Raw genomic sequence first — 84,313 nt, forward strand, 5'->3', positions numbered from 1 at the left:
ACTTTGTCTCTTTTCAAAAAAAAACTTTGCCACTTTGTTTCTCTGTCCCTTTGTCTCTTTTCAAAAAAAACTTAGTATCTTAGAATCTCAAAACCTTAGCAACTTTAAAAAAATGACCCCAAATCTAAAACGTTATTTCTTAAAATCTTTAATTGTCTTAGCCTTAATCCATTTAGTTTACTTTTTGTACGGTTATTTTACTTTTGAAGGAATAGCAAATATTGATATTTATACTGAGTTTTACCGTTTTAAATTTTATGATGACGTTTCCATTTCACACTTTTTTGTGAGTGGCTTGTTTTTACTTTTTTTTCTTATTTTTTTAGTAAAAAATCATTCGAGAGAAAGTTATAAAGGGGGAAATCTGTTTCAAATTGCGGGTTGTTTGTTATTGGTTTCATTTTTGACATTCTCGTTCTTTATCAGTTATAGCTTTGGGATGAATGCCAAGCTTAAAACAGAACTTTCTGAAAATGATTTTAATAAAGACAAAAAACTGCTGAATGTTTTGAATCCGTTTTTATATGGATTTACATCTTATAGTTCGGATAAATTATTCAATTATGAGAACATTTTATACCCAAAGCCTTATCCAGTAATAAAACAGGAAGATACGTTGGATCCAGGTGAATATCCAATTATTGAAACCAGTTATTACAGCGTAGATACAATCAAAACTTTAACGGGAACTTTTGATAAAACAACTAATAAAGCTGATAGTATTTTTGATATTCTGGGCTTTGATAAAGAAGAACTGTACAAAAGAATTATCTCTAAAAAAGTGATTAAGGATAGTACGGAAATTATTTTTAAGAGTGTTCAGGTACATCCAGAACACGATGATGATATTTGTATCTTTTTACAGAACAAATCGTTGTTTAAACCCGTCAAAGGAGATTCTGTTTACCAACAGCAATATCAGTCGGCTAAAGATCGGTATAAGTTATTGTATCAATCCAAAAAAGATTCGTTGACTTATGAGTTTCAGAAACTAGACACGCTTTTTAGAAAGTATAAAATTGAGACGAATATAGTTCCAAAACAGTTAACGGCAGACGTTTATCGTTACAGAGACAATCATGACGATCCTATAAGTGGCATTAGAAATACTTTTGACAGAAAGGCTTTGACAGAAAAGTTTGCGACCTTAGAAAGACTCTTTTATGAACCTAATTATCTCCATCCAAACATCATTGCGATATATTTTGCAGTAATTGTTTCCGTTTGGCTTGTGTTGTTTCTTTTCTATCTGATTTTCAATAAAAAGAAATTACAATAACAATGTCAATATCGAAATTCAATATCAATAAAAATACTCAAAAGCAATAACAGGAATCATTAAAATTAAATTTTATCATTCTCATTAACATTTCCATTGATTTTTGAAATTGCTAAACTCTATGGTAATCTGCTTTCCAATGTACGATGGCTTTTTTTATTGCATCACCACTCAAGCCATTTTTTAGTGCGTCTTCGATAAGTGGAATCAATTCGTTGTCTGGAGCAAATCTTAACGCAAATATTTGATCGTCTGTCAATTTATATTCAAATTCTTCAAATCTTTTACCCGTTAAAGTAAAATAACGGTAACGCATTTCTAAACGTATAATTCTGTTTTGAAGTGTTAAGGCATAATGCTGGCGGAGCATAAAAGCAACAGCAAAAAGGAAAACAAAAACAACACTTATGAAAGACCAAATCAAATAATCTTCGGTTGTAATAGCAAAATAAATACTGCTGATTAAAAATACAATTAAGATAGGATAATATATAAAATGGTGTGGTTTGTAAAACCGTATATGATTGTAATAGGTCTGAATCCTCATCGTTTTTTCTTTTAAAGATACTCTAAAAAACAAAGCTGCTCTATAAAAAATTATAGAGCAGCCTTTTCCCAAAAATAAACTAACATAACCAATGTTCTCTTTATAGTATAAACTTTTTACAGTTTTCTAAGTAATTTTAGTAAGAATAAAGCCTTTCCTCTTCGTCAACCAATCTTTTAATATGGCTTATTTTTCTTTAATGTAAAATTAGTTCAGGAGTAGCTGTAATTTGTTATATTTTAATCGGAAAAAGTTACAAGATTCCAATATTTGGATTTTAATTATATAAAAAAAGGAATGATTATAATAAGGTTTTAATAATGTTCCATTCAGTCAATTTATCATGAAAAGCCTTGCCAGCATTGGCAGGGCTTGTAGATGGGAGGGTGATTTGCAGGTATTCTTTATTTAAATGTACATATTTCTTGAAAAATGCCGCCGCTTTTTGTCCGTTAAAAAGAATAACCTCTATTTGAGGGTGTTTTTTCAGAAAATTTTCAAAATCGTTAGCGATTTCGTTTTTGATGGCACTATCTAAGCTTCCCACACGGTCACAAAATTGTAAGACATCCCAAAGCGCGATATTATTTTTTACTAATAAATTTTTTCTCGTTTCATAATCGTATGAAAATTCTTCTTCTAGAATTGAAAATAAGAATTTCCAGAAGTTGTTTTGACTATGTCCATAATATTGATTGAGTTCTAAAGATTTTATACCGGGCATTGTGCCTAAGATCAGGATTTTAGAATTTTTAGAACTAATGGGAGCAAAAGAGAAACTTTTCATGTTTAGGGAATCGATATTTTTTAAGATTTGTTAAAATAATCATTAATAAGGAATTATAAAACAAAACGAGAAAATTATATAACAAAATTGGTTTGTGATTGAACGAACTTTGAATCACAGATTTTTTAAAATGTAGCAATAATGAAGTTGATTTTAAAATCTGTCTCGCAAATTATCAAATTTAAATCCATAGCCATGAAAATTATTACGATAAATACAGAGAAAACCCAAAATATATTTGATGAACTTCATGCTGATTTTGGTGGTAAGGTGACTTATGACTTAGATGAATATATTTTAGAGGTAGAAAATAGTTTTGCTGTAGGTTCTATTGTTGGAGCTTCATTTAACGATAATATTTCTTATGTACAGTTTGATATGACATTTTCAGCAGATGTTCGATTGGATATTCTCAATGTGAAATCGTCTCCTATTTATTTTGCTTATTGTTCAAAGGGAAATTTATCGCATAGTTTTGGATTGAATGGGGAAGAGAGAAAACTAAAAACTTTTCAGACAGCAATTGTAACTTCCAAACAAAATCAGGACAATATCTTGTATTTTGAAAAAGGAAAGAAAACCAAACTGACTTTAATTATTGTTGGAACTCAAACTGATGTTGTAACCCAGTCTCATTCCTTGAATCAACAGGTAAAAGATACCTTTTTTGAAAATAATCTGGTTCAAGATTTCTTTTACATTGGTTCCTATAATTTACAGATTGCCGAAAAAATCGAACAACTTAATTCGATTACACAAACCGGTATTGTTCGAAATTTATTGAAAGAAGGTATTATGAGAATTATTCTGGCAATGGAAATTCAACAGCATTCAGATGATTTACATGCTTTTGCCAATGAATCAAGCGGATTAACTTTAAGAGAAATGGAAGAAATTAAAGAGCTTTCAGAATTTATCAAAACAAGTCCAGAAGAAGCTTTCTCAATAAAATCATTGAGTAAAAAATCAGGATTGTCTCCAAACAAACTTCAGGAAGGATTTAAAATGATCCACAATCGAACTGTAAACGATTATATCACACATATGCGTGTCTTGAAAGCAGAAATCTTAATCAGAACTTCTGACTTAAATATTTCTGAAATAGTGTATTGCATTGGCTTTACAAGCAGAAGTTATTTTTCGAAAATCTTCAAACAAAAATTCAACTGCAGTCCAAAAGAGTATAAGTTTAATTTGAATTCTTTGGCTATTACAGCTTAGGTTCAAAGGCTCAGAGTGGCATAGTGACAAAGGTTTGTCCTCTGAATTAAAAAATAATGGTGTTAGCTATTAAGCAAGATATATACTAAAGTGCTAAGATTCTGAGTCGCTGAGGTTTTAAGTGAAGACTTAAAGGCTCCAAACTTAGAATCTTAGTTTTTTTTTTAGATAGAAAGGTTCAAAGATGCAAAGTGACAAAGTGACAAAGTAACAAAGTAACAGAGGCTTTCTAAGCAAAGTTAAAACCTTTGTCACTTTGTTACTTTGTCACTTTGCACCTTTGTATCTATAAAAAATCATCTTCCAAACTTATAATATTCCAAATCCATATTCTTTTTATTGTGAAGAGAATCCAGAATAGAATTCATTCCAAGGACGCTAAACGTGATTCCGTTACCTCCGAAACCCAGGATATAATGTTCGTTTCGTCTTGAATTTGGTTTCCCGAAATAAGGAAGTCCGTCTTTTGTTTCTCCAAAAGTTCCTGCCCAAGAATAATCGATTTTAAAATCAAGATTCGGAAAACGCTTGGAGAATTGTTTCAGGAGATATTGTTCTTTTTTAGGGATTAACTTATCTCTTTTTTTAGGATCTTTAAAATCTTCGTCGCCGCCACCCATAATGATTCGGTTGTCTTCGGTTGTTCTTATGTAATGATAAGGCGAGGCGGTATCCCAAAAAATGGCATGTTTAAAGTGCTCAGGAAGATCAGATTGACTTTCAGAAGTAATAACATAGGTGCTTTTTAAATTGACTACCTTTTCGGATAAAGTTTCAGTACTTTCATAACCCGTACAATGTATGATATGCGAGGCTGTTATGGTATTTTTAGAATCGGTATGCGCGATAATTTTTCCTTTTTGGTGTTGTATGGAAGTCACATTGGTACGATCATAAATCTGCATGCCTTTTTGATGACAGTGATGCAGTAAATCGGTTGCCAATTTATACGGATCCATTACTGCGGCGGTTTTAGATTCTATACCTGCAATGGCATTTAACCCCATTTTTTGCAGTTCAAATCTACTGAGCCAGCTAACTTCAAATCCGTGTTGTTTCCTAATTTTGTATTCATTTTTTAGAAAAGGAACATCTTTTTTGAGCGTTGTAAAATAGATGCTTTTTTTGAATTCAAAATTGCAGTTAGAACCTACGGTGTCGATAATATTGCGGAGATCAAAAATGGCTTTTTTACCATTTTGATAACTGTCAACGGCACATTTTACACCACGAAGTTTAATTAACTGATGTAAGGGAACATCAATTTCATACTGCAATAATGCGGTGCTTCCTGATGTACTGCCTCCACAGACATCCCGCCGGTCGATAAGGATAATTCTTTTTCCTTCATTTACTAATTTATAGGCCATTAAAGCTCCCGTAATTCCGCCGCCAATAATTAAAATATCTGTATTGAGATCAGAATCAATTGAGGGATAGCTATATTTCATAGCGTCTTTTAAAGGCCAATAAGTTTCGGTAGAACTTAATTTCATTTTTTGGTGTTGTTTTTAGGGGTGTTTTTGGTGGTATTTTTGGTCGCTATTTTTTTAGTTGATTTAATGTTTTTGTTTTGTTTACGATTATGAAGTTCATGTGCTTCTGCGATAGAATGCGAAGTTTTGATGCTTTCATCTTTTTTTGCCAATTCACTTAAGCGATGATAGTATTTCTGAATAATAATCATTTCTTCCTCAGTCATACTTTCTATATCAACCAGACTATTGCTGGAAAAGTCGTTCGAAGCTACGAGTTCGTTTAATTTGAGCTGAATGGCAAGTGAATCTTTATTTTGTGCTTTCTGAATTAAGAAAACCATTAAGAAAGTTATGATGGTTGTTCCTGTATTAATAACCAATTGCCAGGTTTCGGAATAATCGAAAATAGGGCCTGAAATCGCCCAAGCTAGAACAATAACAAATGCGCCAATAAAAGCAGTCGTGCTTCCAGCAGCTTTAGAAACTTTTGTAGCAAACTTCTCGAATGCACTGTTACTATGTTGTGAATTAGATTTCATTACGATTTTGCTTTGGATTTACTTACTTTTTCTTTTCGAATAACTTTATTGTTTTTTTCATCATAAACGGCAGGATTGATTTCTTGCCCTGTTTTGCTGAAAATTTTAATTTTTGGAGCATCATGCGTTCCAGTGACAACAATTGGAAAACCAATAATTCCCCAAAGCGGAAGTCCAAGACGCATTCTAAGATCCAAAAGTCCATCAAAACTTGTAGTTCCTTTAATTGTAGGTTTAAAACTAGCTACAGAAAAGGTAAACGGCTCGATATTAATTAGGTTTTTATCTATCGTCGACTTGATTTCAATTCCTTTCATGTCAGGATTATTCAAACCATTTTGTCCTGTTTTAGAACTAATTCCGTCAAATAATTTTAGGCCTTTAATTTTTACATCGCGTAGATTTAAAGTACCGCCACCTTGCAGGGATTCATAAATTGGGCTCATATTTCCGTCTAAGTCGCCTTTAATTTTATAGTCGACAGAAACGATTCCGTGGGCTTTTTCGGCAGCAGTAACCATATCATGAAACATCGGAATTTCTTTGTAAGCCCTTTGCACATCAAAATCTTTTGCCGTAAAATGGGCGTCAAAATGTGCAGATGTTGGCGATTCGTCTTTGTAAGACGCATTAATTCCTAAAATACAGTCAATGATATTAAAGGTAGTGTTTTCTAAGTAAAATCCTTCTTTTTTTACGCCTATTTTTCCGTTTAATTTATTAAATTTCAATCCGTTGTATTCAATTTTGTCTGCATTTGCCGTTAGAGAGACGTTTAAGTTTTTCGGAACCAGAACCACACCGCTCATTTTAGGATGATCTTCTTTAGCATATTCAATCTCAACCTTTTGCTCTTTATTTTCTCCTTCTTCAAGCGCCATAAATTCATCAACATTAATCAATTTTGATTTTAAGTTGAAATTACCACTCAAAGTTCCGTTTGACTCTAAAAAATAATTTATGGTATTTAAAAGATATCCATTAATAGCAAAATCAGATTTTCCGTAAGAAGCATCGAATTTCTCAAACCACATTTTTTCATTCTGAAAACGGAAATTTCCTTGTTTGATAAAAAAAGCTTTTGGGAATAATTCTGAAGTTGCTTTTATGTTTTTGAGAATCAAAGTTCCTTTATTATCCAGTTTATCATATTGCCCTGTTGTAGCATAACTTTGTTTTCCTTTAAGCGAAAGATCGGCTTTGGCATAACCTGTCAAATCAAGCCCTTTTTGTGAAAAGACCTGATAAATTCTTCCTACATTCAATTCGCCTTTTATTTTTGCATTGTAAGCCAAATCACTAAAATCGGATAAGGTTGCATTTATATAAACAGGATTTCCTTCAAAGGTGAAAGAAGCGGGAGCAACGGCTACGATTAAATCTTGAAAAGTTCCTGCTTTGTTCAGCATATTGGCCACAAAAGTGATGTTTGTAATGGGATTCGGATAATATTCGGTCTTTAGCCAGCCGTTTCGCAATGAAATACCTCCAATGGTTTTTGGAAACAATTTTTTTGAAGTGCTGAATAATCCTTTAGCTTGAATGTTTGTTTTTAAAATTCCTTTTAAATCAATACTATTTAATCCCAATGCGGCATCAACAACTGCTAAATCCAAATCTCCCTTTACACTGGCGTTGATGTTCATTTCGCTTAAACCTTTACTGTGCAGATAAGCATTGAAATAATCTTTTTCGCCTACTTTAAATTTTAACGTTCGAAGATTTACCAATAATTGTTCGGTATCCAAAGAGGGAAGGATCGCATTTAAATCCATCTGAAAATCTTTTAAAGGAACTGGAGCATCCTTGTAGTTTACAGCACCTTCATTAATTTTAAGGTTAAAGGCTAAGTTTGGTTTTTGCTTTTTTTGAACATTATAATCTCCTTTAAATGTCAGTATTAAATCACTTCTTCCAGAAATTTCTGTTTTCTCCAGCCAAGTCAAATATTCAGGTGGCATTACAGACAATAAATCTTTCACAGTCGTATTCTCTGAAGCAGCTTTGATGTTGATTTTATATCCGTCTCTTAAAATGGTAAATAAACCTGTAAATTTTAAAGGTAATTTATTGATTTTTAATTCATTTTTCTGAAGTATAAACGAAAGTGAATGCGTATTGATTCGGGTAATCAAATCGGCTTGTACTTTTTTCTTTCTTAAATATCCAGTTCGATCGTAATAAAAATCTAAGTTGTCGATTTTGGCATCGGTTGCCAAGTCAAAAATATCTTCGCTGAGATTTCCTTTTCCAACATAATTAAAACCTTTTGCATCCACCAAAATTTTAGCCGAACGGTCGTTGTATTTTACATGGCAGTTTTTTAAATCAATTCTTTCTAATCGAATTGCGGTTCCTTCTTCTGGTGCATTTGGATCTTCTTTTTCGTCTTTTCTGTCTTCTGGTGCAACATAAATATTATAATTGGCTTGACCTTTTTCGTTCACCATTACATTGATTAATGCATCAGAAACATAGAGTTTATTGATTTTTACTTCATTATCAAAAATCAAGCGTTTTAAATTGATTCCAAAAGCAACCTCGTCTGCTTTCAATAAAGTATCATTGCTGAAAGGTTTAGAACCTGTTAATGACAAATTATCTAAAGAAACGGTCAGCGATGGAAAATGAGTAAAAAAGGAAAGTTTAGATTTTGTAAAATCCAGTTTAGTATCTAATCGTTCGTTGGCAATTTTCTTTACTTCTGAAGCTACTTTCCCAGGAAACAGTAACGGAATAATAAATAGCAAAAACAAGATTACCGCAATTGTTATTCCGGTAACCTTTAAAAATTTAATGGCGGTATGTTTAAATGTAAAAGGCATATAATGTAAGTTTTTGCTGTCTAAAAACCAATACTAAAAATATAAGTTTTTTGTCAGAATTTTAAACCATAAAGTTGTAATATAGAACTATGAGTTATAAATGGAGGTGAAATTCCAAAATCCAAAATCTAAATTCCAAAAGTCAAAATCTAAATTTCATATTCAAGATTCTAATTTTAGGGTTAAGGTTATTTTTTTTCGGTTTCTGCTTTTTTAGCTTCTTCCTGTTTTTGTTTTTCCTCTTTTTCTTTTTGAGCTTTCTCCTGTTGTTCCTTCAGTTCCTTCTCTTTCTTTTCTTTTTCTTTAGCAGCTTTTTCTTGTTGTTCTTCCTTTTTCTCCTTTATTTCTTCCTGTTTTTTAGCTTTTTCTTTCTCTTTTTTCCTGTAGTAACCTCTCAGAAGAAAGTTGCTTTTTGCGGCTTCCATATTATCACTGAAACCTTTTGTACCAGACTCTAGGTTCGAAAGAGTATTCGAAACGCTATTGGCCATTTTATCATCTTTAACCAAACGTGCTAGAGCTCCGTTTCCGTTATTCATGCTATGGCTGAAAATGGCTATCTCGTCTGAGATCACACCAATATTATCGACGCTCTTTTTAACGCTTTTCATAATATCGTGCATTTCTATTCCATCCACAGAAGCAATAACGCCGTTGTCTTCAATGATTTTATTTGATTTAGAGCCAGGAGAAATGGTCAATACTTTATCGCCCATTAAACCATCAGAGCCAATACTGGCTGTTGCATCTGTTTTTATGAATTTTCGAACGTCTTCTTTCATAACGAGAACAACCAAAACGGTTGAGTCGTTTTTTAGCTGAATCTGTTCGACTGTTCCAACATTGATTCCCGAGAAACGAACATTATTTCCAACTTCCAGACCGCTGACAGTTTTAAACTGAGAAGTAATATGAAAGGTTGATCCAAAAAGGTTTTTTTGTTTCCCAATAAAATATACGGCCATTATAAAAAGCAGTAAACCTATTGTTACAAACATTCCTAATTTCCAAGTATATCCTGATTGCTTTTCCATGATTTCTATTTTTTATTTTGCTTTATTCAAAAAATGAGCGTACCCATTCGTCTTCATCTTTTTCTAATTCTTCGTAAGTTCCTTCGGCATGAATAACACCGTCTTTTAAAACAATGATTCTGTCTGAAGTCAGTTTGGCACAGGCCATATCGTGTGTGATAATGATCGAAGATGTTTTTTGTTTGTGTTTGATATCTAAAATTAATTCGCTGATTTCTCTTGATGTTATGGTATCTAAACCGGTTGTCGGTTCATCGTATAAAATGATTTCAGGCTTTAAAATTAATGTGCGGGCCAAACCGATTCTTTTTCTCATACCGCCTGAAAGTTCCGAAGGCATTTTATCAATAGCATCAGCTAAACCCACATTTTCAAGCGCTTCCATTACTTCATTTTCAATTTCTTCAGGACTTAAATCGCGTTTGTGTTTGGTTAAAGTAAAAGCCAGATTTTCCCGAACTGACATGGAATCATATAAAGCACCGCTTTGAAAAAGAAAACCAATTTTTACTCTAATCTCATTCAGTTCTTTTTTAGAAATATGAAGCACGTTTTCATTAAATACTTTTATTTCACCTTTGTCCGGTTCAATCAAACCGACAATACATTTTATGGTAACCGATTTTCCAGATCCCGAACGACCCAAAACGACTAAATCTTCGCCTTTGTTCAACGTTAGATTTACGCCTTTTAAGACTTTATTATCTTTTCCAAAAGTTTTGTGCAGGTCTTTAATCTCAATAATCGGAGACTGCTCTTTGTCTTTTGTTTTAGGTTCCTTATGTAGTTTTTCCTTTTCCATTGCTAAAAGAATAAATCGGTTATTTGAACGGCAACCATATCAATAATGAAAATGCTTAATGATGCGGTAACTACTGCTGAGTTTGCCGCTTGTCCAACACTTTCTGTTCCGTTTGAGGCATTAAAGCCTTTGTAACATCCAATCATGCCGATAAAAAATCCGAAGAAAAATGTTTTAATGGTGGCTGGAAATAAATCTAAAAATTCCAATGATTGAATAATTTGAGTCAAGTATCTATAAAAATTGACATCTCCATGAATATTAATCCCTACATAACCGCCAATAATCCCAATTGCATCGGCAAAAAAGACTAAAACCGGAACCATTAAGGTACAGGCCAATACTCTAGTCACCACCAGATAGTTGTACGGATTAACGGCTGAAACTTCCATGGCATCAATTTGTTCTGTTACTTTCATGGAACCTAATTCGGCTCCAATTCCTGATGAAATTTTTCCAGCACAGATTAAAGCTGTAATTACTGGCGCAATTTCTCTAATCAGCGAAAGCGCCACCATTCCAGGAAGCCAGCTTTCGGCTCCAAATTTTACTAAAGTTGGTCTTGACTGCAACGTAAGCACCAAACCCATAATGAAACCTGTTATAGCAACTAATGGCAGTGATTTATATCCTATTGTATAACATTGTTTCAAAAACTCTTTGGTCTCATAAGGTGGTATAAAAACCTCCTTAAAAAACTTCTTGGCGAACAAAGTCGTTTCTCCAATTTCGGCAAATGTATTTTTTAGGTTGAGAATCAAAATGTTTATGTTTTTAATGTGAATGTTGTAAAATGAAAATCAATTCTTTAACAGTCTTTAGGCACTTATTAAATTCTAGATGAAAGTTAGCTCAATACTTGTTAAAATATTTTACACAAATTTTTTGCAGCATTATATAATTTTCATAAGTGTATAATAATTATTGGGATTTTGCGTTTTCGATTTTGCTCAAAAAAAATCCCTTTCTTTTTGAGGAAAGGGATTCTGGAAAATATTATTGTATAAATTTATTCTTTAAATTTCTTAAAGATCGAGCTGGCAACATGTCCGCCAAATCCAAAAGTATTGCTCATAGCATAATTCACTGTTCTGGATTGTGCTTTGCCAAGTGTCAGATTAAATTTATCTGCGTAATCATCCTGAATTGTTTTAGTATTTATAGTTGGCGGTACAATGTTTTCCTGAACAGCCTTTATACAGGCAATGGCTTCAATTGCTCCGGCACCTCCAAGTAAATGCCCGGTCATCGATTTTGTTGCACTGATATTAGCATTAGGCTTTATTCCAAATACTTTTTCTACAGCTTTAAGTTCACTTAAATCACCGGTTGGAGTAGAAGTAGCATGCGCATTGATGTAATCAATTTTATCTGGTGTAATTTCAGCTTCTTCGAGCGCAAGTTCCATTCCTATAACAGCTCCTTCTCCTTCAGGATGTGTTCCAGTTAAATGATAAGCATCTGCAGCTAAACCTCCGCCCACAATTTCGGCAAGGATTACAGCATTTCTTTTTATAGCATGTTCATAGCTTTCCAGGATTACAACTCCGGCTCCTTCTCCCAAAACAAATCCGTCTCTGGTTACATCAAATGGACGTGACGCTTTCGTATAATCTTCATTTAGCGTAGACAATGCTTTTGAAGCATTAAAACCACCAATTGAAGATTCAGAAACTGAGGCTTCAGAACCACCGCTGATAATCATATCGGCTTTTCCCCAGCGAATGTAATTAAAGGCATCTATAATAGCAGTATTACTGGCAGAACATGCCGCAGCAGTTGTGTAATTGATTCCTCGAAGTCCATATTTAATAGAGATTGCTCCCGAAGCGATATTTACAATTCTTTTTGGTATGAAAAACGGACTAAATCTTGGTGTGCCATTTCCCTTGATATACTCTCCAATTTGTTCTTCAAAAGTTGAAATACCACCATCTCCGCATCCCCATATAACTCCAATTCGGTTTTTGTTTAAGGTGTCAAAATCAATATTGGCATTTTTTACAGCTTCGTCTGCAGCATATAATGCATATTGTGTAAAAAGATCGTATTTTCTGATTTCATTTTTTTCGAAAATATGCTGCGGATCAAAGTTCTTCACTTCGCAGGCAAATTTGGTTTTAAAGTGTGTGGTGTCAAATCTTGTTATAGGAGCGGCTCCGCTAACTCCATTAATTAAAGATTCCCAATATTCCTGAACGTTATTCCCAATAGGGGTAACAGCTCCTAATCCTGTTATGACTACTCTTTTCATTATTGTTGAGGTCTTAATTCTGTTAATATCGTTTCTTTTACAGTTTCAAAATCAGTATCATCTGTAAGTCTTGAAAGTTGCACTATTGCAACCATGTTGGTTATAATCATTAATGCTTTTGTTCTTGCTGTGGTTTGAAAATTAAAAAGCTGCTGTTCTTTTCCTTCTGTTAATACTTCCGTTAGCCATTCTATTACCAATTGGGCGAATTTTTTAAGTTCATCTTTTATGGACTCGTCCAGCGTGTTTAAATCTGTTGCCAATGATCCGACAATACATACTTTGTTTTCATATTTAATTCTTGTCTGAACATCCAGAAAAGATTCGAGTTTTATTAATGGAGATTCGTTGGCAACCTTTTGTTTTAATGCTTCCATTCTATCTATATGCTCTTTTACCGTAGCCACACCTAAATCTGATTTTGTTGGAAAATGATAGTGTATAGACGCTGTTTTTATTCCAATATCATTCGACAGATCTTTAAAACTAAAGGCATTATATCCTTTATCTCTGATATATTGATCTGCTTTGTTTACAATTACTTCTTTTGTTGTCATGGTTGCAATTTTTGTACAAATATACTACCTATTAGTAGATAGGTAAAATGTTTTGTGATTTTTTTATAAAATATTTTAATTCGTAACTTTTTTTGTGGCTATAAAAACAAAAAATCCCTTTCATCAAGAAAGGGATTTTCCGGGTTTTAAAAGAGAAGGTAATTGGTTAGCTTCGTCTTATGAATTTATAGCTATTCCAGAGCGGTTTTTCATCAGTGGAATCACTTTAGAGTGTGACATAGCCAATTTTTCCATTAATAATCTGGCTGTTAAATAACAAACTGTTGATTCAGCGCCTTGATTCAGGTTTACATTGTGTTTTTCCAATCCGTCATAACCGCCACCGCTTACCGGATTATACATAATTTGATTTAAATGGTTTTTACCTAAAAACCAATTGAAGGCTGCTTTCATTTTCTTTTTATATTCAGGTGTTTTAAAAGCATTATAAAAAGCATTTAAAGTCTGAATAGTATAAGTTACATCAATTGGCTGTTCTCCGTATTCGTGTGGCTCAGAACCTTTATGATGCCAGCTCTGATTTGAAATAGCTTTGAAATTACCATTGACAAATGTTTTAGAAATCAAGAAATCCAATGAATCTAAAGCTACTTTTTTGTAAACCGGTTTGTCTGTAATTAAATAAGCGTACAACATAGACTCTGGTAAAATTCCGTTTCCATATGTTAAATAATTTTCAAACCATTGCCAGTCTTCGGTTGCTGTATCTTCATAATTGGCTAATAATTTCGCATTCAGTTTGCTGATAATTGCCGCAACATATAAATTCGGAATAGTTGAATGATACAGATACAAACCTTTTGTAGCAAAACCAATAGAACGTGGAGACTGAATATTTTCGGCCCATTTTAAAGAATGCAGTAAACATTTTGCCGCTTTTTTGTAGATTGCTTCAGGAAGAATGTCTGAAATCGAAACTACAGTTCCTAATGCCCAGATTGCTCTTGCATTGGAATCTTCTAAATTCACTTCGGCATTTTGTTCTACATGTTCGCGATTTTCCTGATCTACATAATTGATGAAATCTCCTTTTGGCTGTTGACAACGTATGATAAAATCCAAATAGATTAGAATATATCCAAGATCTTCTTTATCCTGAGTTTGTTTGTAATGCATACAGAAAGCAATTAATGCTCTTGCATTGTCATCTAAAGTATATCCTGAATCAAGATCTGGAATAGAAATTTTACTGAACTGAATGATACCCAATTCTGTAGTTAGTTTTTTGATATGATTTAATTGAATATCTGGATAACTAAATTTAATTTCCGATGGATTATCAATTAATTCTTTATACCTATTCACTTGTGTTATAGCAACATTTTCCCATGAAGAAGCTCTCATTTTGGTAAATGAATTGATTCCCATTTCATTTCTTAAGTTTTCATCTTCAATCAGTTTGATGGCGGCTTCAGCAAACTGATCAGGCTCACCAATATCACATAAAATTCCAGAATCTGAACTTAGAACTTCTTTGGTATGCGGAATTTTAGAAGCTACAATTGGACAAGCACAACCCATCGCATAAGAAAAAGTGCCACTTACAGCCTGATTTGGATCTTTAGAAGTAAACATATAAATATCTGTTGCTTTCAGATATTCTAAAAGTTCATCGGTATCTAAATACTTATTGATAAAACGTACATTATTTTGAAGATTTAGTTCTTCAACGATTCCTTCAAGTTTATCACGATAAGTATCAACGCCATCTTTAATTAAATTAGGATGTGTTTTGCCAATAATTAAATACAAGGCATTTGGTGCTTTTTCTATAATTTTTGGAAGCGCCTGCAATCCGGTTTCTATATTTTTTCCTTCGCCCAAAAGTCCGAAAGTAGATAAAACCAATCTGTCTTGAATATCTAATCTTTCTTTTGCCGTTTCAGGAGTTTCATAGACAACGATATGAGTTCCGTGTGGCACGCAAGTAATTATTTTTTCATCAATTTCATAATCAGTAATTAATATTTCTTTTGATTTATTTGTCATCACAAAAACTGAATTACTGTAAGTTAATAACAGTTTTACAAATGTTCTTAAATCGTCATTTGGATTTGGAATTACACTGTGGAACGTAAAAGTAACCGGCTTTTTAATCACATTTAAAAAGTCTAAAAGATGATCTCCATAATTTCCTGAAAACAATCCAAATTCATGTTGGATGTGAACTAATTTTACAGCTTCGTCCTTATTAATTTCTTCGGCTACTTTAGCATATTCTTCTCTGTTTTTTGTATTTAAGGTATAAGCTTGCGTAGGCTCTTCTTTTGGTTCAAAAACAAGTTCACATATTTCGCATTGAATAGATTTACCATAAACATCTGTGATTCCTTTGATGGTGTCTTGAGTATAGGTTGCTATGCCGCATTGCGTTGGCGGAAAAGTAGATAAAAAAACTATTTTTGATTTATTTGATATTGTTTTCATGAGGATTAATTTTTGTTCGGTTAATAACTCGTCAAGGTTCAGAAATACTGCCCAAAATATATTGGCAGCGCCATTAAAAATTAGTTACAGCAATTTTTTTTCATCTTCTGCTAGTGCTATAAATAATTTTATCTAAAATTACTTTAGCCATGAAGGGACAATTAACGCAATCGATCAAAAAATTAACTCAAATGCTTACACATGGTAATTCTATAAGAATAAGGAAGAATACTGAAACCCTTGGTAAATAAAGTGTTTCAGCAATTTTATGTTAAAAAAAAGCACATTTGCAATAAATGCTATTTGTAGGAATTACAGAAATGATAAAATGATTATTTTTTAAGATTTCAATACCATTTCGCATAATATTTCCGCGTTATAAATGCAATTGGAATTCCCACACAAAAAATGACGATCAATATAGAAAGCAAAAGCGCAAAGTCTAAATTCTTTTCTGGTAAAACAGGAAATACAATTGGAAGCACGATTAAATTCATGACGACCCAAATAAAGAAACCATAAGTGATTCCAGATAAGAAAGTATTTATTTTAAAGAAGGGAATATAAGGAAAGATCTTAAAATAAAACCAGGAAAAAATAAAGGCAATTAAAAAATGCAGTCCCAGTCCTAAAAAAGTCATTTCTAGTCCGCTTGTATAAGCTTCTTTTTTGAATATGCCGCTTGCAATGGAACGCAGTATTTTTTCGGCGGTTGTTTTATGAAGAATCACGGAATAAATTAAAATAGCTGCTGTAATATCTAAAGTACCGGCTACTAAACCAGATGAAACTATGGTTTTAACTTTTGATCTCATAAAAATTGGTTTTGGTTAAATGCTAGTTATTTTTTCTTGAGAATTTCATAAATCGATTTCAACTGATGTGTATGTCTCTGTGTATGGACAATGGCAAAATGAAGCCATTCGTAGATGGTGAAATTTTCAAAACCGGGAATTTTAGCATCTAGACAAATCAGCGTTAAATCGTATGTTTCTGCAGCTTCAAACAAATCATCTTGGATTTTTTTTATAGAAGCCTGTAAATCGTTTTTATCATAATCAATTTCAGGAGGTTTTATATTTTCGGGAGATTGGTATTTGGTATTAAAATCTAAAAAGATAGCATCCAATTGTTTGGCATTTTCGTCGGGTTTGCGAGTAGTCTTTTCGGTTTTTCCCGCAAATAACTTCGGAATGTCGGAACAGGCTAAAATAATGTGCTGTACCGTTTGTCCGCCAGTCCAGCTTCCTTCAAACGGAACTATGTTAATTTCTTCCTGAGTAAATGCGGAAAGAATATCATTCAGTTTACTATAAGTTTCTAAAATAGTATTTTGGACTGCACTTTTCATCTTATTTAATTTAGAAATTAGAAAATCAACAGCAAATGCAAACCATGAGTTTAAAGAACCCAGAGTACATTTTCTGTTCAATTAAATTTTATAGAATTAGGGGAATGATAGTATTTCAAATATACGATAAAAAATATTAAAATACTATGAATGAGTGTTTTGTAAGCTGTTAAAGTTTAAGGAAGCGCTTCACAAAAATAGCCATGAAAATTTAGGATAGAAATGATTTTGGTGTTCGAAATTTCATTGGCATGGACACGTAGGATTTTGTCGCAATCTTCTAAATCGAAGTTGATGGAACTGTTGGGATAATGTTCAAGAAGTTTCTCAATGATAATTTTGCATTGCCATTCTTCCTGAACATTGGTTTTAAAAACTTCAATCATAAAGTTTGAGTTTTAGAGCGCGATATTTTTATAACGCTGTATTTTATGATAAGTTATATAAGAAACTATTAAAATGCCCAGAACAATAATTGGGAAGAAACCTTGAAAATCAATTCCGTCCACAGCAAAATGGCTGATTGAAGCAAAAATAAAATCAAAAGCAAATCCAGCGTAAGCCCATTCTTTAATGCGTCCTGGAACCTGCGGAATAATTAAAGCTAAAACGCCAAGAATTTTAAAGACTACTAATGCATTGCCGAAATATTCCGGATAACCTAGATGTCTGATTCCTTCCTTGGCTAATTCGGTCTGCGAAGTTAAAGCCGGCATAACGCCTTCAAATAAAAAAATAAGGATAGTAGTAGTCCAGAAAATGATTTTGGTTGTTTTCATTGGGTATTTGTTTTTAAATAGTAATTAGTTAATGTATTACAAATCTAATAATGTTTTTTTCGTTACCCAATACACATTTACGACTATTTTAGGGGCATTTTGGACAAGATGCTGATTTTCGATTTTAGAAGGCAGATTTTAGATTAAAGAAAATAGATTAAAGAATATAGATTTTAGATTGAGCTCTCACAATCCCGATAACTATCTGGAGCGAAGTCGCAAAGTTTTTTTAGCTCTCGCAGATTTGGCAGATTGAGCAGATTATTTATTTTCTTGCTTAAAAATCTAATCTGCTCAATCTGCCAAATCTGCGAGAAAAAATCCTTTACTCTTTTTAATCTGTGGCTTAAATATTAAACCTTGCGACTTTGCATTTCTGCGAGAAATTCCATTAGCGAATTGATTGGAATTTGGATTTTAAATTTTGGAATTTACGCCAGTTGGTAATTCGTAATTGTAAACAATTCCTCAAATCCCAATCTCGTATAAATACCTTTTCCTAAAGAAGAAGCTTGTAATTGGGCATATTCACAATCAGCATCAATGGCTTCGTTTAGGGCAAATTTCATGATTTTTTCTGCGAAACCTCTTTTACGCATTTCAGGAATAACACCGACACCGTGAATTCCCATTATAGTATCGGTTTGAAAAAGAGTCAAGGTTCCAATTGGTTTTCCTTCAAAATGAACCAGATAAAATTTAGCATTTTCGTAATTAGCAACCAATGTTTCTTTACTGATTACATAACTAAAAGACAATGGGTAAATATCTGACCAAGTTTTAGCATCCTCTTCATTTAAAACTCTTTTAAAAGTAAGATTGTTTTGAACCGGAAATTTTTCTTCCAGTTTTAATGCCATTGCTACAAGCTGAATTCGGACATTAAAGCCATTTTTTTCAAAAATCTCTTTAGAATTGCTTCCAAAAATATCCCAATACGGAACAACTAAACCTTGGTTTTGATGAATAGTTTCCAGAATCTGAGACATATCTTCTTCTTTAATATCTTCTCGAAACCATAATCTGTTTGGCCAACCTGAGTTTTTGATTTGAGAAAACTCTAAAAAATCAATTTTGTGATAAGAAAGGAGAGGAGTGGCAACGGTTTTCCAGAGTGTGGTTAAATTATCAATATTGTCTTTGATGAGATTTATAGTGGTCATTATTGTGACGAGTTTGAATTATAGAACAAAGATAAATCCGTTCTTTGAGAAAAGCCTTTACATATGTTGATTCACAAATCTTTTTCGAGACTTTTTCTGATTCGGCTTAACTGCGTTGGAGTAATACCCAAATGTGAAGCAATATGCAGTAGTGGAACACGTTCGGCAATGCTTGGATGTTTTTCTAGAAGACTGATATATCTTTCGGTTGCATTTTGCATAACTAACGCCACTTCTCTTTGTTCTTTTTCGATAATCCAGTTTTTTTCTAAATATGCAATGTAGAAGGTTTTAAGATCATCATTTTCGCTAATCAACTGGATATATTTTTTGTAATTAAGATTGATTAAAATACAATCTTCTAAAGCTTCGATCGTAAAGTTGGAAGGAATTTGCAACATTGATGAAACTTTCGAGCATGCCAATCTGTTTTCGAGAAAAAGGTTTTTGTTATAGAAATTTCCTTGCTCATCTGTGATAAAAGTTCGTAGAATTCCTTTTGCAATAAAATAAAGATTTTTGCAGATTTCCCCATTTTCTAATACTATCTCTCCTTTTTTGACGGTCTGGAAATGTGTTAAGTTTTCAATCAATTTCCATGACTTTTCAGAAATAGGAGCGTAACTTTCGAAATATAATTTTAGATTGTTCAGGTATGTTTCTTTATTGACAGTCATAGATTGTTTTGTTTTTGCCAGAAGGCGCTAAGGCACAAAATTTACTGCCACGAATTTCACGAATTTTCGCGAATTATTTTTATAATTAGAGAGAAAAGAAATTAGTGCAAATTAGTGCAATTCGTGGCAAACAAAAAACTTCGCGTCCTAGCGTCTTAGCGGCAAAAAAACAAAAAACGCCATGAAACCTAAGTCTCACAGCGTTTTCCTCTCAAAAAATAAATAATTAACGGGTAATGTAAAGGGTATTATTTCCAACCTCCGCCAAGAGCGCGGTACAAATCTGTATTGGCTGTAAGTTGTTGTCTTTTGATATCAGCAAGTTCCAATTCGCTTTGCAAAAGATTCGCCTGAGCTGTTAAAACTTCCAGATATTCTGCCATACCGTTTTTGAATAAAAGGTTAGCATTTTTAATTGCTTGCTGTAGTGTTTTTACTTTTTCTTTTAAAAACGTTTCCTGTTGCTGTAATTTTTCTACTTTAACCAAAGCATCCGAAACTTCGCTTACGGCAACCAAAACGGACTGTCTGAAAGCTAAAACTGCTTTTTCTCTTTCTGCAACAGCGATATTGTATTGCGTTCTTACTCTTTTGTTGTTTAAAAGAGGCTGAGTTAAACCTCCTGCAACAGTTCCAAATAATGAAGCTGGAATATTGAACCAATTGCTGGTTTCGAAAGAGTTAACGCCGCCTTGAGCCGTAATTCTGAGAGCTGGGTATAAATCCGCTTTCGTAATACCGACATTTGCGTTGGCAGCTTTAAGAGCCAGTTCGGCACTTTTAACATCAGGTCTTCTGCTAACTAGGGTAGAAGGAACTCCAATTGCTGTATTGTTTTTTACTTCAAGAGCACTTAAACGAACAGATCTTTGTTTAGAATTCGGGAAAGAACCCGTTAAAACACTCAAAGCATTTTCCTGAATAGCAATATTTTGTTCCAATAGCGGAATCAATTGTGCTGAGTTTAATTTCTGTGCTTCCGATTGTTGAATCGCTAAATTAGTTACCTGACCCGCATCGTATTTTAATTTGATAATATTGGTTGTACTATCATTTAAACGAAGATTTTGTCTGGCAATATCCAGTTGAGCGTCTAACATCAAAAGATTATAATATCCTCTTGAAACGTTGGCTACTATATTTGTCTGCAATGCTTTTTTTACTTCTTCAGATTGAAGATATCCTGCGTAAGCCCCTTTCTTTTGGTTTCTGATCTTTCCCCAAATATCAGCCTCCCAAGAAAGAGAAGCTCCAGCAGAATAGTCGTCTATATGTTTAGCTCCGATTGCCTGATTTAAGTTCAATCCCGTAAAACTATTGTCTGACGGATTGCTTGTACTTGCGTTTACAAATAAATTAACCTGAGGCACATTTCCCCATTTTGATTGAGTGAATCTGTATTGTGCAATTTCGATGTTCTTTTCGGCAATTTGAAGGTCGTTGTTTCTCGCAACGGCGCTGTCAATTAATTTGATAATATCTTTTTCAGTAAAGAAGTTTTTCCACTCCACATCGGCAATACTAGTTGTATCACTCGAAACCGATGCATTCCTGAAATTCTCAGGAAATGCATCTTTTGGAGTTTCAATATCCTTCGAAACTTTACAGGATATTAAAGTCGTGATCAGAATGGCGAAGGTCACGATTTTGGTTATATGATTTTTCATTAGTCTTTTTTATTAAAATTCCTTTAACCTGTTTGGGTGTAATTTTTTTTAAAACATATAGAAACATAGCTTTTGAAACCGCATAAAAGGCGTTTCACTTGCATAAATTCACATAGATCTATGTGTTAGAAACTAGTTTCTTTCTCTATTCTTTCGAAAAGCAAAAAAAATCTATGTTTCTATGTGTTTAATTTTTTTCTCAACAGATTACTCTATACAAGTATCTTTTCTGGTTTCAAGATCTCTTGAGATTCTGTACGATATATATCCGATGCCAAATATGATGGCTACAAGAATGGTTGTGATATAGTTTTCCATTTATTATTTTTCTTCGTTATGAATTACAGCGATTGGTTTCCCGCTCACTTTTTCTTGTAAATGCTGGAAGATGATGAATAAAACAGGGATGATGAACAAACCTAGAATTACTCCGGAAAGCATCCCTCCAGCTGCCCCGATACTAATGGAATGGTTACCTTGTGCCGATGGACCTTTGGCGCTCATCATTGGTATTAATCCCACCACAAAAGCAAGAGAGGTCATGATAATTGGTCGCAAACGTAATTTTGCTGCCATGATTGAAGCTGCTACTAAACCTTGTCCTGATCTTCTTCGCTGTGCTGCAAATTCCACAATCAAAATGGCATTTTTGGCTAGAAGCCCGATCAGCATGACAAGTGCAACTTGTACGTAAATGTTGTTTTGAATTCCTGTTAAACCAATAGCAGCAAATACTCCAAAAATACCTGCAGGAATTGACAAGATTACTGCCAAAGGCAAAATGTAACTTTCGTACTGTGCAGCAAGTAAGAAATAAACGAATATCAAACACAGTAAGAATATAGTTGCCGATTGTCCTCCTGACGAAATCTCCTCACGCGTTTGGCCCGAGAATTCAAACCCGTAACCTGCAGGCAATTGTTGTGCTGCTACTTCTTCAATAGCTTTAATGGCATCTCCTGAACTAAATCCTGGTTTTGGAATCGCATTAATTGAAATTGAGTTAAACAAATTATATCTAGAAGCGGTTTCAGAACCATAAATACGAGTCAGTTTTACTAAAGTATTTATCGGCACCATTTCGCCTGTTTTGTTTTTTACAAAAACTCTGTCAATCGAAGTCGGATCGGCTCTGTCTTCGATATCAGCCTGAACCACTACACGGTAATATTTACCAAATCGGTTAAAGTCAGATGCTTGTGCACTACCAAAGTAAGCTTGCATCGTTTGTAAAATGTCTTTTACATTGACACCCAATTGATTTGCTTTTTCGTCGTTAACTTCCAATTGCAATTGTGGATAATCGGCTTTGAAAGAAGTAAAGGCAACGGCAATCTCAGGACGTTTCATTAATTCTCCGATAAAATTCTGAGAAACTCCACTGAATTTATCCAGTTTTCCTCCTGTTTTATCTTGCAGAACTAAATCCAATGCTTCAACGTTGCTAAATCCTGGAACGGTTGGGAAACTGAATACGAAGAAACTTCCTCCAGAAATAGATCCCAGTTTACCGCGAACCTGATTCATGATTTCGTCAATATTTTTTATTTCTCCACGTTCTTCGTTTGGTTTAAGCAATACGAAAACTACTGCAGAAGATGGGCTCGTAGAGTTGGTCAACAAGTTGAAACCTGAAATTGCGGTCACAAATCGTGAAGCGTCTAATGCTTTTAAAGTATTCTCAGCTTCGGTCATTACCTTTTGAGTTCCGTCTAATGATGTTCCAGATGGCGTATTTACTGCAATCGCAATAAATCCTTGATCTTCTGTTGGAATAAACCCAGAAGGAGTTGTTTTTACCATCACCACTGTTGCTAAAGTAATTAAAGCTAATCCGCCTAAACTCAACCATTTTCTTCTGATTAAGAATTTAATTCCGCCAACGTAACGATTGGTAAGCGATTCAAAACTGCTGTTGAAAGCACTGAAGAATTTTTCTTTAAATCCTTTTTTCTGATAAGGTTCATTGTGATCGTGTGCTCCGTGATTATCTTTTAAGAATAATGCAGCAAGCGCTGGACTCAATGTTAAGGCATTTACAGCCGAAATTACAATTGCAATTGCCATCGTAAAGGCAAACTGACGATAGAAAACTCCTGTTGAGCCTTCCATAAAACCAACCGGCAGGAATACAGCAGCCATTACCAGCGTAATCGAGATAATAGCACCCGTTATTTCGTGCATTGCTTCATGGGTGGCGATTTTTGGAGACAAACGTTTGTGCTCCATTTTCGCATGCACCGCTTCGACTACCACAATGGCATCATCGACCACAATACCAATCGCTAGAATTAATGCGAAAAGCGTTAAAAGGTTGATCGAAAATCCGAATAACTGCATGAAGAAGAACGTTCCTAAAATTGCTACAGGTACAGCAATAGCCGGGATTAATGTTGATCTAAAATCTTGCAAGAAGATAAATACCACAATGAATACTAAAATGAAAGCTTCAATTAAGGTATGTTCGACCTGTTCGATAGATTGGTCTAAAGATACTTTTGTACTATAGAAAATATTGTGTTTAATACCTTTTGGAAAATCTTTAGAAGCTTTTTCCATCATTTTGTTAATGGCAATCTGAATATCATTTGAGTTAGATCCAGCTAACTGGATAACCCCAATTACGATTCCTTTTTTACCATTTAAACGAGTTAAACTGTTATAAGAGTAAGCTCCAAGTTCAACTCTCGCTACATCTTTTAAGCGAAGTACTGAGCCATCTGCATTAGAACGTATAGCAATATTTTCATAATCTTCTGGTTTGGTTAATTTTCCTTTGTATTTAATAACGTATTCAAAAACTTCTTTGCTTCGCTCTCCAAATTTCCCTGGAGCTGCTTCCAAACTTTTGTCCTGAATTGCGCCCATAACTTCACTTGGCGTCACTTTGTAAGTTGACATTTGTGTTGGATTTAACCAAACACGCATAGAGTAATCTTTTACACCACCAAAAATACTGGCAGAACCTACACCTGGAATACGTTTTAATTCTGGAATAATATTAATCTGTGCATAGTTGGCAACAAAGGTTTGATCGTATTTTGCTTCATCATCAGTGTACATACCAATTGCCATGATGAAACTGTTTTGTTGTTTCGCCGTAACAATACCTTGCTGTACAACTTCAGCAGGAAGCTGACTTGTTGCCTGAGCAACTCTGTTTTGTACGTTTACCGCAGCTTGGTCGGCATCTGTACCCAATTTAAAGAAAACGGTAATAGCCAAAGTACCGTCGTTACTGGCTGTAGAACTCATGTACGTCATGTTTTCTACACCATTTATAGATTCTTCGATAGAAGGTGCCACAGAACGTAAAACCGTTTCTGCGTTGGCTCCCGGATATACCGCCGTTACCAAAACCGATGGAGGCGCAATATCAGGAAACTGTTGTAAAGGCAGTTTAGTTAAACCCAATACCCCCAGAATTACCAATAAAATGGAAATTACGGTTGCCAGTACAGGTCTTTGTATAAATATTTTGAACATTGTGTTTTAGAATTATTTTTGATTAGTTACTTGGGCAACTTTTGTAGATTTCTCTGGCTGAATTGCCTGTCCGTCCTGAAGTTTGTCAATACCGCTCAACACGATTTGGTCGCCAGTTTTTACACCTTCTTTAATTAGATAATTGGTACCGCTTTTACCCACAACTGTAATAGGCATTTTAGTTACTTTGTTGTCTTTGCCTACCGTAAATACAAATACTTTGTCCTGCATTTCAACTGTAGCCGACTGTGGTACCAAAATCGCATTGTCGTGATTTAATCCTAAACGGATTCTTCCTGTGTTTCCAGAACGAAGTGTTCCGTTTGCATTTGGGAAAGTTGCTCTAATTGTGATTGCACCTGTAGTTTTATCAAACTGACCGTCAACCATATCAATTTTTCCGGTTTTAGGATATGCACTGTTATCAGCCAAAATCAAAGTAACAGGAGGTAATTTTCTGATTTTATCGCCTAGTGAACTACCTGCATATTGCTCTTTAAAATTGATAAAATCAGTTTCACCTAAAGAGAAATAAGCAAATACTTCATGAACGTCTGATAAAGTAGTTAACGGTTCAATATCTGTAGCAGAAACTAGACTTCCTTGTTTTTTAGGCAGTCTTCCAATGTATCCGCTAACTGGAGCAGTTACGTTTGTATATCCTAAATTAATTTTAGCAGAACCTACCATTGCTTTTGCTTGTTCAATATTGGCAGTGGCAATTTTTTGAGAAGCTTTAGCCGTTTTTAATTGATAATCAGAAACTACTTTGTTTTGCACTAAAGGAGTTAATTTGTCAACTTCTAAGTTTGCATTGATCAAAGCGGCTTCAGCTGCATGAAGACTTGCTAAAGCATTGTTTAACTGCTCACGGAATGGACGCTCATTGATTTTAAATAAAGTTTGTCCTTTGCTTACATAAGCACCTTCGTCTACATAAATTCTGTCAAGGTTTCCGCTCACTTGAGGGCGAATTTCAACATCAACAGTTCCTTGTATAGAAGCAGGATATTCAGAGTCAGTTGTTGTATTTGCACTTGTGATAGCTAATACTGGTAAAACCGGTGGAGGTGGAGCAGTAGGTGCCTGATTTTTGTCGGCACAGCTACTTAAAACTAAGGCCAGAATAAAACTGGTTATAATTACATTTTTCATTTTCATAGTGGTTTTAATTGGTTGAACATTTTCTCGGATAAAATTCTTTGGTATTCTGGCATTCTCGGGATTCATATTTAATTGAATTAAATTATCTAACGTTGTTAAGTTAAAGTGCGCTAATTTCCATACAGTAAGTTTTTCCAATTCTATTCCAAAATCAGTATTAAATTATCTAACGTTGTTAAGTAAAAGTCTAAAAAAAGAGCTTTTATTACCTTTATTAAATTTTCTAACAGTGTTAAGCGAAAGTTATAAAAAAAAGGATTCTATGTTATCCCGTTTAAATTATTTTACACTGTTAAGTAAAATTGAAAAATTTTTTATTGTATAGATTTGATGATACCTGTGATGGCATCCTTCAAAATCTGAGCATTTATGGTTTCTAAAATATCACTTTTGTTAATGATGTTGATGGCAATTAAGCCATGAATAACAGAAAAGAAAGTAAAATATTTTTGTTTTATGATATCTTCACTAGGATTGCTGTCCTTCATGATTTCAGCAATAACTCCAGTAAACAATTTGTAAGGTGCCTCTTGAGCCGAACATCGCTGTGCACAGCAAGTCATTTGAACACCAAACATAAGTTGATACATTTCAGTATTAGTAAAAGCAAAATCCCAATAAGTCATCCACATGGCTTCTAACTGATCTTCTGGTTTTTCAAACTTGTCTTTTGCAGTCTGCAATTCTTTAGCCAGTTTAATAAAACCTTTGCCTGTCAGTTCTTCTAAAATTGCTTCTTTATTCGAGAAATATTCATAAATAATAGGAGCAGTATATTCGATTCTGTCGGCAATTTTACGCATACTCAAACCATTCCAGCCTTCATCTTTTACGATATCATAAGCAGCGCCAAGAATATTATTTCTTGTCTCTTCTTTTTGTCTTAAAATTCGATCTTTGCTAGCCATTGTATTCAAGTATTAAATCGTTTAACACTGTTAGGCAAATGTATGGCGGATTTTCGAATTTCAAAATATTTTTATCATAATATTTTCTTATCGTACAATAGATTGATTTGAAAAGCTTGATTTTACTGGGGTTTGAGTTTTTAAATATTTTTTAGAAGCAGCACATTTTTTGTTTTTAAGGACGTTTTGTCCTGCTCTTTACTATATCTTTTTATGGTCTCGTTAAAGAAACAAGACCATAAAAGGATACCGTTTCGATGAGAAGGTATCTTTTTCATAAGAACTTTGTTAAATTGAAGTTTGTCATTTTTCGACTAAGGAGAATCACACGTGCAAATTGACAAAGATTGGAGATTTGCATCGTCTGTCCTCTATCGCTTCAGTTTCGTATTTCGAAAAGATAATATCATTAAAAATTATAGAGGAAAAATAAATATTGCAGTAACCTGTTTTAAATCACTTTATAATACAAGTTTTTTTATTTATTCAGCTTTCCGATTAATATGAATAATAACAGGATTTCGGCCATCTAAATCTCTTTTATAGCGTCCATATAAACCAATTTCAAGAATATCTGTTATATCACATTTTATTTCATCTGGACTTACATAAGTATACATTCCATACCCATGTCCTGAAACAATCCAGCCTTCTGTTTTTTTTAAATCGGTAACATCAAAATCAGCTGCGTGGGTTCCTGTATAAACTGGACCAAATTCTTTCATTAGTTTTATAGCTTCACTTTCCAAATCCGGAATTATATCGGCGTTTTCAAAAATGATGTAAGTTCCATTTTTAAATAAAACCCAATTCTGAAATTTTTCATTTATGCTAAGTTTTACATGATTCAGAAGTTTATTTTCTTCCTTCTCATTTAAGTTTTGACTGTCAGCTTTCTTTTTCATAATAAAGAGAATTTAAATGAATAAATGTATTTTTTGAATGATTTAAAGATTTTTATGCTAAACTGTTTTTAAAGTATCTTGCCCTTAAAAGTTTTAATTATATCACTATAGGGTATTTTTTAGATTTGTTGTATTCGAATAAAAGCACCTTCAAACATTAAGTCTAAAGGTGCTTTTTCTCAATTTATATAATAGTAAGATTAAGATTCTTCGTTGCTTTTATCTTTCTTACGATATACCAAATAAAATACTTGTGGTAATACTGTTAGCGATAAAATCATACAGGTTATTAATCCTCCCACAATCATAATAGCTAATGGTTTTTGTACTTCAGAACCCATTCCTGTTGATAGTGCAGCAGGCAATAATCCTAGAGATCCCATAAGTGCAATCATTACGATTGGTCGGATTCTACTGTGAATTCCGTGTGCAATAGCATCTCTTAAATGCATTCCGGCACGCATATTTTCCCTAATCATCCCGATGAGGACAATACTGTCAATTGCGCTGACACCAAACAGGATAATAAATCCAATTCCTGCTGATATCCCGAATACTGTTCCAGTTACCCAAAGCGACAAGAATCCACCAATGAATGCGTAAGGCATTGCAGTTACAGCAATCATAGTATCTTTGAAATTACCAAAATTAAAATACAATAAACATAAAATCAATACCAAAACAACAGGAACAATCATCGCTAATTGTTTAGAGGCTCTTTCTTTACTTTCAAATTCTCCAGCCCATTTAATCACATTTTCCTTAGGAAGTTTTACTTCTGCAACTACTTTTTTCTGTGCTTCTTCAATGGTGCTTCCTAAATCGCGTCCTTCAATATTAAATCCTACAGCGATATAACGGCTGTTTCCTTCTCGATAAATAAAAGTTGGGCCTGTTTTGTATTCTACAGTTGCAATTTCTTTCAAAGGCACTTTTTTACCATTCATGGTTGGAATCAGGATGCCTTCAATTTTTTCTTTTGAGTCACGATATTCTTTTTCAAAACGTAAAGTGATATCAAAGATTTTTTCCTCATCATAATATTTAGTAGCGGCTTGTCCTCCAATTGTCATTCTAATTACAGCTTGCGCATCGGCTGTTGTTATGGCATATCGAGCCATTTTTTCGTCGTGCAGCTGAATTCGTAATTCGGGCAGACCAATATTTTTATAAACATTAATATCCTCGATTCCTCTTACGTCTTTAATTGAGTTGGCCACTTTTCCTGCCATTTCTTCTAGTTCAAAAAGATCGTTTCCAAAAATTTTGATTGCGAGCGGACTTTTGACACCGGCAACATATTCTTCAACGTTATCTTGAATAGGCTGACTGAAACCAAAGGCGATTCCCGGATATACATCGAGTATTTTTTTGATTTCGGAAATCAATTCCTCTTTGCTGATATCATGTTTCCATTCGTCTTTATGTTTTAATTCGATATGAAATTCAATATTAAAAAAACCTGTTGGATCTGTTCCGTCATTAGGTCTTCCCGTTTGTGAAAGGACAAATTTTACTTCTTCAAACTTCCTGATTTTGGCCTTCATTTCTTTCGTCAACCTTACTGATTCATCAAGATTGATGCTGTTTGGCAATGTTGCTCTTACATAAATAGCTCCTTCATTCAGTTTCGGAATAAATTCTGAACCGTAAAATGCAAATCGTACACAGCAGATTGCTAATAAAACTAAAAACGCATATATAGTTGTTTTGCGATGTTTGGTACTCCATTGAAACAGCTTATACAGATTTTCTCTAAAGAAACGCGAAATCATATTTTCTTTCTCGACAATATTTTTCTTCAACATTACTTTACACATTGCGGGAACATAAGTTAGAGATAATATCAATGAACCTAACAATGCATAACCTAGAGTAAAGGCTAGGGGAGAGAACATTTTTCCTTCTACTTTAGTAAAAGAAAAAATAGGCATTAGCGCCACGATCAAAATAATTAGTGCAAAGAAAATATAGGTAGCAACACTTCCAACGCTTTTCTTGATAAGCCCCATTTTACTCATGCTGTTAAAACGTTCCATTCCCACTTTATGCGCTTTCTTTTCGAGGGAAACAAAGACTTGTTCAACAATAACGAGAGTTCCTTCCAGAAGTAATCCAAAATCTAACGCTCCCATCGAAATTAAATTGGCAGGCAATCCTTGAATTCGCAACATTACAATAGCAAATAAGAACGCAAGCGGAATTACAGAAGCGACAATTAATGACGTTCTCCAGTTGTAAAGGAATATAAACACAATTAACGACACCAATAAAACGCCTTCAACAAGGTTTTTGGTAACCGTTTTTACGGTTGTATTGACTAATTCTGTACGGTCAATAAACGGAACTATTTTTACATTATCCGGTAAAACTCTTTCGTTAAGTTCTTCAAGACGTACTTTTAGTTTCTTGATTACTTCTCCCGGATTTTCACCTCGAAGCATTACAACAATACCTTCAACAACATCATCATTTCCGTCTAAACCAACTTGTCCTAGTCTTGGTTTTGCTGAAATGGAAACTTCGGCTACATTTTTTACCAATATAGGCGCAGAACCTTTGGTTTCAATTAAAATATTCCCAATGTCTTCGATTTTGTTGATTAATCCAACGCCTCGAACAACGTAAGCCTGATCGCCACGCTGAATAACATCGCCTCCAACGTTGATATTACTTTTTGAAACGGCTTCGTAAACATCTAATGCCGATAAATTGTAATTCTCTAATTGTGTTGGATTGATTTTGATTTCGAACATTTTTTCTTCACCGCCAAAACTTACCACATCGGCAACACCTGGAACCGAGATCAATTCTCTTTCGATTACCCAATCCTGAATGGCTTTGATTTCTTTGATGGGCAAATCACTTTTGATTACATATCGAAATATTTCACCAGTTGCTCCGGAAGGTGGATCGATTTCTACATCGGCCCCTTCCGGAAGATCAAGTCCGTTAAGGCGATTTGAAGCATATTGTTGTGCGTAAAAATCTTCGACACCATCGTCAAATAATACGGTTACAACCGATAATCCAAAAAGCGAAATAGAGCGTACTTCTGCTTTTTTGGGTATCGTATTCATTTGTTTTGAAATAGGAAGCGTGATGAACTTTTCTACTTCTTCGGCACTTCTTCCTGGCCATTGTGTAATGATTCTCGCCCTTGTATTGGTCACATCTGGAAAAGCTTCAATGGGTGTATGAATATAGCTTACGATACCGGCGACTAATAATATAGCGGTCAGGAAAAAAACGATGAGGGAGTTTTTTAGCGAGAAAGCTACTAAACCTTGTACAAATTTTTTCATGTCTTATTGTGTTTATCCATTTTTAGGATAATTAGTTTTTTAATCTTTCGTGTATTAAGAGCTGATTTTTGGTAATAACCATTTCACCTTCGTTGACTCCTTTGTCAAAATAAACCCAGTTGTTGTTTTTTATAATCGGATTAATTTCTCTGGTTTCTATTGTACAGTCATTTTTGTAGATTAAAATATGATCGCGATTGTTGTCAAAAATGACTGCTTTTGCAGGAACGGCGACTAATGTTTCGCCACCTAGACTTTTATCAATAATGATATCTGCGGTCATTCCTGGTTTTAGTTTTAAGTTTTTGTTTTCCATTACGATTCTTGCTTTCAAAACGTGTTCATCGGCATCAAAAACTTTGGCCATCATTTTTATTTTTCCTTTAAAAATTTCTCCCGGATATGCTGGTGTTGTAACATCTACGGGCATATTTTCAGAGATGTTTTTTAAATTACTGGTATAAACATTTACCAAAACCCAGATTTCTTTTAGGTCAGAAATGGTAAAAAGGGGTTCGCTACCATCTGTAATCTGCATTCCCGGACTTATATTTTTGTCTACGATATAACCTTCTGTTGGTGCTTTTATCTGAAATACAGATCTTTCACTGCTGGCACTGAACATGGCCAGATTGGCTCTTACGTTTTCAAGCGATGATTTTAAAACATCCAATTCGCTTTGTGCCTGCATTAAATCTTTTTGAGAAGAAATTCCATCTTCAAACATAGATTTAACCGATTGTAAATTGCGCTGTGCTACCGTAATTTGCGATTGCAATGATTTGCTTTCAGACTGCATACTGTTTAATTCGGTACTTTTTATTTCTGCCAGAACCTGTCCTTTTCTAACATAATCTCCCAAAGAGAAAGCCGTTTTGGTAATAATGCCTTCAACAAGGCTGTTAAACTGAACGACATTATCACCATTGTAAGTAATATTTCCAGTAAGATTTATTGATTCGCTTACAGGACGTTTTTGTACTGACTCTATTGTAATTTTTTCTTTTAGATCTTTATCAATGCAGAACTTTTCGTCTTTCGTTTCTTTTACTTCTTCTTTTTTTCCGCATCCATAAACGAGCATTAACCCAAGTATTGGGAATACAATATATTTTTTCATTTTTGATGTTATTTTTTATATAATTAAGTTTTAATTGATTTCCTGACCTGAGATATAGCGCAGTTCTTCCAGATTTTTGTTGAGGTCTTTTTTAGCATTAAGAAGGATTGATTTATTGTCTAAATAGGCATCGACAAAATCCAGAAATTCCAGCATACTGGTGTTTTTCTGCATGAAGTTTTTGCGATAAGCTTCTAGAAGTTTATCCAAATCCTCTTCGTAATTGGCTTCTACATTTTCGTATAATTTTTTCGTTGCCAATAAATCTTCATAAGATTGCAACACTTCCGATTGTACGCTTAATGTTTTCTCTTCAGTTAATAATTTTCCCTGATCTACTGCCAGTTTTGCAGCTTTAACATTTCCTTGATTTCTATTAAAAAAAGGAAGATCAAGAGAGAAACCAACTCCTACGAAATCATTCATTAAACTCGCTCCGCGGTCATAGCTTACACCAAGGGTAACGTCTGGAGTTCGCATCGCTCTTTCGTATTTGTATTTGTTTTCGTTATAATCGTTTCCAAGTTTAAGAACTTTCATGTCTGGACGATTTTCTACAGCCGAAGCCATAAGATTTCCTAAGTTGATGTTTTCAATGTTTTTATTATCAGGAACAAAACCATCATAAGTAAGTTTGATAAAGCTTGCAGCAGGAAGGTTCATTAAAACTTTAAGCTCTTTTTGCAGCGCATTATTGTCTTTTTGTAAATCACTTATTTCTTTTAAAAAACCAAGTTCAGTTGCTTTTAATCTAATATATTCACCTTTGCCAACATTGCCTTGTTTTACCTGATTGCTGTAAGCTTTTAGTAAAGTCTGCATAGACGAAAGTTGTTTTTTGTAAATCGCTGTTTGAGCTTGATTGTATTGAAGTTCCGTTAGATTGCCACGAAATTCAATTTTTAGATTACGCAAAAAAGTCTTGAAGTATTCTTTGGCAATAGCCGCATTCACTTTTTCCATGGCAATCATCTTTTTGCGTTTTCCGGCAGTCTGAATAAGCTGTTCTAATTCTGCAGTGACTTGAGATGTTTTACCAAAATTTCCCCATAATGGAGGAAGTTGTTGTGCCGTAGCATTGTTCCAAAGATTGATTTCGCCAATAGTCAGTGTTGGATTAGGCCATAATTTTGCCTGAATTACCTGTGCATCGGCAATATCGATGTTTAGTTTTTCGGAAATAAGAGAAATATTCTTTTCCAGAAATAAAGCCTCGGCTTTTGTTCTAGAAAGAACAATTGTATCGTTTATTGCAGTAAGCTGCGCCACACTTTTGTGTGAAACAATAACAAACAAGGTTAAAAGTATACGTTTCAAATTAAGTAGTTTAAATATCCTGCAAAGTTATCTGCGGTATATTAGCCACTAATTTGATGTATATTATAAGGCGGTTAGAGCTGGATTAGAAAACGATTAGAGTGGCGGAAACTCTAATGTTACCGTTGTTCCCTGATCTTTTTTGGAAGTAATGGTAAAGTTTATATTGTTTTGTTTAAAGATAATATTGGCCAATGAAAGTCCAACGCCACTGCCTTTTATATCTTTTACATTTTTGCCTCTGTAAAAAGTTTGTTTGATAAATAATAAATCGTCTTCGCTGATTCCGGTTCCGCGGTCTTCGATTATAATTTTAAGTTGATTATCTTGCTGAAGCAGACTTATTTTAATCGGGTTTCCGTTAGAATATTTGACAGCATTTTCGATAATATTATACAAAGCAATTTTAATTTCGTTGTTGTTTCCTTTTATAGAAAGCAATTTGTCATTTTCAACTTCAAGGACAATTTGTATCGGTGACCTTTTGAGTTCATAAATATCTGGTAATTGATCGTTTATGTCCCAAAGTAATTCATCGACTCTAAAAATTTCATTGAGTTCTGTATTGTTTCGAAGCCCCGAAAGCATCATGAGTGTATTCAAAGTATCTTCTATCTGATAGACGTTTTCTAATACTTTCTCAGACATTTCTCTGTATTCTGTACTTGTTCTGTCTTTTTGAGCAAATACTTCAAGATTTCCTGAAATTGCGGTTAAAGGTGTTTTGAATTCATGCGAAACATAATTGATAAAATTCTTCTGAATGACAAAGGTGTCTGATAATCTGTTGAATAAGTTATTGTAAGTTGCTACAAGTTCCTGAATGTCATCTTTCGTATCGGGAATAACGATTTGCCGATGGAGAGATGAAGCCTGAATTTCATTTACCTGATCGATGATATTTTTTATTGGACTGTAAGCCAAATTAGAAAGAACACGGCTTACAATATAAATAGTTATTAATCCAATGATTAAGACCATAATCATAATAATCTGCAGTCTATCGGTCATGGTTTTGAATTCGACATCGTTCTTTTTTACAAAAACAACAAAATCTCCTTGATTGTCATGGTAATAACTTCCGAAATAGAAATGATGCTTTGATTTAAAGCTTAATTTTCGGTTTTTTCGAATATAATCAAGTCTTTCACGATTTATATTGTTATCTGAAGTTTTGTCTCCATAAACAATTTGATTTCGTTTATCATAAACCCGCGTAATGATTTCTACCGAATTTTCTCTGAATTGCTGTCCAATTAACAAATGCTGATTATCTGGTAATTCATCTTTTTCCAGATAAAAAATACCCGTTAAAAGACATGTTTTTTGAAGCTCATTATAAACAATTTTTTCAGAATATGTATAGAATGAAAGATAGGTTATAATAGAAGCAATGACAAATACAACGCTAAAAGTCAAAGAAGATATTAGAGTAAATCGATTACGTATTCTCATGATTATTCTTTAAGCATATATCCTGTACCTTTTATGGTATGAATAAATTTATGATTACGCTCAATTTTGTTTCTCAGATACGACACATAAACATCAACCACATTGGTGTTATTGTCGTAATTAATTCCCCAAACAGCTTTTAATATCTGGGTTCTTGAAATGACCTTATTTCGGTTTTCCAATAAAAAAAGCAGGAGTTTATATTCTCTCGGAGACAAATCGATCAATTCATTATTTTCGGTAACCTTATGTTCTTCAGGATTTATAGTTAAACTTCCTAAATTATACAAAGTTGCTGCTTTGTCGTAGTTAAATTTTGTTCGTCTTGTTAAGGCATTAACTCTCGAAATCAATTCTTTAAAATGAAAAGGCTTAACCAAATAATCATCTGCGCCAGAATCTAATGCATTAACCTTATCATCGGTGTCGCTCAAGGCGCTGAGCATTAAAATCGGTGTATGATTTTTTTTAAAACGCATTAATTTAGTTAATTGAATACCGTCTATTCCAGGAAGCATAATATCCATTAAAATAATATCCCAAATATCATGTTGGATAAGATCTCTGGCAATTTCTCCAGTCTCAGCAAGATGAACAGTAAAATTATTTTCTTCTAATCCTTTTACTATAAAATCGCTGATGCGCTTATCATCTTCAATAAGTAAAACATTCATAAATGGTAAATTATAATGGTTGCTGTTTTGACTAAAACCGAAATGTGATAATCAAATTTTTAGATAAATTGTTTCGATAAAGATTCCCAAAAATAACATTTAATAAGTGAAGGAGATGTTAAATTGGAAAAATTGTAACATAACGACTTTTCCTTGCAGTAGATTTTTAGGAGTAATGAACTAAAGAAAAGCTATCGTTGACCAGTACAAGCGCCACAATTTGGCCAGGCTGAGAGAAGTTGAAGCCACACATCTAAATATTTGATTTTTACGAAGTGTCTTTATAACAAAAACATGAATGCAATTAGCTGTATCGATATTTTTCGTAACATTACAAGAAAAAAAATGAAGACACTAACTACTATAAAAACCACAGTCGCAGTTTTATTCTTCCAGCAGATTGCCTTTTCTCAGGAAACCAAAAAAGAAACTACACCGCCACAATACACAATCGAAAACTGTGTCAACCATTTTGAAATAGACAAAGCAAAGAAAACCAAAGTCGGGTATCAATATTGGTTTGCCGATAAGGATTTCACTCAGGAAAATACTTTAAAAATGAGTATCGTTGAACCAGGAAAATCTACCCATGCGCCACATCATCATCCTGAGGAAGAATTTTTCTACATCCTAGAAGGCACAGCCGAATTCTTTTTAAACGGAAAAACCGTGACCGCTGGCCCAAATACCAGTTTTTATTGCCCGCCAAATGCGGAACACGGAATTAGTAATGCGGGAAAGACGGATTTAAAATATTTGGTGATTAAGAAGGATTTGAGGTAAGCGTTCTTCTCATGTATTTATTCTTCTTCTTCTTCTAAAACCACATTACGCGACTTTCTAAAATAATTTATCAAAAGTCCAATAAAACTTGATACTAAGTTAAGTAGAAGCATGCATAAAAAGTATTCAAGTTCTAAGGCATTTTTACCAATAACCAAATCTAATCTTTTAGATAAAACGGGCTGATAATTATAGAATTGCCAATTTTCATAATTGGTAAATTCATAGTAATGAATTTTTATTGTTCGAAGTAACAAAACTGCTGGAATAAAAAGCAGCACTGAAACTATTATAGAAAGCTTATTGTTGATGTAATTAATGATGAAGCATAAAATCAAATTCATCAAAACACTCAGAATGAGGAAGAAGATTGCTAATTCTTTTAAAAGAGGATAAGAACTAAGACATCCGAATATTGTTAAAAGGATTATTATGCTAGTACTAATAATAAATGAAGTTTTTAAGTTTTGTATCATTTTTTCATTCAATTTTTTTGAAAGTAAGCAAGCTGATTTTATTTAGAATAACTTTCATAAATCTGTAATATAGAATTATAAATCATATCTCGTATTTACAGGTTTTCCAATAAATAATGAGTTTGTAAACTGCTATGAAGAATAATATGTAAATTAAATCCAATAGTTTATTCCTTTCCCCAAATTCGAGTATTCAAATCCAATTCTTGAACAATATCCTGCATAAAACGTACAATCGAAAGATCATCGCTGAGTAAATTGGGATCTAAAAGCGACGAATGAATAGGAGGTTCAAAATAATTGTGAGACAGCGGAAAAGCGATATACATTTTTGAATGTATAAAAGAAATCGAAATCGTTTCATCCGATTTTTGGTTTAAGTCCAGAATTCTCTCCATCATGGCTGGTGTTAAGATATATCTGGCTTCAATTTGATTTCTGGAATAGGTTACAAATTTGCTGTCAAATTCAGGATTCTCTAATTGAATCAAATCGGAATTTCCAAAACTAAAAACGTTTTTAGAAAACCATGAACCAATAGAATCTCCAAAGCTTTTTGGGCGAACAACAGTCGAAACATTAAAGTTCTTGTTAAAGTCAGCCACAAAAATTATCCCTTCAAAAATGGTATGCCATTCTGTACGCGTTCCGTTTTTGGTTCGGGTTTCGGTTTTGTATTCGGCATGCACTTCAGAGAACCAGAAAGCCGTTTTGTCAGCCGTACCTTCTACTAAATCCTGTGTTTTGTAACGATCTGGTCTGGTCGTAAAAAGTTCGGAACTGACAAACTCATAATGCGGTAATCCGCTTTGAGGTGTAATCTTTAGTGTTTCGTTAATTTCTTTTAATGCAGATCCAACCACATTGTTTTTATAAGCAGCTTTGTAGGCATTGGCATCGTCTCCAATTTGGTAATACATCACAATTCCAATAATAGCAGGAACAAGAGCGCCAAAAATGGCCAATGCTGGAAACCGAATCAAGAAACCAATAATTAAAATGAGACCCGCAAGACCAAATAAAATATAAGCGGTCTTGTAGGTTTCGGCTATTTTTTTTCGGTCGATTTCCAATGTGTTTAAAACCTCTTGTAAAGGTTTTACACTCGTATTTTCAGAATCCATTAATTATTGAAAAGCTCTTTTGCGCTAATGTTTTTACGTTCTTCTGCTGGCGTTTCCAAAACATCTATTTGGGTATAATTGAGCATTCCGGCAAACATATTTCCTGGAAACATCATAATGGCATTGTTATAACTGGTTACAGCAGCGTTGTAAGTTCTTCTTGCAGCTGCAATTTGTTCTTCACTTTCTGTCCAAGTCGATTGCAGGTTTAAAAAGTTGGTGTTGGCTTTTAAGTCTGGATAATTTTCAACTGTTACCATCAAACCTTTTACGGCTGTGCTTAATTGCGTGTCTAAACTGGCTTTTTCAGTATCAGTTAGAGAACCAGAATTCGCTTGTGCACGAAGTTCTACAATTTTAGTTAAAGTACTTTGTTCATAATTGGTGTATTGTTTAACCACTTCAACAAGATTCGGAATCAAATCAAAACGTTTCTTCAGCATCACATCAATTGCCGAAAAAGCATTGGTTACCTGATTCCTTTTTCCGATAAGCGAATTATAAATTAATACGCCAACAAAGATGAATACAATAAGTATTATAACAATAAACATAACTTGAAAATATTAATTGGTTAGGAAGCAAATATATAGAAAAGGAAATAAGTTAGGGGCTTTTTTTTGTAGGAAAATGGGAAATAGAGAATAGAGAATAGAGAATAGAGAATAGAGAATAGAGAATAGAGAATAGAGAATAGAGAATAGAGAATAGAGAATAGAGAATAGAGAATAGAGAATAGAGAATGGAGGATTTAGAATGGAGGATTTAGAATGGAGGATTTAGAATGGAGGATTTAGAATAGAAAATATAGAAAATAGAGAATGGAGGATTTAGAATGAAGGATTTGGAATGGAGAATAGAAACCTTGTAGTCGCAATAACTATCGGGACTATTTATTTAGCGATAAAGCGCTATTTGTTTTAGGCAATGTCGTGCTGATGTTTATCAAAATAGTTGGTTGCCATTTCTACTATTGCCTCTTTTGTGGTAAAACTGTATTGCACGCCATGATCGAGTGTGTACGATTCTCCAAGTTCAGGATGCTGTTCTTTCCCGTCTGCATGAAACGAATCGGTAACGTTTACCCAGAGATTACGATCTTGATCTTTAAAAGAATAGAGGTCAGAATCAGATACAATGAAGATTGTTCCATTGTCATTATCCAGTATAGATGTGTATTTACTGCTGGTGTAAGTGCCTAAAATACTAATGTTGGAATTGTATTTTTTAGACAACAAGTCTGTGATTTTTTTTGTTAGTGGCATAACATGTGGATTTTTTTTGTCTTTGAAACTGTAAATTTAAAATTACGAAATTTATCGTTTTAGCCACTAAAAGTTTTTTTTGTATTAAAATAAGTTTTTTTTTCGAATAATTATAAGTGGATTTTGTGTTGTAAGGTGTTGCTATTTAGTTGTTTTTTTGAGAAAAAAAAGACAGCAACTAATTAAAGTGCTGTCTTCCTGTAAGTAAATTGTAATTTTTGCATTTTAAAACCAAATCAAAATTTTAAAACGCGGCATTCAGATTGAATGCGTACAGTTTAGGTAATTACTAAATAAAGCGAAACGCAGGTTATTTCGTTTCTAAATGCTTTGCTTTAGTGTCTTTACTGATAACAATTTAACAGTGTATTTTTAATTGAAAGAAACATAAGTGTCGGTTTTGTCAAACATTCGGACTTTAAACTTATGAAGGTTCAAATTGATTTTTGTTTTTTTATCACGATCTTCATAGAAAAGCAGTTTTTGATTGACGATTTTAATTCCATAGTTAGAATCAATAAATTTTTCGAAATAGATTACCGCTTTTTCCAGAACTTCCTCTTTGGTGGTAAAAGTATAAGTAATGCCATCTTTTCTAGTATATTCTTGTCCTACTCTCGGGTAAAATTTCTTGTCATTATAAATAAATGACTTTGGTGTAGTAGTCCATAAATTCTCATTTGAATCCTTGAATATATATACAGAATCATACGAAACAGAAAACATGGTCCCGTTCTTAGTGTCCAATATAGATTTAAATCTGCCGTCCAGATTGTTGCTCAGAATCGTAATGCGTGATTTGTATTTTTTGGATAGTAGTTCAATCACTTTTTGTATCGTCTGCATGCTAAATTATTTTAATTGCCATATTTATTTACGAGTTGTGTAAAATTATGGTTTAAAGGATTGATACAATGGCTCTTAAAAGTTATAAAAACACTATAAAAAGTTTAAATTTAAGAAGTTAGGTTTTTAGTTGCAAAGTGAGAAAGTTGCAAAGCTACAGAGCTTTTTTTACTTTGAGATTTAATATTTGAGTGTCATCCTGAGCGGAGTCGAAGGCTTTTTAAAATTTGAGGTTCTATAAAGACAGGTATTAAATGTAGAAAATATATTTCAATACTACGGATCTTTTTGATATGGGATGCTGTAATAACTGGAATAAAATCCAGCCCTAGAATATTAATCGAGCCTATGGCTCTTTAAAGTCAGTTCTTTAGATTTTAGGGTATAAAATAGCAAACCAAATCAACACGAATCTTACATAATTTCAGTTTAATTTTTAATAAAAAACTCAATTTCAATTAATTAACTTTTATTAAAGAAAGCTTTAACAGCGTGTATTTCCGTCGGCTTTTTGAAATAAGTAATTTTAGGTAAATCAAATTAATAACGTTTTAAAAAATTAAAATCATGAAAAAGAATATAGCCATATTAGCCACAAACGGTTTTGAAGAATCAGAATTAGCATCTCCTAAAGCCTATCTGGAAGAGCAGGGCTGGAATGCAGATATCGTCAGTTTGAAATCTGGAACTATCAAAGCTTGGAAAGACGGAAATTGGAGCAACGAATATAATGTTGATGTCGTATTAGATCAGGCAAATGAAGCCGATTACGATGCATTGGTCCTGCCTGGAGGAGTAATTAATCCTGATTTATTAAGAAGAGAAGAAGCGGCAGTAGATTTTGTACGTTCCTTTTTTGAAAGTAAAAAACCGGTAGCTGCTATTTGTCATGGACCTCAAATTTTGGTCGATGCCGATGTTTTAGAAGGTCGAAAAGTAACTTCATTCTTCTCTGTTAAAAACGATTTGAAGAATGCCGGAGCACAATGGGAAGACTCGGAAGTTGTCGTAGACAACGGATTAGTGACGAGCCGAAACCCAAATGATTTACCCGCTTTTAATAAAAAAATGGTGGAAGAAATTAAAGAGGGAATACATGAACGTCAGAGAGCGTAATTAGATAATTCTATTTAGATTATCAAATTATAGAAAAATGCAAGATCAATTTTGTTCTTGCATTTTTTTTGTTGTCGTTTGAATTTTGTAAATTATAAATCAAAAATTCCGCTAGGAATGAAAAATATTGTAGCAATGGATTTCAATCCGTTGAATGAAAGTCGATTTAGTATTGAAGTTCCGTAGGAACGATGCATTTTTTATCTCGCCAAAAGTTGAATATTAATCAAAATATTCAATTAATTCTTTATCCTCTATGACAATATGGTCTGTAATATGAAAGACTTCCTTAATCCAAGGATGTTCCAAGGCCTCTTTTCTGTCAAGTATTTTTCCAAGAAGGGGATGATTCCATGGTGATTCTTCTTTATCAATTAAGCCTATTTGGTATTCGTCATTTTCACTGAGCCAGATTCTAAATGGAAACGAAAACCTATTTTTAGGTTCGTCGTCTATTCCCCAGTCTCCAATACTGATTATTCCAACTGCAAATTTATGATCGTGTCCTTTTGTGAATTTTAAATAATAAATTGTGAATGCATCTTCATCCTTATACACAAATCGAGTTAATTTGGTAGTTTTGTTGTTACAACAGTCACAAACTTCAATGTTTGGTTCTTCGAATTCTATTCGTATCATTTAAAATATTTAATAGCTTTTTCAAATGTATAATTTTCGATTGTGATTTAATACATTTGGTTGAGTTTGTTCTTTTAAAAGTATCAGATATTTTATTGAAAGAAAAATCTTTCTTTAAAAAAAAGTTTTCTTACATTTGGAGTTCTTAAATCTTCACATTAAGACAACATAAAATTTGCCCTTGTGCTATGTAGTAAAGCTCCGAAAGGACTTTGACGCCGTGAAGAAGCGTAAGACTGCTAAGGCATGAGGGTTTTTTCTTAAATTCTTCACTTTATGAAAACAAAGACCCTTTCCCAAGAAGCCGAAACAAGGCTGATTGATTTTTTTAATCATATTATAGATCCCGAAGATATGGCTAAAACCTTAAGACTAGCCAATTTTTCAATTGCGTTGGGTGTTATGAATGAATACGAATACTTCCAAAATGAAATTATCAAATTAAGCGACTGCTATTTTTGGATTAATGAACTGGCGGAGATTTTGAATCCTTATTTGAGTGAGGAGTAAAGCTTGTTAAAATGGAAAAACCTCGATTTTTTTAAGATCGAGGTTTTTTGTTTTTCTGTTATTGTAAGTTTAAAAAATGCAGATGTGCGAGCGTCCTGTTTATGAATGTTTCATTGCGCACAGTTTGTCATTTCGACTGAAAGGAGAAATCACACACGTATATCGCCAAAGATTGACGACATGCTTTGCGGAGTTTCTAGTGTGATTTCTCCCTCTGGTCGAAATGACAATTACAGATGCAACAAAAATTATGAGATACATTTAAGCTTCTATTCAAAATGATAATTTAGAAATTAAAAAGTTTCATTAAAATTCTTTATTAATTCAATTTTTTTATCTCTTCGCCATTTTTTCAATTCTTTTTCTCGTGTAATTGCTTCCTGTATCCAAGTAAATTTTTCATAGTAAACTAAGAACTGAATATTATATTTTGCTACAAAACTACTGATGTTTAAATCTATGTTTTCTTTATGTTTTGCAAGTCTTTTTCTTAAGTTATTAGTAACACCAATATAAAAAGAAGAGCGATGTTCATTTGTTATGATGTAAACGTAGTAACTGTGATAGCCAATTTGAGTATTTAGCATTTTATTTTTTTTGTAAGAATATACATATTTTATGTAATTTGTCATTTCGACCGAAGGGAAAAATCACACACGTATATCGGCAAAGATTGGCGACATACTTTGTGGAGTTTCTAGTGTGATTTACTTCGTCTGTTCGCTATCGCTCGAGTCTCCTTACGTCGAAATGACAAACTGCGCCTTATACTGTAAACTCAAGTAAATTACATTTTAGCTCTCGGCGTAATGCGACAACACGAAACCCTCCAAATAGGACTAACCAATTTTGAAGACAATTATTATTGGCTCAATGAATTGGCGGAGATTTTGAATCCTTATTTGAGTGAGGGGTAGGGTTATAGAATGGAAAAACCTAGATTTTTTAGGATCGAGGTTTTTTGTTTTTAGAAATCTATGTGTTCCTTGCTTTGTGGGCGCGGATTTCAAATTCTTACTATCATTAGGTTTCTCCAAGCACTATTCGTTTCGGTTGTAGATATTATTTACCAGATGTTAGTTTTAGTTTTTATAAAATGTTTCTTGACCTACTTACTTTAGACTTTGCCTAATGTGTTGCGTAAGTAAAATGTAACTAAAACACTAAAAATCAGGTATAAATACTTATGTCAGATTGATTCATTTCTTATAATTTTGATTACATATTCAATCCCGCTGTTCGTTGCAATCTTGTATTGTCTACAATCTCAAATTATTAGTTAAGATTTCATTTTTTTAAGATATAGTGTTAAAAATTGTTGTTTTTTTGAATTTATTTCTGTTTACATCAACTAAATAATAGCTATTTATAATTCCAATATTGGAAAAGTTATTTATTACTAACCTTAATTAATCAATTTATGAGTAAAAGTTACCTGTATCTTAATGTATTTTTTCTATCGTTATTTGTTTTTTTTAGTTCTTGTCAAAATGATACGTATTTAGAGCCTGAATTAACACCAAAAAAATACTCTTACACTATTCCCAATAGAATAAGCTTTGATTTTTCTCAACAATCAATAAACAGTCGCTCTATTATTCCTTATAATAATAGTTTGGTTTTAAAGAATATAGGTGACTCCGATATTTCAGGAGAATTTATTGTTCTAGCATTCAATAAAAATGAAAAAAACTATCATAATCTCTCCTTTATTGAGAGAGGTGATATTTTAAGTTTAAGCAAAAATGAAAGCCAGGCCGAAATTCAAATGGAACAGACAAACCTGTTGTTTTCAGACAATAATGTTGTAGCATCGATTTTAAATTTTAATGATGCTATTTCTGACCACAAACTAAACGGATTTTATAAAGGGGAACTAAATATTTACAACGATGATAATGAATTTTTTAAAAGCCTTACTTGTACAGGATATATAGATTATCAGGGAAAATTTATGTTTTTTGTTGAAGAAAATGATGAGGATAATATAGTGGTTTTACAAGGAAATATTAACACAGGAAATATGATTTCTGGTAAAATTCTGAAAAGAGATGGCACCAATCTATCGCCAATAGTAAATATTACCAGTGACCTTTTAAATTTAAATGGAACAAACTTATCTGGTAAAGTATCATTTACTGAAGAAAGTAATGAGCGCATACTACAATTTAATCTAACTCACCAAAACTGATTTTATGAAACTAAAACTACATTTTCTTTTTCTCTTTACAGTATTAGGCTTACATGCCCAAAAACAAATACAGCCCTATAATTATTCTGTTACAGATCCAGATAATGATAAAACAGAAACGATTATGATTTATGCAGCTGCCAGTTCAGTAAATAACTTAACATTTACATTAAAAAACGCTAAAGATGAGGTCTTGATTAACAACGACGATAAAGAAATAAGTTTCCAGGTGTTCCCTTTTACCGAAGTCTCTTTTGGAAAACATCTTACTGATGCAATTAATAGTATTAAACCGAAAGAGAATGATGCTGAAAATACCTATGAAATTATAAAAAAGCGTATCACGAATTTAAGTGATAACCCCACCTCTCAAAAACAGAAAATTGCAGTTCAGGATGTCAGAAACATTTATCAATTTTTTAACGCATTAGTTATTACTGCTTTTGTGTATGATACAGAGCCTGTCGCAGGTGTTTTGAAGTATACATTAAACACTACAATTGCAAAAAAGAATATAGAAGGGCAAAATGCTGATTTATATTTTCTTAAGAGTGCAAAACATTTAAGAAAACATATTATTTATGATGCAGATGCAAATTGTAAGAAAGAACCATTTAAATTAATTGAAAAAGTATGTGAAGATCCTAAGTCTCTTCAATTATTTAAGGATTTTTATGAAAATACGAAAGGACCTAATACCTATAAAGCAAAAGTAAAGTTCAAACATTATGCAGAAAAAAAATTAAAAGAACTTTATAATGTTTATGAATTAGAAGGATTAATTAAGGGAGAAATATTTAGTGATTATGTATTAAATAAGACACAATTAATCAAGTTAAATAAAGAACTTGATCTCCTTAAAGCATCAAAAACAGATATAGAAAATTTGATAAAAGCTCTTAAACAAACTTTAGAAAGTGATGAATTAAAACTTAAGGAATTAAAGGAATTTAAAGATAATTTGATTCTTTCTAGATCTGAAGAAAAGGAAAATAGTACTTTAATTGCACAAATTGAGCAAAAAATCGATTTGTATAATAAAAATTTAAAAACAGAAGAAAGTAAAACAACTGATTCCATTAAAATAAATAAAATAAAACAAGAGTTGGCCTTATTAGAGGGTGATTTAGTTAGTTATAAACTAGAAAAAAAAAATATTGAAAATCGTATCAATACTTTGATAAATGATCAAAAAAGTAAAAGTTTAATTGATATTGCCAAATTTGATAAAAATATTACCGAAAAAAAGAATGAAATAGCTTCTTTAAATCTAGTTAAAAGTAAAGAGGAAGAGAAAATAAAAGGACAAAATGCATTAATTAAGATAAAGCAGAATGAAATTGATTACTGCATTTCTTTAGAAAAAGATGAAATGAAAAAATTTCCTTTGTGGAATTTTGAGATAGAGTCTATTGAAGTAGATATCAATGATGGTTTTATTGAACATATGACAGCATTAGGAAAAGTAAAGCTTCCGGTTATCGATGAAAGCCTTATTAGAAAGGTTTGTCAAATTCCAGAAGGAACTGAATCCACACTAAAAGAAATGCTAGAAAATTTCTATAATGAACGTATGGTGAAGGAAATTTTCAACAATATTATAGGTAAAGAATTAAAATTTGAAAATGAATTTCCAATAGGGTTTAGCTCAAAGTCAGATTTTGCAGATTTACATAAATATAACTTATACGCTTTTGAAGGGGCTGAAAAAATATTCTCTTTGCCTGTAACGAATGTTATAACACTATATGTTCAAAGACATCAAAATGACCGTTTAGACTTTAGTCCCAAAGATCAAGTGGTAAGTTTACCATCTGACGATTTTGCCAGAAGCAATGCAGTTGAATTGAAAAAGGAAACCTCATCAAAAATATTAAGCCTTAATATCTATAGTGATTTTTTAGGCCTGAAGGAAGGAAATCCGAATGGATTGCTACAATTTGAAGTTGAAAAAAATATTCCACTTTGGACAAAAAGAATGGTTTTGGGGGTTGGAAGAAGTTCTAATTTAGGTCTCGTTAATTATATCAATTTTAATCTAACCTGGGCTAAAATAGGTGATGAAAACAGGCAATTACAGGTCAAATATGCAGATCGTTATGTGAATAATGAGTATCGTCCAGATAGATATGTCACTTTTTTAGACATGATTAAGTATGAAAACACTTCCGTAGGTGCTGACTTGAATATAGCTTCCTTCGATTTTCCATTACTCAAAGCACGTATTGAGTTGAATGCGGGTATACATTATGGAAGAGTAAATGTAGTAGATACATTGGCAACCGATGTAACCAAGCGATTTGATAAAAACGTTAATTTGATAAGAGCATATCCAGATTTTATTTTAAGAATTAGACCCGAAGAACGTTTTGGTGCTTATTTGAGATTCAGACCTTTTAAGACCATTGTACCTAATAATGAAGAGTTTTATACTGTAAGTTCAGAAAATGATTTTGTGAACGAGCAAAAGCTTACATCAAAATGGTTACATCGTTTTGAACTGGGGACTTACTATGCACCTTCGCCAAAAGGGGATAATAAGTTTTTCTTTAGGTATCGTTATACAAATACATCTGATTGGGAAACCAATGGATATGGTGAATTTCAAGTGGGGTATTTAGTGTATCTCAAGTTTTAATAGATTGTCTTTAGAACATTTTAAATCTTTTGATCCGGTTCTTATCTAGACTTTCAAACAGGCTGATTGTTTTTTTTAACCATAGCATCGCTCCCGAAGATAGGACTAAAATACTAAGACAAGTAAACTGCATTTTAGCTCTCGGCGTAATGCGACAACACGAAACCCTCTAAATTGGACTAACTAATTTTGAAGACAATTATTATTGGCTCAATGAATTGGCGGAGATTTTGAATCCTTATTTGAGTAGGGAGTAGAGTTTGTGAAATGGAAAAACCTCGATCTTAAAAAAATCGAGGTTTTTTGTTTTTAGAAATCTATGTATTCCTTACTTTGCGGACACGGATTGCAAATCTGCGTTATCGTTGTGGAGATATATCTACGCGATTGGGATAAGTCCACTTTGTCATTTCGACCGAAGGTAGAAATCACACGCGTATATCGACAAAGATTGGTGACATACTTTGCGGAGTTTCTATTGTGATTTACTTCGTCTGTTCGCTATCGCTCGAGTCTCCTTACGTCGAAATGACAAACTGCGCCTTATACTGTGAACTCAAGTAAATTGCATTTTAGCTCTCGGCGTAATGCGACAACACGAAACCCTCCAAATTGGACTAACCAATTTTGAAGACAATTATTATTGGCTCAATGAATTGGCGGAGATTTTGAATCCTTATTTGAGTAGGGAGTAGAGTTTGTAAAATGAAAAAACCTCGATTTTTTTAAGATCGAGGTTTTTTGTTTAGAATAAAAACTTACTTATTGAAAATTTTTAAGAATCTAGAAATTGATCTCATTTTTGCATCTCCCCAAGGCATAATTCTTATTGAAGGATATGAAATAAATAAGAACCTTTTAGCACGAGTGAATGCGACATATAAATTGTTTTTTTCTTGTAATAAATCTTCTTCACCATTCTGTATTGCTAAATAATAAGGAAATGTTCCATCATCTAAGCCTATTAAAAAGACAATTTCAGATTCTTGTCCTTTCATTGTATGGACTGTGCTTAAACAAATGCCTTCTTGTTTCGAGTCTTTTTTTAAAATACCTAATGAGATTGTATTTTTAAATCCTATAAGATTAGGCTTTATATTATTGTATGAATATTCTATCCATAAATTTTTGAGTTCTTCTACTTCGTTATATATTTCGAGTTTCTCATCATCGCTAAAAAAAGTAAAATCTTTTATTTCTTCTATAACTTTATTTAATGATTTTTTAAAATTATCTTCATTAAGATTTTGAATTATCTTTTGAATTACTAAAAAGTATGGATATTTGGATTTTGTTATTAATACTTCATCTTCAAAATCTTCAATTTTTAATAATTTTTTTAATCTTTTTGCATGCAATTTATCTGATGGATTAATTTTTATTCTAAAATAATTATCAAATAATTTCATAAAAGTAGTCTGAAATTTAATTCCAATGTTTCCAGATTTAAAATAGTATGGAATATTGTTTTTCTGTAGTTCGTCTTCAATGTACTTAAAAACAAATTTATTACGACCTAAAATTGCTATTGAATTATAATCAATTAAACCTTCAATATCATTGTGTTCTTTTAAATTAATGAGATTTTTAATATTTTCTACAACAAAATTCCCTTCATCTTTTTCATTTTTAGCTTTATAAATTTCGAATTTACCTTCAATTACGTAGTTTACCGCTTCTACTTTAAGATTCATTAATTTATTCGCTGCATCGATAACTTTTTTCGAGCATCTATAATTTTCTTCTAAATTAATTTTCTTTGCGTTAAAATCTTCAATAAAAAATGTTCTCATGTATTTTGGAGTTGATCCATTAAAGCCATATATAGATTGATTGGGATCTCCAACTATCATTACATTTTTAATTTGATTTCCACAAAGAGATTTTAGTAAATAATATTGTGCTTTATTTAAATCTTGTCCCTCATCTATAAAAATATGATTATAGGATTTAGAATATAAATTTTGAACAGCTTCATTGTTTGCAAAAAGTTTATAAACTAAAAGTATTAGATCATCAAAATCTACTGCATTATTTGATTTTAAAATATCTTGATATTCATTATATAGGAATAGAAAATGTTCATCACCTTCATCTGTAATCAAATCCTCTGGTTCTGCTAGTTCACGTTTAACTGAAGAAATAAATGATAAGACTTTTGATTTATAAATTGGTTTTTCTTTTGAATCTAAATTATTGTAGAATTCTGTAAAAGCTGGAATTGATTTAAGCGCTTCTTCTACAATTTCTATTCTGTCATTTTCATCTTCAAATATTTGAGGCATTCTAGGAAAACCTAATAATTTAAATCTTGCTTCTAAAATTGTTTGACAAAATGAATGAAAAGTTCCAATAAAAATATTTTTGTTTTTATGTTTATCTAAATCTATTCTTTCTTTTAATTCTTCGCTTGCTTTATTTGTAAATGTAATTGCTAAAATTTTAGATGAATTATTTTCTAAAAGTTTTTTTACTCTTTCAGTCAGTACTCTCGTCTTTCCACTTCCAGCACTAGCTTCAATTAAAAAAGATCCTGTATTTAAATCTACAATTTCTGATTGCTTTTGTGATAAATTAATTTTATTCATTTTTATAGATTTAAAATATTAGAAATTTTATCAAATAGTTCTATGATTTTTGGTGGCAGTGGTTTTTGAGATGTTAATAATTCTTCTGCAATTAAAGGAGCAAATTGAGTTTTCATTTTGGTTATAATTTCGTAGTAATCAGAATCAGGTATTTTATTTAATTCTATTTGTTTAGCTGCTCTATGTCGATCATTAGCGCACTTTTCCAATTCCATTTTGTAATAAGCACTTTTAACTTCGTCAATATATCCTTGATCACATAATTCTTTTTCAAAATCATTATTAGGACTTACAAAAACTACTTTTGAGGAATCATTTTTTTGAGATTTAGATATTTGTCTAAGTACATCTTCGTTTACATTTTGTTCATTATCACTAAAAATTAGATATTCAATATTAAATGATTCACAAAATCTAATAAATGGTAAATACTTAGTAAATCCGCCAACACCTATAAAATTAATACCTAGGTTAATAAAATCAATACCAAAATGTTTTTTTATTAATAATGGAAGAACTTGCTCTTCAGTTTCCCCTTCAAAAAGAACAACTAATTTGGAAAAATACATTTCTCCACGTGTATTAATTACTTGTCTACATATTTGTCGAATTTCTTCAGGATCAAATCCTGGTAAAAGTTTTCCAATACTTACAAAATCTAGGCTTTTAGAAATTGAAACTATCTCTTCAAGTTTTGCATTTGATGCAATGTAATTTGAATGTGTAGAAATAATTTTTTGTCCAACTATTTCATTAATTTGTGAATATATTTTCTTTTGTGCGTTCGGATGTAAATGGGATTCAGGTTCTTCAATAGCCAAAATTGGAAAATATGGTCTTTCATTATCATCATAAATTTTAGAGTTAAGATTTAAAAATGATTTTAAAACTAAAAGAGACGACCAGCTTCGAGTTCCCATTCCATGATAATCCATTGAAAATTCAGAATAATTTATTCTAATACCTTTATTTAAATCTCTTATTTTTTTAGTAAACGGTGTTAATTGTACAGAATTATTAGGATTGTCCATTGCAGTGTCAAGTTCTTCTAATGTGCTTTGCAATTCTGTTAACACTTCCGAACTTTGAATTGTGGTAGAATTCAATTGTGATATAAGTGTTTCTATTTTTGCTTTATCAGATTCTGAGAATTCAAGAGAAGAAAGTATTCTGCCAAGATAAGAAGATTTCGATTTTATATCTTCTAAGATATCTCGATTCGCTTCAAGATAAAAAAAAGGAATTTCTTCAAAGTAGTAATTTTGTTCATTATCATATTCGATATCATACCAATAATTACCATCTTCATCTTCAAATTCTTCCCATTCGTCAATATAAAATTGTTGTTTTTTAAAAGTTTTATTATATTCTTTTATTAGAGTTCTAAATGCTAATATTTGTTCTCCTGTTGACAAAATTCCAATTCTCTCAGCTTTAAAAACATCACTCCACTCTTCAGAAAATTCATCTATTATACTATTTTCTTCGTCAATTGGAACAAATAATAAATCAATAATTATGCTATCATCGATATGGTCTTCATAGTAAAAAAAATCATCATTTGTAATGAAATGAGAGTTTGTTAAAACAACTTGCAATGCTTTAAGAAGAGTAGTTTTTCCAGCATTATTTGTTCCAACGAGTACTGTTGTATTTTGGAAATCTACTTCTATATTTTTAAAGCCTCTGAATCCTTTTATTCGAATCGTTTTTAGTCTTATGCCCATTTCTTTTTGATTTGATTGATTTTTTAGTTTTCAGTTGTTTAAATAACTTTTCTATAAACGACTATCTAATATTTAATTTTGATTTATAACAATCAATAATTATTTGATTCAAAAATATACAATTTTAACTACAATCATTTACGGATTTCAGTAATTTCAACATCTTCAAACTAAAAAATCACACGTATTTTTTACAAACTAAAACATTTAGAAGCTTGAGAATCTGTATTAATTGATTTTGCAAATGAATAAAAAAATCAAAAAAAAACAGCCCTCAAATTAATGAGAGCTGTTTAGGCAAATTTAAAAATTTGCATTCCTAAGAATGCGTACAGTTTTTGGTAATCACTAAAATGAAGACAAACGCAGGTTATTCGTTTATGATATCGCCTTCCTTAGTTTCTTCGCTGGCAATTTTAACCAATTTGTCTTTTGGGGTTAAGTCGCCAAATATTTCGATTTTATCGTCGATTTCTCTTCCTTTTTTAATGTCTACTCGGGTTGCTTTTTTGTTTACCACTTTAATCACAAACAAACCTTCTGCAGAACTCACCACTGCCGATTTTGGTACTACAAACGTGCTGTCTTTCGCGTTAAGTGGTAATAAAACTTCGGCAACCATTCCTGGCAATAAGTTTCCTTTGGTGTTGTAAACGTCCATTTCGACTCTTTCAGAACGCAGTTTTAAATCTAATGCGCCAGACATTCTGGTAATTTTAGCTTTGAAATTATCAGGAAGCGATTTTACATTAAAAGTCATTTCGTCGCCTGGATGTAAATAACCAGTATACAATTCTGGAACCGAAACCGCCAGACGCAATTTGCTTTGCTCCTGAATCGTTAACAATGGCAAATCAGATCCTTTTCCTGCCGGGCCAACAAATGTTCCTAAATTCACATTTCTAGCTGCTACAACGCCGTCAAAAGGAGCACGGATTTCAAGATAACCTCTCATAATTGAGATTTCTTTGTGTGCTGCAATTGCTGCCTGATATTGTGCGTAATTAGAGTTCTTTTTGCCGCTTGCCATTTCTAAGTCGTTTTTAGAAATTGTTCCTTCAACCTTGCTCGTTTCGTACAAACGGTTGTACGTGCTTTTGCTGGTGGCATAAATCGCTTCCATCGATTTTAATCTCGATTCGGCTGCCGCCAATTGCGAACTGATTTCCGGTGCTTCCAAAACAATTAAAAGCTGTCCTTTTTTTACTTTGGAACCAATATCAACTTTTAAAGTTTTGACGAAACTGCTCACTTTTGCGTATAAATCCACTTGCTGGAAACCTGTTAATTCGGCTGGTAAACGCAGTTCCGTCGTTAGTTTTTCTTTTTCTAAAAGGAATGTCTCAACCTTTGGCTGAATTTCCGGTGCAGTCACTTCTTCTTTTTTAGAATTACAGCTGTTTAGGAAAAATAATGCTGCTACAAACAGCGGGCTATATTTTATAATTTTAGTGTTCATTTTTTGGTTTTATATAATGAATATGTTTTAATCCGTTGCGTGTATTTTTTTTAAACACATAGAAACATAGTTTTTCTTTGTGTATAGAAGGCGTTTCACTTTTTTTAAAATAAACATAGCTATGTGTTAAAACTTGTTTTTTCTTTTACCTTTTTTCATTTGGAACTAAAATCTATTGTTTCTATGTGTTAAAAAATAATTACCCAAATAGGTTACTTTCCAGCTTTCGACTTACTTATGGATGAGATATAATGGATACTTTCTTCGTCTTCAGGATCTAAAGAAACAGATTGTGTCGTTGTTTTTTCTTGTGCCCACGCAAATATCTGCGGAAGGATTAATAATACGGCAAAAGTAGAAAATAATAATCCGCCGATAACCGCTCTTCCTAACGGAGAAACCTGATCGCCTCCTTCGCCGTGTCCAATTGCCATTGGCAACATACCCGCAATCATCGCAACCGAAGTCATGATAATTGGACGAAGACGCAGTGCCGCTGCTTCTCTGGCAGATTCTAAGGCGTTTCCGTTTATTTTTCGAAGCTGTTCGGCATTCGTAACCAATAAAACGGCATTGGCAATCGAAACCCCAACCGACATGATGATTCCCATATACGATTGTAAGTTAAGCGTAGAACCTGTAATCGTAAGCATTAATAAGGCTCCTAAAACTACTGCAGGAACGGTTGTTAAAATAACCAGCGAAACTTTGAACGACTGGAAATTAGCAGCCAACATTAAGAAGATTACAAATATAGCAACCAATAATCCAGATTGTAAACTGCTTAATGTTTCTGTCAGTACAGTACTTAATCCAATAGGCGTTATGAACAAACCACGAGGCAACTCGCCTAATGAACTAATCGTTTTGCCAACATCTTTTGTAGCCGTTCCTAAATCGGTCTGGTTAATGTTGGCCGTAACCGTAATGTATGGCATGGCTCCTAAATTGTCATTTTCACCACTTACGTAAGTTGGCGTAATTTTAGCAACGTCACTTAAAACAGGACGAATAGAGTTTCTAAGAACTGGAATTTCTCCAAGATCGGTTTTGCTTTTCATTTTGTTCAAAGGCACTTGTACCTGAACGTTGTATGATAATCCCGCTCTTTCATCAACCCACGTATTTTTTTCGGTGTAACGAGAAGATGAAGTTGAAGCTACAAGCGAACGTGAAATATCATTCATATCCACTCCCAATTCGGCAGCACGGGTTCTGTCAATATCAATATTCATAGCCGGATAATGAATTGGCTGACCAATCTGCACGTCTCTGAAATACGAAATCGCTTTTAGTTTTTCTACGATTTGAGTAGCGTACAATTCGTTACGTTTTTTATCTTTTCCTGCTACTCGAATTTCGATTGGAGTAGGAGAACCTTGGCTTAACACTTTATCCGTTAATTCGATTGGCTCAAAAGATAGTTTCGTGTCCGGCAATACTTTTTTAAGCCTTGCTCTAAAGTCATCTTTAAAGTCATCCATATCCAAATGAATGTCTTTTAAACTCACCTGAAATACCGCTTCGTGAGAACCTGCCATGAAAAGGTAAATTGGGTTGATGGAGAATAAAGACGGGTGCTGACCCACATATACAGATGAAATTCCGATATGTTCTTTACCTACCATTTTTTCCAGTTCTTTTAAAACAATAATGGCTTGTTCTTCTGTTCTTTCCAGACGCGTTCCGTCAGGAGCACGCATTCTCAGTTGAAATTGACTGGAATTGGTTTTTGGGAATACGTCTTTTCCAATAAAATTAATTAATAAAACCGCTAAAGATATAGCTGAAACCAAATAGACAACAGTCGTAATTTTTTTATGCACAAATAAACGGTCTAAAGTTCGCATGAAACGTATTTTGAAACGCTCAAAACCGCTTACTTTTCCATCTAGATTGGTATCTTCTCTTTCTACATATCCTTTTTTCTGCGTAATCAGATTTTGTTCGGATTCTGGTGTTAAACCACAATCGTTAAATTCTGCTTCGTCATCTGTAATTTCAGGGCCATGTTCGTGTTTGGCATGTCCTTTCATCATCCAGTTTGCCATTACAGGAACGAATGTCTGCGAAAGTAGGAATGAAATTACCATTGAAAATCCAATTGCTAAAGCCAGCGGCAAAAACAAAGCTCCCGGAATACCCACCATGGTAAACGCTGGCGCAAATACAGCCAAAATACAAAGTAAGATTAATAATTTAGGCAAAGCAATTTCCTGACAGGCATCCCAAATAGCAAGCGCTTTTGGTTTTCCCATATCAAGATGCTGGTGAATGTTTTCGATGGTTACGGTACTTTCGTCCACCAGAATACCAATAGCCAAAGCCAATCCTGATAATGACATTAAGTTGATCGTCTGTCCGAATAATTTCAGGAATAAAACTCCAGAAATAACCGAAATTGGAATCGTCATAATTACAATCAAAGCCGCACGACGGTCGCCTAAGAATAATAAAACCATTAATCCTGTTAGAACCGCACCGATAATTCCTTCTGTAATCAAACTTTTAACAGAGTTGATTACATAAACCGACTGGTCAAATTCATACGATAATTTCACGTCTTCCGGTAAAGTACTCTGAATTTTAGGAAGTTCTTTTTTCAATTTCTGAACCACATCCCAAGTCGAAGCATCTCCCGCTTTTGCAATACTAATGTAAACCGAACGTTTTCCGTTTACCAAAGCATAACCCGCTGTAATATCGGCACCGTCTTTTACGGTTGCCACGTCACCTAATTTTAAGTTTTGAACACCGCCTTTGAAAATTGGAATCTGCTCAAAATCTTTAACTTCTTTAATGGTATTGTTAGTTGGCGTAATATAATTGATATCGCCCATTCTCATATTTCCAGAAGGAGCCGTTTGGTTGTTCAAACGAATCGCTTCTACAATCTGATCCGGTGTCATATTATGTGAACGCAGTAAATCCGGATCTACGTTAACCTCAATAGTTCTTGGGCTTCCGCCAAAGGGAGCCGGAGATAATAAACCGGGAATTGCAGTAAACGAAGCACGAACATACACGTTGGCTAAATCCTGTAATTCGTTATTAGAACGTACTTTACTGCTTAAAACCAATTGCCCGATTGGAAGTGAAGAGGCGTCAAAACGAATGATAAACGGAGGCTGTGTTCCCGGAGGAAAAGCTGCTTGGATTCTGTTTGAAAGCGCACTTAACTCGGCAGCTGCCTGAGCCATGTTGGTTCCTTCATAATAGGTTAATTTCATAATCATTAACCCCTGAATATTTTTGGTTTCTACGGATTTGATACCGTTAGAAAAAGGTAAAACATTTACGTAGTTTTTGGCAAAGTAAGCTTCCATCTGGTCTGGTGTATACCCTCCAAACGGATGCGCAATATAGATAACCGGCAAATTCATTTTTGGTAAAATATCTACCTTAATGTCTTTGATGGCACCGATTCCGAAGAAAAATAGACCCGCAACCAATACTAAAATGGAGATGGGTTTGCGGAGTGCAAAACGTATTAAATTCATTTGGATCTATAGTTAAAATTCATTTATAAATAAGTCAAAATTACCAGTCGCAGCAACTTTCAGTAAAAACGACTGCCATACATTGTTGTTGACAATATCACGGTCGATTTCGGCGCGGTTTAAAACATACATCGTTTGTGTTAAATCGGTTAAATCGGTTAAACCGTTTTTGTATAAAGTCGATTTTTGAAGGTAAGCTCTTTTAGCTGCATCAACTTGAATAGGTGCTTCGGCATAATTCTCCAAAGTAATTTTGATTTTATCTTCGGCAAAATTCAATTGCGATTTTAATTCTCTATCCGCTTGATTGTATTCTTCCTGTAATCCCTGAGAAACAAATTTCTGAGCCGTAACTTGTTTGTTTGCTCTAAAAGGCGTGGTTAAATTCCATGTAATTCCAATTCCAATTAAATAATTGGTACGATCCGGATTTACGCCATCCCAGTAATTTCTGGTAAAGGCAGTCTGGTCTGTAGCATAAGACGAATCAAATCCTGAAGCTCTGGTTTGCAAAACACCAAAAGCACTCATGGTTGGATAATAAAATCTTTTATACAATTTAACCTGCTGATTACTGTAATCGATTTTCGTTTTATAAAACTGCAATAAAGGGTGAAGACTGTCTGTAGCCGTTTCTTTGGTAACCAATTCTTTTGGAATCTGAGTTACAAAAAGCGTATCGGTAACAAAATCCTGCGGTGGAACGCCCATTAGATCCACTAATTTATTGTTTTGTTCTTTAACGAAATTCTTAGCAAGGTTTAAAGCGATTTTAGCTTTAGAAACTTCGGCTGTAGCCAATGTAGAATCGACTCCGGCCAATAATCCGTTTTTAACTCTCGCAACAGCTGTCTTTTTGAAAACTTCTGCGCGGTCTAGGTTCTTTTGCTGTGAAATCAATAGTCTTTGGCTTGCCAATAAATTTAAATAAGCAGCCGAAATTTTGATTTCCTGCTGGAATTTTTCCTGTGCTAAATCTTTTTCTTTAGCCTGAACATCAATTTTAGATAAATTGATTTTTTCCTGTGTTTTTCCGAAAGTGAAAAAATCCCAGTTCATGTTGACTAAATAAAGTGCACCAAATGCCGAATTCCAGTTTTGTTGCGGAAGAGGCAAACCTGATGAAGCAACTCCTAAACCTCCAAATCCGTAAAGCGGTCCGTTTTGTCCGTTTACAGTTCCGTAATCCTGCTGTGCTGATAAATTCAAGTTTGGCAGATAATCACGACGAGATTGTTTGAGAGTTTCCTTTGATGCATTGGAGTAATTGTTTTTTGCTCGGATTGAACCGTAGTTTTCAAGCCCAGTTTTTACTGCTTCTTTTAAAGACAGGGTTTGAGAATAACCAATTGAGGCAAAAATCAATAAAAATAAAATGGTAATTTTTTTGAAATACATAAACTCAAGGTGTGATATAAAATGTTTTTGATGAAACAAATTTATTTCTCTTGTCCTGATAAAAGTCATGTTAAGTGATGTACTGCACTAGTAAATGACGAATTGAATTGGTCATTTTTTGAAAAAAATAATTAAATATTTGTTCGTACTTTGTAAACTATTTCACAATTAAGAATGAACAAAAAGATTGATAACATATTGGATAACAAATGGTGGCAGGAGGTTGCCGTTGTCCTTTTTTCATTTACAATTTATACCCTTAAGAATGACTGGATGCTCTTTAGTTCCTTCGTTTCTATTTTGATGGGGATATTTTTTTATTGCATTCTCTACATGCATGCCCAATTTAACCGCTTTTTTTTACTTCCAATTTTATTCAAAGCCAATAAACCTTTCACTTATATTATCCTGACGCTTTTTGGAGTTTTTCTTTTTTCGGTCATTTTGTATGAAATTACCATGCTGGATATGTTTGCCAACTGGAATTTGTACCAAAACTCACACCAGAGAAGCTATTTGTACCAATTGGCGAGTGTTTTAGGAACTTTGGTCTGCATTCTTAGTCCGATTATTGTTTTTAAGTTTTATCGTATTCACAGAAAACAAACCGATGCGGCTTTATTGTTCAATCAAATGCAATTGAATTCATTGAAAGGACAATTAAATCCGCATTTTTTGTTTAATACTTTTAATACCCTTTACGGAATCAGCCTGCAGTTTCCAGATAGAACGCCCGATTTAATTATGAAGGTTTCGCAATTAATGCGTTATCAATTGGAAAGCAACAGCAAACAATGTGTATCTTTAGAAGATGAACTGGAGTTTATAAACAGTTATGTACAGTTGGAAAAGGAACGTGTTGGTTATAGATGCGATATTACTTTTGAAAATAAAGTTGATAACGAATACACGTATAAAATTTCTCCAATGCTATTAATTGCATTTATTGAAAATGCATTTAAACACGGAACCTGTGCTATTGAAAAGTGTTTTGTGAAAATTACAATTTCAGTAGAAAACGGATTGCTGCATCTTCATGTGACCAATTCAATTCCGAAGAAAAATGATGTTGTTTCTACCAAAATTGGTTTAAAAAATACTATTGAACGTCTGAATTTAATCTATGGAAAAGACTATAAATTAGATATAAAAGACGATAGACAGACTTATATTGTAGATTTGGAAATACAACTTAAAAAGTTTGTAGGATGAGAGAAACCAAAAAGTGTATCATTGTAGATGACGAACCCGCCGCGCATTATGTTCTGGCTAATTATATAAAGCAGAATCCGCAGTTAGAATTGGTTTTTCAAGGATATAATGGCATTGAAGCGATGAATTATCTCAGAGAGAATCCAGTCGATTTAATGTTTTTGGACATCAATATGCCTGAGATTTCAGGTATGGAACTGCTTAAAATCCTGCCGACACATCCTAAAACTATTTTAACAACTGCTTATTCTGAATTTGCTCTCGAAAGCTACGATTATGGCGTAATTGATTATCTTTTAAAACCCATTTATTTTCCAAGATTTTTAAAAGCAATTGACCGCTTTTTTGCAACGGAAAATGTCAAGAAAGTGGAAGAAGCGACAATAAATGCTGTAAGTGTAAAAGTAGACGGTTATTTTATCGAAATAGAATTAGAACAGTTATTGTTTGCTCAGAGCTTTGGAAATTATGTTAAGCTCCACACAACAAAACGAACATATTTGGCTTCGATTACTACAACAGAATTTGAAAAATGCCTTCCGGAAAAGAATTTTATGCGTATTCATAAATCTTACATTGTAGCATTGGACAAAATTGATGCTACAGAAAAAGATTTTGTGGTGATTAAAAATGAAAGAATTCCAATTGGAATCACTTATAAAAGAGAATTAACCGATAGATTGAAAAAGTTAGAATTGTGATTGTAACTTAATCTAATGATTTGATTTTTAGTGTTAAAAAACGTTCTCAAAAATTTTGTTTCCTTCATTTGTACTTCATTAAAAAGTAGTACTTTTAATACGTTGTTTGAAGTTTAATTTTAAAAATGAAACCATGAAAAACGTGTTTTTGATTTTTACATTTTTATGCAGCAGTTTTTTAATTGCCCAAGAAGGAACAAACATGAAAAAGGTAATAACACCGCCAGAACAGGTGAGACTTGCTTTTGAAAAAGAATATCCAGGAAAAGTGCCGGTTTGGGCTGAAGAATATGTGGGAGATGATAATGATGAAGTTCGTTATGAAGCCCGATACAATGTGGACAGTAAAACGAAAGCATTGGCAATCTATGATAATTTGGGAAATATGAAAGCTTATGAACTACAGATTCCCTTAAGTCAGTTACCGGCTAAAGCGCAGGCTTATTTAAAGAAAAATTATCCAGCTAAGGCAATTCGCGAAATAGCTGTTGTAGTAGATTATAATAAGATTACCACTTATGAAGTTGGAATAACAAAAGAGGACAAATTTTATGATATTCAGTTTGATAAAGATGGTGGCTTTAACGTGATTATCGAAAAAAATTAAAAAAAAAATGTAAGAAAATGCTTTGTTTTTAATAGATTTGCGCTTATTTTTGAAACTTTAAATATGAGAATATTCATTCTGTTTGCGTTTTTTATTTACAGTAATTTTATAATAGGCCAAGGAGCAAGTCTGATTCCTCCGGATTATGTGATTAATGCTTTTGAAAAACAATATCCTAAGAAGAAAGCAGTTTGGGAAATTGAATACGGTGAAAAAAATGATGATTTAACTTTTATCGCAAAATTTACTAAGGCTCCTAAAACAATAGCTTTTGCTTATTATGATCAAAATGGAGTTTTTAAAGTTTGTAAAGTGCAGATGCCATCGATCAAACTAGGTAAAAAAATCCAGACATATTTAAAAGCTAATTATTCGGTTAAATCTGTAAAAGAGGTGTTTTCTGTAATTGATTATTCAAATATAAAGAGCTTTGAAGTGGGAGTAATTAAAGATTCAAAGTCCTATAATTTAATTTTTGATCAGGATGGTGAATTCCTCAAGAGGATCCGAATAAGATAAAAACGGCTTACTAATTCAAATTATATTTGAAACGACAAACCCGATAAGTTTTTATGGCTTATCGGGTTTTGTTTTTTTTTGGGGGAAGTTAAGGGTTAAGGGTTAAGGGTTAAGGGTTAAGGGTTAAGGGTTAAGGGTTAAGGGTTAAGGGTTAAGGGTTAAGGGTTGTTGATTAACTTACAACTCTTAACTCTTAACTTCTAACCCATAACTTAATTAAAGCATCATGCCACCAGAAGCTTCAATTCTTTGAGCGTTTATCCAACGGGCATCTTCAGTACATAAGAAAGCAACAACACCACCAATATCGTCTGGCAAACCAACTCTTCCTAAAGCGGTTACAGAAGCAATTTGCTGGTTCATTTGCTCATTATCACGAACAACTCCGCCACCGAAATCAGTTTCAATTGCTCCCGGAGCAACAATATTCACTCTGATTTTTCTGGCTCCTAATTCTTTTGCCTGATATTTAGTCAAAGTTTCCATTGCGCCTTTCATAGAAGCATAAGCAGCGTAACCAGGAAAAGAGAATCTGGCTAATCCAGTTGAAATGTTTACAATTCCGCCACCATCATTCATTACGTTTAATCCTTTTTGTGTTAAGAAAAATGGGCCTTTAAACTGAATATTTGTCAATTGATCAAATTCAGCTTCAGTAGTTCCAATGAAAGAATTATGAATACCAATTCCCGCATTGTTTACCAAAAAGTCGAATTTGTCAGTATTGAAAGTACTTTTTAGAGTTGTTTTTACTTCTTCAAAAAAAGCATCAAATGTTGCTGATTCAGCTACATTTAATTGTAATGCGACCGCTTTTTGACCTAAGTTTTCGATTTCTTTTACCACCAAATCAGCTTCTTCTTTTTTGCTGTTGTAAGTAATAATTAGATCAATTCCTTTTTTCGCAATCGCAGTTGCCATATTTTTTCCTAAACCTCTGCTACCGCCTGTAACTAGAGCTATTTTTGTATTTACTGCCATATTATTTAATGTTTGTTGTTTATAGTTTGTTGTTTAATGTTTATTGTTTATTGTTTGTTGTTTGTTGTTTGTTGTTTGTTGTTTGTTGTCAGTCTGAGCGAAGTCGAAGACATTTAGTACGATTATTTTTTAAACACATAGAAACATAGATTTTTGTTCTCTATTAAAGATTATAGAAAGAAACTTGTTTCTAACACATAACCTATGTGTATTTATGTGAGTAAAACGCCTTTATAGACAAAGCAAAACTATGTTTCTATGTGTTTAAAATTAAAAGTTAATGATTAAGAATTAAGAATGCATTGCATTAAAATGATTCCTCAACTCTTCTGCGCTTGCGTTTAATCTCGTTTCGCTGGTTCCAAAAGTAAGTTCTGATCTTCCTTTTTTTAATTGTTCGAAAATAGATTCGATAAAACTGCTTACGCTTGGATGCGCGTCGTGAAGACCAACTCCGCCTAAATCGGTATTTAGTGCCGGCGGAATGATTTCGATTACTTCAATATTTTTAGCTTTTAATAAATGACGCAATGAAAGCGTAAACGATCTAAAGAATGCTTTGGTAGCCGAATACACTGGAACTTTTGCAAAAGGAGAGAATGCCAGTCCAGAAGTTACATTCATTACCGCTGTCAAAGATTTTAACTGAATAAATAAGGAAGTTAAATGTAAAGGTGCTTCAATATTAGTATTGATTTCAGCTTTCATGCTTTCGTAGAAATCAGCATCTGTTATCGATTTCCAGTTTTGAATTCCTGCGTTGTTGATTAATACGTTTAGATCAGGATGATTTTCAGAAATCCATTCGTAAAGCGCTGTACGTTCTGTTTCAATAGATATGTCACAGACTTTTGTAATTACGGAAGGGAATTTTGCCTTAACATCGTTTAAAACCGATTCTCTTCTACCGCAGATAATCACGGTATTGTTTTCCTGAATAAATCGTTCGGTAAGTCCAAGTCCGATACCGCTTGCACCTCCGGTTATTAAAATTTTGTTGTTTGATAAATTCATCTTTTCGTTCTTTTAATTTGATGAGACAAAGGTAGGAGCAAAGCAGATGTGGGGATTTGTAAATATCAAACCGATGTTTGCGAAATTCAAATCACGAGATTTTAAATTCCAATTTTTTAAATTCCAAATTCCAATATGTGAGTGACGTAAAACTTTGTCAAAGTTTCAAACTTTGACAAAGTTCCAGTGAAACCTGAAACCAAACAGCCTAGCTCCTAAAAGCCAAAGGCGTCAAGGAAGTTTGTTTTTTGAAGAAGTTAGAAAAATGTGCTAATTCTTCAAAACCAAGTGAATAGGCGATTTCAGAAATATTCCAATCGGTTTGCTTTAAAAGTATTTTGGCTTCATTGGTTAATCTCGTGCTGATTAACTCTGTTGTTGTTTTTCCGGTGTTTTCTTTTAAGACTTTGTTTAAATGATTGACGTGTACGGATAATCTCTCCGCAAAATCTTTTGCAGTTCGAAGTTCTAATCGCTGATGCGGTGATTCAATTGGGAATTGTCTTTCTAATAATTCAGCAAACAATGAAGAAACTCTCGCAGCCGAATTATGTTTAGAATACAAAGCGGTTATAGGCTGTAATTTCTGTCCGAAATGAATCAGCTCAGCAACATAATTTCGGATCAAATCGTATTTATAGATATAATCGGAATTAATTTCTTTTTGTATCTTTTTGAAAATCAAAGTGACTTCTTCGACTTCTTCATCTGATAATTGAAAAATAGGATAACCGTCTGAAGCAAAAATTGGTAGTTCGTCCAAATTGATGCCACTTTTGCTTTTAGATAAAAATTCGCTGGTAAATACGCAAAATTGTCCACCTTGATTGGTGTCCTGCGGTAAATAATTATACGGAATTTTTGGTGTTGCAAATAACAAACCCTGTTTTTCAATGTCGATTACTTTATCGGCATATTCAGCTCTGTTTTTTCCTCTAATTAAACTGATTTTGTAATAAGCTCTTCTGTCATAAGGCATTCCAGGTTTTCCTTTCATGCGTTCCAAAAGCTCCTTAATATCAAAAACATTAAAATGCCCGATTTCTTTCTGAATGTCATTTGGTAATAGGGAAGTAGGTTCTACTGTTGAACCTTCGGTGATGTCTTGGTAAAAGGAGTCAAGGGATTTCATATCGTGATGAATTGTAAAATTCAAATATACGAAAAAATGTTTTTTGCCACGAAGGCGCTAAGGCACGAAGTTTTTTTATATTGTTGTGCAATTTTATTTGTATTTCGCTTCAATCTTTTACTAAGTTTTTTCGTATTTTAAGAAATTACTTAAAAATCTTTGCGCCTTAGCGTCTTTGTGGCTAAAAAAAAATTAAAACAAGCTTCCTTGAACAAACTCAGGTTCAGGATTACTTCCAAAAGGAAAAGAATCCATTACAAAAAACTGTTTTTTTACCGGATCAAATTCTCTTAAAACAATTTCATGACATAAAAAGTTCAAATCAATTGTAGTAAAAAGTTCAGAAGCAACTTTAAGGTTTTCGGGAGTTAGTCTTCTGCCGATTGATAGGTGTGGACTGTCGCTTTTTTTTAGTTTTAAAAACTTCAAAGTTTCATTAATCTTTTTCATTATTAGAACAAGATTTTTTTCTGAATCTTCGGTTACACCAATAAAAAATGCACCGCTGGCTGGAAAAGAACTAAAATGATTTAAAGAGACCTCGAAAGGTGTAAAAACATCTGAAATTTTTGAAAGTTTTTGTTTGATGGAATCGAGTTGAGATTCTTCAATGGTAAATTCACAAATCGTAATATGTGCTTCCGAATTACAGCTGTTATACCAATCGATTTTGCTTCTTAAAAAGTTTTTCATTTTTTTAACAGGCTCAACCAGATCTTTAGAATAAAATACAACCGAGTATGTTTTTTCCATTTTTGATGCTTTGAATTACACAAATTTAAAATTTAAATTGTGCTGTCAACGCTGCATAAAAATAATCTTTTCCTGTTCCAACTTCTTTTAAAAATGAACCTGCATTAAACCAACCCGTTTCAAGTGTAAATCCTAAATGATTATTCATGTCGTAGTTTACATTCGAAATTAACTGTGAACCTATAAAACGTTCTGTTGTGTCTTTTCCGGAATATAAAAGTTGCATATTAGGCGCATAGATTCCGTCACTTAGTGTTTGTCTCCAAAAAATATCGTAATCTATTCCAAGTCCCCATTTTTCAGATAGATTGAAATTAATGGAAGGATGAACATCAATTAAGTTGGATGGACCAATTAAAGCTACTAATCCAAAATAAGCACCTCTTGGATACAACGGGTTAAAGGTTTGTAAACGAGTATCACCAGAATTTTTATCACCAGAGATGATTTCTGTTTTTAGTCCGATTTCGGGTTCAAATTTTAGGTTTTCGAAAGTATAACAGGCGAAGGAAGAAAGTGTCCAAGCTGTAATTGTCTTTTGATTGATTTTTCCAAATTGATAAACACCTTCAAAATCATATTTCCAGTTTCCTTTATTCTTCCATATTCGCGTTCCGATGGATTGTCTGTTTTCTTCGCCTACAGCATCATCAAAAACAGATTGGCTTTTCCATAATCCTAAATAATAGAAATCAATATTCTGTATAAAAGGTACTTTATGAATTACGGTGTAATTTCCCCAGAATTTAGCATTTTCATTGAAACGGTCATTAAAAGTACCTTGTTTATTAGCGATTGGATGTGTGAAAAAAACATCTGACTGCCAATTGTCTTTTTTGTAAAATAATTTTAAGGCATCAAAAGCTAGTCGGCTATTAGGGCCTTCGCGTACTGCAACTAAACGCTGTGAACCATACATGATTTCTTGTCTTCCAGAACGCAGTGTTAATTGTTCGTTTTCTTTTCGAATAAAATCAATATCCAGAAAAGCCTGATGAATATCTAACTGATTTTCGTCAACAGGACTTGGATCTGTTTTTCCGTTTGCTAAACTGCTTTGTAATTCGACAAAGGTTCTAAAAACGCCTAATTGAATATTCGTATGAAGTAAATAACGGGAAAGTAAATAACCATCGTCATCAGCTTCGTCTCCCCATTTATTGTTAACCGTATAAGTATACTGAAGTCTTGCTTCACCACCAATTGAAGCATGGTATTTATCGTTTTTTCCTAACGGAATATATTTGATTTTCTCATACCCATTTTTTGTCGAATCGGCTTTTAGATAAGTGAAATCATCATCATATCGCAGCTTTTGAAAAACTGGTTTCTGCTGTGCATGGGCTGTAAAAATGAATCCCAAAAGCAACAATATTCTGAATGTATTTTGCATGGTTTAATTTTTTTGATAACCTCCAAAGTAATTCACTGGACTCCAATCTGGAATTGCTTTTGGTGTTGGATTGGCAAAGGTTCTAAAGTCATTAGCTGCATAAACTACTTTTCCGTTTACGACTGTCAGTTTTGATTCGATGTTTAGGATTTTTTCTTCTGGAACATTGAAATAATCATCAGAAAGAATAGCAAAATCAGCTAGTTTATCTGCAGTCAACATTCCTCTGTCTTTTTCAATATTGATTAATTGGGCACTTCCGTAAGTAAACAATTGCAAAGCCTTGGTTCTGTCTAGAATATTTTCATCATTCATATATTTTAAACCGCCTAAAGTTTTTCCAGTTGTCAACCAGTATAAACCAACCCACGGATTGTAACTTGCCACACGTGTTCCGTCAGTCCCCATTCCAACTTTAATTCCTAATTCTAAGATTTTCTTTAAAGGAACGGTATTCGCAGCAGCGGTTTTACCATATCTTTTGATGAAACTTTCGCCTTGATAAGCCATTCTGTGTTGAATTGCGATTCCTCCGTTTAGAGCTTTAATACGTTTTAAATTTTCTACAGAAACCGTTTCGGCATGATCAAAGAACCATAAAAGTCCGTTTAAAGGTGTTTCTTTGTTGATGTCTTCAATTACATTTAAAAATCTTGTAATGCTTTCATTATAAGTAGCGTGAATTCTAAAAGGCCATTTGTTTTTTACCAATAAGGATAAAACTTCTTTTAATTGTTCTTCCATTGCGGGACTTAATTCAGGCCTTGGTTTATCAAAGTTTTCAAAATCACCGGCACTCATTACGAGATTTTCTCCTGCTCCCTGAACGTGATATTCTACTTTGTCAGAATCGTGATCGTCACAGCCTTCGCCAATTTCAACTGTATTAATCCATTTGGTATAATCGTTTAATTCAGTTCCTGCTTTTTGAGCAAACAAATAATAAGGCATCCTCACAGTCAAATCACTGTCTTTGCATAGACCATTTGTTACGCCGTAATCATCTGGAAAGTTCTGAAATCCGCCTCCTGCGTCCATAATTGCCGTTACGCCAAGTCTGTTCATTTCGGTCATAAATTGTTTAGTCGAATTGAATTTTTCTTCTTGCGTCAATTCAGGAAGTTTAGCAAGAGTTGAATATAAAATAAAAGCGTTTGGTTCTGCGACAAGTAATCCTGTCGGATTTCCGTTTGGATCTTTTTCAATCAATCCTGCATTTGGATTTGGCGTATTAGCATCGATTTTTAAAGTTTCTAAACCTGCTTTGTTCAAATAAGCGTGTCCATATAAATGAAGAATAAAAGCAGGAACATCGCCTGTTGCCTCATTAATTTCTGCTAAAGTTGGTAGTCTTTTTTCTTCAAACTGATACGCATTCCATCCGCCAACCACGCGAACCCATTGTCCTTTTGGAGTTCTTTGAGCTTGTTCTTTAAGCATTGCCAAAGCTCTTTTTAAAGAACGAACTCCGTCCCAGCGTAATTCTGTATTGTAGAATCTTCCACCTCGGATGATGTGCATGTGAGAATCGAATATTCCGGGAATGATGGTTTTTCCCTGAGCATCAATTACCGTTGTTTTTTTGTCTTTTAATTTTAAGATTTCGCTGTTTTTCCCCGTTTTCAGTATTTTTCCGTCGGCGACAGCCATAGCTTCAACAATTGTATTTTTGTTATCTAAAGTGTGAATTACGGCATGATGCACAATAAGAGTTGCTTTTTTATTTTGCCCGAAAAGAGGAAGAGAAATAATTAAAAGAAAAGTTAGTATTTTGAAAGAGAGTTTCATAGTGGAGGTTTTTGTTTGGTTGGAGAAAAAAACTGCATGTTTTTAGCACACAGTTTTTTTTATTGGATAGATTAAAATTTGACGCTGATTTTACAGATTCGCATTCGCGAAGACGCTGATTTACACAGATTTTTTTAAAGTAAATAGGATGAATTAAAATCCGTTTTTTTATCCGCGCCTTCGTGAATATGAATCCGTTTTATCCGCTTTCAAAATATTTAGTGTTTCAACATTTCGTGAGCGTATTGTACACCTACGCCGTAAGCGCCACCGTATTTTTTAACTAAATCGGTTACTGGTACATAAGTTTCCTGACGAGCCCAGTCGCGTTGTAATTCTAATAAGTATTGTAAAGAAGTTACAGGATGAGCACCAGCTTGAACCATACGAGTTACAGCCATTTCATGAGCTTCTTTAGAAACGTCACCGCTTGCATCTGTAATTACATAAACATCATATCCTTCATTGATTGCGGATAAAACTGGTCCAACAATACAAACGCTTGTCCATAAACCGCCAAATACGATTTTCTTTTTACCAGTTGCTATGATTGCTTTACGGGCTGGAGCATCTTCCCAAGTATTCATTGTGGTACGATCGATATAGTTTGACGTTTTTTGAGGGTAGAATTCTTCGATTTCTCTAAAAACAGGTCCGCTGAAAGATTTTTCGGCAACTGTTGTTACAATTGTTGGTACTTTAAATATTTTTGAAGCTCCAGCTACTAAAGCGGTGTTGTTGCGTAATTGATCAATTGGGATATTGCTTACTGCAAATGCCATTTGGCTTTCGTAATCAATTAATACTAAAGTATGATTTGTTGGGTCTAATAACGCTGGACTTGGCTTTTGAGCGAATCCGATAAGGGTTACTAAAGATAAAACTGCTGTAAGGATTAATTTTTTCATGATAATTTTGATTTTGTTGTTAATGATTAGGTTTTTAAAATATTGTGATTTTTACTTTTGGGTATTCAAAATGAATGCCCTATTCCTAAAGCCTTGTTTTTAAAGAGATTTCTTCAAAAAAGGCAATAGAAGTCCTAACGATATATCGTAAATTTTTGACGATCTTCGTAATTGTGTTGTTTTAAAGCTGTAAAATGATTGAAAGGAAACTAGAGCGCTATATTTTTCCTTTTAGATGTAATCGGTGGAGAATTTCGGATTTTAATAAACCGCTTCCGCCTCCAAAATGTTCAATTACTTCTACATCTGGCTGTTGTTTTAAGCAAAATGAAGTAAAATCTTTTTCGACATGATCTTCGATTCCGGAGCTCAAAAGAACAACGTCGATTTTGTGGTTCTGAAAATATTCCTGAGCTTCTGTTTCATTGCTAAATGCGACTGCATTCCAGTCTTCATAAGCGTTTACAAGGCGAAGTAAAATGGCCAAGATCGCTTCGTTTTTTCCTAGTAATAAGAATTCAAGTGTTTTCATTTTTTTTAAGTTGCTAAGATTCTGAGATATTGAGATTCTGAGTTTTTTACTTTTAAATCTTATTTCGCAGAACTTGTGATTTTACTTTACAAATTTATTTGTTTCATTTTTACTTTAACTTAATCTAGAATAAGAAAGATACTAAGGTTCTTAGTTACTAAGAAGCTAAGTCTTTTCTTGTTTTTGATTTCAGTTTTTGACAGAACTTGTAATTTATATTGCAAATTTATTCGTTTCATTTTTGCTTCAACTTAATCTAGAATAAGAAAGATTCTAAGGTTTTAAAACGCTACATTTTCTTTTGTTTTTTGACTTCAGTTTTTGGCAGAACGAATAATTTACCTTGCAAATATAGCTTGTGATGAAAAGAATTACGCTTAATCTAGGACAAGAAAGAAGTGTTTTTAAGTGTTGTTTTTACACTTTTATATGGTCTTTAGAGGGAAAAATGAAATAAATTATCAAAAAATAGTGTTAAATTTTTTTTGGTTATATTGCTGATAATTAATTGTTTAATATTTTGTTATTTTAAAAAAAAACGCTCTTTTTTGTCTCAATGTGGAAAACCGTAAGGGAATCTGTTTTGTGCATTTTAATTTTGGAATGTAGAAATTTGAAAAAGATGGCATTCTTTACCTTTTTAGGTGTCATTTAGAATTTTTACAGAAAACAGTTTTTGGAGAAACGTTTTTATTTTTAATTAAGACATATTCATTTGATCGTGGGTATTTGTATATAGTTTGCAATGTACAATTAATGTCTAATTTTTTTGGGTTTTAAGATTAAGTCGACGGACATAATTTTAAAACCCTTTTTTTACCATAAAAATGAAAGTCCGATTAACCAAAGTTGTATGCTATCGGTATTGATTTTAAATTTCTGAGGAGAAAATCCATAATAACTTTTAAAGGCAGCCGAAAAATGAGAAACATCTTTGTAGCCACATTTATATGCTACTTCACTAACTGTTGCCGATTTACTTTGGAACAATTCTTTTGCATGCTCCATTCTCAACTTAATGATATAGCTTTTGACAGTGGTGCCAAAACATGCTTTAAAGCCTTTTTTAAGCTTGAATTCGTTTAATGAAATTTTTCGAGAAAGTTCTGGTAGAGTAGGAGTGTTTCGATAATCGTTGTCTAGTATTTGTTTGGCTTCTAATAATTTGTTGTATTCTTCATTGTCGATTTTTTCCTCTGGTTTGGGTTTGGAAACTACCGACTCTAATTGATGGATTAACAACTCTTTTATTTTGGTCTCAATGTACATTTTCTTTAATGCTCCTTTCCGATTGCAATTTTTGATTTCAGAAATAACCCACTGAATGGAAGAAGTAAATGGAAGATATTTTGAAGTGAGGTAGCTTGATTTTTGAATTAAAATGTTTTTAGAGAATTTTTCATGAAGTTTCCAGTCCTCATTGATTACATTGAAATAGAATTCTTTAGAAAAAATAATGGTTAGATAATTTACTTTTTCAAATGCTGGAATTTTAAAAGTGCCTTTATATTTTGTCGTATAAAAAATATTATGGGTATTCTGCTTTAAATACTTCTCATTTTCAAGCTGATCTATCTGAGTTTCGATATTGTTACAGCTTATAAAATCCATCACAATACATTCGTCATTTATTTCAAAAACTTCGGTTTGAGGTTTTGTAAAATACATTTGAGTATCTATTAGAACCATTCCGTCTGTTGCTAAAATATGACTTTTAATCTCTTCTATATTTTCCTTCTGAAGATTGATATTTTCTTCGTTCAGAATACTTTTGGGATTATAGTGAGCATTTACTTCGATATTAATTATTGGCTTTTCGTGCGATGAGAGAGTAGACTTGATTTTCAAAATTTAATCCGTTTTTACAAAATAATAATCCGTTTTTCCCTAACTTTTTTGAATCAGTTGATGGTACTTTTGCGACAAAGTTATTTATAATTAGTCTAATTAAAGATATGTCAACGCCAAAAATTTTATTTTTTATTTCATTTTTCTTCTTTTCGTTCTTGTCGTTTTCCCAGCAAAATCAAGGGGTTACAGTGACTGGACAAGTTGTTGAAAAATCTGGTCAAACCGTTCCATTTGCGACAGTAGTTTTAGAAAAAACTGACTTAAGTATTATTTCTGATGAAAATGGAAAGTTCATTTTTAAAAATGTTAAACCAGGAAAACATACTATCAAAGTTTCTGCAATTGGTTTTTCGGGCTTTAAAAAAAGCATAGAGGTTTCTGGAACTTCTGTAAATATTCCAGTTCAATTGGATAGTGAATTACAGGAATTAGAAAACGTATCAGTAATAGGTCGTTCAGCAGTTGATAAGATCAATAAACAAGCTTATAACGTAACAGCTGTTGATGCAAAAAAACTGCATAACTCCACTTTAGATCTTGCACATGCATTAGATAGGGTATCAGGTGTACGTTTTCGTGAAGCTGGAGGTGTAGGATCCCGATCTGAATTATCAATTAATGGATTTTCCGGTAACCAAATTAAAATTTTTATTGACGGCGTACCAATGGATAATTTTGGCTCGTCTTTTCAAATCAATAATATTCCAATTAACCTTGCTGATCGTGTAGAGGTTTATAAAGGTGTTGTACCGATTTGGCTGGGTGGAGATGCTTTAGGAGGAGCTGTTAATATCGTAACGAATAATAAACCCCGAACCTATGTGGATGCTTCTTATTCCTTTGGGTCATTCAATACGTTTAAAACTGCTATAAACGCAGGATATACTTCAAAAAGTGGTTTTACTACAGAGATTAATGCATTTCAAAATTATTCTGACAATAATTATTGGGTAAATGTTGAAACTAATGATTTGGAAACTGGTAAATATTATCCAGAAACACGAGTAAGAAGATTTCATGATAATTACCAAAATGAAACCGTAATTTTTAATATTGGAATTACGGGTAAAAAATACGCCGATAAATTAATGATTGGTTTTACAGCCGGACAAAATAAGGCTGATATTCAAACCGGAGCCAGAATGGTTTCAGTATTTGGCGAAAGATATAGACGTGGAAATACTTTGATGCCTACTTTGAAATATCAGGTAAAAGATTTGTTTACAAAAGGGTTGAATATTGATGTAACGGGAAATTTTAATTTTGGTTATGAACAAACCGTAGATACTGTAAATAGACGATACAATTGGTTTGGACAATACACGCAAAACGCAGGTCCAGGTGGAGAAGCTGGCAGATCCCTTTATAAATTTAAAAACAATAATGGAATAGCTACTTTCAATGCAACTTATGCCATAGGAGAACATCATTCTTTGTTGATAAACAACACATTTAACACATTTGACCGCAAAGGTAGTGATGAACTTTATCCTGAATCTGTAACGTATCAGCAACCTGAAAAATTACAAAAGAATATTTTGGCAGCTGGTTACAAATTTGACTACAATGAAAAATGGAGTACCTCATTATTTTTAAAGAATTATGATTTAAACACTACACTCACCAGAAGTTATAATCCTTCTGGAAACTGGGGAGATGTTGCCTATATGGAGTTAAATAATAAAACATCTTCTTTAGGTTATGGAGGAGCAAGTAGTTATTATTTAAAACAAAACTTGCAAGTGAAAGCTTCTTATGAAAAAACCTACCGATTACCCACGCCGAATGAAATTTTTGGTGATCCCAATGATAATTTACAGGGTAATAATGGTTTAAAACCAGAATCAAGTAATAATATTAATTTAGGTTTTAGCTATCAAACTAGTTTTAATGACGTTAATGCCTTAACATTTGATGTAAATGGTATCTATCGTAATGCTACTGATTTTATTCGTACTGAATTTAATAATAATCAAAACAAAACGGTAACCGTTAATCAGGGAAGTGTAAAAACAAAAGGCATTGATGGAGAGATTCGATACTCTTATAAAAAGCGATTTACTTCTGGTCTTAATATGACTTATCAGGATATACGAAATATGACCAAATATGAGCCAGAGCAAAATTATGTTTCCTATTACTATAAAGACAGAGTACCTAATATTCCTTATTTATTTGGGAATCTGGATGGAACAGTTTTTTTTAACGATGTCTTTAAAAAAGGAAATAATTTATCTGTAGGTTATAATCTTCTTTATGTCCATGCCTATTATTTGTACTGGCCAAGTAGAGGAGGCTCAAATGGTAAACACGATATTCCTACACAGCTTAAGCATGATTTAAACTTGGTTTACACAATGGCTGATGGAAAATACAACATCGCCTTAGAGTGTCAAAACTTATTGGATAATGAACTTGTGGATAATTTTTCACTTCAAAAACCGAGTCGGGCTTTTTATCTAAAATTTAGATACTTCTTTAACAAATCGAATAAATAATTTTAATATAAACTTTAATACTTATGAAAACAATTAGTAAATTACCTTTACTATTAGCTGCGTTTGCTTTCACTTTTACTTCATGTGAGAGTAGCGATGACAAAAATGAAGGAGCTAGTGGAGAAACTGGAAAATCAAAATATATAATTACCGTTTCTACAGGAGCAACAGGAGTAGCAGATTATTTATTAACTGCCGACGACGTTACAAAAGGATCAATTACCACAGCTGGAAACGGATTAGAACAAGATGGTACTTATCGTTATTATTTATCAACTCAAAACAAATTTTTTAGTTTCCTTTACGGTCAGGGAAATCCGGGAGCTGTTACTACTTATAGCTTAACAGCAAATGGAGATTTAACTAAGACTTCAAATTTTCAGGCGGAGACAGTACAAGTTTTTGCACCTGTTAACAAAGATATTGTAATGGTAAAAGTACCTAGAAGTGGCGCTTCAATTTCTTACATGTATAAAGTTGATGCAGAACAATCTGTGCTTACAGGAACAGTATCACAAGACACAAGACTTTTAATTGGAAATAAAAATCCAGATTTAGCAGAAAGAGCTCATTTTACCTGGGCAACTCAGGTGGGAGATAAAGTATTTATGCCTTATATGAAAATTAATGGTATTGCTCCGGATACTTTTGGTACAAGACATGCTGATAGTACTTGGGTAGCTGTATATAGTTATCCGGATTTAAAACTGGAAAAAGTAATTAAAGATGACCGTACAAGTTACTTAGGAGCTTATTTTACAAATGGATTGTTTCAAGATGAAAAAGGAGATGCTTATGGATTTTCCGGAGCTATCGGAACAGCTAATGGAGTAGTTGCTTCAACAAAACCTTCAGCTGTTGTTAAAATTGCTAAAGGAACCACAGAATTTGACAAATCTTATTTCTTTAATGTTCAGGAAAAATCAGGAGGGTACAAAATTTCTTCAACAAGTTATATTTCAAATGGTAAGTTCTTACTGTTAATGTACGGAACTCCTGGAACTAACTCAGGTACTGTTAGATTAGCTGTTGCTGATGTATACAACCAAACTTTTAAATGGGTTATTGGTATGCCAGCGTTATTGTCAAATGCTACTACTCGTTATAATATTACAACGGAAGATGGAAATTCAGCTGTTCTTGGTATAAATACTCCTGATGGAAACTGGATTTATACTATTAATGGTACAACTGCTGTTGCTACACAAGGTATGAAAGTTGAAGGAGGTCAGATTACTGCTATCCAGAAATTAAAATACTAATATTTTTTTACCGTAAGTCCTTATTTGTGTTAGGACTTACGGTCTTTTTATTTATTCTATTTATCTATCCAATTATGTTTTCTTCTTCAAAACCAAAACCTAATAATAAGAAAAAAAGTAAAAAATCGCTTTTTAAGCGTATTATGGCCTGGCTCCATTTATGGCTAGGTTTAGCGTCTGGAATTATCGTAGTCATTGTCAGCCTTACGGGCTGTATTTATGTTTTTGAACATGAAATTAAAGATTTTATAGAAGACTGGCGTTTTGTTAAACCGCAACAGAAAGAATTTTTACTGCCTTCTCAATTGGTAGCAATTGCAGATAAAAAAATGAAAGATAAAAAAGCCACAAGCGTAACTTTTGGAGCAAAAGACGAAGCGGCAATTGTAGGTTATTTTGTTGAGAAAAAAGAAGAAGGCGAAAAAGCAGAACACAAAAGAGGGGATAAAAGAAAAGATATCGCTAAGAATGAAGGCGAAAAAGGAAAATCTGAACTGAAATCGCAACCAAATGAAAAGGGAAAAGAGAGAAGTAAGGGAAAGGGAGAAAAAGGCAAAAAAGGCAAGGGGGGCAGAAGAAACGGTACTTTTATAAGTGTTTATATGAATCCATATACTGGAGATATATTAAATGTGAAAACGTTCTCTAGAGGAGAGTCACCCGATTTTTTCAGATGGATATTAAATGGTCATCGCGCGTTATGGCTTCCTTATGACATAGGTCGTCCTATAGTAGGTGTCGCAGTTTTGATTTTCGTTGTATTATTGATTTCAGGTATTGTTTTGTGGTGGCCTACAAAATGGATCAAATCGATTATAGATAAAAGTTTTAAAATTAAGTGGGACGCGAGCTTTAAACGTGTCAATTACGATTTACATAATGTACTAGGTTTTTACAGCTGTATTTTTCTGTTTTTTATTGCTGTAACGGGCTTAGTCTGGAGTTTTGGCTGGTGGAGTAAATCGTTGTATTGGGTAACTTCTGGAGGAACGCCATTAGTTGAAAACAGAGAATCACCAAAATCAGATACCACTCATGTAAAAGAGTTTAAAATTACAACAGCAGATAAAGTATTATTGAATATTAAAAAAGAAAATCCTCAGGCTGCTGGAATCATGATTAGTATTCCGGGAAAACCTGCAGATCCTATTGGTGCTTTTGTTTACAAACAGAAAAACACCTATTACAATATGGATCGTTATAGTTTTGATCAACAGTCGCTAAATGAGATTTCGATTAAGACTCCATTTTCAGGGAAGTATATTGAGGCTAATATTCCAGACAAAATCCGAAGAATGAATTATGATATTCACGTAGGAAGTGTTCTGGGACTAACAGGTAAAATTATTGCGTTTTTAGCCAGTTTGATTTCTGCCAGTTTACCTATTACAGGATTCATTATTTGGTGGGGTAAGCAGAAATTTGGCAAAAAGAAAGCGCCTGCTGCAAGACCAAAAGTAGCAAGCAAAACAATTCTTGTTTCTAAATTGAAAAGTAACGCAGAACAAGAAGTTACTGCTTAAAATATAAAAAATGGTTTTTTATTCCTTTTTGTTTTTTTTTGATCAAAAGGCAAAACTTGAAAAAGTTTTGCCTTTCTTATTTTTAGTTGTAATCATTTGCTTTAAGCCATTCTATACAATCTCTTGTCCAGAATTTGCTGGTGTCATTTACTCCTAAACCAAATCCGTGGCCGCCTTTTTCATATAAATGTAACTCGGCTGTAACTCCATTTTTTTTCAAAGCCAGATAATAGTTGATGCTGTTTTCAGGTATTACAACCGTGTCGTCTGTAGCGTGAATTAAGAAAGCAGGAGGTGTTTTAGCAGTCACTCTCTTGTCATTAGAAAATGAATCTAAAAGTTCCTGTGATGGATTATTTCCAAGAAGATTCGTTTGAGAGCCTTTGTGTGTTGTTTCATTTTCCATTGAAATCACAGGGTAAATCAAAAGTGAGAAGTCAGGACGTGCACTTACTTTGCATAATGATTCATAAACCTTATCATCATAATGAGTTGATACAGTAGAAGCTAAATGTCCTCCAGCAGAGAATCCTAAGATCCCAATTTTATTTGGATCAATATTCCATTTTGCTGCATTTTGTCTTACATAACGAATGGCTTCCTGTCCATCTTGCAATGGACCAACACTTTTATTTTTCATAGTCAAGTCGGTAGGCATACGGTATTTTAATACAAATGCTGCAATTCCTAAACTATTAAGCCATTCTGCCACTTTTGTTCCTTCCTTTTCAAAAGCTAAATGTGTATAACCACCGCCGGGGCAAATTACAACGGCTGTTTGATTTGATTTTGCTTCTTTCGGAATAAAAATACTTAAAGTAGGTACAGAAACCTGACTTGTACTTTGCATTTTTCCGTCCTTAAGCACTTCTTTTTCTTTATAATCAGTTGCTTTAATTTCATCAGGAATTTTATTCCATAATGGAACAATCTGATTTTGTGCACTTAGAGAAAATACTCCTGAAAAAAGAAGAAAACTTAATGTAATTCCTCTTAATCTTTGTGTTTTTTTAGTCTTCAATTTTGAGTGTAATTATTTGATTTGTAATATTTTATACGTGTATGTTGTAACAAATGCAACCGATGGCTTGTATCCGATCAAATGGTTAAAAATGGCTTATGAAATCAACTCTTTTAGGACAATTTTACCCCGCAAAAAGGATGAATTTCACCTAGTCTCTTTTAACAAATATATTGTTTAATGTGTAATTTTGTATTCTTTTTTTTATGTAATATGTTTATTTAAAAACCTTAAATTATTTTTTATACAATTTATTTGGATTGTAGAGATTAAAAACTATATTTGTGCAATCGATTACATTATTTCTTTTTAGAACTGTTAATTTATTGATTTTAATATTTTTAAATAGAGGTAAAAGGTATTGCTAAAAATACCAAAAATTACAAAACTATAATACCCACTAACTATGAATCAGACCGAAACTGTTGCAGTAAATCAAAGTGTTAAAGCTGCAGGCAAATACCGTTGGAGTATTTGTGCTTTATTGTTTTTTGCAACCACGATCAATTATCTTGATAGACAAGTACTTTCGTTAACATGGAGTGACTTTATTGCGCCAGAATTTCATTGGACAAACAATGATTATGGAAATATTACAGCCTTATTTTCTATCTTTTATGCCGTTTCATTATTATTTGCTGGAAGATTTGTGGATTGGCTGGATACCAAAAAAGGATTTCTTTGGGCAATCGGAATTTGGTCTGTAGGAGCTTGTCTTCATGCTTTCTGTGGAATTGCAACTTCAGGAATTATTACAGGAGACTGGTTTGTAGGTTTTCATGGTTCAAAAGAAATAATCAGTACTGTAAGCGACACCGCTTTGGTAATCAATGTAAGTGTTGCATTATTCATCTTTGCTCGTTTTGTTTTGGCAGTTGGAGAAGCTGGGAATTTCCCTGCGGCAATTAAAACCACTGCAGAATATTTTCCTAAAAAAGACCGAGCTTTTGCAACAAGTATTTTTAATGCAGGAGCAACGGTTGGAGCTTTAGCCGCACCAATTACAATTCCATTTATCGCAAAATCTTTTGGATGGGAAATGTCTTTTATTATAATAGGAGCTTTAGGATTTGTATGGATGGGATTTTGGATGTTTATGTATGATAAACCAGAAAGGCATTCAAAAGTTAGTCCAGAGGAATTGGCGTATATTCAGCAAGATGATATTGAGGACGGTAAAATGGGCTTTAAACCTGAAGCTAAAGGAAAAGTATCTTTAATGGAATGTTTTAAATACAAACAAACATGGGCTTTTGCTTTTGGTAAGTTTATGACAGATGGTGTTTGGTGGTTTTTCTTATTCTGGACTCCGGCTTATTTAAGTTCTGTTTACGGAATGGATTCTACAGAAGCAGCTTTGCCATTGTTTGTACTTTATATGATTACATTATTGTCCATTATTGGCGGATGGCTGCCAACATATTTCGTTGAGAAAAAAGGAATGAATCCGTATGAAGGAAGAATGAGAGCGATGTTGATTTTTGCATTTTTTCCATTATTAGCCTTGATCGCTCAGCCATTAGGATATATTAGTTACTGGGTTCCAGTAATTATTATCGGAATTGCGGGAGCAGCACACCAATCTTGGTCGGCAAATATTTTTACTACAGTAGGAGATATGTTTCCTAAAAAAGCAATTGCAACTATTACAGGAATCGGAGGTTTAGCAGGTGGAGTTGGTTCAACTATAATTAATAAGGGATCAGGTGTTTTGTTTGATTTTACACAGCGAAATTGGAGCTTGGTAAACGGACAGTCTTTATTAGCTAAATATCCGCAATTTTTAAATCCAGAAACTGAAAAAGCATTTTTAAAAGAGAGAGGTGTTGCGAATTTAGCCGAGTTTTTGAAATTATTATCAAAATCTGGGGAGACGGTTGTTGATGGTATAAACTCTGGATATATGATTATTTTCTCTATTTGTGCAGTTTGTTATTTAACAGGCTGGATTGTAATGAAAACATTGGTTCCAAAATACAGACCAATAACCGATTTATAAAGAAAAAAGAACATAATTGAAATATTTTTTTCATTTCAATTATAGTTATTCCATTTAAAAAATTAATTTTGTGCAATCGATTACATTTATTTAAATTATGACAAAATATAGTTCAAGATACGCGTCAAGCCCAGAAGCTGTAAAAAAATATGACACACAGCAATTGAGAGAAGAATTCTTAATTGATGATTTAATGCAGGAAGATGAAGTTGTATTAGTTTATTCTCATTATGATAGATACATCGCAGGATCTGCAGTACCAGTAAAAGGAAATTTAGTTTTAGAAACTATAGATCCGCTTAAAGCGCCTTATTTTTTAGAAAGAAGAGAACTTGGAATTATTAATGTAGGAGGAAGTGGTTCAGTCGTAGTAGAAGGAACAACTTATGAGTTAGGTTTTAAAGATGCTTTGTACATCGGAGCTGGAAACAAAGAAGTAGTTTTTAAAAGTGATGACAAAAGCAATCCTGCTAAATTCTATTTAAACTCTGCACCAGCTCACACCACTTACCCAACTAAAAAAGTAAGTTTAGCTGAAGCTAATAAATTACAATTGGGAACAATGGAAACGGCAAATCACCGTACCGTAAACCAAATGATTATTGGAAGCGTAGTAACTACTTGCCAATTGCAAATGGGAATGACAGAATTGAAACCGGGAAGTGTTTGGAATACCATGCCAGCTCACGTTCACGATCGTAGAATGGAAGTATATTTTTATTTAGATATTCCGCAAGATCAAGCAGTTTGTCATTTTATGGGACAGCCTCAGGAAACAAGACATATCTGGATGAACAATCATCAGGCTGTAATTTCTCCGCCTTGGTCTATTCATTCAGGCTCAGGAACCAGCAACTACACTTTTATCTGGGGAATGGCTGGTGAAAACCTAGATTACGGAGATATGGATGTTTGTAAAATCACAGATTTAAGATAAGAAAATGACGAACTTATTTGATATAAAAGGAAAAGTTGCCTTAATCACAGGAAGTACTCACGGACTGGGAATGGCAATGGCAAAAGGACTTGGGCAAGCAGGTGCAACAATTGTAGTAAACGGAAATTCATCTCAAGAAAAAATTGATCATGCTGTAGCAGAATTAAAAAGCGAAGGCATTAATGCAGTAGGATATAAATTCAATGTAACAGAAGAGCAAGAAGTGAAAACTGCAGTTCAAAAAATCGAAAGTGAAGTTGGACCAATCGATATCTTGATTAATAACGCTGGAATTATTAAAAGAATTCCACTTCTAGATATGGAAGTTTCAGATTTCAGAGAAGTAGTTGATATTGATCTTGTAAGTCCGTTTATTGTTTCTAAGCATGTTGCAAAAGGAATGATTGAAAGAAGACAAGGAAAAATCATTAATATCTGTTCTATGATGAGTGAGTTGGGACGAAATACAGTTTCTGCTTATGCTGCTGCAAAAGGAGGCTTAAAAATGCTGACTAAGAACATGGCTACAGAATGGGCAAAATACAATGTTCAGATTAACGGAATCGGTCCTGGATATTTTGCTACAGAACAAACTAAACCAATTAGAGTTGACGGTCATCCGTTTAACGATTTTATCATAAGTAGAACGCCGGCAGCAAAATGGGGAGATCCAAGCGATTTGGCAGGAGCAGCAATATTTTTATCATCAAAAGCGAGTGATTTTGTAAACGGTCACATTTTATATGTAGATGGTGGAATCCTTGCCACAATCGGAAAACCTTCAAACGAAGAATAATTTTCAAATTATATTTAAAAAGATATGAGCCAGACTTTCATTAACGATAATTTTTTATTAGAAAATAAATATGCTGAAGAGTTATACCACAGTTACTCTAAAAATCAGCCCATTATTGATTACCATAATCACTTAAATCCGCAGTTTATTGCCGAAGATAAAATCTTCGATAATATTACTCAAGTTTGGATCAATGGAGACCACTACAAATGGCGTGCAATGCGTACTTTGGGAATCAACGAGCAGTTTGTAACTGGTAACGGCTCAGATAAAGATAAATTCTTAAACTGGGGAAAAACAGTTCCGTACACCATGCGTAATCCGTTGTACCACTGGACACATTTAGAATTGGCTCGTTATTTTGATATTTATGATTTATTGAATGAAAAGTCGGCTGAGAAAATTTATATTGAAACTTCGGAAAAAATAAATTCTCAAGCGTACAGCACACAAAATCTTCTTAAAAAAGTAAACGCTGAATTGGTTTGTACTACAGAAGATCCAATCGATTCTTTAGAATTTCATCAAAAATTCGCCAACAACTCGACTGGAATCAAGATGAGTACAGCTTTCAGACCTGATAAAGCCATCTTAATTGCTAATGATGGTTATAATGCATATCTGGACACATTAGGGGATGTGTCCGGTATTGCAATTAACGCGTATGCTGATTTGCAGTCTGCTTTAAGAAAAAGAATCGAATTCTTTAATGCAAACGGATGTAAATTAAGCGATCATGGATTAAATCAAATTGATTTTGAGAACTTTACAGAAAGTGAAATCAATGCGATTTTCAAAAAGAAAAGAGAAAATGGAGAGTTGTCTCCAGAAGAGGTTTTAAAATTCCATAGTGCCATTTTAGTTTTCTTGTCAGAAACGTATCATGAGTTTGGATGGGTACAGCAATTTCACTTAGGTGCATTACGTAACAATAATGCTCGTATGCACAGAATTTTAGGGCCAGATACAGGTTGGGATTCTATTGGAGATTATCCTCAAGCACAAAAATTGTCTGCTTTCTTAAATGCTTTAGACAGTAAAGATAAATTGACAAAAACGATTATCTATAACCTAAATCCTGCTGATAACGAAGTTATGGCAACAATGATTGGAAACTTCAACGACGGAAGCGTTCGCGGAAAAGTACAATTTGGTTCAGGATGGTGGTTTTTAGATCAGAAAGATGGAATGACAAAACAATTGAATGCACTTTCAAACATGGGCTTAATAAGCTGTTTTGTTGGAATGTTGACAGATTCTAGAAGTTTCTTGTCTTTCCCAAGACACGAATATTTCAGACGTATTCTATGTAATCTTTTGGGAGACGAAATTAAACGTGGAGAACTTCCAAATGATATGGAATGGATTGGAAAATTGGTTTCTGATATTTCATATAACAACGCAAAAGAATATTTCAACTTTTAATTAAGTATTTACAATGAGTAGAGTAGTTGCATTTGGAGAAATCATGCTTCGTTTATCAACAGAAAGACATTTACGTTTTTCGCAATCTACAGCATTTGGTGCTACGTATGGAGGCGGAGAATTCAATGTGTGTGTTTCCTTGGCAAATTATGGTGTTAATGCTGAATTTGTAACAAGACTTCCTGAAAATGAGATTGGATTTTCTGCTTTAAAGGAAATCAGAAAAATGAACGTAGAATCCAAAAACATTGTTTACGGAGGAGAACGTTTGGGAATCTATTTTCTGGAAACTGGAGCAGGAACACGCGGGAGTAACGTAGTTTACGATCGTGCACACAGTGCGATGTCGACCATAGAAAAAGGGCAGGTTGATTGGGACAAAGTTTTGGATGGAGCGGAATGGTTCCACTGGAGCGGTATTACGCCAGCTATTTCCCAGACTGCGGCAGAGGCCTGTTTGGAAGCAATAAAAGTTGCTCATAAAAAAGGAATTAAAATTTCCTGCGATTTAAACTATAGATCAAAACTTTGGCAATATGGTAAAACGCCAAGTGAGGTAATGCCGGAAATGCTAAAATACAGCAATGTGATTTTAGGAGATATTGATACTGCGTATTTTATGTTGGGAATTCCTAAGGTAAATCCAAATTACCAGGATGAAAAATCACTTCCGGCAGTATATGATAAACTGTTTGAATTGATTCCGAACCTTAAAATCGCTGCGACAACACTTCGTTATTCTGTTAGTGCTTCACACCAAAGAATTGGCGGCATTTTGTATGATGGAAAAACAATTTATAGTGCAAAAGTAAAAGAAGTTACACCAGTTGTGGACAGAGTTGGAAGCGGTGATGCTTTCATGGGTGGACTGATTTATGGACTGCTGGAATATCAGAATAATAACCAGAGAGCATTGGATTTTGCAGTGGCAGCTTGTTGCTTAAAACATACTATTGCGGGAGATTACAACTTGGTTACTTTAAAAGAAGTTGAAAATATGATTGATGGTGATGGTTCAGCATTAGTATCAAGATAATTTTAAAATAAAAATGGCAAAATATTCAAGAATTGAAGTGGCTCAGACCATGAAAGAAAACGGTATGGTTCCGTTGTTTTTTCATTCTGATATCGAATTGAGTAAAAAAGTATTGAAAGCCTGTTACGACGGCGGATCCCGATTAATGGAGTTTACCAGCAGAGGCGACTTTGCGCATGAAGTTTTCGGAGCGCTGAACAAATATGCTTTAGCAGAACTTCCGGGAATGATCTTAGGAGTTGGTTCTATTACAGATGCGGCTTCGGCTTCATTGTATATGAGTTTAGGAGCAAATTTTATTGTAACTCCTGTTTTCAGGGAAGATATTGCAATTGCGTGCAACCGCAGAAAAGTATTGTGGTCTCCTGGCTGCGGTACTTTAACAGAAATTGCAAGGGCAGAAGAATTAGGCTGTGAAATCGT

68 protein-coding genes and 1 pseudogene are annotated in these 84,313 nt (G+C 33.3%); 20 read left to right on the forward strand and 49 right to left on the reverse strand.

Annotated features, from left to right (window positions below; genetic code table 11):
• Positions 1 to 112 precede the first annotated feature (112 nt).
• On the forward strand, positions 113 to 1,279 hold the full coding sequence (locus BM289_RS11195) for a hypothetical protein (RefSeq protein ID WP_091493227.1): 1,167 nt from the start codon (positions 113 to 115) through the stop codon (positions 1,277 to 1,279).
• Between the two features lie 112 nt (positions 1,280 to 1,391).
• Here BM289_RS11195 and BM289_RS11200 read toward each other — a convergent pair whose 3' ends face one another.
• Together BM289_RS11200 and BM289_RS11205 are read right to left on the reverse strand one after the other, a co-directional pair.
• Entirely contained in the window at positions 1,392 to 1,826 is a 435-nt protein-coding gene (locus BM289_RS11200) for a DUF6526 family protein (protein WP_091493401.1), read from the reverse strand.
• A gap of 301 nt (positions 1,827 to 2,127) precedes the next feature.
• Complete coding sequence (locus BM289_RS11205; RefSeq protein WP_091493229.1) at positions 2,128 to 2,613, reverse strand: DNA-deoxyinosine glycosylase; 486 nt, start codon at positions 2,611 to 2,613, stop codon at positions 2,128 to 2,130.
• A 195-nt stretch (positions 2,614 to 2,808) separates the two neighbouring features.
• Between BM289_RS11205 and BM289_RS11210 the strand changes: the two genes are divergently transcribed.
• Positions 2,809 to 3,834: a helix-turn-helix domain-containing protein gene (locus BM289_RS11210; protein WP_091493404.1), complete on the forward strand. Its 1,026-nt coding sequence runs from the start codon at positions 2,809 to 2,811 to the stop codon at positions 3,832 to 3,834.
• Positions 3,835 to 4,130: 296 nt separating this feature from the next.
• Here the strand turns inward: BM289_RS11210 and BM289_RS11215 are convergent, their stop codons facing one another.
• The 25 genes from BM289_RS11215 to BM289_RS11335 all read right to left on the reverse strand — a co-directional run bounded on the left by BM289_RS11215 (position 4,131) and on the right by BM289_RS11335 (position 35,742).
• The gene (locus BM289_RS11215; RefSeq protein ID WP_091493231.1) at positions 4,131 to 5,330 is read right to left on the reverse strand and encodes an NAD(P)/FAD-dependent oxidoreductase; all 1,200 of its coding nucleotides are present in this window, start codon (positions 5,328 to 5,330) and stop codon (positions 4,131 to 4,133) included.
• A complete protein-coding gene (locus BM289_RS11220; RefSeq protein ID WP_091493232.1) occupies positions 5,327 to 5,851 on the reverse strand; it encodes a low affinity iron permease family protein in 525 nt (174 codons plus the stop codon). Before BM289_RS11220 ends, BM289_RS11215 begins: the two co-directional genes overlap by 4 nt.
• Positions 5,851 to 8,676 (reverse strand): AsmA family protein, encoded by a 2,826-nt coding sequence (locus BM289_RS11225; protein ID WP_091493234.1) that lies wholly within the window; start codon positions 8,674 to 8,676, stop codon positions 5,851 to 5,853. Before BM289_RS11225 ends, BM289_RS11220 begins: the two co-directional genes overlap by 1 nt.
• Positions 8,677 to 8,864: 188 nt before the next feature.
• Entirely contained in the window at positions 8,865 to 9,710 is an 846-nt protein-coding gene (locus tag BM289_RS11230) for an MlaD family protein (RefSeq protein WP_091493235.1), read from the reverse strand.
• Positions 9,711 to 9,732: 22 nt separating this feature from the next.
• Positions 9,733 to 10,512, reverse strand: a complete 780-nt coding sequence (locus BM289_RS11235) for an ABC transporter ATP-binding protein (RefSeq protein ID WP_091493237.1) — start codon at positions 10,510 to 10,512, stop codon at positions 9,733 to 9,735.
• A 2-nt stretch (positions 10,513 to 10,514) separates the two neighbouring features.
• Positions 10,515 to 11,273 carry an MlaE family ABC transporter permease gene (locus BM289_RS11240; RefSeq protein WP_091493238.1) on the reverse strand — a complete coding sequence of 253 codons (759 nt, stop codon included), beginning with the start codon at positions 11,271 to 11,273 and terminating at the stop codon, positions 10,515 to 10,517.
• Between the two features lie 248 nt (positions 11,274 to 11,521).
• Positions 11,522 to 12,766 (reverse strand): beta-ketoacyl-ACP synthase II, encoded by a 1,245-nt coding sequence (gene fabF, locus BM289_RS11245; RefSeq protein ID WP_091493240.1) that lies wholly within the window; start codon positions 12,764 to 12,766, stop codon positions 11,522 to 11,524.
• On the reverse strand, positions 12,766 to 13,323 hold the full coding sequence (locus tag BM289_RS11250) for a TetR/AcrR family transcriptional regulator (protein WP_091493241.1): 558 nt from the start codon (positions 13,321 to 13,323) through the stop codon (positions 12,766 to 12,768). Before BM289_RS11250 ends, fabF begins: the two co-directional genes overlap by 1 nt.
• Positions 13,324 to 13,500: 177 nt before the next feature.
• The gene (locus BM289_RS11255; protein WP_091493243.1) at positions 13,501 to 15,771 is read right to left on the reverse strand and encodes a glycosyltransferase; all 2,271 of its coding nucleotides are present in this window, start codon (positions 15,769 to 15,771) and stop codon (positions 13,501 to 13,503) included.
• A 347-nt stretch (positions 15,772 to 16,118) separates the two neighbouring features.
• Positions 16,119 to 16,586, reverse strand: coding sequence for a DUF1440 domain-containing protein (locus BM289_RS11260; RefSeq protein WP_091493244.1), 468 nt, complete (start codon positions 16,584 to 16,586; stop codon positions 16,119 to 16,121).
• A gap of 26 nt (positions 16,587 to 16,612) precedes the next feature.
• Entirely contained in the window at positions 16,613 to 17,122 is a 510-nt protein-coding gene (locus tag BM289_RS11265) for a DinB family protein (RefSeq protein ID WP_091493406.1), read from the reverse strand.
• 176 nt (positions 17,123 to 17,298) lie between these two features.
• Positions 17,299 to 17,508, reverse strand: a complete 210-nt coding sequence (locus tag BM289_RS11270) for a hypothetical protein (RefSeq protein ID WP_091493246.1) — start codon at positions 17,506 to 17,508, stop codon at positions 17,299 to 17,301.
• Positions 17,509 to 17,520: 12 nt separating this feature from the next.
• On the reverse strand, positions 17,521 to 17,901 hold the full coding sequence (locus BM289_RS11275; RefSeq protein WP_091493247.1) for a DoxX family protein: 381 nt from the start codon (positions 17,899 to 17,901) through the stop codon (positions 17,521 to 17,523).
• Positions 17,902 to 18,332: 431 nt separating this feature from the next.
• Complete coding sequence (locus BM289_RS11280) at positions 18,333 to 19,064, reverse strand: GNAT family N-acetyltransferase (protein WP_091493249.1); 732 nt, start codon at positions 19,062 to 19,064, stop codon at positions 18,333 to 18,335.
• Positions 19,065 to 19,135: 71 nt separating this feature from the next.
• A complete protein-coding gene (locus BM289_RS11285; protein WP_091493251.1) occupies positions 19,136 to 19,741 on the reverse strand; it encodes a Crp/Fnr family transcriptional regulator in 606 nt (201 codons plus the stop codon).
• 248 nt (positions 19,742 to 19,989) lie between these two features.
• Positions 19,990 to 21,408 (reverse strand): TolC family protein, encoded by a 1,419-nt coding sequence (locus BM289_RS11290; protein WP_091493252.1) that lies wholly within the window; start codon positions 21,406 to 21,408, stop codon positions 19,990 to 19,992.
• 321 nt (positions 21,409 to 21,729) lie between these two features.
• Positions 21,730 to 24,894: an efflux RND transporter permease subunit gene (locus BM289_RS11295; protein ID WP_091493254.1), complete on the reverse strand. Its 3,165-nt coding sequence runs from the start codon at positions 24,892 to 24,894 to the stop codon at positions 21,730 to 21,732.
• Between the two features lie 12 nt (positions 24,895 to 24,906).
• Positions 24,907 to 26,124 (reverse strand): efflux RND transporter periplasmic adaptor subunit, encoded by a 1,218-nt coding sequence (locus tag BM289_RS11300; RefSeq protein ID WP_091493409.1) that lies wholly within the window; start codon positions 26,122 to 26,124, stop codon positions 24,907 to 24,909.
• Between the two features lie 248 nt (positions 26,125 to 26,372).
• Positions 26,373 to 26,966: a TetR/AcrR family transcriptional regulator gene (locus BM289_RS11305; protein WP_008467721.1), complete on the reverse strand. Its 594-nt coding sequence runs from the start codon at positions 26,964 to 26,966 to the stop codon at positions 26,373 to 26,375.
• A gap of 482 nt (positions 26,967 to 27,448) precedes the next feature.
• Positions 27,449 to 27,871, reverse strand: coding sequence for a hypothetical protein (locus BM289_RS11310; RefSeq protein WP_091493255.1), 423 nt, complete (start codon positions 27,869 to 27,871; stop codon positions 27,449 to 27,451).
• Positions 27,872 to 28,071: 200 nt separating this feature from the next.
• Positions 28,072 to 31,176, reverse strand: a complete 3,105-nt coding sequence (locus BM289_RS11315) for an efflux RND transporter permease subunit (RefSeq protein WP_091493257.1) — start codon at positions 31,174 to 31,176, stop codon at positions 28,072 to 28,074.
• A gap of 31 nt (positions 31,177 to 31,207) precedes the next feature.
• A complete protein-coding gene (locus BM289_RS11320; RefSeq protein WP_091493258.1) occupies positions 31,208 to 32,296 on the reverse strand; it encodes an efflux RND transporter periplasmic adaptor subunit in 1,089 nt (362 codons plus the stop codon).
• Between the two features lie 30 nt (positions 32,297 to 32,326).
• On the reverse strand, positions 32,327 to 33,613 hold the full coding sequence (locus BM289_RS11325) for a TolC family protein (RefSeq protein ID WP_091493260.1): 1,287 nt from the start codon (positions 33,611 to 33,613) through the stop codon (positions 32,327 to 32,329).
• A gap of 96 nt (positions 33,614 to 33,709) precedes the next feature.
• A complete protein-coding gene (locus tag BM289_RS11330; protein WP_091493262.1) occupies positions 33,710 to 35,068 on the reverse strand; it encodes a sensor histidine kinase in 1,359 nt (452 codons plus the stop codon).
• Between the two features lie 2 nt (positions 35,069 to 35,070).
• Positions 35,071 to 35,742, reverse strand: a complete 672-nt coding sequence (locus tag BM289_RS11335; RefSeq protein ID WP_091493264.1) for a response regulator transcription factor — start codon at positions 35,740 to 35,742, stop codon at positions 35,071 to 35,073.
• 345 nt (positions 35,743 to 36,087) lie between these two features.
• Here BM289_RS11335 and BM289_RS11340 point away from each other — a divergent pair, with 345 nt between their 5' ends.
• On the forward strand, positions 36,088 to 36,525 hold the full coding sequence (locus BM289_RS11340; RefSeq protein WP_091493412.1) for a cupin domain-containing protein: 438 nt from the start codon (positions 36,088 to 36,090) through the stop codon (positions 36,523 to 36,525).
• A gap of 17 nt (positions 36,526 to 36,542) precedes the next feature.
• On the opposite strand, the gene BM289_RS11345 is transcribed toward BM289_RS11340, so the two are convergent.
• From BM289_RS11345 to BM289_RS11370, 5 genes are all read right to left on the reverse strand, one after another.
• On the reverse strand, positions 36,543 to 37,001 hold the full coding sequence (locus BM289_RS11345) for a hypothetical protein (RefSeq protein ID WP_143102069.1): 459 nt from the start codon (positions 36,999 to 37,001) through the stop codon (positions 36,543 to 36,545).
• A gap of 167 nt (positions 37,002 to 37,168) precedes the next feature.
• Positions 37,169 to 38,125 (reverse strand): DUF3137 domain-containing protein, encoded by a 957-nt coding sequence (locus tag BM289_RS11350; protein WP_091493267.1) that lies wholly within the window; start codon positions 38,123 to 38,125, stop codon positions 37,169 to 37,171.
• Entirely contained in the window at positions 38,125 to 38,679 is a 555-nt protein-coding gene (locus tag BM289_RS11355; protein ID WP_091493268.1) for a LemA family protein, read from the reverse strand. Before BM289_RS11355 ends, BM289_RS11350 begins: the two co-directional genes overlap by 1 nt.
• Positions 38,680 to 39,045: 366 nt before the next feature.
• Positions 39,046 to 39,390: a hypothetical protein gene (locus BM289_RS11365; RefSeq protein WP_091493270.1), complete on the reverse strand. Its 345-nt coding sequence runs from the start codon at positions 39,388 to 39,390 to the stop codon at positions 39,046 to 39,048.
• Positions 39,391 to 39,762: 372 nt separating this feature from the next.
• Complete coding sequence (locus BM289_RS11370) at positions 39,763 to 40,236, reverse strand: hypothetical protein (RefSeq protein ID WP_143102070.1); 474 nt, start codon at positions 40,234 to 40,236, stop codon at positions 39,763 to 39,765.
• 567 nt (positions 40,237 to 40,803) lie between these two features.
• On the opposite strand from BM289_RS11370, the gene BM289_RS11375 reads away from it, so the two are divergent.
• On the forward strand, positions 40,804 to 41,352 hold the full coding sequence (locus tag BM289_RS11375; protein ID WP_091493273.1) for a type 1 glutamine amidotransferase domain-containing protein: 549 nt from the start codon (positions 40,804 to 40,806) through the stop codon (positions 41,350 to 41,352).
• Between the two features lie 222 nt (positions 41,353 to 41,574).
• Here BM289_RS11375 and BM289_RS11380 read toward each other — a convergent pair whose 3' ends face one another.
• Entirely contained in the window at positions 41,575 to 41,991 is a 417-nt protein-coding gene (locus BM289_RS11380; protein ID WP_091493274.1) for a hypothetical protein, read from the reverse strand.
• Positions 41,992 to 42,267: 276 nt separating this feature from the next.
• Here BM289_RS11380 and BM289_RS11385 point away from each other — a divergent pair, with 276 nt between their 5' ends.
• Complete coding sequence (locus BM289_RS11385; RefSeq protein ID WP_091493276.1) at positions 42,268 to 42,501, forward strand: hypothetical protein; 234 nt, start codon at positions 42,268 to 42,270, stop codon at positions 42,499 to 42,501.
• A 293-nt stretch (positions 42,502 to 42,794) separates the two neighbouring features.
• On the opposite strand, the gene BM289_RS11390 is transcribed toward BM289_RS11385, so the two are convergent.
• The gene (locus BM289_RS11390) at positions 42,795 to 43,088 is read right to left on the reverse strand and encodes a GIY-YIG nuclease family protein (protein WP_091493415.1); all 294 of its coding nucleotides are present in this window, start codon (positions 43,086 to 43,088) and stop codon (positions 42,795 to 42,797) included.
• A gap of 833 nt (positions 43,089 to 43,921) precedes the next feature.
• Between BM289_RS11390 and BM289_RS11395 the strand changes: the two genes are divergently transcribed.
• On the forward strand, positions 43,922 to 44,692 hold the full coding sequence (locus BM289_RS11395; RefSeq protein WP_091493277.1) for a hypothetical protein: 771 nt from the start codon (positions 43,922 to 43,924) through the stop codon (positions 44,690 to 44,692).
• Positions 44,693 to 44,696: 4 nt separating this feature from the next.
• On the forward strand, positions 44,697 to 47,330 hold the full coding sequence (locus BM289_RS11400) for a hypothetical protein (RefSeq protein ID WP_091493279.1): 2,634 nt from the start codon (positions 44,697 to 44,699) through the stop codon (positions 47,328 to 47,330).
• A 758-nt stretch (positions 47,331 to 48,088) separates the two neighbouring features.
• On the opposite strand, the gene BM289_RS11410 is transcribed toward BM289_RS11400, so the two are convergent.
• From BM289_RS11410 to BM289_RS11430, 5 genes are all read right to left on the reverse strand, one after another.
• On the reverse strand, positions 48,089 to 49,918 hold the full coding sequence (locus tag BM289_RS11410) for an ATP-dependent helicase (RefSeq protein WP_091493280.1): 1,830 nt from the start codon (positions 49,916 to 49,918) through the stop codon (positions 48,089 to 48,091).
• A 2-nt stretch (positions 49,919 to 49,920) separates the two neighbouring features.
• On the reverse strand, positions 49,921 to 51,645 hold the full coding sequence (locus BM289_RS11415) for an ATP-dependent nuclease (protein WP_091493282.1): 1,725 nt from the start codon (positions 51,643 to 51,645) through the stop codon (positions 49,921 to 49,923).
• 370 nt (positions 51,646 to 52,015) lie between these two features.
• Positions 52,016 to 53,104, reverse strand: coding sequence for an efflux RND transporter periplasmic adaptor subunit (locus BM289_RS11420; protein WP_091493283.1), 1,089 nt, complete (start codon positions 53,102 to 53,104; stop codon positions 52,016 to 52,018).
• A 212-nt stretch (positions 53,105 to 53,316) separates the two neighbouring features.
• Positions 53,317 to 56,604 (reverse strand): efflux RND transporter permease subunit, encoded by a 3,288-nt coding sequence (locus BM289_RS11425; protein WP_091493287.1) that lies wholly within the window; start codon positions 56,602 to 56,604, stop codon positions 53,317 to 53,319.
• Between the two features lie 12 nt (positions 56,605 to 56,616).
• Positions 56,617 to 58,002 carry a TolC family protein gene (locus tag BM289_RS11430; protein WP_091493290.1) on the reverse strand — a complete coding sequence of 462 codons (1,386 nt, stop codon included), beginning with the start codon at positions 58,000 to 58,002 and terminating at the stop codon, positions 56,617 to 56,619.
• 174 nt (positions 58,003 to 58,176) lie between these two features.
• On the opposite strand from BM289_RS11430, the gene BM289_RS11435 reads away from it, so the two are divergent.
• The 4 genes from BM289_RS11435 (at position 58,177) to BM289_RS11450 (ending at position 61,041) form a co-directional block, all read left to right on the forward strand.
• On the forward strand, positions 58,177 to 59,214 hold the full coding sequence (locus BM289_RS11435; RefSeq protein ID WP_091493292.1) for a sensor histidine kinase: 1,038 nt from the start codon (positions 58,177 to 58,179) through the stop codon (positions 59,212 to 59,214).
• Positions 59,211 to 59,915, forward strand: a complete 705-nt coding sequence (locus BM289_RS11440) for a LytR/AlgR family response regulator transcription factor (RefSeq protein ID WP_091493297.1) — start codon at positions 59,211 to 59,213, stop codon at positions 59,913 to 59,915. Before BM289_RS11435 ends, BM289_RS11440 begins: the two co-directional genes overlap by 4 nt.
• 133 nt (positions 59,916 to 60,048) lie before the next feature.
• The gene (locus tag BM289_RS11445) at positions 60,049 to 60,522 is read left to right on the forward strand and encodes a PepSY-like domain-containing protein (protein ID WP_091493301.1); all 474 of its coding nucleotides are present in this window, start codon (positions 60,049 to 60,051) and stop codon (positions 60,520 to 60,522) included.
• 63 nt (positions 60,523 to 60,585) lie between these two features.
• On the forward strand, positions 60,586 to 61,041 hold the full coding sequence (locus tag BM289_RS11450; RefSeq protein ID WP_091493303.1) for a hypothetical protein: 456 nt from the start codon (positions 60,586 to 60,588) through the stop codon (positions 61,039 to 61,041).
• Positions 61,042 to 61,257: 216 nt separating this feature from the next.
• Here BM289_RS11450 and BM289_RS11455 read toward each other — a convergent pair whose 3' ends face one another.
• From BM289_RS11455 to BM289_RS11495, 9 genes are all read right to left on the reverse strand, one after another.
• Entirely contained in the window at positions 61,258 to 62,022 is a 765-nt protein-coding gene (locus tag BM289_RS11455; protein WP_091493306.1) for an SDR family oxidoreductase, read from the reverse strand.
• A gap of 291 nt (positions 62,023 to 62,313) precedes the next feature.
• The gene (locus tag BM289_RS11460) at positions 62,314 to 63,036 is read right to left on the reverse strand and encodes an SDR family oxidoreductase (protein WP_091493309.1); all 723 of its coding nucleotides are present in this window, start codon (positions 63,034 to 63,036) and stop codon (positions 62,314 to 62,316) included.
• A gap of 208 nt (positions 63,037 to 63,244) precedes the next feature.
• The gene (locus BM289_RS11465; protein WP_091493311.1) at positions 63,245 to 64,168 is read right to left on the reverse strand and encodes a helix-turn-helix domain-containing protein; all 924 of its coding nucleotides are present in this window, start codon (positions 64,166 to 64,168) and stop codon (positions 63,245 to 63,247) included.
• Positions 64,169 to 64,360: 192 nt separating this feature from the next.
• Positions 64,361 to 64,921 (reverse strand): 2'-5' RNA ligase family protein, encoded by a 561-nt coding sequence (locus BM289_RS11470; RefSeq protein ID WP_091493314.1) that lies wholly within the window; start codon positions 64,919 to 64,921, stop codon positions 64,361 to 64,363.
• A 25-nt stretch (positions 64,922 to 64,946) separates the two neighbouring features.
• Positions 64,947 to 66,314 carry an alginate export family protein gene (locus BM289_RS11475; protein WP_091493317.1) on the reverse strand — a complete coding sequence of 456 codons (1,368 nt, stop codon included), beginning with the start codon at positions 66,312 to 66,314 and terminating at the stop codon, positions 64,947 to 64,949.
• A 3-nt stretch (positions 66,315 to 66,317) separates the two neighbouring features.
• Complete coding sequence (locus BM289_RS11480) at positions 66,318 to 68,102, reverse strand: amidohydrolase (protein ID WP_091493319.1); 1,785 nt, start codon at positions 68,100 to 68,102, stop codon at positions 66,318 to 66,320.
• Between the two features lie 218 nt (positions 68,103 to 68,320).
• Positions 68,321 to 69,010, reverse strand: a complete 690-nt coding sequence (locus BM289_RS11485) for a hydrolase (RefSeq protein WP_091493321.1) — start codon at positions 69,008 to 69,010, stop codon at positions 68,321 to 68,323.
• A gap of 217 nt (positions 69,011 to 69,227) precedes the next feature.
• The gene (locus BM289_RS11490; protein ID WP_091493324.1) at positions 69,228 to 69,542 is read right to left on the reverse strand and encodes a hypothetical protein; all 315 of its coding nucleotides are present in this window, start codon (positions 69,540 to 69,542) and stop codon (positions 69,228 to 69,230) included.
• Between the two features lie 816 nt (positions 69,543 to 70,358).
• Positions 70,359 to 71,390, reverse strand: a complete 1,032-nt coding sequence (locus BM289_RS11495; RefSeq protein ID WP_091493327.1) for an AraC family transcriptional regulator — start codon at positions 71,388 to 71,390, stop codon at positions 70,359 to 70,361.
• 107 nt (positions 71,391 to 71,497) lie between these two features.
• On the opposite strand from BM289_RS11495, the gene BM289_RS11500 reads away from it, so the two are divergent.
• The 3 genes from BM289_RS11500 to BM289_RS11510 all read left to right on the forward strand — a co-directional run bounded on the left by BM289_RS11500 (position 71,498) and on the right by BM289_RS11510 (position 76,676).
• A complete protein-coding gene (locus BM289_RS11500; RefSeq protein ID WP_091493330.1) occupies positions 71,498 to 73,891 on the forward strand; it encodes a TonB-dependent receptor in 2,394 nt (797 codons plus the stop codon).
• Positions 73,892 to 73,914: 23 nt separating this feature from the next.
• A complete protein-coding gene (locus tag BM289_RS11505; protein ID WP_091493333.1) occupies positions 73,915 to 75,153 on the forward strand; it encodes a DUF4374 domain-containing protein in 1,239 nt (412 codons plus the stop codon).
• A 74-nt stretch (positions 75,154 to 75,227) separates the two neighbouring features.
• Positions 75,228 to 76,676 (forward strand): PepSY-associated TM helix domain-containing protein, encoded by a 1,449-nt coding sequence (locus BM289_RS11510; protein WP_091493335.1) that lies wholly within the window; start codon positions 75,228 to 75,230, stop codon positions 76,674 to 76,676.
• An 82-nt stretch (positions 76,677 to 76,758) separates the two neighbouring features.
• Here the strand turns inward: BM289_RS11510 and BM289_RS11515 are convergent, their stop codons facing one another.
• On the reverse strand, positions 76,759 to 77,697 hold the full coding sequence (locus tag BM289_RS11515; protein ID WP_091493338.1) for an alpha/beta hydrolase: 939 nt from the start codon (positions 77,695 to 77,697) through the stop codon (positions 76,759 to 76,761).
• A 406-nt stretch (positions 77,698 to 78,103) separates the two neighbouring features.
• On the opposite strand from BM289_RS11515, the gene BM289_RS11520 reads away from it, so the two are divergent.
• The 6 genes and pseudogenes from BM289_RS11520 to BM289_RS11545 all read left to right on the forward strand — a co-directional run.
• A complete protein-coding gene (locus tag BM289_RS11520) occupies positions 78,104 to 79,696 on the forward strand; it encodes an MFS transporter (RefSeq protein ID WP_091493341.1) in 1,593 nt (530 codons plus the stop codon).
• A gap of 97 nt (positions 79,697 to 79,793) precedes the next feature.
• Entirely contained in the window at positions 79,794 to 80,633 is an 840-nt protein-coding gene (gene kduI, locus BM289_RS11525) for a 5-dehydro-4-deoxy-D-glucuronate isomerase (RefSeq protein ID WP_091493344.1), read from the forward strand.
• Between the two features lie 4 nt (positions 80,634 to 80,637).
• The gene (locus BM289_RS11530) at positions 80,638 to 81,429 is read left to right on the forward strand and encodes a gluconate 5-dehydrogenase (protein WP_091493346.1); all 792 of its coding nucleotides are present in this window, start codon (positions 80,638 to 80,640) and stop codon (positions 81,427 to 81,429) included.
• Between the two features lie 24 nt (positions 81,430 to 81,453).
• Complete coding sequence (uxaC, locus tag BM289_RS11535; protein ID WP_091493349.1) at positions 81,454 to 82,854, forward strand: glucuronate isomerase; 1,401 nt, start codon at positions 81,454 to 81,456, stop codon at positions 82,852 to 82,854.
• 13 nt (positions 82,855 to 82,867) lie between these two features.
• On the forward strand, positions 82,868 to 83,890 hold the full coding sequence (locus BM289_RS11540; RefSeq protein WP_091493351.1) for a sugar kinase: 1,023 nt from the start codon (positions 82,868 to 82,870) through the stop codon (positions 83,888 to 83,890).
• Between the two features lie 13 nt (positions 83,891 to 83,903).
• A pseudogene (locus BM289_RS11545) lies at positions 83,904 to 84,313 on the forward strand (bifunctional 4-hydroxy-2-oxoglutarate aldolase/2-dehydro-3-deoxy-phosphogluconate aldolase); the annotation flags it as partial.

The sequence above is a fragment of the Flavobacterium phragmitis genome (genome assembly GCF_900112575.1).
In the GTDB taxonomy this organism is placed as follows: domain Bacteria; phylum Bacteroidota; class Bacteroidia; order Flavobacteriales; family Flavobacteriaceae; genus Flavobacterium; species Flavobacterium phragmitis.

Bases quoted from the DNA above. Each gene is read 5' to 3' on its own strand.
- BM289_RS11195 (WP_091493227.1), top strand. From the start codon at position 113: ATGACCCCAAATCTAAAACGTTATTTCTTAAAATCTTTAATTGTCTTA.
- BM289_RS11200 (WP_091493401.1), bottom strand. From the start codon at position 1,826: ATGAGGATTCAGACCTATTACAATCATATACGGTTTTACAAACCACAC.
- BM289_RS11205 (WP_091493229.1), bottom strand. From the start codon at position 2,613: ATGAAAAGTTTCTCTTTTGCTCCCATTAGTTCTAAAAATTCTAAAATC.
- BM289_RS11210 (WP_091493404.1), top strand. From the start codon at position 2,809: ATGAAAATTATTACGATAAATACAGAGAAAACCCAAAATATATTTGAT.
- BM289_RS11215 (WP_091493231.1), bottom strand. From the start codon at position 5,330: ATGAAATTAAGTTCTACCGAAACTTATTGGCCTTTAAAAGACGCTATG.
- BM289_RS11220 (WP_091493232.1), bottom strand. From the start codon at position 5,851: ATGAAATCTAATTCACAACATAGTAACAGTGCATTCGAGAAGTTTGCT.
- BM289_RS11225 (WP_091493234.1), bottom strand. From the start codon at position 8,676: ATGCCTTTTACATTTAAACATACCGCCATTAAATTTTTAAAGGTTACC.
- BM289_RS11230 (WP_091493235.1), bottom strand. From the start codon at position 9,710: ATGGAAAAGCAATCAGGATATACTTGGAAATTAGGAATGTTTGTAACA.
- BM289_RS11235 (WP_091493237.1), bottom strand. From the start codon at position 10,512: ATGGAAAAGGAAAAACTACATAAGGAACCTAAAACAAAAGACAAAGAG.
- fabF (WP_091493240.1), bottom strand. From the start codon at position 12,766: ATGAAAAGAGTAGTCATAACAGGATTAGGAGCTGTTACCCCTATTGGG.
- BM289_RS11250 (WP_091493241.1), bottom strand. From the start codon at position 13,323: ATGACAACAAAAGAAGTAATTGTAAACAAAGCAGATCAATATATCAGA.
- BM289_RS11255 (WP_091493243.1), bottom strand. From the start codon at position 15,771: ATGAAAACAATATCAAATAAATCAAAAATAGTTTTTTTATCTACTTTT.
- BM289_RS11260 (WP_091493244.1), bottom strand. From the start codon at position 16,586: ATGAGATCAAAAGTTAAAACCATAGTTTCATCTGGTTTAGTAGCCGGT.
- BM289_RS11265 (WP_091493406.1), bottom strand. From the start codon at position 17,122: ATGAAAAGTGCAGTCCAAAATACTATTTTAGAAACTTATAGTAAACTG.
- BM289_RS11270 (WP_091493246.1), bottom strand. From the start codon at position 17,508: ATGATTGAAGTTTTTAAAACCAATGTTCAGGAAGAATGGCAATGCAAA.
- BM289_RS11275 (WP_091493247.1), bottom strand. From the start codon at position 17,901: ATGAAAACAACCAAAATCATTTTCTGGACTACTACTATCCTTATTTTT.
- BM289_RS11280 (WP_091493249.1), bottom strand. From the start codon at position 19,064: ATGACCACTATAAATCTCATCAAAGACAATATTGATAATTTAACCACA.
- BM289_RS11285 (WP_091493251.1), bottom strand. From the start codon at position 19,741: ATGACTGTCAATAAAGAAACATACCTGAACAATCTAAAATTATATTTC.
- BM289_RS11290 (WP_091493252.1), bottom strand. From the start codon at position 21,408: ATGAAAAATCATATAACCAAAATCGTGACCTTCGCCATTCTGATCACG.
- BM289_RS11295 (WP_091493254.1), bottom strand. From the start codon at position 24,894: ATGTTCAAAATATTTATACAAAGACCTGTACTGGCAACCGTAATTTCC.
- BM289_RS11300 (WP_091493409.1), bottom strand. From the start codon at position 26,124: ATGAATCCCGAGAATGCCAGAATACCAAAGAATTTTATCCGAGAAAAT.
- BM289_RS11305 (WP_008467721.1), bottom strand. From the start codon at position 26,966: ATGGCTAGCAAAGATCGAATTTTAAGACAAAAAGAAGAGACAAGAAAT.
- BM289_RS11310 (WP_091493255.1), bottom strand. From the start codon at position 27,871: ATGAAAAAGAAAGCTGACAGTCAAAACTTAAATGAGAAGGAAGAAAAT.
- BM289_RS11315 (WP_091493257.1), bottom strand. From the start codon at position 31,176: ATGAAAAAATTTGTACAAGGTTTAGTAGCTTTCTCGCTAAAAAACTCC.
- BM289_RS11320 (WP_091493258.1), bottom strand. From the start codon at position 32,296: ATGAAAAAATATATTGTATTCCCAATACTTGGGTTAATGCTCGTTTAT.
- BM289_RS11330 (WP_091493262.1), bottom strand. From the start codon at position 35,068: ATGAGAATACGTAATCGATTTACTCTAATATCTTCTTTGACTTTTAGC.
- BM289_RS11335 (WP_091493264.1), bottom strand. From the start codon at position 35,742: ATGAATGTTTTACTTATTGAAGATGATAAGCGCATCAGCGATTTTATA.
- BM289_RS11340 (WP_091493412.1), top strand. From the start codon at position 36,088: ATGAAGACACTAACTACTATAAAAACCACAGTCGCAGTTTTATTCTTC.
- BM289_RS11345 (WP_143102069.1), bottom strand. From the start codon at position 37,001: ATGATACAAAACTTAAAAACTTCATTTATTATTAGTACTAGCATAATA.
- BM289_RS11350 (WP_091493267.1), bottom strand. From the start codon at position 38,125: ATGGATTCTGAAAATACGAGTGTAAAACCTTTACAAGAGGTTTTAAAC.
- BM289_RS11355 (WP_091493268.1), bottom strand. From the start codon at position 38,679: ATGTTTATTGTTATAATACTTATTGTATTCATCTTTGTTGGCGTATTA.
- BM289_RS11365 (WP_091493270.1), bottom strand. From the start codon at position 39,390: ATGCCACTAACAAAAAAAATCACAGACTTGTTGTCTAAAAAATACAAT.
- BM289_RS11370 (WP_143102070.1), bottom strand. From the start codon at position 40,236: ATGCAGACGATACAAAAAGTGATTGAACTACTATCCAAAAAATACAAA.
- BM289_RS11375 (WP_091493273.1), top strand. From the start codon at position 40,804: ATGAAAAAGAATATAGCCATATTAGCCACAAACGGTTTTGAAGAATCA.
- BM289_RS11380 (WP_091493274.1), bottom strand. From the start codon at position 41,991: ATGATACGAATAGAATTCGAAGAACCAAACATTGAAGTTTGTGACTGT.
- BM289_RS11385 (WP_091493276.1), top strand. From the start codon at position 42,268: ATGAAAACAAAGACCCTTTCCCAAGAAGCCGAAACAAGGCTGATTGAT.
- BM289_RS11390 (WP_091493415.1), bottom strand. From the start codon at position 43,088: ATGCTAAATACTCAAATTGGCTATCACAGTTACTACGTTTACATCATA.
- BM289_RS11395 (WP_091493277.1), top strand. From the start codon at position 43,922: ATGAGTAAAAGTTACCTGTATCTTAATGTATTTTTTCTATCGTTATTT.
- BM289_RS11400 (WP_091493279.1), top strand. From the start codon at position 44,697: ATGAAACTAAAACTACATTTTCTTTTTCTCTTTACAGTATTAGGCTTA.
- BM289_RS11410 (WP_091493280.1), bottom strand. From the start codon at position 49,918: ATGAATAAAATTAATTTATCACAAAAGCAATCAGAAATTGTAGATTTA.
- BM289_RS11415 (WP_091493282.1), bottom strand. From the start codon at position 51,645: ATGGGCATAAGACTAAAAACGATTCGAATAAAAGGATTCAGAGGCTTT.
- BM289_RS11420 (WP_091493283.1), bottom strand. From the start codon at position 53,104: ATGAACACTAAAATTATAAAATATAGCCCGCTGTTTGTAGCAGCATTA.
- BM289_RS11425 (WP_091493287.1), bottom strand. From the start codon at position 56,604: ATGAATTTAATACGTTTTGCACTCCGCAAACCCATCTCCATTTTAGTA.
- BM289_RS11430 (WP_091493290.1), bottom strand. From the start codon at position 58,002: ATGTATTTCAAAAAAATTACCATTTTATTTTTATTGATTTTTGCCTCA.
- BM289_RS11435 (WP_091493292.1), top strand. From the start codon at position 58,177: ATGAACAAAAAGATTGATAACATATTGGATAACAAATGGTGGCAGGAG.
- BM289_RS11440 (WP_091493297.1), top strand. From the start codon at position 59,211: ATGAGAGAAACCAAAAAGTGTATCATTGTAGATGACGAACCCGCCGCG.
- BM289_RS11445 (WP_091493301.1), top strand. From the start codon at position 60,049: ATGAAAAACGTGTTTTTGATTTTTACATTTTTATGCAGCAGTTTTTTA.
- BM289_RS11450 (WP_091493303.1), top strand. From the start codon at position 60,586: ATGAGAATATTCATTCTGTTTGCGTTTTTTATTTACAGTAATTTTATA.
- BM289_RS11455 (WP_091493306.1), bottom strand. From the start codon at position 62,022: ATGGCAGTAAATACAAAAATAGCTCTAGTTACAGGCGGTAGCAGAGGT.
- BM289_RS11460 (WP_091493309.1), bottom strand. From the start codon at position 63,036: ATGAATTTATCAAACAACAAAATTTTAATAACCGGAGGTGCAAGCGGT.
- BM289_RS11465 (WP_091493311.1), bottom strand. From the start codon at position 64,168: ATGAAATCCCTTGACTCCTTTTACCAAGACATCACCGAAGGTTCAACA.
- BM289_RS11470 (WP_091493314.1), bottom strand. From the start codon at position 64,921: ATGGAAAAAACATACTCGGTTGTATTTTATTCTAAAGATCTGGTTGAG.
- BM289_RS11475 (WP_091493317.1), bottom strand. From the start codon at position 66,314: ATGCAAAATACATTCAGAATATTGTTGCTTTTGGGATTCATTTTTACA.
- BM289_RS11480 (WP_091493319.1), bottom strand. From the start codon at position 68,102: ATGAAACTCTCTTTCAAAATACTAACTTTTCTTTTAATTATTTCTCTT.
- BM289_RS11485 (WP_091493321.1), bottom strand. From the start codon at position 69,010: ATGAAAAAATTAATCCTTACAGCAGTTTTATCTTTAGTAACCCTTATC.
- BM289_RS11490 (WP_091493324.1), bottom strand. From the start codon at position 69,542: ATGAAAACACTTGAATTCTTATTACTAGGAAAAAACGAAGCGATCTTG.
- BM289_RS11500 (WP_091493330.1), top strand. From the start codon at position 71,498: ATGTCAACGCCAAAAATTTTATTTTTTATTTCATTTTTCTTCTTTTCG.
- BM289_RS11505 (WP_091493333.1), top strand. From the start codon at position 73,915: ATGAAAACAATTAGTAAATTACCTTTACTATTAGCTGCGTTTGCTTTC.
- BM289_RS11510 (WP_091493335.1), top strand. From the start codon at position 75,228: ATGTTTTCTTCTTCAAAACCAAAACCTAATAATAAGAAAAAAAGTAAA.
- BM289_RS11520 (WP_091493341.1), top strand. From the start codon at position 78,104: ATGAATCAGACCGAAACTGTTGCAGTAAATCAAAGTGTTAAAGCTGCA.
- kduI (WP_091493344.1), top strand. From the start codon at position 79,794: ATGACAAAATATAGTTCAAGATACGCGTCAAGCCCAGAAGCTGTAAAA.
- BM289_RS11530 (WP_091493346.1), top strand. From the start codon at position 80,638: ATGACGAACTTATTTGATATAAAAGGAAAAGTTGCCTTAATCACAGGA.
- uxaC (WP_091493349.1), top strand. From the start codon at position 81,454: ATGAGCCAGACTTTCATTAACGATAATTTTTTATTAGAAAATAAATAT.
- BM289_RS11540 (WP_091493351.1), top strand. From the start codon at position 82,868: ATGAGTAGAGTAGTTGCATTTGGAGAAATCATGCTTCGTTTATCAACA.